Raw genomic sequence first — 113,202 nt, 5'->3', positions numbered from 1 at the left:
AAGCTGGACCGGGTGAACGCGGTGGCCCGCGCGCTCGACGGCACCGTCCGGATCGAGCGCGAGGCCGGCACGCTGAGCACCCGCGTCGCCGGCGGCGAGGCCATCTACGCCGAGGGCGGCGGACGCTGCTCGCTCGGCTTCAACGTGCGCAGCGGCTCGACGTACTACTTCCTGACCGCCGGGCACTGCACCGCCATCGCCGCCACCTGGTACGCCGACTCGGGGCAGAGCGGCCAACTCGGCACCGGCGGCACCGGGAGCTTCCCGGGCAACGACTACGGAATCGTGCAGCACACGAACGCCGGCGCGGCCGAGGGCAGCGTCTCCCTCTACAACGGCGGCAAGCAGGCCATCACCGGCGCGGCGGACGCCTTCGTCGGGCAGTCGGTGCAGCGCTCGGGCAGCACCACCGGCCTGCACGGCGGCACGGTGCAGGCGCTCGACGCCACGGTGAACTACGCCGAGGGCAGCGTCTCCGGCCTGATCCGCACCACGGTCTGCGCCGAGCCGGGCGACAGCGGCGGCTCGCTGTTCGGCGGCAGCAGCGCGGTCGGCCTGACCTCCGGCGGCAACGGTGACTGCTCCTCGGGCGGGACGACCTACTTCCAGCCGGTCACCGAGGCGCTGAGCGTCTACGGCGTGGACCTCGTCTGAGCCGAACCGCATGCGGGACGGGCCACCGGGTAACCGGTGGCCCGTCTTCGCGTGCGGGGTGATCATCCTGATGTGGTGGCCGGGTCAGGGCGTTTGCCGAAACGGCAAGGATCCTTGCTGCCCTGGCCGCGGTCGGGGCACGATGGCGGCGCCGGGACGAGAGCGCCCGGCGGCGAAGGAGGCAGGCATGACCGCGCACCAGCACGGGCACCACGAGAACCCGCCGGCGGACACCGATCCCGCCCGGTTCTGGGACGAGCGCTACGGACAGTCGGACCGGATCTGGAGCGGCCGAGTGAACCCGGTCCTCGCCGAGGTGGCCGCCGAGCTGTCGCCCGGCACCGTGCTCGACCTGGGCTCCGGCGAGGGTGGCGACGCGATCTGGCTGGCCGCGCGGGGCTGGCGGGTCACCGCCGTGGACGTCTCGTCCGTCGCGCTGGACCGCCTCGCGGCGGAGGCCGAGCGGGCCGGCGTGGCGGAACGGATCACCACCCTCCGGCACGACGTGACCCAGGGCTTCCCGCCCGGCCGGTTCGACCTGGTGTCGGCGCAGTTCTTCCAGTCACCGCTGGTCCTGCCCCGGGAGAAGGTGCTGCCCCCGGCCGCCGCGGCGGTCGCGCCCGGTGGCCGGCTGCTCGTCGTCGAGCACGGCGCGCCGCCACCGTGGTCCGGGCTCGACCCGGACGACCCGCGCTTCGCCACCCCGGAGGAGATCCTGGCCGCCGTAGACCTCGACGCCGACGGCTGGGAGATCGAGCGGCTGGGGGCGGCGCACCGCACCGCCACCCACGACGGTCACACGGGCGAACTGGTCGACCACGTCGTCCTGGCCCGCCGCCGCTGACCACCCGCCCCCACCCGCCCCGCCGGACCGCCCTTGTTGCAAGATAGTGGCAACAACCAAAGACCGGCAGAAACGCGGAGGACCAGATGGCGGTCTATACCCTGCCCGACATGCCCTACGACTACGGGGCGCTGGAGCCGGCCATGTCCGGCGAGATCCTGGAGCTGCACCACAGCAAGCACCACGCGGCGTACGTCAAGGGCGCCAACGACGGCCTGGAGCGGCTCGCCGAGGCCCGCGAGAAGGGCGACTTCGCCACGCTGGTCGGCCTGGAGAAGACGTTCGCGTTCAACCTGTCCGGGCACGTGCTGCACTCGATCTTCTGGGGCAACCTGTCCCCGGACGGCGGCGACCGTCCGGACGGTGAGCTGGCGGCCGCGATCGACGAGCACCTCGGCTCGTTCGACGCGTTCGTCGGCCAGCTCTCGGCGGCGACCAAGGGCGTGCAGGGCTCCGGCTGGGGCGTCCTCGCGTGGGAGCCGCTCGGGGGGCGGCTGATCGTCGAGCAGGTCTACGACCACCACGGCAACGTCGGGCAGGGCGCCACGCCGCTGCTGGTGTTCGACGCGTGGGAGCACGCCTACTACCTGCAGTACCGCAACGTGCGCCCGGACTACGTCGACCGGCTGTGGAACCTGGTCGACTGGTCGGACGTGACCGCGCGCTTCGACGCCGCCCGTGCCGCGACGCCGACGAACTGAATGAGCGCGCCGACCCCCGCCGCGGCGGAGCTGCTCCAGCGAGCCGCCGGGGTGATCGCGGCCCGGCACCGCGGTGACCTCGCCGGCGCCGAGGAGCTGCTCGCCGCGTTCCCCGGCGAGCAGGCCCGCACCCTCGGGTTCTACCTGCTCGCCGACCTGGCCCTCGGGCTGGTCCGGGCGGGCAGTGGCCAGAGCATGGACGACCTGGTGCGGGAGCTTTCCCTGCTCGTCGCCGCGAACGCCGGCGACCCGCCCCCGACGGGCTGACGACGGTTCCCCGTCGGGCCGTCCCGGCGGGGAACCGTCACGCCCGTGCCGGCGGACGGGGTCGGGTCAGCAGCAGGACCAGCAGGCCGCCGGCGCACAACGCCGCGCTCATCCCGTACGCCCAGCGGTAGCCGACCTGCGCCGCGATCCCGAGCAGCGGACCGGCGAGCATGGCGCCGATCGGGAACGAGTTGGTGAACAGCGTGGTCGCCCGACCGGGTTGGCCCGGCAGCAGGTCCTGCACGTAGGTGATGGCGACGCCCGACACCGCGGCGATGAACATCGCGTTGACCGGCTGCGCCAGCAGCAGCACCGCGACGGTCGGTGCCGCGGCGGCGACCGCGTAGTAGGCGACGCCGCAACCGGCGCCGAGCAGGATCAGCGTCCGCAGCCGGACCCGCGCGGTCAACACGCCCAACCCGAGCATCAGCGGGATCTCCAACGCCGCGCACAGGCCCAGCACGAGCCCGGCGTCGGCCGGCTCGCCGCCCAGGTCCCGGCCGATGAACAGCGGCATCGCCTGCACGCCGAGCGTCATCGGGCACTGCACCAGGACGAAGGCGACCACGGTGAACGCCAGCCGCCACCGCGACGCGCCGGGCGCCTCGACGCCGGGAACGTCGGCCGCCGGTCGGGCCGGGACGGGCAGCTCCGCCAACCGGAACGCGGCCAGCAGCGCCGCCGCCGCGTACAGCCCGGCCGCGACGCCGTAGACCAGCCGGAAACCGCCGACGGAGAGCAGGACCGCGGCCAACGCCGGGCCGGCCACCCAGGCCAGCGAGAACACGGTACGCAGCACGCTGATGCCCAGGGCGGCCCGACCCGGACTGTCCCGGTCGAGGAGCTGGCGGGCGTAGGCGAACGACTGCGGGAACAGCGAGTTGGCCAACGCGACGGCGGTCGCGGTCAGCCCCAGCAGGACCCAGTAGTCCCGCACGACCGCGGTCAGGCCGGCGCCCACCATCCCGGCCAGCGCCGCGCCGACGAGCAGCCGGCGACGGATCGGCCGTCGGTCCGACAGGCGGCCGACCAGTGTGGAGATTGTGACGCCGGACAGCGGCGCGACGACCAGGAACACGGTCACCCGCAGCGGATCCGCGCCGACCTCGCTGTCGAGGAACAGCGACAGGAACGGGAGCACCACGGCGACGGACAGGCCGACGCTGAGGAACATCAGCGCCAGGGGGAGCAGCCGGAGGCGGCCGGCGCGCGCCGCCGGCCTGGTGTCCACAGCCATGCGGCGGACTGTACGCCGCACCGGTGACAGCCCTCTCCGCACGCGACCCGCACGGCGTCCTTACCGTCCTCGAACATGCCCCGGCTAGCGTCGGCGCACATGACGGAACGGGAAGCGGTGGCACACCTGCTGCGGCGGGCGACGTTCGGGCCGACCGCCGACGAGGTGGACGCCGCCGAACGGGCCGGTCTCGCCGCCACCCTCGACCGGCTGCTCGACCCCGTCGGGGCGGACCGGGGCGCGGCGGCCACCCCGACACCCGATCTCGGCCCGGACCCGGCGGCGGCGCTCGACAAGGGGGCCACGCGCGAGCAGCGTCAGGAGGCCAACCGCCGGCGTCGCGAACAGGCGACCGCGCTGACCGACTGGTGGCTGGCGCGGATGGTCGCCGCCGAGCACCAGTGCGACGAGAAGCTGCTGTTCTTCTGGCACGGACACTGGGCGACGAGCGTGCAGAAGGTTCGCTCGGCGCCGCTGATGCTGCGCCAGATGGAGACGCTGCGCCGGCTCGGTCGCGGACCGCTGCCCCCGCTGGTGGACGCCATGGTGCGCGACCCGGCGCTGATCCTCTGGCTCGACGGCCAGCAGAACACCCGACAGGCGCCGAACGAGAACCTGGCCCGGGAACTGATGGAGCTGTTCACGCTCGGCATCGCCGGGGGCTACGACGAGACCGACGTCAAGGAGGGCGCGCGGGCCCTCACCGGCTGGACGGTCGACCGGCGGACCGGGGCCGCCCGTTTCGTGCCCCGTCGGCACGACCCGGGGCGCAAGACGATCCTCGGCCGCAGCGCCGCCTTCGACGCCGGCTCCTACGCCGCACTACTCGCCGGCCGCCAGGAGACCTCCCGGTTCGTCGCCGGCCGGCTCTGGTTCCGCTACGCCGGCGCGCAGGTGCCCGCGCCGGCGGACCTCGCCGGCCCGGACACCGTCGGCACCCTACGCCGGATCTTCACCGCCCCGGCGTTCGCGCAGACCCGGGACACGCTGGTCAAGCAGCCCGTCGAGTGGTTGGTCGGCGCGGCCCGGCAACTCGGTGTCCGGCCCTCGGCGCTGCCCGAGGCGGGGCGACGCCGGCTCCTGGCCGGACTGAACGCCCTGGACCAGGTGCCGCTGCGTCCACCGAGCGTCGGCGGCTGGCCGGCCGGCACGGCGTGGCTGACCACGTCGTCCCTGCAGGCCCGGCTGCGGGTGGCCGACCACCTGGCCGCCGTCGCCGATCCGGCGGTGCTGGACCGGCTCACCGCCGCGCCGCCGGCCGGTCGACCAGAGGCCCTGGCCCGACTGCTGGTGGTCGACCGGTGGAGCGACCGCACCCGGGCGGCCCTGACCCCGCTGGCCGGGCAACCGCGCCGGCTGCTGGTGGCCGCGCTGGTCAGTCCCGAGTACGCGGTCAGTTGAGAGGAGCGATCCGTGGATGTCCTGACCCGACGGCGGTTCCTGGTGGCCAGCGGCGTGGTCGGTGCGACCGCCCTGGCCGGCGGCGCCGCCGCGTACCGCCTCAGTGACCTGCTCGCCACCGCCGGCGACCGGGACCCGCAGGCCCGCACGCTGGTCCTGGTCACGCTGTACGGCGGCAACGACGGCCTGAACACGGTCGTCCCGTACGCCGACCCCGCCTACCGGGACGCGCGACCCGACCTGGCGTACGCGGCCGAGGACGTGCTCCGGCTCGACGACGGCTTCGGACTCAACCCGGCGCTCCCCGGCCTGCACCGCGCGTACGGCACGGGCCGGCTCGCGGTGGTGCGGGGCGTCGGCTACCCGAAACCGGACCGCAGCCACTTCCGGTCCATGGACATCTGGCAGACCGCCCAGCCGGACCGGCCCGGCACCACCGGCTGGCTCGGCCGTTGGCTGGACCGGGCCGGCGGCGACCCCCGGCTCGCCGTCTCGTTCGAGCCCGCGCTGCCGCCCCTGCTGGCCGGCGAACGCGGGGCCGGGGCGTCGGTGCCGGTGACGGTCCGGGAGGGGGCCCCGCCACTCGGCGCGGAGACGTCCGCGGCGCTCGCCGCCGCCGCGCCGGACGACTCGCCCGCCCGGGCCCGCGCCGCGGCCTGCTTCGCCGACCTGCGGGCGGTGGACGAGATGGTCGGTCGGGTGCGCGCCACGCCAGCGGGGGAGGAGGCCGGGGACGACGGGGAGACCGCTCCGGCCACCGCCACCGGTGGCGCCCGGGTCACCCTGGACGCGCAGCTCGACCTGGTCGCCCGGTGCGTCGAGGCCGGCGTGGCCACGCGCGTGTTCTCCGTCTCGCTCGGCGGCTTCGACACCCACGCCGACGAGAAGCAACTCCAGCAGGTGCTGCTCGGACAGCTCGACGGTGCGCTGAGCCGCTTCGCCGACCGGATGGCGCGCACCGAGGCCGGGCGGAAGGTGGTGGTGGCGGTCTACTCGGAGTTCGGCCGCCGGGTACGGGCCAACGCCTCCGACGGCACCGACCACGGCACCGCCTCGAACGTGCTGCTGCTCGGCGCGCCGGTAGACGGCGGCCTGCACGGCGAGCCGCCCAGCCTGACCGACCTCGACGACGGCGACCTGAAGCACACCACCGACTTCCGGGACGTCTACGCCACCCTGCTGGAGCGGGTGCTGGACACCGATCCGGGCGCGATCCTGGGCGACTGGCGGGGGCGGCTCACCGGCGTGCTCTGACCTCGCGCCCGATCACCCGACGGCGGTGGGGGAGGGGGGCGCGCTGCCGCCGCGCGGCCCCTCGGCGGTCATCAGCCGGACGATCTCCGCCCGGTCGGCCGCCGACGGCAGCCCCCACTCCGGCCGGTAGCCGTACACCTGGTCCAGCGGGGTGGAGGCGGTGCGGCCGTCGAGGATCTCGACGGCGTCGGTGCCGATCAGACCGGGATGTTCGACGCCGCACGCCTCCGCGACCTTGACCAGGTCGCGACGCAGCGTGCGGATGTAGTTGGCGGCCCGCACCGACTTGCGGGCCGGGTCCAGCCCTCGCGCCAGCCAGGTGTTCTGGGTGGCGACGCCGGTGGGGCAGGTGTCGGTGTGGCACTTCTGCGCCTGGATGCAGCCGATCGCCAGCATGGCCTCCCGGCCGACGTTGACCATGTCGGCGCCGAGCGCGAACGCCACCACCGCGTTGTCCGGCAGGCCGAGCTTGCCGGCGCCGACGAACACCACCTGCTCGTGCAGGTCGCGCTCGGCGAAGGTCCGGTAGACCCGGGAGAAGCCCTGCTGGAACGGCAACGAGACCGAGTCGCTGAAGATCAGCGGGGCGGCGCCGGTGCCGCCCTCGCCGCCGTCGACGGTCACGAAGTCGACGCCCCGGCCGGTGTCCCGCATCAGCGTGGCCAGCTCCTCCCAGAAGCCCAGGTCACCGACGGCGGACTTGATGCCCACCGGCAGCCCGGTCTCGGCGGCGAGCAGCTCCACCCAGTCCAGCAGGCTGTCGCAGTCGGAGAACTCGGCGTGCCGGGACGGGCTGACGCAGTCCTGGCCCTGGGGGATGCCCCGGGTGGCGGCGATCTCGGCGGAGACCTTCGCCGCCGGCAGCAGGCCGCCGAGGCTGGGCTTCGCGCCCTGGCTGAGCTTGATCTCCAGCGCCCGCACCGGCGCGCCGGCGACCAGCTCCTTGAGCCGGTCCAGGCTGAACCGGCCGCGTTCGTCCCGGCAGCCGAAGTAGGCGGTGCCCAGCTGGAAGACCAGCTCACCGCCCTTGCGGTGGTGGGGCGACAGGCCGCCCTCGCCGGTGTTCTGCAGGCAGCCGGCCAGCGCGGCGCCCCGGTTGAGCGCCTCCACCGCGTTGCCGGAGAGCGAGCCGAAACTCATCCCGGAGATGTTGACCACCGACTCCGGACGGAAGGCGCCCGGCCGGCCGCGCGCCGCGCCCAGCACCTTGGCACAGGGCAACGTCACGTCGTGCCCGGCGCCCGGGGCCGACGGTGGCACCGCCCGACCGAACGTCCGGTGTTTGATGATCGGGTAGCCGGCCGTGTGCTCGATGTCGTTGTCGGTGCCGAACCCGAAGTAGTTGTTCTCCTGTTTCGCCGAGGCGTACACCCAGCGCCGCTGGTCGCGGGTGAAGGGCCGCTCCTCGTCGTTGCCGGCCACGACGTACTGGCGCAGCTCCGGCCCGATCGACTCGATCAGGTAGCGGGCGTGCCCGAGGACGGGGAAGTTGCGCCGCAGCGCGTGGTCACGTTGCAGCAGGTCGCGCGCGGCGATCGCGGCCACGGCGGCGACGGCGGCGGGTACGGCTCTCCTGGCCCAGCTCATCCCGCCACTCTTTCCGCCACGGCCCCCGGTCAAACTCCGTGGAACCCGGCCGGCGCGCGCGGTGTCATGAAGGTGGACCGAGGTGGAGGTCGCGGACGCCGAGGACGTGGTCCAGGAGGCGTTCGTGAAGGCGTACCGGAAGCTGTCCCGGTACCGGGGCGAGGCGTCGTTCCGGTCCTGGCTGCTGGCCATCGTGGCCAACGAGAGCCGGAACCTGCACCGGTCGCGTACCCGGCGGGACGGGCTGACGTTCCGGGCGGCGACGGCCGGCCCGACGACGGAGGCCACCACCGACGACGGCCTCGGCGCGGTGCTCGCCGCCGAGCGACGGGCCGCGCTGGTGGACGCGCTGCGCCGGCTGCCGGCACGGGACCGCGAGGTGATCGTCTGCCGCTACCTGCTCGACCTCGGCGAGGAGGAGACCGTGACCGTGCTGGGGCTCCCCCGGGGCACGGTGAAGTCGCGGACCCACCGGGCGCTGGCGAAGCTGCGCGGCCTGCTCGACCGCGAGGTGGTGCACCGTGGATGACCTGGAGCGGGAGCTGCGCGACCTGGCCGCATGGCTGGAGCCGGCCGGGTCGCCGGACGTGACCGCCCGGGTCCGCGCCCGCCTCGCCGAGCCGGCGCCGCGACGCCGGTGGCGGTACGGGCTGGCGGCCGCGCTCGCCGTCCTGCTCGTGGTGGCGCTGCCGCCGGGCCGGGCCGCCCTGGCCGACGCGGTGGCCGGGCTGCTGCGTTTCGCCGGCGTGGTCGTCGACACGTCGTCCACGCCACCGCCCCCCGGCTGCGCCCCGTCGCCGCTGCCGGGGCAGCGCCCGGTCACGCTGGTCGAGGCGCAGCGGCAGGTCCGCTTCCCGATCCGGGTGCCGGCCCGGCTCGGCGCACCGGAGCGGGTGCTGGTGGCCGACCCGGACGATGCCGGCGGCCACCGGGTCGCGAGCCTGCTCTACCGGGGCGGCGCGCTGCGGCTGGACGCCTTCGACGGCGCGCTCGACCCCGTGTTCCACAAGCAGGCGGCCGGGGCGGACGTCACGTTCACCCAGGTGCGCGGCGACTTCGCGATCTGGGTCGGCGGCCCGCACGCGCTCGCGTACGTGGACCGGGGCGGGACGGTGCGGGTGGCCACCGCGCGCCTGTCCGCCGCGACGCTGATCTGGCAGCACGCCGGGGTGAGTTACCGGCTGGAGGGCGACCTCGGACGGGACGAGGCGATCGGGATCGCGGGCTCGCTGGGCTGAGGCGGGAACCTTCCGGGCGCGGCCGGTGTCCTGTTGGCGAGGCTCGTCGTCGATCGGGGGTGCGGGATGTCGCGTCCGGGCCGGGTCCTGGTGGTGTCGGTGGTGGTGCTGGCCGGCTGCACGACCGCGGGGCCGCCGGACCCGCCGCGGTCGGACGTCGCCTCCTCCGCGTCGACAGGCTGTCCGTCCCGGGTGGACACCGGGCCGCTGCCGGAGTGGGCGGACGCCGGCTTCAGCGGCGACACCCGGGTGCCGCACGTGCTCGGCGCCCGGGGCGACATCGTCGCGATCCTGTTCGGGCATCCGCTCACCCACGGCCGCGGCGACGGGCCGGCCAACAAGGTCCTCTGGGTGGCGCGCCCGGCGCCGGGCGCGACCGACCCGGCGACGTCCGCCACTCTGGTGATCACCGCGAGCCGGGACGGCACCGCCACCCGGGTCACGCGGGAGGTGGCCGGCGGGCCCGGACCGTCCATCGTCGACCTGCCGGCGCCCGGTTGCTGGCACCTGCGGTTGGAGTGGTCCGGCCGCGTCGACACGCTGGACCTCACCTACCGCTCCGGTGCCGGCTGAGCCGGGCATGGCCGCGCCCGGCGCGGGTAACGCCTGGGCATGGCGAAGTACACCAGGCCCGAGCTGCGGGAACGGCTCAAGGAGGAGATCAAGGCCTCCGACAAGGGTGGGCGGCCGGGGCAGTGGTCCGCCCGCAAGTCGCAGCTGCTGACGAACGAGTACAAGAAGCGCGGTGGGGGCTTCGAGGGACCGAAGGACGAGCGGCAGCGCTCGCTGCAACGCTGGGGCGGCGAGCAGTGGCAGACCCGGTCCGGGGACACCCGCGCGCGCAAGGACGGCGAAACCCGCCGTTACCTGCCGAAACAGGCCTGGGAGGAGCTGTCGGAGAAGGAGCGCCAAGCGACCGACACCCGCAAGCGGCGGGCGTCGCGCTCCGGCCGGCAGTACGTGTCGAACACCGGCCCGGCGAAGCGGGCCCGCCGGGACGCGACGGCGGCGGAGCAGGTGAACGAGCTGCCGGTGGCCGAGGCGGTCAAACTCGTGCGGGGCCTCGACACGCGTCAGCTGAACGCGGCGTTGCGCCGGGAACGCGGCGGCAAGGCCCGCAAGACGCTGATCGGACGCCTGGAGTCGGAACTCGGCCGGCGCCGCGCGGCCTGAGCCCGACGGCGTGGCCCGGCGCGGCCTCCCCGCGCCGGGCCACAGCGGTCAGCCCGCCGCGCAGGTGGGCGTGCCGGAGGGGGCCGTGCCGGTCCCCTGGAAGCCGAACTCGGTGCTGCCGCCGGCACCGACCTGGCCGTTGTAGGCGACGTTGCGGAACGTCACCGCGCCACTGGCGCCGCTGGCCTGGGCGCTCCACGTGTTGGTGACCGCCGAGCCGGACGGCACGGTGAGCGTCACCGTCCAGCCGTTGAGCGCGCCGGCGCCGGCGGTGACGCGCACGGTGGTGACGAACCCGCCGGGCCACTGGTTGGTGGTGAGCGACGCGGTGCACCCGCCGCCGGTGGGCGGGGGAGTCGTGGGCGGCGCGGTGGTGGGCGGCGTGGTCGTCGGCGGAGTCGTGGTCGGGGGCGTGGTGGTCGGCGGCGTGGTGGTCGGCGGCGGCGTGCCGCCGGCGTTGAGCGCGTCGAGCGCGGCGGTGTAGGCCGCCTTCTTGTTGCCGTTGCCGTCGAAGAGCAGCGGGGTGCCGCCGGCCCGCCAGGAGTCGCTGTCCCGGATTCCCCAGACGGTGATGCCGGTGCACCGCGACACGGCCAGGCAGTCCTTGACCACGTTGGCGTACGTGGTGGCCTGGGCGCTGCCCGAACCCTCGATGTCGAGTTCGGTGATCTGCACGTCGACGCCGAGGGCGGCGAAGTTCTGCAACGTGGTGCGGTAGTTGCTCGGGTACGGCGAGCCGCTGTTGAAGTGCGACTGCAGGCCGACGCAGTCGATCGGCACGCCCCGGGCCTTGAAGTCCTTGACCAGGTTGTAGACGCCCTGGGTCTTGGCCCAGGTCCAGTTGTCGGTGTTGTAGTCGTTGTAGCAGAGCTTGGCGCCCGGGTCGGCGGCGCGCGCGGTGCGGAACGCCACCTCGATCCAGTCGTTGCCGGTGCGCTGGAGGTTGGAGTCGCGCCGGCCGCCGCTGCCGTCGTCGAACGCCTCGTTGACCACGTCCCAGGCGTAGATCTTGCCCTTGTAGTGGGTGGCGACCTGGGTGATGTGGTTGACCATCGCCTGGCGCAGCGCGCTGCCGGACAGGTTCTGCGCCCAGCCGGGCTGTTGCGAGTGCCAGGCCAGCGCGTGGCCGCGTACCCGCATGCCGTTGGCCTGGGCGTGGGCGACGATCCGGTCGGCGTTGGTGTAGCTGAACTGGCCCTGGGACGGCTCGGTGGCGTCCCACTTCATCTCGTTCTCGGGGGTGACCATAGTGAACTCGCGGTTCAGGATGCCGACGTACGTGGCGTCCGACAGCTTGTTCGCGGCCACCGCGGTGCCGAAGTAGCGGCCCTGTTCCGCCGCCGCCGCGCCCAGGGTGGTCCCGGCGCTGGCGCTGGTCGCCATCGCGACCGTGGCCGCGACCAGCGCCGCGCCGACGGCGGCCGACAGCAGGGCGGCACGCGGCCGGTATCGGGCGGTCGGGCTCCCGCTGCCGCGGGCGAGCACCTTGTCCATCACGAAGCCTTTCTCACGGGTGGTGGATGAGGAGCCCGCTCCGACGACTTGCCCGCCACGGCGCCGGCGCGGCGCGGCTGCCCGGGGCCGCGCGTGCCGGGGTGCGTTCCCCGCCACCGTGAGTCGGTCGGAGGCCGCTCCCGCGGGAGGGCTCCATTCGCGACCGTCATTCTCCGCATCGGGCCGCAACAACGTCAACGATTTCCGGAAGGTCGCGGCGGGGCCGGTCGGGGGACCGGCCCCGCCGCGACGGTCGAGACGGGCTACCGGCGCGGCTGCTGCGGGACGCGGGGCAGCACGAACGGCGGGCCGGAGAAGATGAGGTCGGCCTTCATCTCCTGGTACGCGCGCTTGGGCCGGTAGTTCTCGTCGTACGCGGTGGCCAGTCCCTCCGGCGGGTTCTCGAACCAGTCCGGCACCCAGGAGTGCCGGTCGGTGAAGCCCCAGAGCGTGAACGACAGGCAGTGCCGCTCGGCCAGGCAGGCCCGCAGCAACGTGCTGAAGTTCGCCGCGGACGCCTGCAACCGCGGGTTGATCTCGGCGGAGTCACCCGCCTGGACCCCGGCGGTGAGCTGGCTGCGCACGTCGACCTCGGTGAACGCGGTGGCCAGCCCCAGGCCGGCGAACCTGCGCAGCGCCGCGGCGACCTGGAGGGTGTCGTAGTTGCCGTACTGGGTGCCCAGGTGCCCCTGGCTGCCGACCCCGTCGATCGGCACCCCACGGGCGCGCAGGTCACGGGCCATCTCGTAGACGAACTGCGTCTTGTCGTCGGCCGGGTTGCCGGAGCCGAACGCCTCGATGTTGTAGTCGTTGTAGAACAGCAGCGCCTTCGGGTCGGCGGCCCGGGCCCAGCGGAACGCGTCAGCGATGTAGCCGGGACCGAGGTTCTCCGCCCAGAAGCCCTTGTAGTGCAGCGTGGACGGGGTGTCCCAGGGGTCGCTGACCGCCTCGTTCACCACGTCCCACTGCCAGATCCGGCCCTTGAAGTGGCGCACCACCGCGGTGACGTGGTCGCGCAGGATCCGGCGCAGCTCGGCCTTGTCGATCGAGCCGTCCGCGACCCCCTCGGTGAGCCAGGCCGGCAGCTGGTTGTGCCACACGAGCACGTGGCCACGGACCCGCTGGCCGTGCTGGCGGGCGAAGTCGACCAGTCGGTCGGCCGGTCCCCAGTTGTAGGTGCCCCGGGTCGGCTCCAGGCTCTCCCACTTCATCGCGTTCTCGGCGGTGACGGTGGAGAACTCGGACCCGGCCAGCTCGCGGTAGCGCGGGTCGGCGGGGTCGGCGAGCGCGTCCATGTCCACCGCGGTGCCGATGTACAGGCCGTGCCGCTGGGCCAGCGCGCGCAGGCTCTGCGCGGCCGGATCGTACGGGCGGCCGGCGGTGGCGGGTGCGACGTTGAGGGCGGCGACGGTGGCCACGGCGACCGCGCCGGCGACGATCCAGCGTCTCAGCTTCATGGTCGTTCCTTCCGGAGGGACGGTTCCGAAACTTTCGGGATACTTCCGAAAGTGACCCGGAACACTACGGACGTCGATGTCGGTCGTCAACCGTCCCTGCGGGACGCTCACTCCTGCCGGTAGGTGGCGTGGTCGAAGTCGGCGTATCCGCCGTCGCCCCCGAGGTCCTGCACCCAGAGGCCGAGGAACGCGCCGGTGAAGCCCCAGGCGGCCGGCTCGCCGTCGACGACGAGGGCGGCGTGCTCGTCGGAGAGGATCGTCGCGTCCAGGTCGACCGGCAGGTCCCGCCAGCCGTCGCCCAGGTCGTACCCGACGTGGACCACCGGCCCGTCGAACCGCGCCCGCAGCCCGACCCGCGCGCCGTCGCCGGCGTCCACGGTGAACTCCGGATACGCGGTCCGCCGGCCCCGGTCGCAGCTCAGCAGCTCGAGCACCCGGCGGCCGTCGTCGGCCCGGGTGAGGTAGAGGTGATGCCAGTTGGTGGTGTTGTAGTACGCGGCGACTCCGGCCAGCTGCCGGTGGTCGGCCGGGTCGAACTCGACGACGGTCTCCAGCACGCACCGCTCGGCGCCGACCCGCCGGGCGACCAGGCTCGGTGTCTGCCGGCCCACCGGCGACTGCCCGCCGTGCAGCCGCAGGTGCGACGGGCGCGCCGTCAGGTCCAGCCAGTCGTCGCCGGCCGGGCGGCGCAGCGTCGACCAGCGGGCGGACAGCGTGGGTCCGTCGAAGTGGTCGGTGGCCGGCTCCTCCGGCCAGGGGTGCGCGGGCAGGTCCGGCGCCGCGACGGTGTCGGCCGGCACGCGACCGGGCACGGTGGGCCACTGCCCGGCCGGCCAGTCGACCCGCTGGATCGCGGTCTCCCGCCCGAGGACGCAGTTGCCCAGCGGGGAGTAGGGGCGGGCCGCCAGGTGGGCGAGGTACCAGTCGCCCTGCTGCGTCTCGACCAGGCACCCGTGGCCCGCCTTCTGCAGCCGCAGCTCCGGCCGGCCGGCGGAGGTGAGCAGCGGTCCCCTCGGGTCGGCCAGGTAGGGGCCGAGCAGGTGGCGGGAGCGGGCGACCGTGACCTGGTGCTCCCAACTGGTCCCGCCCTCGGCCGTGACCAGCCAGTACCAGCCGTCGCGCCGGTAGAGGTGCGGACCCTCGGTCAGCCCGGCCGAGGTGCCGTGGAAGATGATCCGCGCCTCGCCGACCAGCCGTCGTCGTTCGCGGTCGTAGCGCTGGATCTCGATCCCGCCGAAGCGGTCCCGGCCCGGTCGCCAGTCCGCGCTCAGGCTCAGCAGCCAGGTGCTGCCGTCGGTGTCGTGGAACAGCGCCGCGTCGAAGCCGTGCGCGTGCAGCTTCACCGGGTCCGACCAGGGCCCGCCGATGTCCGGGGCGGTGATCAGGTAGTTCTGCGGGTCCCAGTAGCCGCTGGCGAAGCTGGCGACGTCGCTGTAGACGAGGTGGAACAACCCGTCGTGCCAGGTCAGGTCCGGCGCCCACACCCCGTTGGAGTCCCCGCAGCCCCGCAGGTCCAGCAGCCGGCGCTCGGTGACGATCCCGCCGAGCGGGCGCCAGTGCACCAGGTCGCGGGAGTGGTGGATCCCGACCCCCGGATACCACTCGAAGGTCGAGGTGGCCAGGTAGTAGTCGTCGCCGACACGCAGGATCGAGGGATCCGGGTGGAACCCGGTGAGGACCGGGTTGCGGATCGACCGGGTGACGGCGGGCAGGGGGGCGATCTCGGTCGACATCGGCGACTCCTCGGGCTCGGTCCACTGACGACGTTCCGGAACTTCCGCTCCGGACAGTGCGGAGTTGCGGCCCACCGTATCGGCTCGACGCAGCTGCCGGGGAGCCTTGACCGGGGCACAGACGGGTCGTAACCTACCGGCCAATGCCGGAAGACGTTTCGCTCCATCGCTGAAAGTTCCGGAGATCCCGTGTCCGACAAGGTCACCATCGCGACGATCGCACGCCTGGCCGGCGTCTCGGTGCCGACGGTCTCGCGGGTGGTCAACGGCCGCTCCGACGTCTCCCCGCAGACGCGGGAGCGGATCGAGCAGCTGCTCGCGCGGCACGGCTACCGTCGCCGTCCGCCGAGCATGCGGGCCAGCTCCGGCCTGATCGACCTGGTCTTCAACGACCTGGACAGCCCGTGGGCGGTCGAGATCATCCGGGGGGTCGAGGACGTCGCGCACGCGGCCGGCATCGGCACCGTGGTGTCCGCCATCCACCGGCGTACCTCGTCGGCGCGGCAGTGGCTGCACAATCTCAGGGTCCGCTCGACCGAGGGCGTCATCTTCGTGACCTCGACCCTGGAGGCGCCGCTGCAGGCGGAGCTGAGCCGGCTCAACCTCCCGGTCGTCATCGTCGACCCGGCCGGCGTGCCGCCGCAGGAGGCACCGGCGATCGGCGCGACCAACTGGGTCGGCAGTCTGCGGGCCACCGAGTACCTGCTCGGTCTCGGCCACCGGCGGATCGGGTTCATCGGCGGACCGGCGCATCTGATGTGCAGCCGGGCCCGCCTGGACGGTTACCGGGCGGCACTGGAAGCCGCCGGTCTCGGGGTGGACGACGAGCTGATCCGTCCGGGCAACTTCTACCACGAGGCCGGTTTCACCGGGGGCGAGCGGCTGCTGGCCCTGCCGGATCCGCCCACCGCGATCTTCGCGGCCAGCGACCAGATGGCCCTCGGCGCCTACGAGGCGGTACGCCGACGCGGCCTGCGGGTGCCGGACGACGTCAGCGTGGTGGGCTTCGACGACCTGCCGGAGGCGCGGTGGTGCTCCCCGCCGCTGACCACCGTGCGCCAGCCGCTCGCCGAGATGGGGATGCTCGCCGCCCGCACGGTCCTGCGGCTGGCCCGGGGTGAGCGGACCGAGAGCCGGCGGGTGGAGCTGACCACCGAGCTGGTGGTGCGCGACAGCGCCGCCCGGCCGGCCGGGTGACGGATGCCCGGCTCAGCGCAGGGGTCGGCAGGACGCCCGGACCACCAGCTCGGTGGGCAGCCGGATGTGCGTGTCGCGCTGCACGCCCGCGATCAGGTCGATCAGCAGGCGCAGCGACTCCGCGCCCATGCGTTGCAGCGGTTGCCGGATCGTCGTCAGCGGCGGGTCGACCAACGCGGACTCCGGGACGTTGTCGAAGCCGATCACCGACAGGTCGTCCGGCACGCTCAGGCCCGCGCCGCGCGCCACGTCCAGCGTCGAGATCGCCGAGAGGTCGTTGCCCGCGAAGATCGCCGTCGGCCGGTCGGGGAGCGCCAACAGTTCGGCCGCCGTGCTCGCGGCGCTCTCGATGCGGAAGCCGCCGACGCGCACGAGCCGCTCGTCCACCGCCACCCCGGCGTCGGCCATGGCCCGGCGGAATCCGGCCTCCCGCAGCCGCGCCGACTCCAGGTCGGGGCGTCCGCTGATGTGCCCGATGCGGCGGTGGCCGAGGGAGAGCAGGTAGTTCGTCGCGAGGACGGCGCCGGCGAAGTTGTCCGAGTCGACCGTCGGCAGGCCGGACGGGCCGGTGTGCGGGTCGACGGCCACCACGTGGAAGCCGTGCTTCGTCTCGACCACGGTCGGCGTCACGATCACGGCGCCGTCGATGAGCGTCCCGGACAGGCGGGCCAGGGAGCGGCGTTCCCAGCCGATGGCCGCGCCCTCGCCGTCGCCGCTGGAGTAGGCCAACAGTTGGTAGCCGCTGCCGGCGACCTCCCGGGACGCCCCCTTGAGCAGCTCGGTCGAGAACGGCTCGAACTCGGCGACCAGGATGCCCAGCACGTTGGTGCGATGGCTGCGCAGGCTCTGCGCGCCGAGGTCGGCCTCGTACCCGAGGTCGTGGATGACCTGCTGCACGCGTTCGACGGTGGCCTGGGCGACGCCGTACCTGCCATTCACAACCTTCGATACCGTTGCCACCGAGACGCCGGCGGTACGTGCCACGTCCGACATCTTGACGCGCTCCGGGAACACCACGCCGACGATGATAGAGGGCCCGCCCGTGCGCGTCGCTACGGTTTCGAAAACGTTATCGATACCGATTGACATCGAGTTACGTGGCTGTAACACTCCCCGGCAGGTAACCCGACTACGTGGTCGAGGAGACATTCATGGCGATGAAGCGCCGCGCTGCTGCCGTGCTGGCACTGCTTGTGACAACCGCCCTGGTCGCCACCGGATGCAACGGCGGTGGCGACGACGAGACGGACGCGGGAAGTGAGCTGTACAAGAACCCGGTGACGCTGACCTGGTGGCACAACGCCTCCCAGGACGGCCCCGGCAAGACGTACTGGGAGAAGGTCGCCAAGGACTTCTCCACCGCCCACCCGACCGTCAAGATCGAGATCGAGGCGATCGAGACCAACCAGCTCCAGCGCACCCGGCTGCCCGCCGCGCTGCTGAGCAACGACCCGCCGGACATCTTCCAGGCCTGGGGCGGCGGTGAGATGCGCGAGCAGGTCGAGGCCGACTACCTCAAGGACATCACCGACCAGGTGAAGACCGAGGTGGCCGACATCGGTAGCGCCTCGGAGATCTGGCAGGTGAACGGCAAGCAGTACGGCCTGCCGTACCGGATGGGCATCGAGGGCGTCTGGTACAACAAGGACATGTTCGCCAAGGCGGGCATCACGGCGCCGCCGGCCACCTTCGAGGAACTCAACACCGCCGTCACCAAGCTCAAGGCCATCAACGTGGTCCCGATCGCCCTCGGCGCCGGTGACAAGTGGCCCGCCGCGCACTGGTGGTACAACTTCGCGCTGCGTGCCTGCTCGGTCGACACGCTGAAGAAGGCCACCACCGACCGGACCTTCGACGACCCGTGCTTCGTCAAGGCCGGCCAGGACCTGAAGGCGTTCATCGACACCAAGCCGTTCCAGAACAACTTCATCGCCACGCCGGGCCAGAACGACCCGACCAGCGCCAACGGCCTGCTCGCCAACGGCAAGGCCGCGATGGAGCTGATGGGCGACTGGAACCGCGGCACCCTGGACACCGTCGCCACGGACAAGGCGGCCCTGGGCAAGTTCCTCGGCTGGTTCCCGGTGCCGGCGATCTCCGGCTCCGCCGGTGACCCGAAGGCCGCCCTGGGCGGCGGCGACGGCTTCGCCTGCGCCAAGAGCGCCCCGGCCGAGTGCGTCGAGTTCCTCAAGTACCTCGTCAGCCCCGAGGTGCAGAAGGGCTACGCCGCCACCGGCACCGGCCTGCCGGTCGCCAAGGGCGCGGCCGACGGCGTCACCGACCCGGCCCTGAAGTCGATCCTGCAGGCCACCTCCGACGCCACCTACGTGCAGCTCTGGCTCGACACCGCCTACGGCAGCACCGTCGGCAACGCGATGAACGACGCGATCGTCGCGATCTTCGCCGGCAACGGGACACCTGAGAAGGTCGTCTCGGCCATGAAGGCGGCCGCGAGCAAGTGACGTCCGCATCGCAGACCCGTGTGCCCGCCGGCGGCGTGACCGCGCCGCCGGCGGGCCTCCGGTCCGGCGCACGAGCTGCCTCGCGCCGCGCCGAGACCCGCCGCAAGTGGTACGAGATCATCGGGCTGACCACGCCGGCGGTCCTCATCTACGTGCTGTTCGTGCTGGTGCCGATGGGCTTCGCGTTCTACTACAGCCTGTTCCGCTGGCGCGGCGTCGGCCCGCCCACCGAGTACGTCGGCTTCCGCAACTACACGCTCGCGTTCCAGGACCCGATCTTCCTCGACGCGCTGCGCAACAACGCGATCATCGTGTTCGGGTCGCTGCTCATCCAGGGGCCCGTCGCACTCGGCATCGCCCTGCTGCTCAACCGCCGCTTCCGCGGACGCTCGGCGTTCCGCCTGCTGGCCTTCGTGCCGTACGTGCTCGCCGAGGTCACCGTCGGCATCATGTGGAAGCTGATCCTGGCCGACGGCGGCACGCTCGACGCGCTGCTGCGGTCGGTCGGACTGGGCGGCTTCGTGCAGGCGTGGCTGGCCGACCTCGACGTGGTCATCTGGACGCTGCTGTTCGTGCTCACCTGGAAGTACGTCGGCTTCGCCATCATCCTCCTGCTCGCCGGCCTGTCGAACGTGCCGCCGGAGCTGAACGAGGCCGCCGAGATCGACGGCGCGAGCTGGTGGCAGATCCAGCGCCACGTCACGCTGCCGCTGCTCGGCCCCACCATCAGGATCTGGATGTTCCTGTCGATGATCGGCTCGTTGCAGGTCTTCGACATGGTCTGGGTGACCTCCGTGCCCGCGGTGCGCTCGCTCGGCGCCTCGGCCACCATGGCCACCTACATGGTGGACAACGGCTTCTTCGCCCGGCTGTGGGGCTACGGCAACGCGGTGGCCGTGATCCTGTTCGTCATCTCGTTCGTCGCGGCGCTGCTGTTCCAGCGGTTCCTTCTCCGCCGTGACATCGAGGGCGCCATCACCCGGAAGGGGAAGTGACAGTGGCCGTGAACTCCGTATCCGCCCCCTCCGCCGTCCGCCGGCCGGTGCAGTGGAACACGCCGCTGACCTACGCGCTGGCGCTCGCGGTCGCGGCCGTGTCGATCGCCCCCGTCGTGTACGTCGTCGTCGGCGGTTTCCGGACCACGCCGCAGATCGTGGCCGACCCGGCCGGCCTGCCGGACCCGTGGGTCTGGGAGAACTACTCCCGGGTGCTGACCCAGAGCGACTTCTGGCGGCAGGCGTTCAACAGCGCCGTGGTCGCGCTCGGCACCACGCTCGGCGTGGTGGTGCTCGGCATGGCCGCCGCGTTCGTGCTGGCCCGGTACACGTTCCGGGGACGCGAGGCGCTCTACACCTTCTTCACCCTCGGCCTGCTGTTTCCGGCCGGCGCGGCGATCCTGCCTCTGTATCTCCTGCTGCGTGATCTGAACCTGATCAACTCCTACTACGCGGTGATCCTCCCGCAGGTGGCCTTCTCACTGCCGCTCACGATCGTCATCCTGCGGCCGTTCCTGTCCGCCATCCCACGGGAGCTGGAGGACGCGGCGGCGATCGACGGCGCCGGGCGGCTCGGCTTCCTCTGGCGGATCGTGCTGCCGCTGTCGCGGCCCGCGGTCGTCACGGTCGGCATCCTCGCGTTCGTGGCGAGCTGGAACGCGTTCCTGCTGCCGCTGCTCGTCCTCGGCGACGTCAGCCTGCACACCCTGCCGCTGGGCGTGCAGAACTTCTCCAGTCAGTACACCACCGACACGGCGGGCGTCCTCGCCTTCACGTCGTTGGCGATGCTGCCGGCCCTGCTCTTCTTCACGCTCGCCGAGAAGCAGATCGTCGGCGGCCTGCAGGGCGCGGTCAAGGGCTGAGCGGCAGCGGTACGCGCACAACCAAGCGAAAGGCACAACATGACAGAGGTCCACACGGTGCTGGTCGGGCCGGCGCCGGCTCAGGCGGGCCCGGACCACGGCCGGCCGGACGGGCACGCCGGCGAGGCCCGCATCCGGGAGCTGCTCGCCCGGATGACGATCGAGGAGAAGATCGCCCAGCTCGTCGGCTTCTGGGAAAAGGAGGACGGTGAGGCGGTCGCACCCCTGCAGGGCGAGTTCGCCGACGCCGCCCGGCTGGAGGAGTTCTCCCGCCACGGGCTCGGTCACCTCACCCGGGTCTACGGCACCCGCCCGGTCGACGCCGCGTCCCGCGCGGCCTGGCTGTGGCGGTTCCAGCGCGACCTGGTGACCGGCACCCGCCTGGGCATCCCGGCGATCGTGCACGAGGAGTGCCTCACCGGGCTGTCGGCGTGGAAGGCGGCCACCTTCCCCACCCCGCTGGCCTGGGGCGCCGCGTTCGACCCCGACCTCGTCACCGAGATGGCCGCGGCGATCGGGTCCTCGATGCGGGCGCTCGGCATCCACCAGGGGCTGGCGCCGGTGCTCGACGTGATCCGGGACCCGCGCTGGGGCCGGGTCGACGAGTGCATCGCCGAGGACCCCTACCTGGTGGGCACCATCGGCACGTCGTACGTGCGTGGCCTCCAGTCACAGGGGGTGCACGCCACGGTGAAGCACTTCGCCGGCTACTCCGCCTCCCGCGCCGGACGCAACTTCGCCCCGGTGCACGCCGGCCCCCGCGAGCTGGCCGACGTGCTGCTCCCGCCGTTCGAGATGGCGGTCCTCGACGGTGGCGTACGCAGCGTCATGCACTCGTACGCGGAGATCGACGGCGTGCCCGTCGCCGCCGACCCGACGCTGCTGACCGACGTGCTGCGGGACCGGTGGGGCTTCGACGGCACGGTGGTGGCCGACTACTACGGGGTCGCCTTCCTGAACCTGCTGCACCACGTCGCCCGCGACCACGCGGAGGCGGCCGGGCAGGCGCTCGCGGCCGGCGTCGACGTCGAGCTGCCCACCGGCGACGCCTACCTGACGCTGCGGGACACGGTGCGCTCCGGCGCGGTCGACGAGGCGTTGGTCGACCGGGCGGTGCTGCGGGTTCTGCGGCAGAAGTGGGAACTCGGCCTGCTCGACGCCACGTTCGCCGAGGAGCCGCCCCGGGCGGTCGACCTGGACTCGCCGGAGCACCGGGCGCTCGCCCGCCGTCTGGCCGAGGAGTCGCTCGTCCTGGTGGCCAACCGGGACGTCCTGCCCCTGCCCGCCGGCCGGCGGGTGGCGGTCGTCGGCCCGAACGCGGACCGGCCGGGCGCGCTGTTCGGCTGCTACTCCTTCCTCAACCACGTGCTCGTCCAGCATCCTGGCGTGGAGACCGGCTTCGAGGTGCCGACCGTGCTCGACGCGACCCGCGCGGAGTTCGGGGCCGACCTGGTCACGTTCGCCACCGGCTGCGAGGTGGACACCGACGACCGGTCCGGGTTCGCCGAGGCGGTGGCCGTCGCGTCCGCCGCCGACGTCGCGGTGCTCGTCGTCGGCGACCACGCCGGCCTGTTCGGGCGCGGCACGGTCGGTGAGGGCTGTGACCGGGACGACCTGGAGCTGCCCGGTGTCCAGCGCGAACTCGTCGAGGCGGTGCTGGCCACCGGCACCCCGGTCGTGCTGGTGCTGCTCACCGGCCGGCCGTACGCCGTCGGGTGGGCGCTGTCCCGGTGCGCGGCCGTCGTGCAGGCGTTCTTCCCCGGCGAGGAGGGCGCCGGCGCGATCGCGGGCGTACTCTCCGGGCGGGTCAACCCGTCGGGCCGGCTGCCGGTCACCCTGCCCGGCCCGGCGGGGGCGCAGCCGTACTCGTACCTGCACCCCACGCTGGGCGAGGGTGGCGAGGTGACCAACCTGCCGGCGACGCCGGTGGCGCCGTTCGGCCACGGCCTGTCCTACACCACGTTCGGGTACGCCGAGCTGACCGTGCCCGGCACCGTGCCGACCGACGGGGCGCTGCGGGTCACGGTGCGGGTGGCCAACACCGGGGCGGTCGCCGGCGACGAGGTGGTCCAGCTCTACGGCCGCGACCTGGTGGCGTCGGTGACCCGGCCGGTGGCGCAGTTGCTCGGGTACCGGCGGGTGCGCCTCGAACCGGGCGAGGCGGTCACGGTCGAGCTGACGGTGCCCACCACCCGCCTGGCCTTCTCCGACCGCACGCTGACCCGGGTCGTGGAGCCCGGGGACGTGGAGGTGTGGGTCGGCACCAGCGTGCGGCGGGACGCGTGGGCGTCGACCACGCTGGTCGGTGACACGGTCGCGGTGACCAACGCCGCGCCACGCTGGACGACCACCGAGGTCGGCTGAGCGCCGCCAACCCCGGGGCGGGTGGTGGTGTCCCACTCGCGGGGACTGCACCGCCCGCCCCGCACCCCTTGTTGGGGCTTTCACGGCATATCGGATGTTATGTCGATTTCGGCTCAGTAGGCTCCGGGGTGTTGTCCAGCCCGTGACCCACGGGTCCCGGCGTCGTCGCGCCCGGTCGGCTGGACCCCGGTCGCCGGCCCCCAACAGGGATGCGTGAGTCACGATGATGGACGCGGACACCATGGTGCTGCCCCGGCTCGGGCCGGCGGAGGTCGGCGTCGAGGATCCGTGGGGCGAGGACCGGCCGCGCCGGGCCCCCGCGAGCGTCGCGCGCCGGCCGACCCGGTGGCGGGTCGCCGCGTGGCTGCTGCCGGCGCTGCTGACCGGCGGACTGGGTGGCGTCGGGCTGGACCGGCCGGGCCTGCGGGCCGAGGAACTGGACACCTGGCGCGCGGCCACGTCCCCGTGGCGCGACCTCCGGTCGGCGTTGGCCGGGGACGAGGTCACGCTCGTGCCGTACCACCTGCTGATCCGGGGCTGGGCGGCGCTGTTCGGCGCCGCGGATCCCACGCTGCGCGTACCGTCGCTGCTGGCGGTGACCGTGGCCGCGGCGCTCGTCGGCGCGCTCGCCGCGCGGATGTTCACCCCCGGCACGGGCGTGCTGGCCGGCCTGCTCTTCGCGGCGCTGCCGACCTCGACCCGGTACGCGCAGGAGGCCCAGCCGTACGCGCTGGCCGTCTGCGCGGCCGTGCTCGCCACCTGGCTGCTGCCGGCGGCTGTGGACCGGCCGGGCGTGCGCCGGCTCGCGCCGTACGCCGGGGCCGTGGTCCTGCTGGGCCTGTGCCAGCCGGCCGCGCTGCTGCTGCTCGCCGGCCATGGCTGGGTCGTGCTCGCCTTCCGCCGGGCGGCCGCCGCCCGCTGGCTGGCGACAGTGGTCCTGGCGGCGCTCCCGGTGGCCGCGCTGCTCTGGGCCGGGGTCCGGGCCGGCGCGCGGCTCGCACCCGGCGTCCGCGTCGACCCGGCGGCGCTGGTGGCGACACCCCGGGACCTGTTCGGGGCCGTCGCCGTCGGCGCCCTGCTGGCCGGTCTGGCCCTGTTCAGCCTCCCGCTGCGCTACGCCGCCGCGATCTGCACCGCGTGGGCGCTCGTGCCGGCGCTCGGGTTGCTGCTCGTCGCCCGGACCGTGCCGGTCTGGTCGCCGGCCGTCCTGCTGTTCACCCTGCCGGCCTGGGCGGTGCTCGGCGCGGCCGCGCTGTCGCGGATGCGCGCCGGCTGGGCGGTGGCCGGGCTGGCGGCGGTCGCCCTGGTCGGCGCGCCGGCCCAGGCCGCGGCGCGGGCGCCCGACGGCCACGGCCAGGATCCCCGCCGGGTCGCGGCGATCGTCGACGGTCTGGGTCAGCGCGGGGACGCCGTGCTCTACGCCGATCCGACCGGGCGCACGGTGCTGGCGCGTTACCTCCCCGCCGACCGGCGGCCGGCCGACGTGCTCGCCGATGCGGGTCCGCTCGCCTGTGCCGGTTGCCCCGACGGTCACCGCCGGCTGTGGCTGATCCGTTCCGGGACCGCCGTGGCGCCGTCCGGCGACGGTCCGGCGGAGCGGGCGCTGCGGGCCGGGTACCGGCCGGCGCAGGTCTGGCGGCCGACCGGTTTCACCGTGGTGCTGTTCGTGGCTGGACGACCGGCATCTGCCTGATTCGCACCATTTGTTGTTGATTGCCGGCTTAGCATCTGTCGGGGTTCCTGGCGAGCCCGATGCAGATCATGGGGGAAACGTGGCCGTCGCCGCCGATACACGCCCGTCCCGGGGCGCGGAACCGGGAACTCCGGTTGACCGCCCGGCACCGGTCGCCCCGCCCGGGCGGCCGCGCCGGCCCGGCCCGGACCGTGGACAGTTGAACGTCCGGGCCCGGCTGGCGTACGCCCGGTGCGGCGCCACCGCCGGGCCGCTGCGCCCGCCCCGCCGTCCGGACGCCCCGGTCGAACTGCGTCCCGCCGCCTCGGTCGCCGCCCGGTCGGTGCTGACCCTGCTCGTGCTGCTCAACAGCGCCACCGGCCTGATCTTCGTCGGCTGGCTGCTGTTGCCGCAGCACGTGCCCGGCCCGGGTGTGGTCGGGCTCGGCGGCTGGCAGACGATCGCCGCGCGGCTCGCCTTCTGCGTGGTCGTCGGCGTCGAGCTGATCCGCCTCGCGCAGAACGTGGTGGTGTGGGTGTTCGCCTTCCACGCCAAGGACCCCGTGCCGGTCGACCCCCCGGTGGGCCTGCGGGTCGCGCTGCTCACCACGATCGTGCCCAGCAAGGAGCCGATCGACGTCGCGGAGCGGACCCTGCGCCGGCTCCGCGAGATCGTCTACTGCGGACGCGTCGACGTCTGGATCCTCGACGAGGGCGACGACCCCGAGGTGCGGGCGATGGCGGCGCGACTGGGCGTCCGCCACTTCAGCCGCAAGGGGCGGCCGGAGTACAACCAGCCGCGCGGCGAGTTCCGGGCCCGGACCAAGTCCGGCAACCACAACGCCTGGCGGGCCGAGCACGAGCACCGCTACGACGTGGTGGCCAACGTCGACCCGGACCACGTGCCGCTGCCGAACTTCCTGGAACGCACGCTCGGCTACTTCCGCGACCCGGACGTCGCGTTCGTGGTGACCCCCCAGGTCTACGGCAACATGCACCAGAACTTCGTCGCCCACGGCGCCTCCGTGCAGCAGTACCTCTACAACGGCCTGATCGCCCGGGGCGGCAACGGCCTGGACGCGCCGCTGCTCACCGGCACCGGCCACCTCTACCGCCCGGCCGCGTGGCGGACCATCGGCGGTTACCAGGACTCGATCATCGAGGACCACCTCACCAGCATCCGGATCCACGCCGCGGTCAACCCGGCGACCGGACGGCGGTGGAAGGGCGTCTACACCCCGGACGTGGTGGCGCTGGGGGAGGGGCCCACCTCCTGGGCCGACTACTTCAACCAGCAGAAGCGCTGGGCGGCCGGCATCTGCGAGATCCTGTTCCGCCGCGACCTGCGCGCGCCGCGCGAGCTGCCGGCCCGCCGTCGTTGGCAGTACCGCCTGCTCCAGTTCTACTACCCGAGCGTCGCGGTCAGTCTGCTGCTGGGCAACGCCGCCACCGCGCTGTACCTGCTCACCGGCGTCGACGCGGGCCGGCTCGACCCGCAGGTCTGGGCGGCGCTGTGGGGCTCGACGCTCGGTAGCTGGTTCCTGCTCTGGCTCTGGCTGCGCCGCTTCAACATCGCTCCGCACGAGCGGGAGGAGGTGGGCATGGTGGGGATGGCGCTCGCCCTGTTCGCCGGGCCGGTCTACGTGGCCGCCGCGGTGGGCGCGCTGCTGCGCCGTCGGCTCGGCTTCGTGGTGACCGCCAAGGGAGCGCTGCGCACCGTGGAGTCGCTGCGCACCTTCCGCCTCCACCTGTGCTGGGCGGCGGCCGCCGCCGGACTGCTCGGGGCCAGCTTCGCACTGGGCCACGACTACCCCCTGCTGCGGGTGTGGCCGGTGCTGACGCTGCTCACCGGGCTCGCGCCGCCGGTGATCGCCTGGGTGGAGAACGCGCGGGCCCGCCGCGACGAGCCGGAACCCGCCCCGCGACCGCCCGGTGCGGCGGAACGGCCCGTCCCGGCGGCGGTCGGTGGTGGTGCCCCGTGCTGAGGCTGACGTTGCCCCGGGTGGGCCTGGCACTGGCCGGTGTGCTGCTGCTGGCGTACGCCTTCGTGGTGGCGCCCGGCGCGTGGCGCGCCCCGACCGAGGACGTCCCGACCCAGGGACGCGCCGTGACCACGCCGGAGGCGGTGGCGATGGCCGACGCCCCGGCGGTGGCCGGGCCGGGCCCGGTCGCGGGCACGTTCCCCCCGGCCGGGCGGGCGTTCTTCGGGGTGATGACCGACAAGGGCCCGTACGACTTCACCGCCGTCGACCGGTTCGCCGCGGCGGCGCGGCGGGCACCGCAGGTGATGCTCTTCGGCGCCGGCTGGGCGTCGGCGACCTTCGACCGGAGCCTGTTCGACCGGATCGCCGACCGGGGCATGATGCCGATGTTGGGCTGGGAGCCCTGGGACCACACCGTCGACGAGGCCGCCCGCCGCACCGGACTGCCGGTCCGCCAGGTCGACCGCCTGCGGGCCACCCAGCCGGACTACCGGTTGGCCCGCATCGTCAGCGGGGACTTCGACGGTTACCTGCGGTCCTGGGCCGAGGGGGTGCGGTCGCTCGGCTACCCGATCGCCATCCGCTTCGCGCACGAGATGAACGGCGACTGGTACCCGTGGTGCGAACGCGCCAACGGCAACCGACCCGGTGACTACGTGCGCGCGTGGCGGCACGTGCACGACATCTTCACCGCGGCCGGGGCGACCAACGTGGCCTGGGTGTGGAGCCCGAACGCCCGCTGGGACAAGACGACCGCCGGGCTGGGCGGGCTCTACCCCGGTGACGACTACGTCGACTGGGTCGGTGTCACCGGCTACTACGGCACGGGCGCCTTCACCAAGACGTACTGGACCTTCGACCAGATCTTCGGGCCCACCATCAATGAGATCCGTGCCGTCACGGACAAGCCGCTGGTCGTCACCGAGACCGGCGCCGCCGACACGGCGACGCGCAAGGCCCAGTGGATCCGGGAGACCTTCCGCTCGCTGCCCCGCTACCGAAACCTGATCGGGCTGATCTGGTTCGAGCTGGACAAGGAGCAGGACTGGCGCATCGCCGCCTCGCCGGTCGCGGCGACGGCGTTCGCCGAGTCGGTGGCCGACCGGCGCTACGACGTGACCTGGTCGCCGGCGATGCGGCCACGCCCCGGGTCCTGACCCCGCTCCCGGAGGGAACTCCCGGTCGGGCGGCCACGGAGACCGGTGATTTCGCCGATGCGCGCGCCGGGCCGGGAGTCGATGCTGACGCATGTCGATGTAATTCCGGCGCAAGGAGTGACCGACGTGCCCACCACCCGTTCCCGTACCCCCGTCCGTGCCCTGGCCCGACTCGCCGTGGCGGCCCTGCTCGCCACCGGCGGCGCCCTGGCCGTCCCGACCGCGGCGAGTGCCGCGAGCCCCTACGAGCGCGGCCCGGCGCCCACCAACGCCATCCTGGAGGCCAGCCGCGGGCCGTTCGCCACCTCGTCGATCAGCGTCTCCTCGTGGAGCGTCACCGGCTTCGGCGGCGGCGTGATCTACTACCCGACCAGCACCGCCGAGGGCACCTTCGGCGCGGTGGCCATCTCGCCCGGCTACACCGCCACCTGGTCCAGCCTGAGCTGGCTCGGGCCGCGGATCGCCTCGCACGGCTTCGTGGTGATCGGCATCGAGACGAACACGCTGCTGGACCAGCCGGACAGCCGGGGCCGGCAGCTCCTGGCCGCGCTGGACTACCTGACCCAGCGCAGCTCGGTGCGCGGCCGGATCGACTCCTCCCGGCTCGCCGTGGCCGGGCACTCGATGGGCGGTGGCGGCAGCCTGGAGGCCGCCGCGTCGCGGCCGTCGTTGCAGGCCGCCGTCCCGCTCGCACCGTGGAACCTGGACAAGACCTGGTCCGAGGTGCGGGTGCCGACCTTGATCATCGGCGGCGAGACCGACAGCATCGCGCCGGTGGCGACCCACTCGATCCCGTTCTACACCAGCATCCCGTCGTCCTCGGAGAAGGCGTACCTGGAGTTGAACGGCGCCAACCACTTCTTCCCGCAGACCGTGAACACGCCGCTGGCGAAGCAGGCGGTGGCCTGGCTGAAGCGGTTCGTCGACGACGACACCCGCTACGAGCAGTTCCTCTGCCCGGGGCCGAGCGGGTCCGCGATCGAGGAGTATCGCAACACCTGCCCCAGCGCCTGAGCCCACACGTTGACGGGACGGTCGCCGCGTCGACCGTCCCGTCAGCGTGTCCGCCTCTTTTCCGACGGGTTACCCATAGGTGACACTGGATGCATGGTTTCTGCATCGACAGTGCATATAAACCTGTGGGGCCGGGACGACGAGTGCGACGCGATCCGTCGGCTCCTCGACCGGGACTCCGGCGGCGCGCTGCTGTTCCACGGCCCGCCCGGCTCCGGGCGCACCACCCTGCTGACGTACGCCCGGCGGGTGGCGGGGGAACGGACGTTGCTCACCGGCGCCGGCCTGGCCGACGAGGCCGCCCTGCCCTACGCCGGGCTGCACCGTCTGCTCGATCCCGTGCTGGACGCGGACGCGGCCCTGCCGGTGCGGCAGCGACGGCTGCTCCGGCGCGTGCTCGGCGGCGGCGGATGCCCGGCCGACCAGCGCCTGGCCCTGGCCGCGGCGGTGCGCTCCCTGCTCGCCGCCGCAGCCGAGCGCCGGCCGCTGCTGTGCACCGTGGACGACCTCGACACCGGGGACCGGCAGAGCGCGTGCACGCTGGCGGTGGTGGCGCGGCGGCTGCGCCGGCTGCCGGTGGCGCTGCTGCTGACCACGACGTCCCCGACGGCCGTCGACGGCGTCCCGGCGTACCGGCTGCGGCCGCTGCACGTCCGGGAGTGCCAGGCCATGCTCGCCGGACGCCGGGACCCTCCACCGGCAACCGTGGCCCGCGCGTTGGCCGCGCTGAGCAGCGGCAGTCCGCAGGCCCTCGCGGACCTGGCCGACACGCTCACCCCGGCTCAGTGGCGGGGCGAGGAGCCGTTGCCCGACACGCCGCCGGTGGACGGCGCGCTCGCCGCCGCCTACCGCGTCCGCCTCGACCGGTTGCCGGCGCCGACCCGGCGGATGGTGCTGCTCGCCGCGCTCGACGCGCACGACGACCCGGGCATCCTGGTGCGCGCCGCCTGGGCCGGCGGCCTGACCGTCGAGGCGCTCGCCCCCGCCGAGGCGGCCGGCCTGCTGCGTACCGGGCCGCACGGGGTGACGTTCCCGGATCCGCTCGCCCGGCCGATGATCACCGCGGTCGCGCCGCTGGCCGACCTGCGCGCGGCACACCTGCTGCTGGCCGGCACGCTCGCCGCAGGCCCGCTGGGCCGGGCGTTGCGCCACGCCACCGGCGCCGACTGCCCGGCCGACGTGCTGGCCGCCGAGCTCGCGGTGGCGGTCGACCGGGCACCGGACCGGGCCGCCGCGGCGGTCGCGCTGCGCCGCGCGGCCGAGCTGACCGCCGACCCCGCCCGGGTGGCCGAGCTGACGGTCGCGGCGGCGCGCTGCGCCTGGACCGCCGGCGACCCGGACCAGGCCCGGGAGCTGCTGCGCCGGCTCGCCCCCGGACCGACGGTGCGCGGCCCGGCCGACCTGGTCCGGGGCGACATGCAGCTGCGGTGCGACGCCCCGGCCGCCGCGGTGGCGACGCTGCTGGCCGCCGCCGACGCGGTCGCGCCGACCGACCGCCGCTCCGCGCTGCTCGCGCTGGTGCGCGCCGGCGAGGCCATCTGCGTCACCGGCGACCACTACCGCTATGCCGAGGTGGCGCGGCGGGCCGAGGCGTTGCGGCGCCCCGGTGACCCGCCCGAGGTCGACCTGCTGGCCACCTTCGCGGTGGGCGTCGGGGCGACCCTGCGCGGTGACCACGCCCGCGGCGGCCCGGCGCTGCGCCGGGTCGTCGTCCTCGGCGGCCGGCTGGCCGGACCCGCGGCCACCCCCGCCGCTCTGGCCTGCGCCGCCGCGGCCGCCCTGCTGGTGGGCGTGGACGGCCCCGCGCACCGGCTCGCCGACCGGGCGGTGGAGGTGGCCCGCTCGTCCGGCGAGGTGTCCCTGCTGCCCCGGGCGCTGGAGCTGCGGGCCGTCGCGGAGTATTGGCTGGGCCGCCACGAGGCCGCCGCGGAGACCGCCCGGCAGGGCGTGCGCGCGGCCCGCGCCGCCGGTCAGCACGTCTGCGCCCAGGTGCACCTCGGCATCCTCGCGGTGCTGGCGGCGGTGCGTGCCGACCGGGTCGGCGCGCTGGCGCGGATCGCCGAGATCGGCGACGGGGCCGCCCCCGGGAGCCGGCCGGACGCGTACGCCCGGTGGGCGCTCGGCGTGCTGGACCTCATCGACGGCCGGTACGCCGACGCCGTCGCCCGGCTGGCCGCGCTGGCCCGCGCGCGCACCGGTCGGGGGCAGGTGCTGGTGCAGGTGATGGCGACGCCCTACCTGGTGGAGGCCGCCGCCCACGAGGGCGGGCGGCCGGCGGCCGCGCTCGCCGTCTTCGACCACTGGGCCAGCAGTACGGCCAGCCCGTCGCGCCGGGCGCTCGCCGCGCGCTGCCGGGCGCTGCTCGCGCCGCGCGGCGGCCCGGAGGCCGAACAGGAGTTCCGTGCGGCGCTGCGGCTGCACCCGGCCGACACCGACCGGTTCGAGCGCGCCCGCACCGAGCTGCTGTTCGGCCGCGAGCTGCGCCGCCGGCGCCGGCCCCGGGACGCCCGGGCGCACCTGCACCGCGCCCGGGAGGCGTTCATGCTGCTCGGCGCGACCGCCTGGGCCGACCGGGCGGGCGAGGAGCTGCGCGCGGCGGGGGAGTCGGTCGGACCCGGCCGGCCCGGGCCGGAGCAGTTGCTGACCGGCCAGCAACTGCACATCGCCCGGCTCGTCGCGCAGGGGGCGACCAACCGGGAGATCGCCACCCGGATGTCGCTGTCCACCCGGACCGTCGACCACCACCTGCGCAACGTCTTCCACCGGCTCGGCGTGCGCTCCCGCACCGAGCTGGCCCGCCTGCTGCCCTGACCGCCGCGCCGCCCTCGGTCAGCGCAGCGCGGCCACGGCCGCGTCGGCGCCGCCCCGCCAGAGCACGCCCGCCCAGGACAACGCCTTGTCGCCACCCTTTGCGACAAGCGCGGAGCGGTCCCGCGTCCCGGCGGCGTCACCGGAGGGGGACGTCGCGGCATGCGGCGGTGACGAACGGGTGACGCGACCTCCGGCAGGGTCGCGGCACGAGGACGGGACGGTTCGAGGGGGCGGCATGATCAGGACGATGCTCCGGCTGCGCGCGCGTGCGGGGTGCGAGCCCGCGGTCGGACCGGCCTGGGAGACCGTCGCCGGACAGGTCGGCGCGCTCACCGGCAACCTCCGGCACGAGCTGCTGCGCGACGCCCTGGACCCGTACGGCTTCGTCGTGGTCACCGAGTGGACCGACGAGGCGGCGCTGCGCGCGTACCGGGACGGGCCGGTGGCGGAACGCCTGGGCGACCTGCTCCGGCCGCTGACCGAGCCGGCCGACCCGCCCGACTACCCGCCGATGCGGGAGGACGGCGACGGCGACGGCCCGGTCTACGTGGACGTCGAGCTGACCGTGCCACGCGCGCGGCTCGCCGAGTTCCACCGGGGCTACCCCGAGGTGGTGCGGCGGATGGCGGCGATCCCCGGCTACCGGCGTGAGCAGCTGCTCCGCGAGCCCGGCTCCGACACGCACCACATCTTCGCGGAGTGGGACGGCGCCGCGCCGTTCCTCGCCTGGATCGGCGACCCGGCCCACGCCTCGGTGCAGGCCGGGCCGATCGCACCGTTCCTTCTCGACATCCGGCGCCGCCTGTTCCACGTCGTACCCGACGGGGCCGGCCGCCACTCGACCACGGGCAGGGAGGCCGACGTGCAGCAGACAACGGACGTACTGGTCGTCGGGGCGGGGCCCACCGGGCTCACCGCCGCCGTCGAGCTGGCCCGGCGCGGCATCGACTGCCGGGTCATCGACAAGCAGGTGACACCGCCCGGCCACGCGGACAAGGCGATCGGTGTGCACTGCCGCACCATGGAGATCTGGGAGGAGCAGGGCGTCGTCCGGGAGGCCATGGACGCCGGCATCTGGCTCACCGGCAACATGGTCTTCGTCAACGGCGAGCAGACCCACCGGATGAGCTGGGAGCTGCCCGGCCTGCCGTACGACCACCTCGGCCTGCCGCAGTACGAGACCGAGCGGATCCTCACCGCCCGGCTGGCCGCGCTCGGGGTGCGCCCGCAGCGCGGCGCCGAACTGGTCGACTTCACCCAGGACGCCGACGGCGTGACCGCCACCGTCCGCACCGCCGACGGCGGCACCGAGACGGTACGCGCGGCGTACCTGGTCGGCGCCGACGGCGCGCACAGCCGGGTACGGGAGCGGCTCGGGCTCACCTTCACCGGCGGTCTGGGCCGGTTCCCGCAGCTGTTCATGCTGGTGGACGTCGACGTGAACTGGGACATGCCGGACGGGCACCTGCTGCGGTTCCTGCACATGACCGACGGGCAGATGGACGGGATGCTGGTCTGCGTACCGCTGCGCGGCGCGCACCGCTACCGCATCGCCACGCTCGCCCCGCCCCGGTTCTTCGCCCAGACCGGCGGGCGGGACGCCCCGCCCGGGTTCAGCGAGGAACTCGACGAGCCGACCATCTCCGACGTGCAGGCCGCGCTGGACCGCCTCGCGCCGCCCGGCACCCGGGCGAGCAACCTGCGCTGGTCGTCGGTGTTCCGGATCAGCCACGGCATCGTCGACCGCTACCGCGACGGACGGGTCTTCGTCGCCGGGGACGCGGCCCACCTGCACCCGCCCGCCGGCGGCCAGGGCATGAACACCGGCATCCAGGACACCTGGAACCTGGCCTGGAAGCTGGCCCTGGCGGTACGTGGGCTCGCCGCGCCCGGCCTGCTGGACAGCTACGAGACGGAGCGCCGCCCGGAGGGCGAGGAGATCGTCGGCCGGGCGGTACGGATGGCCGGCACCGAGGAGGTGGACCGCGCCGACCTGGAACGGCAGTTCCTCCAGGAGATGTCCATGCTGCTCAGCTACGCCGGCAGCCCGCTGGTCGGGGAGACCGTCGCCGACCCGGCCGCGCTCGGCGACGCGCCCCGCCCCGGCGACATCGCGCCGGACGTGGACGGGTTGCGCCGGCGCGGGGTCGGCCACCCGCTGCGGTTGCGGGACCTGACCCGGGGCACCCGGCACACGCTGCTGCTCTACGCGGACGCCACGGCCGATCCGGCGCGGCTGGCCGGGTTCACCGACCTGTGCGCCGACGCGCGCCGCCTCGCCGGTGGCGAACTCGACGCGTACCTGCTGCTCGACCCGGAGGCCGACGAACCGCGCCTGGCCGACCCGCCGGTGGTGCGCGACGCCGACCGCCGGTTCCGGGCCGGGTACGGGCTGACCGGCACCGGGCTCTACCTGATCCGCCCGGACGGGCACGTCGGGTTCCGGGGCGCGCCGGTCGACCCGGACGCGCTGCGCAAGCACCTGCACCTGATCTTCGGGAGCGCGCGGTGAGCCGGGTGCGCACGGTGCTGGCGATGCGGACCCGCCAGGGGTGCGAGGCACAGTTCGAGGCGGCGTGGCTCACCGTCGCCCAGGAGATCCGGTCCCTGGACGGCTGCCTGCACCAGGACCTGGTCCGCGACGCCGACGACCCGCGCAGCTATCTGGTCATCAGCGACTGGGCGGACCGGGAGCGGCTGGACGCGTTCGGCCGCAGCGCGCACCGGGACCGGCTGCTGACCATCATCCGCGAGCTGCGCGAGTCCGCGCAGCGCCACACCTACCAGGTGCTGCACAGCGTGGCCGGCGAGCCGGGGGAGGGGCGATGACCGACGACGACAAGGTGCCGGCCGCCGAGTTGTACACCGAGGCGTTCGCGGCCGACCCGTACCCCACGTTCGCCCGGCTGCGGACCGAACGGCCGGTCTGCCCGGTCGGCTCGCCGCGGTTCGACTCGTGGCTGATCACCGGCTTCGACGACGCGCGCGCCGCGCTGACCGACCCGCGACTGTCCAAGGACCTGTACGGGCCGGAGCAGCACTACCTGCGGATCTTCGGCCCGAACTCGGAGGGGTTGAACCGCAACATGCTCAACTCCGACCCGCCCGAGCACACCCGGCTGCGCCGGGTCGTGTCGCAGGCGTTCGCGCCCCGGCGGATCGAGGCGTTGCGTCCCCGGGTGGCGGTGATCGTCGACCAGCTCATCGACAAGATCATCCCGCAGGGCGAGTCGGACCTGATGCACGACTTCGCGATCCCGCTGCCGATGACGGTCATCTGCGAGCTGCTCGGCGTGCCGCCCGCCGACCACGGGCGGGTGCTCGACTGGACCCAGGTCATCCGCACCTCCGGCTCGACCAGCCGGCCCCCGGCGGAGGAACGCGCGGCGGTCCAGGAGGCGCAGCTGCGGCTGCACCACTACCTGGCCGACCTGGTCCGGGCCAAGCGCGACGACCCGGCCGACGACATCATCGGCGCGCTCGTGCGGGCCGTCGACCAGGACGGGACGCTGTCCGAGGCCGAACTGGTCACCACCACGTTCCTGCTGCTCTTCGCCGGGCACCAGACCACCGCCGACTTCCTCGGCAACGCCGTGCTGGCCCTGCTCACCCACCCCGAGCAGCTCGAACTGCTGCGCGCCACGCCCCGCCTGCTGCCGGCGGCGATCGAGGAACTGCTCCGGTTCGACGGCCCGCTGCCGGTGGCCAGCCCGCGCATCGCCACCGAGGACATCGACTACCAGGGGGTACGCATCCCGCGCGGGTCGATCGTCGGGGTGGCGATCAACGCCGCGAACCACGACCCCGGCCACTTCGCCGACCCCGACCGGCTCGACGTGCGCCGGGTCCGGGGACCCCACCTCGGCTTCGGCCACGGCGTGCACTACTGCCTGGGCGTCTCGCTGGCCCGGATGGAGGCGGAACTCGCCCTGTCCGCGCTGCTGCGCCGGCTGCCCGGGCTGCGGCTCGGCGTCCCGCTCGCCGAGGTGCGCCGGCTGCCGGCCGCCTCGCCGTTCCGCGGCCTGCTGGAACTACCGGTCACCTTCACCGTCTAGCCCGTCCCACCCGTCTTCGAGGAGCAGTCATGGTCTTCCGGAACGTGATCGTCTGCCACATGGTCCCCGGCAGCGAGCAGATCGTCGGCGACGTCTTCGGCCACTACGACCAGGTCACCCGGCCGCAGGACCTCGGCGTCATCGGCCGGTACCTGCTGTCGCACCACGACCTCTACATCCACGTGATCGAGCGGGAGCAGGACCCGCGGATCTCCGGGCAGACCCGCGGGCTGCCCGCGTTCCAGAAGATCGCCGAGGCGATCGGTCCGTACGTGACCCCGTACCCGCGCTACTGGAAGAACCCGTCGGACTCGGTGGCCAAGGAGTTCTACCACTGGGCGCCCGAGGGTGAGCCGCCGGCGGACACCACGCTCACCGTGATCGTCGGGCGGATCAAGCCCGGCGCCGAGCCGGATGTGGCCCGGGTCTTCGGCGAGTCCGACGCCGGGTCGCTCCCGACCGACCTGGGCGTGACCGGGCGCTGGCTCTACTCGATCGACGACGTCTACGTGCACCTGCTGGAGCAGGAGTCCTCGGCCGCCGAGGCGACCCGGGACCAGCACGGCGACGCCCCGTCGTTCGGCAAGGTGATGCAGGACCTCGGCCCGTACATCGAGCCGTACCGGCCGGAGGTGTGGCACGGCCCGCAGGACTCGGTGGCCACGGTCTTCTACCGCTGGCAGGCCCAGGACTGAGCCACCTCACGCGCGCTCCCGCCACCGGGTGGCGGGAGCGCCGAATCCCCCTGTCGGTCGCGGTCCGTGCGTCAGGCTGGACCCGATTCCGTACGGGGGTGTCGGGTGCCGACCAAGGAACTCATCCAGCACGTCGGCGCGCTGCTGGACCTGGCCGGGGTGCTGGTCATCGCGGTCGGCGTGGCGGTCGCCACGGTGGTCTTCGCGGTGCGCTGCGGGCGCACCCGGCAGGTGGTGGCGAACTACCGGGCCTACCGGCAGGGCGTCGGCCGGGCGATCCTGCTCGGCCTGGAGTTCCTGGTCGGCGGCGACATCATCCGCACGGTCGCGGTGTCACCCACCTTCACCAGCGTCGGCGTGCTCGCGCTGATCGTGCTGGTCCGGACGTTCCTCAGCTTCTCGCTGGAGGTCGAGCTGGACGGCCGCTGGCCCTGGCAGGGCCGCCCGCCGGTGAGCCGGCCGAGCGTGGGCGCCCGGCCGCAGCGCTGACCGTCGCGCCCCCGGGGCAGGATGACGACCGTGCGCACGCTGCGGATCATCCAGGGAGACGCGACCAGCCCGCAGGCGAAGGGCCCCAAGGTGATCGCCCACGTCTGCAACGACCTGGGCGGCTGGGGGAAGGGTTTCGTCCTGGCGATCTCCCGGCGCTGGCCGGAGCCCGAGCGTGACTACCGCGACTGGCACCGGCACCGGGCCGGCAACGACTTCGGCCTCGGCGCCACCCGGCTGGTGCGGGTCGCGCCGGACCTGTGGGTGGCCAACATGGTCGGCCAGCGCGGCATGCGACGCGGCAGCGGCGGGCCGCCGGTCCGCTACGACGCGGTGGAACGCTGCCTCACGGCGCTGGCCGACCACGCCGAGGAACTGGGCGCGTCGGTGCACATGCCCCGCATCGGATGCGGGCTGGCCGGCGGCTCGTGGCAGCGGATCGAGCCGCTGGTGCTGCGCACGCTGTGCGCCCGCGACATCCCGGTGACCGTCTACGACCGGTCCTGAGCCGCACCCCCGGTGGCACGCAGGTGCGGCGTCCAGATGGCGTAGCGCCTTGCGCGTGCGAGGCCGTGAGCCCCTTCCCGACCGTATCTGCATGCCTATAGGGTGGCCGGCGTGACGGTGTTCCGGATCGGCGAGGCCGCCGAACTGCTCGGGGTCAGCGCGGACACGGTCCGGCGCTGGATCGACGCCGGCCGGTTGCCGGCCGCCCGCGACGAGCACGGCCACCGAGTGCTCGACGGCGCCGACCTGGCCGCGTTCGTCCGCGCCCCCGGCCACCCCGAGCTCACCTCGGCCCGCAACCGGCTGCGCGGCATCGTCACCGCCGTCGTCAAGGACACCGTGATGGCCCAGGTCGACATCCAGGCCGGGCCGTTCCGGGTGGTGTCGCTGATGAGCCGCGAGGCCGTCGACGACCTCGACCTCCAGGTCGGGTCCGTGGCCGTCGCCGTGATCAAGTCGACCACCGTGGTGGTGGAACGCGCCCCCGCGCCCAAGGGAAGGACCAACCCGTGACCGTACGGCGGCTCCGCGCCACCCTGGCCGGCGCGCTCGTGGCGGCGCTCGTGCTCGCCGGCTGCGGCGGCGGGACGGACGAACCGGCGGCCGGGCGGGACGGCGGCGGCCCGGTGACCGTGTTCGCCGCCGCCTCGCTCACCGAGTCCTTCACCCGGCTCGGCACGGACTTCGAGGCCGCCCACCCGGGCAGCACCGTCACGTTCAACTTCGCCGGCAGTTCGGCGCTGGCCACCCAGATCACCCAGGGCGCGCCGGCCGACGTGTTCGTGGCGGCGTCCCCGGCGACGATGAGGACGGTCACCGACGCCGGCGACGCGGCCGGCACGCCGGTCACCCTGGTCCGCAACCAGCTCGTCGTCGCCGTCCCGAAGGGCAACCCGGGCCGGGTCGCCGGCCTGGCCGACCTCGCCCGGCCCGGCGTCAAGGTGGCGCTCTGCGCCGAGCAGGTGCCGTGCGGCGCGGCGGCCCGGACCGCGTTGGACGCCGCCGGCGTCCGGCTCACCCCGGTCACCCTGGAACAGGACGTCAAGGGCGCGCTGGCCAAGCTGCGCCTCGGTGAGGTCGACGCCGCGCTGGTCTACCGCACCGACGTCCGCGCCGCCGCCGCCGACCTGGACGCGGTCGAGTTCCCCGAGTCCGCCCGGGCGGTCAACGACTACCCGATCGTGGTGCTGCGCGGCGCCGGCAACCCCGAGGGCGCCCGCGCCTTCGTCGACTTCGTCCGCTCCGACGCGGGTCTGGCCGTGCTCACCGCCGCCGGTTTCCAGGCCGCGTCCGGGTCGTGAACCGCGCGGTACGCCGGCAACGGGTCCCGGCCGCCCTGCTCGTCCCCGCCGGGCTGGGGCTGGTCTTCCTCGTCCTGCCGTTGGTCGGCCTGCTGGTCCGAGCGCCCTGGACCACGCTGCCCCGGCGGCTCGGCGAACCGGGCGTGCTCACCGCGCTGCGGCTGTCCCTGGAGACCGCCACCGCCGCCACCCTGCTCTGCGTCGCGCTCGGCGTACCCCTGGCCTGGCTCCTGGCCCGGGTGGAGTTCCCCGGGCGGCGGCTGGTCCGCGCGCTGGTCACGGTGCCGCTGGTGCTGCCGCCGGTGGTCGGCGGCGTGGCGCTGCTGCTGGTCTTCGGCCGGCGCGGGCTGCTCGGGTCGTGGCTGGACGACACGTTCGGCGTGACGCTGCCGTTCACCACCGCCGGGGTGGTGCTGGCCGAGGCGTTCGTCGCCATGCCGTTCCTGGTCATCGCGGTCGAGGGGGCGCTGCGCGCCGCCGACCCCCGCTACGAGGAGGCAGCGGCCACGCTCGGCGCCGGCCGCTGGACCACCTTCACCCGGGTCACCCTGCCGCTGGTCGCCCCCGGCGTGGCGGCCGGCGCGGTGCTCTGCTGGGCCCGCGCGCTGGGCGAGTTCGGCGCCACCATCACGTTCGCCGGCAACTATCCCGGCCGGACCCAGACCATGCCGCTCGCCGTCTACCTGGCCCTGGAGACGGACCCGCAGGCGGCCATCGTGCTCAGCCTCATCCTGCTCGTCGTCTCCGTGGCCATCCTCGCCGGCCTGCGCGACCGCTGGGTCGGTGCCTCATGAGCGCCAGTGCCCTGCTGGACGCGCACCTGGTCGCCGAGCGGGACACGTTCGGACTGGACGTGCGGCTGCGCATCGCCGCCGGGGAGGTGGTGGCGCTGCTCGGCCCGAACGGCGCCGGCAAGACCACGGCGCTGCGGGTGCTGGCCGGGCTGCACCCCCTCGCCGCCGGGCACCTCACCCTCGACGGCGTCGACCTGGACCGGCCCGACCGGCGGGTGTGGACGCCGCCGGAGCGGCGGCCGGTCGGCGTGGTGTTCCAGGACTACCTGCTCTTCCCGCACCTGAGCGCGCTGGACAACGTGGCCTTCGGACCCCGCCGCCGGGGTGCCGACCGGCGTGCCGCCCGGGCCCGGGCGCAGGGCTGGCTGGACCGGGTCGGCCTCGGCGAGCAGGCCCGACGGCGGCCCCGGCAGCTCTCCGGCGGGCAGGCCCAGCGGGTGGCGCTGGCCCGCGCGCTCGCCGTCGAGCCGACCCTGCTGCTGCTCGACGAGCCGCTCGCCGCGCTCGACGCCCGGACCCGGCTGGACACCCGCGCCGAACTGCAACGCCACCTCGCCGCCCATCCCGGCGCGACGCTGCTGGTCACCCACGATCCGCTGGACGCCCTGGTGCTGGCCGACCGGCTGGTCATCGTCGAGCACGGCCGGGTGGTGCAGGAGGGCGACGCGGCGACCGTCACGGCCCGGCCGCGCACCGACTACGTGGCCCGGCTGGTCGGGCTCAACCTGCACCGCGGCCGGGCCGACGGGCGCAGCGTCACCGTCGGCGGCCTCGCCCTGACCACCGCCGACAGCGTGCACGGGGAGGCGTTCGTCGCGTTCCCGCCGGCCGCCGTCGCGCTGCACCCGACGCGTCCCGAGGGCAGCCCGCGCAACGTCTGGCCGGCCACGGTGACCGGGGTGCAGCGGCACGGCGACAACCTGCGGGTGCAGCTCGCCGGGCCGGTCGAGGTGGCCGCCGACGTCACACCCGCCGCGGCGGCGCAACTCGGGCTGCGCCCCGGCCAACCGGTCTGGGCGGCGGTGAAGGCCGCCGAGACGCGCACCTACCGGGCGTGAGATATCCCGCTGGTCGCAGGATGTGCGCAGGTGGGAGGTTTGACGTCGGCTCCTCCGGTCACTGGGACGGTGAGCCACGACGGAAGGGGGACACCGGTGCCCGACACGATCCGGACCAGGTCCAGTCAGGACGCCGCCCTGCCCGAGGGCGTCACCGATCCGCTGCTGTGGCGCGCCGCGTACGACGTGGCCGCCGCGCACCGGCCCGACCAGGCCGGCCGCTGCACCAGCCTGCTCTGCGCCGGCCGCCCGGCGCCCTGCCCGCCGTTCACCGCGGCGCACAAGGCCATGCGGCTGGCCGGGGACGCCGGCCGTCGCGCCGGATACGACGAGTCCGCCGGCCGGCCGACCCGCGACCGGCGGCGCGCCGCCTGAGCGTCGCGGGGCCGGGCGGTTCGAACCGTGGACGCCCCGCTTCCGTGTTTATGATCGACAACTCGGTCGGAATGCGGGGAAGAGGAGAGTTCGTGACGGTCGACGCCCACGCCTTCTGGCTCCGCGCTCCCGGCCAGGGCGAGATCCGGCCGGTCCGGCTCGCCCCGCCCGGCCCCGACGAGGTGCTGGTCCGGACCCGGTTCTCCGGCGTCAGTCGGGGCACCGAGACGCTCGTCTTCACCGGTCGGGTCCCGGTCGACCAGTACGCCGCCATGCGTGCCCCGTTCCAGTCCGGCGACTTCCCCGCGCCGGTCAAGTACGGCTACCTCAGCGTGGGCACGGTCGAGGAAGGCCCGGCGGAGCTACGCGGTCGGACCGTGTTCTGCCTGCACCCGCACCAGAGCGCGTACGTGGTCCCGGCCGACGCCGTGGTGGTCGTGCCGGACGGGGTGCCGGCGGCGCGCGCGGTGCTGGCCGGCACCGTGGAGACCGCGGTGAACGCGCTCTGGGACGCCGCGCCGCTGGTCGGCGACCGGGTCACCGTGATCGGCGGTGGCATGGTCGGGTGCGGCGTGGCCGCCCTGCTGGCCCGCTTCCCCGGCGTCCGGGTGGAGCTGGTCGACGCCGACCCGGCGCGGGCCGCGGTGGCCGCGGCGCTCGGCGTCGACTTCGCCCTGCCCGCCGACGCGGCCGGCGAGCGCGATCTGGTGGTGCACGCCAGCGCCACCGCCGACGGGTTGCAACGCGGCCTGGAGCTGCTCCGCCCGGAGGGCACCGTGCTGGAGCTGAGCTGGTACGGCGACCGGCCCGTCACCCTCTCGCTCGGCGGCGCGTTCCACTCCCGGCGGCTCGGCATCCGCAGCAGCCAGGTCGGCACCGTGTCGCCCCGGCGCGCCGACCGCAGCTACGCCGACCGCCTCGCCCTCGCCCTGGACCTGCTGGCCGACCCCGCGTTCGACGCGCTGCTCACCGGCCGGTCCCGCTTCACCGACCTGCCCGACGTGCTGGACCGGCTCGCCTCGGGCGAGCTGCCGGCGCTGTGCCATCTCATCACCTACGGCGAGGAGTGAACGTGTTCAGCGTGACCGTCCGGGACCACATGATGGTCGCCCACAGCTTCCGCGGCGAGGTCTTCGGCCCGGCCCAGCGGCTGCACGGCGCGACGTTCGTCGTCGACGCCACGTTCCGCCGCGCCGACCTGGACGCCGACGGGATCGTGGTCGACATCGGGCTGGCCACCGAGCAGCTCAAGGCCGTGCTCGGCGAGCTGACCTACCGCAACCTCGACGACGAGCCGGCCTTCGCCGGGGTGAACACCACCACCGAGGTGTTGGCCCGCACCGTGGCCGACCGGCTCGCCGACGCGGTGCACGCCGGACGGCTGGGGGAAGGGGCGCGGGGGCTGGCCGGGATCGCCGTCACCCTGCACGAGTCGCACGTCGCCTGGGCGAGCTACGAGCGGTCGCTGTGACCGGATGACCGCCGTCCACGTGGTGCTGCCGGGCGACATCGACGACCCGGCGAACCCCAGCGGCGGCAACGCGTACGACCGGCACGTCTGCCGGGGACTGGCCGCGCTCGGCTGGGCCGTGCGCGAACACCCGGTGCCGGGCGGCTGGCCGCAGCCGGCGCAGCGCGAGCGGGCCGAGCTGGCCGGGCTGCTCGGCGGGCTGCCCGACCACGCGGTCGTGCTGCTCGACGGCCTGGTCGCCTCGACCGTGCCGGACGTGCTCACCCCGCACGCCGGCCGGCTGCGCCTGGTGGTGCTGGTGCACCTGCCGATCGAGGACGAGGCCGAGGGCCGGGCGCTGGCGGCGGCGACCGCGGTGGTCGCCACCAGCGACTGGACCCGGCGGCGGCTGCTCGACCACCACGGACTCGCCGGCAGCCGGGTGGTGGTCGCCGAGCCCGGGGTCGACCCGGCGCCGCTCGCCACCGGCACGCCCGGCGGCGGTCGGCTGCTCTGCGTCGCGGCGGTCACCCCGATCAAGGGCCACGACGTGCTCGCCGCGGCGCTGGCCCGGGTCGCGGACCTGGCCTGGACCTGCGACTGGGTGGGGCCGCTGGACCGGGACCCGCGGTTCGTCGACCGGATGCGTCGGCGGCTGGTCGACACCGGCCTCGCCGACCGGGTGCGACTGACCGGCCCCCGCACCGGCGACGACCTGGCCACCGCGTACGCAGCCGCCGATCTGCTGGTCCTGCCCTCGCGGCGGGAGACGTACGGCATGGTGGTCACCGAGGCCCTGGCCCGGGGTGTACCGGTGCTGGCCGGCGACACCGGCGGCCTGCCGGCCACGCTCGGGCACGCCCCCGACGGCGAGCGGCCGGGCCTGCTGGTGCCACCGGAGGAGCCGGGCGCGACCGCCGACGCGCTGCGCCGCTGGCTCACCGACCCCGCCCTGCGGGACCGGCTGCGCCGCGCCGCCCGGCAGCGGCGGCACACCCTCACCGGCTGGCCGGTCACCGTGGACCGGCTGGCGACCGCGCTCAAGGAGGCGACCGCGGCATGACCACCTCACTCCCGCCCGACTTCGCGGACTGGCTGCGGCTGCGCGAGCCCGCCGACGCCGCCGCCCGCTCGACCGAGCTGGCCGACGCGGTCCGGGACCGGCTCCCGGCCGACCGGCCGCTGGTCGTGCACGACCTGGGCAGCGGCACCGGCTCGATGGCCCGCTGGCTGGCCCCCCGGCTGCCCGGCCCGCAGCACTGGGTGCTGCACGAACGCGACGCCGACCTGCTGGCACTGGCCGGCGTCGGGCGGCTCACCGCCGCCGACGGCGGCCCGGTCACCGTGACCACGCGGGGCTCGGACATCACCCGGTTGACCGCCGCCGACCTGGCCGACGCCCACCTGGTCACCGCGTCGGCGCTGCTGGACATGCTCACCGCCGAGGAGATCGACCGGATGGCGGCGGCCTGCGCCGGGCATCCCACGCTGTTCGCGCTCACCGTGCTCGGCCGGGCGGAGTTCAGCCCGCCGCATCCGCTGGACGCCGAGCTGACCGCCGCGTTCAACGCCCACCAGCGGCGCACCGTCGACAGGCGGGTGCTGCTCGGCCCGGACGCGGTGGACGCGACGGTGGCCGCGTTCGCCCGCCACGGCGTCGAGGTGGCGGTGCGGTCCACCCCGTGGCGGCTCGGCCCGGAGCAGGCCGCGCTGGCCGCCGAGTGGCTCGCCGGCTGGGTCGACGCGGCCGTCGAGGAACGACCGCATCTGGCCGGGCCCGCCGCGACGTATAGGAAGTGGCGGCTCGACGAGGCCGCCGCCGGCCGCGTGGAGGTCGTGCTGCACCACGCCGACCTGCTCGCCGGCTGAACCGTACGGCCCGCCGACACGTGACATCCGGTGGGAACGAGGGAGGACCGCTTGTCACACGTCGCCGTCGCCGGGTCCGTACCGGCCGTCATGCCCGCGCCCGTCCGGTCGCGCCGGGCCCGGGCCCGCCTCGCCCGGGTGGGCCGGGCCTGGGGACGTCCGCTCGCCGGGCTGGCGGTGCTGGCGGTGCTGGTCGCCTCCGTGGGCACCGGTCCGTTCCTGGCCGGGCTGCGGCTGATCGACGCGCCGGCGCTCGCCGCCGCGCTCGGCATCGGTGTGGTCACCACGGTCTGCTGCGCCTGGCGCTGGTCCCTGGTCGCCGGCGGGCTGGGCGTACGGCTGCCGATGCGGGCCGCGGTGGCGCACTGCTACCGGGCGGTCTTCCTCAACTCCACCCTGCCCGGCGGGGTGCTCGGCGACGTGCACCGGGCGGTGCGGCACGGCCGCGACGCCGGGGACGTGGCCCGGGGCGTCCGGGCGGTGGTCTGGGAGCGCACCGCCGGGCAGGTGGTCCAGGTGGTCATCGCGGTGGGGCTGCTGGCCGCGTTCCCGTCCCCGGTCCGCCCGTACCTGCCGGCGCTGGCCGCCGGCCTGGCCGTGGTCGCGCTGGCGCTGGTGCTGGCCGCCCGCGCGGTGCCCCGCTCCGGTGCGTCCCGCTGGGCGCGGGCGGCGCGGACCGCGCTCGCCGACGTGCGCTGCGGGCTGCTGGGCCGCCGGACCTGGGCCGGCGTGGTGGTGGCCTCGACCGTGGTGTTCGCCGGCCACCTGGCCACCTTCGTGGTGGCCGCCCGCACGGCCGGCGCGGACGCCCCGCTGTCCCGCCTGCTGCCCCTGACGCTGCTCGCGCTGCTCGCCATGGCGGTGCCGCTGAACGTGGGCGGGTTCGGCCCGCGGGAGGGGGTGGCCGCGTGGGCGTTCGCGTCGGCCGGGCTGACCGCCGCGCAGGGCGTCGCCACCGGCACGGTCTACGGCGCGCTGGTCCTGGTGGCCAGCCTGCCCGGCGCCGCGGTGCTGCTGGTGCGCCGCCTGCCGCGCCGGGAGCCCGGCAACTGTCGGTGATCCCGCCTACGGTGAGGGTGCGAGGTGTGCGTCGTCGGGTCCGCCCGGCGACCGGACGGAGGAGAACCATGGACGAAACCCTGCCCAACGCGACGGTCCGGACCCGGGTCACGGTCCCGCTCAGGTTCCCCGACGGATACGTGACCACCGCCACGGTGCACACCTTCCACGGCCTGGTGGACGGCCGCGAGCACCTGGCGTTCGGGCTCGGCGACCACGAGGCCGCCGACCCGCCGTTGGTCCGTCCGCACAGCGAGTGCCTCACCGGGGACGTGTTCGGCAGCCAGCGCTGCGACTGCGGCCCGCAGTTGCGGGAGGCGGTGGAGCGGATCGCCGACGCCGGCGGCTACCTGCTCTACCTGCGGCAGGAGGGCCGGGGCATCGGCCTGTACGCCAAGCTCGACGCGTACGCGCTGCAGGACGATGGCCTCGACACGTACGAGGCGAACCTGGCGCTCGGGCGGGGCGCCGACGAGCGGGACTACACCGTGGCCGCGCAGATGCTCGCCGCGCTGGGGGTGGACCGGGTGGCCCTGCTCAGCAACAATCCGGACAAGGCGGCCCAGTTGGAGCGGCTCGGCATCACGGTGGCCGACCGGGTGTCCACCGGCGTGCACCTGTCCCCGGCGAACGCCGACTACCTGGCGGCCAAGGTCACCCGCGCCGACCACGCCCTCGACCTGCCGTTCGTGCCGTGACCGGCCGCCCGTACGTGCTGCTCAGCTGCGCCATGTCGATCGACGGCTACATCGACGACGCGACGACCGAGCGGCTGCTGCTCTCCAACGACGACGACCTGGACCGGGTGGACGCGACCCGGGCCGGGTGCGACGCGATCATGGTGGGCGCGGCGACGGTCCGCCGGGACGACCCGCGGCTGCTGGTGCGCAGCGAGCGCCGGCGCGCCGAGCGGGTGGCGCGAGGGCTCGCCCCGTCGCCGGTGAAGGTCACGGTGACCGGCAGCGGCGACCTCGACCCGGCGGCCCGGTTCTTCACCGCGGGCGACGGGGCGAAGCTCGTCTACTGCCCGAGCGGCGTGGTGGACAAGGCCCGGGAGCAGGTCGGCGCGGTGGCCACGGTGGTCGACGCCGGCGAGCCGGTCACCCCGGAGGCGGTCGTGGCCGACCTGGCCGGGCGTGGGGTGAGCCGGCTGATGGTCGAGGGCGGCGGCTCGGTGCACTGCCAGTTCCTCACCGCCGGGCTGGCCGACGAGCTGCACCTGGTGGTCGCGCCGTTCTTCGTGGGGGACCGGCGGGCGCCCCGCTTCGTCGGGGACGGCCGGTTCCCGTGGCACCCGGGCCGCCGCGCCCGGGTCGTCGAGGTGCGCCAGATCGGCGACGTGGTGCTCACCCGCTACGCGCTCTCCGATCGCTGCCTGGCCTGACCCGCCGTCAAGGTCCGCCCTTGTGCGGGACCACGGTCGATATTAGTTTGTTGACAATCCATACGAACTAATGTCCCGTGGACCCTTTCCGAAGGGGGACCGATGACCCACCCCGACCCGGGCTCCTCCCGTCGCCGCTTCCTCGGCCTGGTGGGCCTCGGCGTGGCCGCGACCACCGCCGGCCCGCTGCTCGCCGGCTGTTCCGAGAAGCCGGCCGGCTCCGGCGGCGCCCAGCAGCTCGACGCCGTCTCCGGCGTGTTGCCGACGCACAAGGACCTGACCGGCGGCGTCAAGCCCGACATCGTCGGGACCCGGCCGGTGGCCGACGGCTACACCAGCTATCCGGCCACCCTGGTCGACGCCGTCAGCGGCAAGCCGGGCACCAGCGGCAAGCAGGTCACCGCGATGACGCCCGCCTGGGGCGCGGCGCCGCCCGGCAACGCCCAGAGCGCCTACCTCCAGGCCGTCAACGCCGAACTGGGCACGCCGGTCACCTTCACCATCCAGGACGGCGTCACCTACGCCGACAAGCTCAACGCCATGCTCAGCGCGCGGGACGTGCCGGAGCTGCTCTGCGTGCCGGGCTGGGAGGTGGAGAAGATCCCGCGCTTCGCCGAGGCGATCAAGGTGCTCTTCGAGGACCTCACCGACCACCTCAGGGGCGACGCCGTCGACGCGTACCCGATGCTGGCCAGCTTTCCCACCGGCGCCTGGCGCGAGGCGGTCTGGAACGAGCGGCTGGTGTCCGTGCCCAACCCCACCGACTCGCCGTTCCCGTGGGTGCTGTTCACCCGCAAGGACCTGCTCGACGCGCGCGGCCTGGCCGTGCCGTCGAACCTCGACGACCTGCTCACCGTCGCCAGGCAGGTCACCGACCCGGCCCGCAAGGTGTGGGCGTTCGACGACGTCTTCGCCATGATCCAGATGTTCCACCGGGTACCCGCCTCCAAGCAGGGATGGCGGCTGCGCTCCGACGGGACGCCGGAGTTCAAGTACGAGACGCCGGAGTTCCGCCAGGCTCTCGAGGTGATGGCCAGGATCTACTCCGACGGCCTGGTCCACCCGGACGTCGTGGCCAGCCGGGGCGCGGACGCCAAGCAACTGTTCGCCAAGAACGGCGCCATCGTGTTCAAGCAGGACGGCATGGGCATGTGGCAGGGCGCCCAGGCCGAGCACCAGAAGACCAACCCCACGTTGAACATCCAGGCGGTGCCGGTCTTCTCCGCCACCGGCGGCGACCCGCTGGTCTGGCGGGCGGACAAGCCGATCTCCTACACCTTCGTCCGGAAGGGCCTCGGCAAGGACCGGGTGAGTGAGCTGCTGCGGATCATCAACTGGTGCTCCGCGCCGCTGGGCAGCCAGGAGGCCCAGCTCCGCGACTTCGGCGTCGAGGGCCGGCACCACACCAGGTCGCCGAACGGTCCGGTGAAGACCGACCTGGCGTTCAAGGAGATCGCCAACCAGTACTTCTTCATCAGTGGTCGCAACCCCACCATCGGGCCGTTCCCGGACACCCCCCGCTACGTCCCGGACGTGCTGAACTACTCCAACCAGATGGTCAGGTACCTGGAGAAGGACCCCTGGGACGGGGTGAAGCTGGAGATGCCGGCCGCCTACAAGGCCAACCAGGTGCCGACGGAGGACAAGTTCACCGACCTCCTGCGCGGCCGGCGCCCGATGAGCGACGTGGACGCCATCGTCGCCGAGTGGAAGGCGGGCGGCGGGGAGGAAGCCCGCAAGCTGCTCGCCGACTCGCTGCCGAAGGCGGCCAAGTGAGCGAGCCGGCCGTCGTGGTCGGGCCCGAGCGGGCCCGACCCGACGCCCCGACCCGCGCGCCCCGCCGTCGCCGCGTGCCGCTGGGCACCCGGCTGCGCCGCGACTGGCAACTGCTGGCCATGGTGGCGCCCGGTTTCGGCATTCTGCTGGTCTTCAGCTACCTGCCGATCGCCGGCAACGTCATCGCGTTCCAGGACTACAACCCCTACCTGGGCGACAACCCGTGGCAGGCGTTCACGCGCAGCAACTGGATCGGCTTCGGCCAGTTCCAGCTCCTCTTCGACGACCCGGCGTTCTGGGACGCGTTCCGCAACACGCTCGCCATCACCGCGTTCCAGTTGGTGTTCTTCTTCCCGCTGCCGATCGTGCTGGCGGTCATGCTGCACAACCTGCTCTCCAGCCGGCTGCGCGGCCTCGTCCAGACGATCGTCTACCTGCCGCACTTCTTCAGCTGGGTGCTGGTGGTCACCTTCTTCGTGGCCATGCTCGGCGGCGCGGGACTGCTGGCGCAGACCATGCGCGACGCCGGCATGCAGCCGTGGAACGTGATGACGAATCCGGACACGTTCATCGTGCTGGTCACCGCCGAGGCGGTGTGGAAGGACGTGGGCTGGGGCACCATCGTCTTCCTGGCCGCGCTGTCCACCATCGACCAGGACCTCTACGAGGCGGCTGCCGCGGACGGCGCCGGGCGGTGGCGACGGCTGTGGCACATCACGCTGCCCGGCCTGCGCCCGGTGATCGTGCTGCTGCTCATCCTGCGTCTCGGCGACGCGCTCTCGGTCGGCTTCGAGCAGTTCCTGCTGCAACGCGACGCGGTCGGCCGGCAGGCGGCCGAGGTGCTCGACACCTTCGTCTACCACTTCTCCATCGCCACCGGAAACTACGGCTACGGCGCGGCGGCCGGGCTGTTCAAGGCCGTCGTCGGCCTCGTGCTGATCCTCGCCGCGAACCGGGTGGCGCACCTGCTCGGCGAACGAGGGATCTACGCGAAGTCATGACCGCGACCAGCCGCCGGTCGACCGGCACGCGACCCCGCCGCCCGGTGTGGGAGGACCGACCGCACCCGGTCGGCAAGGCGCTCAAGGCCGTCCTGCTCACCCTGCTGGTGGCCGGGGTGCTCTTTCCGCTCTGGGTGATCCTGGTGACCAGCCTCTCCTCCCGCGAGACGATCGCCGCCGCCGGTGGCCTGGTGGTCGTGCCGAAGGGCATCGACATCTCGGCGTACCGGACCATCCTGGCCGGCGGGGCGGTCACCCGGGCACTGTGGATCAGTACGCTGGTCACCGTGTTCGGCACGGTGATCGCGCTGACCGTCACCGTGCTGGCCGCGTACGGGCTGTCCCGGCCGGGCTCGCTGGGTCACCGCTGGCTGCTCGCGTACTTCCTGATCCCGTTCCTGGTCTATCCGCCGCTGGTGCCCCGCTACCTGGTGGTCACCGGGCTCGGCCTGAAGGACACCATCTGGGCGCTGGTCCTGCCGCCGGCGATCAGCGTGTTCAACCTGGTCGTGGTGCGCGGGTTCGTCCAGGGCATCCCGCAGGAACTGCTGGACAGCGCCCGCATTGACGGCGCGAGCGACTTCCGTACCCTCGGGCGGATCGTGCTGCCGCTGTCCCGCGCGGTGATCGCCGTGGTCGGCCTCTTCTACGCGGTCAGCTACTGGAACGTGTGGTTCGACGCGTTGCTGTTCATCGACCGCAACGACATGTACCCGATCCAGCGGGTGTTGCAGAGCTACCTGCTGGCCGGGCAGGCGCCGCACACCTCCGGCGGCACCACCGGGGTGACCATGCCACCGACCGAGGCGATCAAGATGGCGGTGGTGGTGCTGACCGTCGCGCCGATCGTCGCGGTCTACCCGTTCGTCCAACGGCACTTCGTCAAGGGCGTGCTGATCGGCGCGGTCAAGGGCTGACGCCCGCGCTCACAGCACCTGGGACAGGAACCGCCGCAGCCGCGGGTGCTCGGGCGCCTCGAACACGGCGGCCGGCGGCCCGGCCTCCAGCACCACGCCGGCGTCCATGAACGCGACCGTGTCGGCGACGGTGCGGGCGAAGCCCATCTCGTGCGTGACCACCACCATGGTCATGCCGCCGGCGGCGAGGTCCGCCATCACCGCGAGCACGCCCTTGACCAGCTCGGGGTCGAGCGCCGAGGTGGCCTCGTCGAAGAGCATCACCTGCGGACGCAGCGCGAGCGCCCGGGCGATGGCGACGCGCTGCTGCTGGCCGCCGGAGAGCTGCGCCGGCCGGGAGTCGGCCTTCGCGGCCAGCCCGACCAGGTCGAGCTGGGCGCGGGCGAGCGCCACCGCCTCGTCCTCGTCGAGCTTCTTCAGCCTGCGCAGCGCGAGCGTGACGTTGCGCAGCACGCTGAGGTGCGGAAAGAGGTTGAACTGCTGGAACACCATGCCGATCCGCTGCCGCAACGCGTCCGGGTCGTCGCCCAACACGCTGCGTCCGTCCAGCAGCACGTCGCCCCGGTCCGGCTCGATCAGCCGGTTGATCGTGCGCAGCAACGTGGACTTGCCGGAGCCGGACGGCCCGATCACGCAGGCCGTGCCGCCCCGGGCCACGTCCAGGTCCGCGCCGCGCAGCACCCGGTGCGCGCCGAACGCCAGGTGCACGTCGCGCACGGCCAGGCTCACCGAGGTCGTGGTGGTCATCGCAGGTCCTTTCCGGACGGGGTCAGGGCGGCCGGCTCGGTCTCCGGTTCGGGCGGCGCGGCTGGGCGGCCCTGCCGCAGCCGCCGGTCCAGCCAGTTCACCGCGTGGGTCAACGGCACGGTCAGGACCAGGTAGAACAGGCCGGCCAGCAGCAGCGCGGACTGGTTGCCGGTGTTCGCCGCGTAGTCCTGCCCGATCCGGAACAGCTCCCGCTGGCTGGCCAGCAGGCCGAGGAAGTAGACCAGGCTGGAGTCCTTGATCAACGCGATCAGCTGGTTGACCCAGGCGGGCAGCACCCGGCGGACACCCTGCGGGATGATCACCAGCCGCATCGACTCGGCCCAGGAGAAGCCGAGCGCCCGCGCGCCCTCCAACTGGGCCGCCTCCACGCTCAGGATGCCGGCTCGGAAGACCTCGCCCAGGTAGGCGGCGGCGATCAGGGACAGCGCCAGCACGCCCAGCGGGTAGGGGTTCGGTCCCCACACCTGCATGCCCAGCGGCGCCAGGCCGACGCCGATGAGCAGGATGGTCGCCGCGGCCGGCAGGCCGCGGAACACGTCGGTGTAGACCCGGGCCGGCCACCGCAACCACCGGGTACGCGAGATGCCCGCGACGGCCAGCAGCATGCCCAGCACCGAACCGAGCAGGGCGGCGGAGACCGCCAGGATCAGCGTGTTGGGCAGCCCGACGGTCAGCATCTCGGGCAGCGCCTCGCGCATCGAGTCCCCGTCGAAGAAGGTCTCCCAGAGGGTGCTCAGTGGATCCATCGTTCCTCCGTCCGCCCCGCTCGAATCCGGTCGTCCGCTCAGGAGGCGGCCGACGGCGACGGCACCGGGACCGAGCCGCTGCCGGGGGTGAAGTCGGCCGGGATCGGCCGGCCCGGGTAGTACCGCGCCTGCAGGCGGCTCCAGGTGCCGTCGGCGATCACCTCGTCGAGCCCCTTGTCCAGCGCCTCGCGCAGCTTGTCGTTGCCCTTGGCCACGGCGTACGCGGTCGGGGCCGGGCTGAGCTGCTTCGCCGCCACCGTGATCCTGCCGTTGCTGTCGGCGGCGGACTTGTCGCCGATCTCGGCCGGGGCGATCCAGGCGTCGGCGGTGCCGGCCTTGAGCTGGTTGACGGCGCCGTTGTAGTCGGGCACCCGCACCGGGTTCAGCTTCTCCCGGGTGGCGAAGTCGTCCTGCACGGTGCCCTGGACGACCACCACCCGCTTGCCGGCGAGCTGGTCGAACCCGGTGATCGCGGAGCCGGCCGGCACATCCAGGCCGAAGTAGCCGAAGTCGTAGCCGTTGCCGAAGTCGACGGTCTTCCTCCGGGCCTCGGTGACGGTGATCGAGGAGCTGCCCACGTCGAACTTGCGGTTGTTGACCTGCGACAGCAGGGCGGAGAAGTCGGTGCCGACGAACTCGACCTTCAGGCCGACCTTGCCGGCGACGGCGGTGAGCAGGTCGTTGTCGAAGCCGGTGAACTTCCCGTCCTTGAGATAGACGTTCGGCGGCGCGTCGGTGAGCGTGCCGGCCCGGATCACCCCGGGCTGGAGCAGGCCGTACGGGTTGGCGGCCCCGTCGGTGGAGTCGTTCCCGCCGCAGCCGGTCAGCGCGGTGGCGGCGAGCAGGGCGGCGGCGCCGACGGCGGCGGCGCGGGTCAGGACGGTACGGATACGCACGATCTATCTCCAAAGTGGACGGACACGCGGGATGCGTGCCGGTGCCGGCGCCGCCGGGCACGGCGGGGCCGGGAAGGGTGGATCGGGGAAGAGGGGAAGCGGTCGCTCAGCGCGCGTCGCGACAGGCGTCGCTGCACACCCGCATCAGGTCGACGTGGCGGCGCCTGACCAGCGTGACGCCGGACGGGCGCGCGGCGGTGTCGCCGGTGCGGGTGGAGGGTGGTGCGAACATCGGTCTCCCTGGTCGGTCGGGCTGACCTGGGTGCCAGGCCACGCTTGCGCCGACGGCTGCCGGCGCCTGGTCCTCACCCGGAGCACCCCACCGTGGCGGAGGGTTGCCGGCCAGCGAGCCGGGGCTTGACGCTGGCGCTCATGACCTGCCCAGAAGGCTAGCAGCAGGTCCGTGTCGGCCGTCCAGCCGTTATGACCACCCTCACGCACCGTGCCTTACCCGACCGGACCCGGGGCTTGCTATGCAACAAAGTGCATAGCATGATGGCCGGCATGTCGCTGGAGCACGCCATCCTCGTCTCGCTGCTGGAGCGGCCGGCCTCCGGCTACGAGCTGGCCCGGCGCTTCGACCGCTCGATCGGCCGCTTCTGGACCGCCACCCACCAGCAGATCTACCGCGTCCTCAAGCAGATGGCCGAGGACGACCGGATCACCGGCGAGGAGGTCGGCCAGGAGGGCCTGCCGGACAAGAAGGTCTGGTCGGTCACCCCGACCGGCCGGGCCGCGCTGCGCGGCTGGTTGCACGCCCCGGTGCGACCGGAGGCGGTCCGGCACGAGCTGGCCGTCAAGATCCGCGGCGCCGCGTTCGACGACGCCGCCGGGCGCGCCACCCTGGTCGCCGAGGTCGAGCGCTACCGCGCCGACCACGAGACCGTCCTCGCCGGCTACCTGGCCGGCGAACGCCGCGACTTCCCGGACGCCGTCGCACCCGACGCCCGGGCGGCGCTGCAGCACGTCGTGCTGCGCGGCGGCATCGCGTACGAGCGGATGGTGCTGGCCTGGCTGGACGACGTCCTGGCCACCCTCCGCGCCCTCGACCCCGACCCGGAAAGGCCACCCGCGTGAGCGACCCGCTGCTGTTCCACCCGCACCGCTACGACCCCGCCGACCTCGACGAGACCTCGCGCCGGCTGCTGCGCGCCACCGTCGACTGGTTCGAGACCCGAGGCAAGCGCGCCCTGGTCGACAGCTACAACACCCACGAGTGGTACGCCGACTTTCTCGCCTTCGCCGCCCGGGAAGGGCTCTTCGCCACCTTCCTCACCCCGTCCGCGGACGGCGGCGACGACCCCGACAAGCGCTGGGACACCGCCCGCAACGCCGCGCTCAGCGAGATCCTCGGCTTCTACGGGCTCGGCTACTGGTACACCTGGCAGGTCACCGTGCTCGGCCTCGGGCCGGTCTGGCAGAGCGGCAACGCCGCCGCCCGGGCCCGTGCCGCCGAGCTGCTCGACCAGGGGCACGTGACGGCCTTCGCGCTCTCCGAGCGGTCGCACGGCGCCGACATCTACGCCACCGACATGCTGCTCACCCCCGACGGCGAGGGCGGCTTCCGGGCCACCGGCGGCAAGTACTACATCGGCAACGGCAACGTCGCCGGCCTGGTCTCGGTCTTCGGCCGGCGCGCCGACGTCGAGGGCCCCGAGGGGTACGTGTTCTTCGCCGCCGACAGCCGGCACCCGGCGTACCGGCTGGTCCGCAACGTGGTCAACGCCCAGATGTACGTCTCCGAGTTCCGGCTGGAGGACTACCCGGTGCGCGCCGAGGACGTGCTGCACACCGGCCCGGCCGCGTTCGACGCCGCGCTGAACACGGTCAACGTCGGCAAGTTCAACCTCTGCACCGCGTCCATCGGCATCTGCGAGCACGCCATGTACGAGGCGGTCACCCACGCCCACGGCCGCGTGCTCTACGGCCGGCGGGTCACCGACTTCCCGCACGTGCGCCGCGAGCTGACCGACGCGTACGCCCGCCTGGTGGCGATGAAGCTGTTCAGCGACCGGGCGGTGGACTACTTCCGCTCGGCCGGCCCGGACGACCGTCGCTACCTGCTGTTCAACCCGATGACCAAGATGAAGGTCACCACCGAGGGTGAGAAGGTGATCGACCTGCTCTGGGACGTGATCGCCGCGAAGGGCTTCGAGGCCGACACCTACTTCGACAAGGCCGCCAAGGACATCCGCGGCCTGCCGAAGCTGGAGGGCACGGTGCACGTCAACCTGGCCCTGATCCTCAAGTTCATGCCGAACTACCTGTTCCGGCCGCAGCCGCACCCGGCGGTGCCGACCCGGCGCGACGCGGCCGACGACGAGTTCCTCTTCCGTCAGGGCCCGGCCCGGGGGCTCGGCGCGATCCGCTTCCACGACTGGCGTGCCGCCTACGACGCGCACGCCCACCTGCCCAACGTGGCCCGCTTCCGGGAGCAGGCCGACGGACTGGTCGCGCTGCTCGCCGCGCACGCGCCGGACGAGACGCAGCAGCGTGACCTGGACTTCCTGCTCACCATCGGCCAGCTCTTCGCGCTCGTCGTCTACGGCCAGCTGATCCTGGAGCAGGCCGAGCTGACCGGCCTCGACGCGGCCCTGCGGGACGAGATCTTCGACCTGCTGGTCCGGGACTTCTCCGGGTACGCCACCGAGCTGCACGGCAGGGCGTCCACCACCGACGAGCAGGCCGCCTGGGCGCTCGCCCACGTCCGCCGGCCGGTGGTCGACACCGACCGCACGGCCCGGGTGTGGCAGCGGGTGGTCGACCTGGCCGGCGCGTACGAGATGCGACAGTGACCGGCGGAATCCGGGCGCGCGCCGGCCGGTCCGGCCGGTAGGTTGCACGGATGTTCGCGCTCGCCCTGACCGACGACGCCGAGCTGCGCCCGTTGCAGCCCTGGCACGCCGACGAGTTCCTCGCCAACCTCGACCGCTGCCGCGAGCACATCGCGCCCTGGGTCGGCGCGTCCTTCGTCGCCACCGACGCCGCGTCGGCCCGCACGGTCCTCCAGGCGTACGCCGACCGCTGGGCCCGTGACGACGGCGGCATCTGGGGCATCTGGCAGCGCGGCACCCTCGTCGGGGGAGTGCTGCTGGTGTCGCTGAGCACCGCGCGCGGGGTGTGCGAGGCCGGCTGCTGGCTGGAGCCGGCCGCCGAGGGGCAGGGTCTGGTCACCCGGGCCGCCCGGGTCGTCATCGACTGGGCGGTCCGGGAACGCGGCATCCACCGGGTCGAGTGGGTGACCCGGGCCGGCAACGAGCGCAGCATCGCCGTGGCCCGCCGGCTCGGCATGCGCCGCGACGGGGTGCTCCGGGGCGCCGCGCCGGTGCCGGAGGGGCGGGCCGACATGGAGGTCTGGTCCGTGCTGGCGCCCGAGTGGACGACCTGAGACGGTTTCTTGTCGTACCCGGACGTCAACATGTGTCCATGGCTGTCCCCGCACTGGCCGACCGGTCTCCCCAGCCGCGCGCCCTGCCGCTGCGCGAGGTCCGCACCCGGCTCACCCAACTCGTCTCGCTCGCCGAGCTGACCGACACCGTCACCGTGGTCACCCGCGACGGCGACCCGCGTCCGATCGCCGCGATCGTGCCCGCGCCGGCGGCCCGCACCGCGGCCCAGGCCCGCGCCGACGCCGACCGGGTCAGCGCCGTCAGCGCCGGATGGGCCCGCCGCCTGGAGGAGCTGCACCGGCAGTCCGGCCGACGACACGCCGCCGAGCTGCGCGCGCTGACCGACGCGCTCGCCGAGGCCTGGGCCGAGCTGGAGCGGCGGGTGCCGGCCGGCGATCCGGCGCTGGCCCGGCTCCGCGCCGCCCACGCCGACCTCCTGCGCCCCTGACCCGGCGTCGTCGTGCCGCGGACACCCCCGTGGCGCGCGGCACGACGACCGTCCGATCGGCGGCCCCCGCGAGCGGTGACCCCCGGCGAGCGGCGACGCCCGGATTCGGGCCGCTCCGGGTCAGGACTCGGCCGGCCCGGCGGCGGCGTCGGCGCGCAGCCCGTGCGCGGCGATGTCGTCGGCGACCTCCAGGCCGAGGCGGACCCCGCCGACGTTGCGCCCGAGGTCGACCCGGCCGTCGTCGTCCAGCGCGAACGCGTCGAACGACCAGTGCACGCCCAGGTAGACCCGGCTCAGGCCGTTCTCCTCGATCATCTGCCACAGGCCGTCGGGGAACCGGCGGGCCCAGCGCGGCCGGACCGTGCCGGTGTTGTCCACGCTGACCCCGTTCAGCTCGTCGGAGACGAACTCCAGCCCGTCGGCCAGGTCGTCCGGGCCGTGGTCGCCCTGGCCGTAGAAGCGCCGGACCGACTGCAACGCGGCGGCCCCGAAGCTGGCGTGACCGGAGGGGTACGCCGGGAAGTTCGGCGTCCGGTTCTTCTGCCCGACGCTGTTGGTGTGCGGCGCGCCGAGCGGCAGCCAGCCGATGTCGGCGGCCCCGTCGAGGGCCGCGTCGCCGACGCCGGTCGGGCCCAGCGCGCCGTCGTGCTCCCGGATGCCGACCACCGGGCGCCACAGGTCGTGGCGATACTTCTCCGTCCAACAGAGGATGCCGGCGTCGGCCATGGCCACGTTGACCAGTGCGAAGAGTCTCGCGTTGGCGGTCACGTCGTTGCCCCGCGCCCGGGCCACGGCCCGGACGATCTGGTTGTAGAGCCGGGGCGGGGTGCCGATGCCGCGCGCGCCGTCGTACGCCCAGAACAGCCCGACGGCGGTCTCGGCGGCCGTGCGCCGCGGCAGCCGGTCCGGCAGCGTGCCGGCCAGGTGCGGGGCGATGCCCTTGCCGCGCACCTGGCGCAGCGACCGCTCGTACGCCCGGTCGCCGGGCCGCGGCGGCTCGTCGAGCTCGTGGCGGGTGGTGACCGCGAAGCAGCGGGACCGGGCGCCGTAGAAGGGGGCGTGGAAGCCCTGGCCCGGGTTGTCCGGGTCGACGCGGTGGCGCTGCCGGGCGAGCGACGGCACGTACCCGTCGTCGTCGAGGCCGGGGTCGGCGGCGCGCCGGCGCAGCACCTCCTCGGCGACCCGCCGGCCGTAGTCGTGCCCGGCCGCGTCGTGCTTGCCGGCGACCAGCCCGGCGGCGAGGTGACGTGCCTCCAGGAACCCCCGCTGCGCCGGGTAGAGGGCGGCCAGCGCGGTCCGGGCCGCGGCGGCGACGGCGGCGTCCGGGTCGGCCCCGGCCGGCGGCTGCGGCAGCCGGTCACCCGACCACGGCTCGTACGCGCCGGTGAGCCCGACGAGCGCGTCGTGCATGGCCAGGTGCGCGACGGCCAGCGCGCGGGCGCTGCCCACCGGGCCCTGGGACCGCGCCTCGCCGGCGTCACCCGTGGTGTGGGTGACCCGGTTCGCCTCCAGGGCGACCTCGTTCCAGTACAGGATCTGATCCACGACTTCCCCCGATGTGATCCGTCGGTGAATGGCGGCGGGAAATGCCGTCTCCACAACGGATCACAATTCGGGAAATGGGCGCGGTCAGCGCCTGGAATGCCGTCCGGATCGGCGTCGGATCCGCCGGCGCGCGCCATCGCCAGGCGCACGACGTGCGGAAACCATTCCCCGTTGGGTCCCCGTGGTCGACGGCGACCACCGGAGGGGTGGCCCGCCGCGCCGACCTCGGAATGCGAACCGATGTCGGCTCGTCCATGGTTGCGGCGGCTCGCCGGGCGGGTCAAGGCGGGTGCGGCGGAATTGTGTCCACTGTCGGGGAATGGGCACCCGACGATGTCCTTGCAACCATAACGGGGTCGTGCGTTTCCGCAGCTCACGAAGGCACCCGGGCGGAAGACCGCCCGGGTGCCGTCGGTCGGGTCAGTTCCGGCCGCGTTCGGCGCGGTAGCGGCGGATCAGTTCGGCGGTGGAGGTGTCCACGTCGGCCAGGTCCGGGTCGGGGCCGGTCAGCTTCGGCGCGAGCTGGTTGGCCATGACCTTGCCCAACTCCACGCCCCACTGGTCGAAGGCGTTGATGTCCCAGACCGCGGCCTCGGTGAAGACGATGTGCTCGTAGAGCGCGATCAGCTGGCCCAGCGTCGCCGGGGTGAGCTTCGGCGCCAGGATCGAGGTGGTCGGGTGGTTGCCCGCCATCACCCGGTGCGGCACCACCTCGGGCGCGGTGCCCTCCGCCTCCACCTGCTCGCGGGTCCGCCCGAAGGCCAGCGCGGCAGTCTGGGCGAAGAAGTTCGACATGAACAGGTCGTGCATGTCGCCCAGGTCGTGGTTGGGCCGGCTGAACGCGATGAAGTCCGCCGGGATCAACCGGGTGCCCTGGTGGATGAGCTGGTAGAACGCGTGCTGCCCGTTGGTGCCGGGCTCACCCCAGAAGATCTCCCCGGTCGGGTAGGTGACCGGGGAACCGTCGACGCGTACCGACTTGCCGTTGCTCTCCATGGTGAGCTGCTGCAGGTACGCCGGGAACCGGTGCAGGTACTGCGCGTACGGCAGCACGGCGTGGGTCTCCGCGCCGAGGAAGTCGGTGTACCAGACGTTGAGCAGGCCGAGCAGCGCCGGCACGTTGCGCTCGACCGGGGCGGACCGGAAGTGCTCGTCGACCGCGTGGTAGCCGGCGAGCATCTCCCGGAACCGGTCCGGCCCGATCGCCAGCATCACCGACAGGCCGACCGCAGAAGGCAGCGAGTAGCGCCCGCCCACCCAGTCCCAGAAGCCGAACATGTTCTCCGGGTCGATGCCGAAGTCGCGGACCCGCTGCTCGTTGGTGCTCACCGCGACGAAGTGCCGGGCCACCGCGTCGTCGTCGGCGTCCAGCCCGGCGAGCAGCCAGCGGCGAGCCTGGTCGGCGTTGGCCAGCGTCTCCTGGGTGGAGAACGTCTTCGACACCACCACGAACAGGGTGCGCGCGGGGTCCAGGTCGGCGGTCTTGTCGTGGATGTCGGTCGGGTCGATGTTGGACACGAACCGGCAGCTGATCCCCGCGTCCCGGTACGCCTTGAGCGCCTCGTACGCCATCACCGGGCCCAGGTCCGACCCGCCGATGCCGATGTTCACCACGGTGGTGATCCGCTCGCCGGTGTGGCCGCGCCACGAGCCGGACCGTACCCGCTGCGCGAAGGCGGACATCCGGTCCAGCACGGCGTGCACGTCGGCGACGACGTCCTGGCCGTCCACGGTGAGCGAGGCGTCGCGGGGCAGGCGCAGCGCGGTGTGCAGCACGGCCCGGTCCTCGGTGACGTTGATGTGCCGCCCGGTGAACATGTCCGCGATCTTCCCGGCCAGGCCGACCCGCTCGGCGAGCGCGACGAGCAACGCGACCGTCTCGTCGGTGACCAGGTTCTTGCTGTAGTCCACGTGCAGGTCGGCGACCGCGCCGGTGAGCCGTTCGCCCCGCTGCCCGTCGGCGGCGAAGAGGTCGCGCAGGTGCGTGCCGCGCATCGCCTCGGCGTGCTTGCGCAGCGCCTGCCATTCGTCCGTGGTGGTGACGTCCACAGCCATCGGGTCGATCTTCTCCTTCGCGACGGGGCGGTCGGCGGGCCCGCGCCCGCGACCCCACCAGCCTGCCACCCGGGGCCGGTACGCGCGACGCGACGCGACATCGCCCACCCTGTGGGCGCCCCGCCGGGAGGGGTGGGACACGCCGTTGCGACACCTGTTCGACACGCCGAACACAGGGAGACATCGAGTGGTAGCTCACCGTAAGCTCCCTCTGGCTGGCCGTGCGGAGGAGGCGTGTATGGCAACGGTGATCGGCCCCCGGCCGCCGTCCGACGGGGGCGCGTCGGCGGAGGACGCGGCGGCCGGGGAGTCTCCGCTGCCGGAGCTGGCCGACGGGCACTGGATGAACCGGGCCACCGAGTTCGCGCACACCAGCTTCTGGGCGGTGGCCCGCCGGCTGCCCGCGCTCGTCCGCGAGGCCGTCGGCCTCGCCTGGGCGACCAGCCGCCGGGACACCGCCGCCTCGATCGGGCTCAACATCGCCGCCGGCGTGCTCACCACGTGCGGCCTGCTCGCCACCACCGGCGTGCTGCGGCAGCTCTTCGCCGCCGGCCCCACGCCCGACCGGATCCGCGCGGCCCTGCCGGCGCTCCTGCTCGCGGCCGTCGCCGTGACCGGCCGGGGCGCGTTGACCGTGGCCGCGGGCTGGGCCCAGGCCCGGCTCATCCCGCAGATCAACTACCAGGTGGAGCTCCGGCTCTTCGAGGCGACCACCGCCGTCGAGCTGGCCGCCTTCGACGACGCGGGCTTCGCCGAGGAGATGGACCGCGCCCGCGACCGGGGCATGGCCGAGGCGGCGTCGATCGTGGACCACACGGTCAACCTGGTGACCGGGGTGGTGGGCGTGCTGGCCACCGCTGCCGCGGTCACCGTCGTCCAGCCGGTGCTGTTGCCCTGCCTGCTGCTCGCCGCGGTGCCCGAGGCGGTCACCGCGGTCAAGCTGGCCCGTCGGCAGTACCTCGCGATCCTGGCCTGGATCACCCGGCGTCGCCGGATGTTCATGCTGGCCCGGCTGATGGCCGACCGGCACACCGCCGCCGAGATCCGGGCCTACCAGATGCGCGACTTCCTGCTCGCCGAATACCACCGGATGATGACCGTGGAGACCCAGGCCCAGCTGCGGCTGGCCCGCTCGCAGACCGTCACCCGCGCGATGGGCCTGTCGGTGACCGGCGTCGCCGCGTTCGCCGTCTACGCGGTGCTCGGCGGGCTGCTGCTCACCGGCGTGGTGGCGCTGGCCGCGGCGGCCACCGCGCTACTCGCCCTCCAGTCCGCCCGCAGCAGCCTGCGCACCGCCGTCTTCGCCACCAACTCGCTCTACGAGGACGCCCTCTACTACCAGGACTACCGGGACTTCCTCGACCGGGCCGGGCGGCGCACACCGACCGGCGGGCAGCAACCGGTCGACGGGTTCGAGCGCATCGACCTCGACCGGGTCAGCCTGCGCTACCCGGACACCGACGGCGCCGCCGTCGACGAGGTCAGCCTCACCATCCGGCGCGGCGAGGTGGTCGCGTTGGTGGGGGAGAACGGGTCCGGCAAGACCACGCTGGCGAAGCTGATCGCCGGGCTCTACCGGCCCACCGGCGGCGCCATCCGCTGGGACGGGGTGGACGCCGCCGAGCTGGACCCACGCCAGGTCGCCGCCCAGGTGGCGGTGATGAGCCAGGACTGGTGGAAGTTCCCGTTCACCGCCCGGCAGAACATCCGGGTCGGCCGGCACGACCGGGCCGACGGCCACGGCCCGAGCGTCGAGGCCGCAGCCCGGGAGGCCGCCGCGCACGACATGATCAGCGAACTGCCCTTCGGTTACGACACGCTGCTGGACCGGCAGTTCAAGGACGGGCAGGACCTGTCCGGCGGGCAGTGGCAGCGGTTGGTGGCCGCCCGTGGCCTCTACCGCGACGCCCGACTGCTGATCTGCGACGAACCCTCCGCCGCGCTGGACGCGCGGGCCGAGCACGCGCTCTTCCAACACCTGCGGCGGCGTCCGGACCGGGCCGTCGTTCTGATCACCCACCGGTTGGCCAACGTCCGGCACGCCGACCAGATCTTCGTTCTGGACCACGGCCGGCTCGTGCAGCACGGCGACCACGACGCGTTGATGGCGCAGGCCGGGCCCTACCGGGAGCTGTTCGAGCTGCAGGCGGCCGGCTACCTTGCCGGCGCCGGGGAGGCCGCCGGCGACCGTTGACCTCCAGCGCACTCGAACTCCTACGGTGACCGGACCGGCCGCCGCCCGGTCAGCGCGGCGTCACCCACCATGGAGTCCACATGCGCTATCGCGTTCTCGGCGGCACCGGCATCGAGGTCAGCGTCCACTGCCTCGGCACGATGATGTTCGGCGCCGTCGGCAACCCCGACCACGACGACTGCGCCCGCATCGTGCACGCCGCGCTCGACCGCGGCGTCAACATGGTGGACACCGCCGACATGTACTCGGCGGGCGAGTCGGAGGTGATCGTCGGCAAGGCCCTGCGGGGCCGGCGCGACGACGTGGTGCTCGCCACGAAGGTGCACTTCCCGATGGGCGAAGGGCCCAACCGGGGCGGCAACTCGCGCCGGTGGATCGTCCGCGCCGTCGAGGACAGCCTGCGCCGGCTGGGCACCGACTGGATCGACCTCTACCAGGTGCACCGACCCGACCACACCACCGACGTCGAGGAGACGCTCGCCGCGCTCAGCGACCTGGTCCGCGCCGGCAAGATCCGGGCGTTCGGCTGCTCGACGTTCCCGGCGGAGGAGATCGTCGAGGCGCAGCACGTCGCCGAACGGCGCGCGCTCGGCCGGTTCCGCACCGAGCAGCCGCCATACTCGATCCTGGCCCGGGGGATCGAGGCGTCGGTGCTGCCGGTGTGCCGCCGTTACCGGATGGGCGTGCTGGTGTGGAGCCCGCTGGCCTCCGGCTTCCTGTCCGGGCGGTACCGACAGGGCAAGCCGGTGGACCTCACCTCGGGCCGCCCGGCGCGCACCCCGGCCCGGTTCGACCCGGCGCTGCCCGGCAACGCCGCCAAGTACGCCGCCGCCGAGCAGCTCGTCGCGCTCGCCGACGAGGTGGGCTGCACGCTGCCGCAGCTCGCCGTGGCGTTCACCGCGGCGCACCCCGCGGTCACCTCGACCATCATCGGGCCGCGCACCATGGACCAGCTGGACGCGCTGCTCGCGGGGGCGGCGCTGACGCTCGACGACGCGGTGCTCGACCGGATCGACGAGATCGTCCCGCCCGGGGTGAACCTGTACCAGCCCGACGGCGTCTGGTCCCCGCCCGCGCTCATCGACCCGTCCCAGCGTCGCCGTACGCTGCCGGAACGCGCCGCCGCCTGACCGCCCACAGCGCCGTCTACGCGGAGGGTGCCGCAGCCTGACCGCTCACAGGCCTGTCCCACCAGGTCGCCACGCGGCGGAGTGCCAGCCCTTCGCCAGCGCCCCAACCCATCACCCGGCCCCGCACCACCCGCACGCGCTGTCGACTCCGCCTCCGCGCGTAGATCTTGGTAGCGAACGGCCCCCATAGGGGCCTTTTCGTACCAAGATCTTCGCGTTTTCTAAGTGGTGGGAGACAGTTCCTGGAATGCGGGAGCGGAATCGGCGGGTGCGGGGCCGAACGGGGCCGTGTCGAGCGGGGGCGGTGAAGGGGCGGGTGGTTGCTGGGGAGAGCGGGCTGGGGCAGGATCGCCGGAATGCTCCGCCTCCGCCCTCGCCGCGCCGCTGTCGTCGCCGTGCTGGCCCTGGTCACCGCCGGGTGCTCCACCTCCGGCACCGATCCCGACGCGTCGGGACCCGGCACCAGCGCATCCGGCAGCAACTCGTCCAGCACCGACGCATCCGGCGCCGGCGCACCGGGCGCGACGAGAGGCGGCGCCACCATCGCGCCCGGTGCCGCTGGCACGACGTCGGGAGCGCCGTCACCGGCCGCGCGTACCGGGATCGGGGCCCGGCCGAGCGCGTCGGCCGGGTGCGCCGTCTTCCCGGCCGACAACGTGTGGCACGCCGACGTGACCCGGCTGCCGGTGCACACCCGGTCGGCCGCGATGGTCGGCGCGATCGGCGCGGACGCCACCGTGCACGCCGACTTCGGCTCCGGGACGTGGGAGGGCGCGCCGATCGGCATCCCGGTCACCGTCGTCCCGGCCGGGCAACGGCGGGTGCCGGTCACCTTCGGGTACGCCGACGAGAGCGACAGCGGGCCGTACCCGATCCCGCCCGACGCGCAGGTCGAGGGCGGCCCGTCCGGCACCGGCGACCGGCACGTGATCGTCTGGGACCGCAGCGCCTGCCGGGCGTACGAACTGTTCGACGCGCACCGCTCCGGGGCCGGGTGGCAGGCCGGCTCGGGCGCGGTGTTCGACCTGCGGTCCAACCGGATGCGCCGGGCCGGCTGGACCTCCGCGGACGCGGCCGGGCTGTCCGTGCTGGCCGGGCTGGTGCGCTACGACGAGGTGGCCGCCGGTCGGATCGACCACGCGATCCGGGTGACCGTGCCACGCACCCGCACCGGCTGGACGTGGCCGGCCAGCCACTCCGCCTCGTCGGCCACCGACCCGGCGCTGCCGCAGCTCGGCCAGCGGCTGCGGCTCAAGCGTTCGGTCGACCTGTCCGGGCTGCCGCGGCAGGCCCGGATCGTGGCCGAGGCGATGCGTCGCCACGGACTGATCGTGGCCGACCACGGTTCCGCCTGGTACATCTCCGGAGCCCCGGACCCGCGCTGGGACAACGACGCCCTGCACGCGCTGGACCGCCTGCGCGGCGGCGACTTCGAGGTGGTGGACGCCGCCGGCCTGATGGTCGCCCCGACGTCGGCGGCCATCCGCTGAGCGGACCGCCGCCGGCCCCGCCTCCGGGCCCACGGGTCGGGACCGGCCGCCGGCCAGAGCGCCGACCGGCCGCCTGCCGGTGGCGATGCGTTCACGGCCGGACCGCTGACGAGAACCCGATCGACGCCGTGCGGCCGAGCCTCCACACTGTCCGGATGGAACATCGCGACCTGGTCCGGGTGAGCAAGCGCATGTCGCTGGCGCTGCGCCACCGCCCCGACCGGTTCCAGCTGACGCTCGACGGGGCCGGCTGGACGCCGGTCGCCGACCTGCTCGCCGCGCTGCGGATCAGCCGTGCCGACCTCGACGCCGTGGTGGCCGGCAACGACAAGCAGCGTTTCGCCGTCGAGGCCGGCCCGGACGGCGCCGACCGCATCCGCGCCAACCAGGGGCACTCCGTCCCGGTCGACCTCGGCCTGACCCCGACGACGCCGCCGGGCCGACTCTTCCACGGCACCGCCGAGGACGTACTGCCCGCCATCCGGGCCGAAGGGCTGCGCCGGGGGCGCCGCCACCACGTACACCTGTCGCCCGACGTGGCGACGGCCCGGCGGGTCGGCGCGCGCCGGGGCGGCGCGGTGGCCGTGCTCGCGGTCGACGCCGGAACCATGGCCGCGCACGGCTACCTGTTCTACCGCTCCGCGAACGGGGTGTGGCTCACCGACACCGTGCCGCCCGGCTACCTGGCGGTCAGCAGGCCGTGACCGGGTGCGCCACCACGGCGTCGAACAGGTACGCGAGGTCGTTCGGGGCGGCCCGGTCGGGCTGGCCGGCGCCGGTGCGGTCGGTGGCGCGGGCGCGCAGCACGTGTCGGCCGGCGGCCGGCGGACGCCAGCGTGCGGTCCAGCGCTGCCAGGGGCCACCCCGGTCGGTCGCGACCAGGTCGGCCGGTCGCCACCCGTCGCCGGTGTCCACCTCGACGTGCTCGATCGGGCCGTTGCCGGACCAGGAGCGGCCGCGCAGCAGCACGTCCTCGCCGGCCGGGACGCGGGCGTCCCACGCCAGCTCGAACGCGCTCTTCACCGGCTGCGCGCCGAGCACCGTGCCGTCGGCCGGGTGCCCGGGGCCGAACAGCCGGTAGAACTGGGTGTTCCACGGCGAGAACAGGGCAGTGGTGGAGACCTCGACCGGTCCCACCCACTTGATCGAGGAGATGCCGATCCAGCCGGGCACCACCACCCGCACCGGGAAACCGTGGTCGGCCGGCAGCGGCTCACCGTTCATCTCGTACGCCAGCAGCACGTCGTCGAGGGCCTTGGCGACCGGCAGCGGGCGGCGCACCGGCCCGAGATCGACCCCGCCGGTCACGTAGTGCGGGTCGAGGCCCTCGGGCATCACGTCGACCGCCTCGTCGCGCAGCCCGGCCAGGCGCAGCACCGTGCCCAGCCGCACGCCGCGCCAGCGGGCCACGCCGACGCCGCCCAGCCCCCAGGCCACGCCGGGGGCCGGTTGGTCCTGCTGCTCGGCGAAGTGCCGCCGCCCGTTGCCGGCGCACTCCAGCAGCGCGGCGCCCTCCTCGGCGGGCAGCCGGCGCAGGTCGTCGAGGCCGAACTCGACCGGGGCGTCGCGGGTGGGCGCGCCGCGCAGGCCGTCGCCGAACAGGCGCAGCCGCCAGGTCGTCGGGTCGAGGTGGGGGGTGACGGTGTGGTTGCGGACGAAGAAGCGGTCGTTGGGCACCACGTACCCCTGGCCGGCCATCGCCGACCAGCGCATCTCGGCGTTGGTGTCCAACGGGCGCAGCAGCGCCGCCGGCAGCGGCTTGGCGATCGGCGTACCCGGGTCGACGCCGACCGGGGCCGGCGCCACCGCGACCGGCTCGCGCTCCGCGGCGGCGGCGGTCACCGCGGCCATGGCGGCACCCAGCTCCAGCAGCCGCGCGCGGTCGACGCCCGCGCCGTGCGCCTCGCCGGCGAGCCACTGCCGGCTCCGTTCGGCGTCGTGGACGGCTTCGGCGGGTGACGGGGAACGGCTCACGGGTGACCTCCGGGCTGGGCGACGCTGCCTTTCCTATTCAAACAATAGGAGTTTGCGTCCGGTCGCCCGAGGTCGGAATCAGTCCGACCGTGGCCCGGCGAGGAAGTCGGCGAGCACCCGGGTGTGCGTGGAGAAGGCCAGCTCGACCGGCTCGGTGAGCACCAGCCACTCGGTCGCCTCCTCGGTGGGCGCCGACGGCGGCAGGTCGCCCACCGGCCGCTCGGGCAGCACGCCGAAGATCATCATGGTGCCGCCGGCCGGGGCGCCGTGCACCGCGAACAGCCGCGTCTCGTCGGCCTCGGCGAGCAGCCCGGTCTCCTCACGCAGCTCGCGGACCAGCGCCTCGGACCACTCCTCGCCGTACTCGACGAAGCCGCCGGGGAGGGCGAGCTGCCCGCGCGCCGGTTCGATGTCCCGGCGTACGACCACCACGCCGAGCCCGTCGGGGGTGCGGACCGGCAGCACCGCCACCGCGACCGGTAGCGGGTTGCGCCACACCGTCTCGCCGCAGGTCGAACAGACACGCGGCCAGCCGGCGTCGGCCGGGTAGGCCGCGCCGCAGAACGAACAGTGCGAGTACGCGGTCACGCCGCAGCACGTTACCCGGCCGGCCGGTCAGGCGCTCGGCTGCTCGCGCGCGCGAGCGCGTCGCGCGCCCGCATCAGGGCGAAGCCGAGCAGGTTGTCACCCCGCCAGGTGGCCGGGTCACCCGCGCGCGGGTCGTCGGCGGCCAGGCCGATGCCCCAGATCCGGTCCGTCGGGCTGGCCTCCACCAGCACCCGGCCGCCGGTGCCGAGCAGGAACCGCCGCAGCTCGTCGTGCTGCCCGAACTTGGCCACGCTGCCGGCCACCACGATGTCGAAGCGGCGGGCCGTCCAGGTGGCCTCGTCGAAGTCGCGGACCTGCCGGCCGAGCGCCTTGGCCCGGTGCGGGTGCGTGGCCGCCAACACCCGCCCGGCGATCTCGTGGTCGCCGAAGAGCATGGCCTTGTGCCACATCATCCAGTGCTCGGCGGTCGCGTACTCCCGACCGTCCACGGTGAACGCCGCCGGCCACCACTGGCTCAGGCAGCCGGCGCCGACGCTGCCGTCGCGCTGCGGCCGGTGCCCCCAGAAGTGCAGATATTTGACCGTCTCTCCGGTGTCGAGCGTGGCGATCAGGTCGGCGACGGAACGGATCGGCATACCCGGCAGTCTGCCCCACCCCTCCGACATCCCGCCGATCTTGCAGTTTGGGACCTGGCAAACTCCGCCAACCGGACATCCTGGGGGCCGAAACTGCAAGATCGGCGAGGGTGGGGATGGTCAGGGGGTGGGGGCGCCGGTGTAGAAGGCCGTCACCCGCTCGCCTGCGGCGTGTGCCTGGTCTGCCGGAGTGCCGGCGGCGACGCTCGCCGTCGTCCACCTCTCGCCGGACTCGGTGACGAAGCGGAGCCCGTCCGGCGAGGCCATCCACTCGGCCGCCGCGGCCGGGTCCACGCCGACGCCCTCGGGCGCGAAGTGGGAGGCCAGGCCGACCAGCGCCAGGTCCCAGCCGATGCCGACCGCTCCCGGGCCGTACTCGGCCCACCGCTGGTCGTCGACGTGTGCGACGTGTTCCAGCTCGAAGCGGGTACGCCCCGGCCCGGCCTCGCGCAGCCGCACCTCGATCCAGCTGACCTCGCCGCCGAACTCCCAGGTGGCGGCGAACCCGTGCGGCGGGTCGCAGCGCTCGACGGTCCCGCCGGCGTTGCCCTCCAACTGGTACCGGCCGCCGAGGCTCAGGTCGCCGGAGACCGGCAGGAACCAGCGCGGGATCCGCTCCGGGTTGGTGCAGGCGTCGAAGACGTCCTCCACCGACGCGTCGTACGTCTGCGCGATGGTGAGCACCCGCGCCTGCCCGGCGGGGAGCGTACGGTCGCCGATCCGGCGCTCGACGGCGCTGATCTGCCCGGTCACGTCGATCATGGGTTGGTCCTCTCGTCGTCGGGTTCGTGCTCACGCAGCCGGCGTTCGCGGCGGCCCCGGGCGAGCTCGGTGGCGAGCGCGGCCAGTGGCGGCGCCCAGAACCGGCGGAAGCCGGCCAGCCACGCGTCGATCTCGCGCAGCGGGCCGGGGTCGACCGCGTAGAGCCGGCGGGTGCCCTCGGCGCGCACGGTGGTGAACCCGTGCTCGCGCAGCACCTTGAGGTGCTGCGAGACGGCGGGCTGGCTGATGCCGAACTCGCGCCGCACGATCTCGCCGAGCGCCCCGGCCGGCTGCTCGCCGGCGGCGAGCAGCTCCAGGATGCGGCGGCGGACCGGATCGCCGAGGACGTCGAACGCGTGCACGACCTTTTTATATCAGGCCCAGCTTATATAAGCCATCACTGTATTCTCATCGAACTCTCATCGAACTGTGCTCTGCTGGCTCCGATGGCAACGACGGTCCTGGTGGTCGACGACGAGCCGAACATCGTCGACATGGTGGCGACGGTGCTGCGGTTCCACGGGTTCGAGGTGGTCGCCGCCGGCACCGCCGGCGACGCCGAGCGGCTGGCCGCCGAGCGGTCCCCGCAGCTGGTGGTGCTGGACGTGCTGCTGCCCGACGACGACGGCTTCGCGCTCTGCCGGAGGCTGCGCGCCGCGGGGCACCGCTTCGGCATCGTCTTCCTCACCGCCCGCGACGCGCCCCGGGACAAGATCGCCGGGTTGACGTGGGGCGGCGACGACTACGTGACCAAGCCCTTCTCGGTCGACGAACTGGTCGCCCGGGTCCGGGCGGTGCTGCGGCGGATCGGTCCCGACGCCGGAGACGCCGCCGGCCTGCTCCGCTACGCCGACCTGGAGCTGGACGAGGAGACCTGCCAGGTCCGTCGGGGCGGGCAGGTGCTCGCGCTCTCGCCGACGGAGTTCAAGCTGCTGCGCTACCTGATGCTCAATCCCGGTCGGGTGCTGTCACGCACCCAGATCCTCGAGGCGGTGTGGAGCTACGACTTCGGCGGCGCCTCGAACGTGGTCGACACCTACGTCGGTTACCTGCGCCGCAAGCTGGACCCGCTCGGTCCACCGCTGATCGTCACCCAGCGCGGGTTCGGCTACGCGCTGCGGGCCGGCGGATGAACCGGGTGCCGCTGCGGCGCAGCCTGCTCGCCGGCATGGTGGCACTGACCGCCGTGGCGCTGCTGGTGGCCGGCGTGGTGAGCGCCGCCGGCCTGCGCGCGTACCTGCTGGACCGCACCGACGACCAGCTCCGCGCCGGCGCGGCGCTGGCCACCCAGCGGGTCGGGTCGTTGCTGCGTGAGCCCGGCGGGGCGGCCCGCGCGGTCGTCGCGCCCTCCGACTACCTGGTGGAGATCCGGCATCCGGACGGCACGCTGACCCGACTCGGCGCGTCGCCGCCGGCCGCTGCGCTGCTGGACCGGGCCCCGGCCCCACCCGCCGACGGCGGCGCCGGTCCGGCGACGACGCTCGACGCGGGGACGTGGCGGGCGGTCACCGTGCGGGCCGGCGACGCGGTCGTGCTGATCGCGCTCCCGCTCGCGCCGGTGCGCGAGACGGTGCGCCGGCTGGTCCTGGTCGAGCTGGCCGGCGGGCTGATCGTGCTGCTGCTGCTCGCCGGCTTCGCCCGCGTGCTGCTGGTTCGGGGTCTGCGTCCGCTGGACCGGATCACCGGCACCGCGACCGCGATCGCCGGCGGCGACCTGGACCGCAGGGTGCCGGTCGAGGGAAGCGAGCGGACCGAGGTGGGGCGGTTGACCCGCGCCGTCGACGGGATGCTCGCCCGGCTCCAGTCGGCGATCGCCGCCCGGGCGCGTTCGGAGGAGCGGCTGCGCACCTTCGTCGCGGACGCCTCGCACGAGCTGCGCACGCCGCTGACCTCGATCCGCGGCTACCTGCACCTGCTGCGCCACGACATGGTCGAGCCGGCCCGCCGGCCCGAGGTGCTGCGCCGGGGAGACGAGGAGGCGACCCGGATGAGCCGCATCCTCGACGACCTGCTCTACCTGGCCCGGCTCGACGCCGAGCCCCGGCTCGGCCGGGAGCCGGTCGACCTGGCCGAGGTGGCCCGGGAGTCCGTCGCCGACGCCCTGGCGGTGCAGCCCGGCCGGCCGCTACGGGTCACCGCCCCACCCGTCGCGACGGTGCGCGGGGACGCCGACGCGCTGCGCCAGGTACTGGCGAACCTGCTCGCCAACGTCCGCGCCCACACCCCGGCGGGCACCCCGGCGGTGGTGGACGTACGCCGCCGCGGCGACCGGGTCGAGGTGGCGGTCCGGGACGAGGGGCCGGGGATGCCGCCGGAACTGGCCGCCCGGGCGTTCGACCGGTTCAGCCACGGCGGCACCGGCGGCAGCGGGCTGGGGCTCGCCATCGTCGCCGAGATCGTCGCGGCCCACGACGGCGAGCTGGGCCTGGAGACGGCCGAGGGGGCGGGCACGAGGGTGCGGTTCCGGTTGCCCGGCGCGGATTCTTGACGTTCTCTCATCCACCTCCGGTCGGACACCCAGCCGGCCCTGGTGTGCTCGCGCCATGCGGAAATCCACACGCCGTCGGCTGGTGAGCGCGGCGGCGGTCCTGTTCCTCGTCCTGGCGGCGGTGGTCGCCGACCGCGCGGCGGCCCGGCTGGTCGCCGGGCGGCTCGCCGATCGGGTGGCCTGCGCGGCCGGGGTGCCCCGGCCCTCGGTCGAGCTGGGCGGCTTCCCGGTGCTGCCGCAGGTCCTCGGCGGCCGGCTGGACCGGCTCCGGATCGCGGTCGCCGACGTCCGGGCCGGCGGTCTCCGGGTCGCCCGGGCCGACGCCGAGCTGCGCGACGTCCGCACCGGCGACGGACCGGCCCGGATCGGTGCCGCGGCGGTGTCGGTGCTCGTCGGCTACGAGGCGCTGCCCACCGAGGCGGCGGGGCGTCCGTTGCGGTACCGCTACGCCGAGGGTCAGCTGGGCATCGAGACGCAGGCGCGCGCCGTCCCGGTCACGTTGCTGGTCCGCCCCACCCTGACCGGCGGGCGTCTCGTCCTCGCTCCCACCGAGGTGGAGGTCTTCGGGATCCGGCGGCCGGCCGGCGCCCTGCTCGACCGGCTCGGCGGGAGCACCGACCTCGGGCGTGAGCTGCCCACGCTGCCCGACGGCCTGTCCTACCGGGCGGTGACGGCCACCGGCGATGGGCTCCTCGTCCGGGTCGAGGGACACGAACTCACAATGCCGGCGGCCGAGGGCCGCGCCGGCGCGCATTGCGGAGGAGCATGATGCGGGTCGACGACGGCAGTCGGGTGCACCGGCTGATGGGCGGGCTCGGCCGGCTCTGCGCCCGCCGGCCCCGGACGGTGCTGGGAGTCTGGCTGATCCTCGCCGTGCTGCTGGTCGGCGCCGCGGCGGCCCTCGGCCGGCCGGTCGACAACGACGTGGCGCTGCCCGGCAGCGACGCCCAGGTGGCGCGGGGCCTGCTGGACCGGGCCGGGCAGGGGGGTGGCACCGGCGGCCAACTGGTGCTGCACGTCGACTCCGGGCGGCTCGACGACGCGGCCCGGCAGGGCGTCCTGGCGCAGGTGAGCCGCGAGATCGCGGAGGTGCCACACGTGACCGGGGTCGACGGGATCGCCGCCGCCGCCGGCACGCTCAGCGCGGACGGGCGCACCGGCTGGCTGACCGTGCGGCTCGACGTGTCGCCGCGCCAGGTAAACAAGGCGCTCGCCGGCGCGGTCACCGAGGCGGCCGCTCCCGCCGAGGCGGCCGGCATCGAGGTGACGCCCGGCGGCGTGCTCGCCTCGGCCGCGGAACGCGGCGGGTCACGGGACAGCGAGGTGCTCGGGCTGGCCGTCGCCGCGCTGGTGCTGCTGGTCGCGTTCGGGGGCCTGGTGGCCGCGGCGGTGCCGCTGGTCACCGCGCTGTTCACGTTGGCCTGCGCGGTCAGCGCGGTCGGACTGGCCGGGCATCTGGTCGCGGTGCCGTCGGTGGCCGGGACGCTGGCCACCATGGTCGGTCTCGGTGTCGGTATCGACTACGCGTTGTTCCTGGTCACCCGGCATCGCCGGTTGCTGGCCGAGGGCGTGCCGGTGGACGAGGCGGTCGCCCGCAGCGTGGCCGGCTCGGGCAGCGCGGTGGTGTTCGCCGGCGGGACGGTGGTCGTCGCGCTCGGCGGGTTGGCGGTGGCCGGCGTGCCCGTCCTCGGCACGCTCGGCTGGACCACCGGCCTGGTGGTGGTGGTCGCGGTGGCCGGCGCGGTGACCCTGCTGCCGGCGTTGCTGGCAGTGCTCGGGCACCGGTTGGACCGGTTGCGGATCCGCCGCCGGCCGTCGGCCCCCGACGGGACGGCGGCGGGTCGCCGGAGCGGCTGGGCCCGGCAGGCCGACCGGGTCACCGGCGCGCCGTTGCGCTGGGCGATCCTGGCGCTGCTGCTGCTCGGTGTGCTGACCGCGCCCGCCCTCGGCCTGCGACTGGGCCAGGTCGACCCGGGCGACGAGCCGGTCGGCACCGCCGGGCGGACCAGCTACGACCGTCTCGCGGCCGGCTTCGGGCCGGGGGTGAACGGGCCGCTCACCGTGGTCGCCGAGCTGGACCCGCCGGCCGACGCCGTCGACGCGCGGGTGAACGGCCTGACCGCCCGGGTGACCGCCACGCCCGGCGTCGCCCGGGTCACCCCGGCCCGGCCCGCCGACGGCGGGCGCGTCGTGGTGCTGACCGCATATCCGACGACCGCGCCGAGCGATCCGGCCACCGCCGCGCTGGTGCGGACGCTGCGGGCCGTCGACACGCCGGGGGTGACGACGCACGTGGGGGGCGCCACCGCCACCCGGGTCGACCTCGCCGACCGGGTGGGGCAGCGGATGCCGTGGGTCATCGCGGTGGTGGTCGGCCTGGCCACCGCGCTGCTGTACGCGGCGTTCCGGGCGCCGGTCGTCGCGGTCAAGGCGGCGGTGATGAACCTGGTCTCGATCGGCGCCGCTTACGGCGTCCTGACGGCGGTCTTCGCCTGGGGCTGGGGTGTCGGTCTGACCGGCCTGTCCGGCCCCGTGCCGGTGGAGAGCTATCTGCCGATGATGCTGTTCGCCCTGCTCTTCGGGCTCTCCATGGACTACGAGGTGTTCCTGCTGACCGCCGTGCGGGAGTCCTGGCTGGTCACCGGCGACAACCGCACCGCGGTCCGGGAGGGGCTGGCCGGGACCGGCCCGGTGATCACCTCGGCCGCGCTGATCATGGTGACCGTCTTCGCCGGCTTCGTGCTCCAGGACGACCCGGTGATCAAGATGTTCGGTCTCGGCATGGCGGTGGCGGTGGCGGTGGACGCCACAGTGGTCCGGGGACTGCTGGTGCCGGCCACCATGGCCCTGCTCGGTCGGGCGAACTGGTGGCGGCCCGGCCGGTCGGACCGGCGACCCGACCAGGCGCCGCCGCGGGTGCCGGTGGGTTGAGCGCGGCCACGTGGGGCGCCCGTCGCACCCGGGCGCCCCACGTACGCCGGGTTCAGCCGCCGAGCCGGGCGGCGACGGTGCGGCGCAGCTCCGGCAGCCGGTCGTGCAGCAGGCCGGGGCACTGGGTGCTGTTGAAGTCCTTGTGCCCGTAGATCTCGGTGGGCGCGATGGCGTACTGCTGGCAGGTGAACGCGCAGAACGCGACCAGGCTGTCCCAGAGCGCCTGCGGCGGCTGCACGTCCAGATAGATGCCGTCGTTCTCGATGCCGATGGCCTGGCTGTTCTGCCCGACGCAGTGCGCGCCCTGCACCATGGTCTGCCCGTGCAGCAGGGCGTACAGGCTGCCGTGACGTCCCTCGGTCAGGTGGCCGCCCCGGCTGTTGGTGAAGTGCTGGCCGGAGTCGAGCCAGCCGTTGGTGTCCATGTGCAGGTTCTGGATGTCGCGGGAGTTCCGGTACGCCTGGGCGAGGCTGTAGTCGGTGGTGTTCGGAAACGCGGTGTGATGGACGATGATCTTGTTGGGCCGGCTCTGCACCACGCTCACCGGCGACGAGGGCGGGCGGGCGCTCCAGGTCGCGCAGTTGGCGATGGTGGGCTGGTCGACGCGCGCGGCGGCGGCCCGCGCGTCGCGGTCGGGACCGGCCTGGACCAGCGCGCCGGCGCCGGCGGCGGCACCGAGCAGGACCGCGCCGCGCAGCACGGCCCGCCGGGGGAGGGGAACGGACATCGGGACCTCCTCGTCGGGTACGGACGGCGGGGCGGACCGGTGCGGCCCGCCCCGCCGGAGTGGGTCAGCAGGGTCCGTTGCAGGCCAGCACCCGGAGCCGGTCCAGGGTGCCGTTCCAGACGTTCTGGTCGCCGGGGAAGGTGCCGGAGGAGGCCCACTGCCAGAACGAGTACGTGCCCCAGCCGGCCGGCAGCGTGCCGACGCTGCTGGAGTAGCGGGCGATCCACAGTGGGTTGTTGGCCGCGAACTGCGACGTGTTGCCGGTGCAGGTGCTCCACCAGTCGGTGGTGGTGTAGATGGTGGCCCACCGGCCGGTGCGGGCGTGGTACTGGTTGACGAACGAGGCGATCCAGCTGCGCATGGACGCCTGGCTCAGCCCGTAGCAGGTGGCGCCGTAGGGGTTGTACTCGATGTCCAGCGCGCCGGGCAGCGTCCGGCCGTCCTTGGACCAGCCGCCGCCGTGGTCGGCGAAGTAGTTGGCCTGGGTGGCGCCGCTCGTGGTGTCCGGTCGGGCGAAGTGGTACGACCCGCGGATCATCCCGACGTTGTAGGAGCCGTTGTACTGCTGGGCGAAGTACGGGTTGGTGTAGTAGGTGCCCTCGGTGGCCTTGACGTAGGCGAACCGGGCCCCGTTGGCCCAGGCGCCGGACCAGTTCACGTTGCCCTGGTAGCTGGAGACGTCCATCCCGGGCAGTCCGGCCGGGGCGGCGTGGGCGGGGGCCGCGCCGAGCAGGGCCGCGGCGGCGACGGTGGCGGTGGCCAGCAGCGCGGCTCCGGCCGCGCGCAGCGCCGATCGCATCGAACGGTGCATGTTTCCTCCCTGGGGGTTGCCGCCTCGCGGGCGGCGGGAGTATGGCGAAAGGAACTGTCAACATTAGGTCACAGGACGGAGAAACTTTTCAATAGAGGCATCGAAGATTTTCTCTGGATTCGGGGTGTTCAGAGCCCGGCGAGTACCTCGGCGGCGGCGCGCTCGCCGGCCGTCACCGCGCCCTCCAGGTAGCCGCTCCACCGGGTCGCGGTCTCCGTGCCGGCCCAGTGCAGCCGGCCCACCGGTGGCCGCAGCTGCGGGCCGAAATCGCACCACGAGCCGGGCGGCAGGATGCCGCAGAAGCAGCCCCGGGTCCACGGGTCGGCCGACCAGTCGTACTCCACCAGGTCGTCGGGGCGGGCGGCGGCGGGACCGAACAGCGCGGCCAGCGCGTCGCACAGCGCGTCCCGGCGCTGCCCGACCGACAGCCGGCGCAGTGCCCGGGCCTGCGCGCCGTAGCTGAACGCGGTGAGCACCCCGCCCGCGCGGCCGGGCAGCGAGTTGTCCACCGTCTCGGTGAGCGGACCGGTGTCCGTGGTGGCCACGCCGGAGCGGCCGTCGGCCCGCCAGAACGGCTCCGGGTAGAGCGCGTGCACCTTGAACGCCGAGCCCATCGGCATCCGCTGGGTCAACCCGTCGCGCAGCGCCGGCAGCGGCGGGTCGTACCGGATCCGGCCGGCCAGGGCCGGCGCCAATGCCACCACCGCCGCGTCGGCGTGGTGCGCCTCGTCCCCGGCCCGGACCCGCACACCGGAGGCGTCCTGGACGATCGCGTCGACCGGGGCGGCCAACCGCACCGACCCCGGCGGCAGCGCGGCGGCCATCCGCTCGGCCAGCGCGGCCGGGCCGCCGACGATCCGGTCCTGCTGCGCGCCACCGGCCATCCCCAGCAGCGACCGGGTTCCTCCGCCGCTGCGCAGGTAGAACAGCAGCTGCAACAGCGACACCTCGTCCGGCGAGGCGGCCAGCAGGCCACCGGCCAGCAGCCGGCCGGCGTAGCGGGCGGTTACCGGGTCGGGCACGGTGGCGGCGAGCCAACCGCCGAGCGTGGTCCGGTCCCACTCCGCGGCGCCGTCCGCGCGCCACGGCGCGGCCGGGTCCAGCCCGTCGGCCAGCGCGTCGAGCCGGTCGAGCAGCCCGGTCAGCCCGGCCGGCTGCCCGGCCGCCGGCCGCCCGGCCAGCAGCAGCGTCGACGCGCCGCGGGCGGGCGACGGGAACGTCTCCAGGCCGTACGCGGCGACCAGCGCGTACATCCGGTCCTGGGTGGGGCCGATCCACTGCGCGCCCAGGTCGAGCCAGCCGCCGCCGGGCAGCGGCCGGCTCAGCGTCCGCCCGCCCACCCGGTCCCGGGCCTCCAGCACCGACACCTCGACGCCGGCCGCGTCCAGGGCGAGCGCGCAGGCCAGGCCGGAGAACCCCGCCCCCACCACGATCACCCGGCCGCCGCGCACGGCCCGGCATACCCGGATCCCGGCCGGATTCTCCCGCGCCCGGCGTGTCGAAACCGGCGTCCGCCGTTCGTGTGAAGGGTGAAGGGCGGCACCGGGCCGCCCGGGACGAGGAGGAGCCGATGAGGCAGTACCTGATCAGCATGTACCAGCCGACCGGCGCGGTCCGGCCGGACCCGGAGTTCCTGGCCGGGGTGATGCGCGAGGTCGAGGCCATCGGCCGGGACCTGCGGGAGGCCGGCTGCTGGGTGTTCGGTGACGGGCTGCACGCGCCGGAGACCGCCACCGTGCTGCGCCCGGACGGCGACGAGGTGCTGGTCACCGACGGGCCGTTCACCGAGGGCAAGGAGTACCTGGGCGGCGTCACCATCATCCGGGCGCCCGACCTTGACGCGGCGCTCGACTGGGGTCGCCGCTACGCCCGCGCCACCACGCTGCCGATCGAGGTGCGCCCGTTCCAGGGCGAGGGATGACCGCTGTCGAACGCGTCTTCCGCGCGGAGTACGGCCGCGCGGTGGCGATCCTGGTCCGTCTCCTCGGCGACATCGACCTCGCCGAGGAGGCGGTCCAGGAGGCGTTCACGGTCGCGGTTCGGCGGTGGGCCGTCGACGGGCCACCGCCCAGTCCGGCCGGCTGGATCGTCACCACCGCCCGGAACCGGGCGATCGACCGGCTGCGGCGCGAGTCCACCCGGCCCGCCCGGCACGCCGAGGCCGCCCTGCTGCACGCCGTCGACCCGCCCGCCGAGGAGGGGCCCGTGACCGACGACCGGCTGCGCCTGATCTTCACCTGCTGCCACCCGGCGCTCGGCGCCGCCGCCCGGGTGGCGTTGACGCTGCGTCTGCTCGGCGGCCTGAGCACCGCCGAGATCGCCCGGGCGTTCCTGGTGCCGGAGCCGACCATGGCCCAGCGCCTGGTCCGGGCCAAGGCCAAGATCCGCGACGCCGGGATCCCGTACCGGGTGCCCCGCGACGCCGACCTGCCCGACCGGGTGAGCGGGGTGCTCGCCGTGGTCTACCTGATCTTCAACGAGGGGCACACCGCCAGCGCGGGGGAGCGGCTCGGTCGCGCCGAACTGGGCGCCGAGGCGATCCGGCTGGGCCGGTTGTTGGTGGCGCTGATGCCGGACGAGCCGGAGGCGCTCGGCCTGCTCGCGCTGATGCTGCTGGTCGAGGCGCGGCGTCCCGCCCGGACCGGGCCGGACGGGGTGCCGGTGCCGCTGCCCGAACAGGACCGGGACCGGTGGGACCGGGCGCTGGTGGCCGAGGGGCAGGACCTGGTACGGCGGTGCCTGCGCCGGGGTCGGCCCGGTCCCTACCAGATCCAGGCCGCGATCAACGCGGTGCACGCCGACGCGGCCACCGCCGCCGGCACCGACTGGACGCAGATCCTCGCCCTCTACGACCAGTTGGCGGCGCGTGCGCCCGGGCCGGTGGTGGCGCTGAACCGGGCGGTCGCGCTGGCCGAGGTCCGCGGACCCGCGGCCGCGCTGGCCGCTGTGGACCGACTGGACCTGGCCGGCTACCACGTGTGGCACGTCGTGCGCGCCGACCTGCTACGACGGCTGGGCCGGCCGGTGCAGGCCCGGGCCGCGTACGAGGCGGCGATCGCCGGCACCGCGAACGAGGCGGAACGGGCGTTCCTCGGCCGGGCCCGGGACCGGCTGCCGGGGCATTGACGAACGTCCGGAGAAAAGTACACTCCCGATGTAAATAGATCGTCCGCGCGCCGTCGACCCGACGAGGTGACGATGAGCCCACCGGCCACCCCCAACGACGGTTCCGGTCTGGCGCTGCACCACGTCGGCGTCCACTTCGGCGGCCTGGTCGCGCTGGACGACGTCTCGCTGCGGGTGCCGCCCGACCGGGTGGTCGGCGTGATCGGCCCCAACGGCGCCGGCAAGACGACCCTGTTCAACGTGGTCTGCGGCTTCGTGCGGCCCAACGCGGGCGCGCTCACCCTGGACGGCCGGCCGTTCCGGCCCCGCCCGCACCGGCTCACCGGCCTCGGCATCGCCCGCACACTTCAGGGCGTCGGCCTGTTCCCCGGCCTGAGCGTGCTGGAGAACGTGGTGGCCGGCGCCAGCCACGACGCCCGGGCCGGCTTCGCCGCCGCGCTGTTCGGCCTGCCCCGCAGCGACCGCGACGAGCGGCGGCTGCGCGCCCGGGCCCTCGACCTGCTCGCCGAGCTGGGCGTCGACCGTCACGCCGGGGCCGCGCCGGCCACTCTGCCCTACGCCGTGCGCAAGCGGGTCGCGCTGGCCCGCGCGCTGATCGCCCGGCCCCGCCTGCTGCTGCTCGACGAGCCGGCCGGCGGGCTCGGCGCCGACGACGTGGCCGAGCTGGCCGACCTGGTCCGGGCCCTGCCCGAGCGCGACGACGGCTGCGCCGTGCTGCTCGTCGAGCACCACATGGACCTGGTCATGTCGGTCTGCGACGAGCTGGTGGTGCTCGACTTCGGCCGGGTGATCGCCGCCGGGCCGCCGGAGCGCATCCGCGACGACCCCCGGGTCACCGAGGCCTATCTCGGCGCCGACGTGCCGGCCGGGGGCACGGCATGACCGCGGTGCTGGAGGTCGAGGCGCTCAGCGCCGGCTACGGCCCGGTGCCGGTGCTGCGGGACGTGGCGTTCACCGTGCCGGCCGGCACCGTCGCCGCCGTGCTCGGCGCCAACGGCGCCGGCAAGACCACGCTGCTGCGGACGCTGTCGGGTCTGTTGCGGCCCACCGGCGGCCGGATCCGCTACGCGGGGGAGGACCTGCGCGGCGTCCGGGTGGAGCACCTGGTCCGGCGCGGGGTGGCGCACGTGCCCGAGGGACGCGGCGTGGTGACCGAGCTGACCGTGGCGGAGAACCTGCGCCTGGGCGGGCTGTGGCGGCGGGACCGGGCCGACGCCCGCCGCGCCCAGGACGAGGTGTACGCGCTCTTCCCGGCCCTGGCCGACCGGCGTGACCACCTCGGACACCAGCTCTCCGGCGGGGAACGGCAGATGCTCGCGATCGGCCGGGCGCTGATCGCCCGGCCCCGGCTGCTGCTGCTCGACGAGCCGTCGCTCGGGCTGGCTCCCCGGGTGACCGCGCAGATCATGGCGCTGCTGCGGCGGCTGCGCGACGAGCGGGGGATGACCGTCCTGCTGGTCGAGCAGAACGTGCGCACCGCGCTCTCCGTCGCCGACCAGGGGATCGTCATGTCGCTCGGCCGGGTGGTGACCGCCGCCCCGGCGGACCGGCTGCGCGACGACGACCGGCTGCGGCACGCGTACCTCGGGTTCTGACCGGCGAGCGGGAAGGGTCGCGGATGCAGCGGTTCTGGTTCCTCACCTTCGACGGGCTCGCCGCGGGCGCGGTCTACGCCGCGTTCGCGCTCGCGCTGGTGCTCATCTGGCGGGCCGCCCGGGTGGTCAACTTCGCCCAGGGCGCGATGGCGGTCGCCACCGCCTACGTCGGCTACGCGGTCGCCGGGGCCACCGGCTCCTACTGGCTGGGCCTGGCCGCCGCGGTGCTGTCCGGCCTGGCCCTGGGCGCGCTGGTGGAACGGGTGCTGATGCGCTTCGTCGGCTCCGCCGGCCCGCTCAACCAGGTGATCGTCGCGCTCGGGCTGGTGCTGCTGATCCAGGCCGTGCTCGGCATGGTCTTCGGCAACGGCTACCGGCCGGCGGCCACCCCGTTCGACACCGACGCGCTCACCATCGGCGGGGTCGCGGCGCTGTCCCCGTACGACCTCTGGGTGCTCGGCGCGGCGCTGGCGGTCGTGGTGCTGCTCGCGCTGCTGTTCACCCGGACACCGGTCGGCCTGCGGATGCGGGCCGCCGCGTTCGCCCCCGAGGTCTCCCGGCTGCTCGGCGTGAGCGTCGGCCGGATGCTCACCCTGGGCTGGGCGCTGGCCGCCGGGGTCGGCGCGCTCGCCGGCATGCTCGTCGTCCCCACCGGCCTGGGCCTGCACCCGCACGCCATGGACCTGGTCTTCGTGGTGGCGTTCACCGCCGCCGTGGTCGGTGGCCTGGACAGCCCGGTCGGCGCGGTGGTCGGCGGCCTGCTGGTCGGGTTGATCCTGTCCTACGTCACCGGCTACCTGGGACCGGACACCACGCCGCTGGCGGTGCTGGTGCTGCTGCTGGCCGTCCTGCTGGTCCGCCCCGGCGGGCTCTTCTCCGCGGCGAGAGCGAGGCACGTGTGACCACCACCCGCACCGAACCGGTCCCGCCGTCGGCGTTGCGCCGGCTGCTGCCCGGCGCGCCGGGCGGCGCCGGCCCGCGCTCGGCGACGCTGCTGCGGCACCTGGCCGTGGCGGTGCTCGCCGGCACGCTCGTCGTGCTGCTGACCAACCAGCTCCCGCCCTACCAGAACCTCCAGGTGGCGCGGGTCTGCGCGTTCCTCTGCGTCACCGCCGGCTACACCGTGCTGGTCGGGCTCAACGGGCAGCTCTCGCTCGGCCACGGCGCGCTGATGGCCACCGGCGCCTACACCGTCGCCCTCGTCCAGCAGGGGTTCGACGACCGGGGCGTGCGCGGGTGGTGGGTCCTGCCCGGGTCGCTGCTGGCCGCCGTGGCCGTGACCGCGCTGGGCGGGCTGGTCGTCGGGCTGGCCGCGGCCCGGCTGCGCGGGCCGTACCTGGCCGGCGTGACGCTGGCCGTGGCCACGCTGGTGCCGGCCGTGACCACCATCTTCACCGGGGTGTTCAACGGCGAGCAGGGGCTGCGCTTTCCGGCGCAGAACCCGCCGGCCGCGCTCGGCGCGTACTTCCAGCCGGAACGCTGGCTGGCCTGGATCGCGCTGGCCGCCGCGCTGCTGACCATGGTGCTGCTGGCCAACCTGGTCCGCAGCCGGTTCGGCCGGTCGCTGCGCGCGGTCCGCGACGACGAGGTGGCGGCCCGGCTCGCCGGCATCCCGGTGGCCCGCACCCAGGTGCTCGCGTTCGTGGTCAGCGCCGCCTGCGCCGGGCTCGGCGGCGGCGTCTACGCGGTGCTCACCGCCACCGTCGCCCCGGGCAAGTTCCCGCTGGACCTGTCGCTGTTCCTGCTCATGGCCATCGTGATCGGCGGCCTGGGCAGCCTGGCCGGCGCGGTCTGGGGCGCGCTGCTGCTGGTCGCCCTCCAGGACCTGCCCGGCCTGCTCACCGACCACCTCGACCTGCCCGCCGCGCTGGCCCAGCGGCTGGAGGGCAATCTCGCGCTGGCCGTGTTCGGCCTGGTCCTCATCGTCGTCATGCTCGCCGCCCCGGGCGGCCTGCAGGCCGGCGTCCGCGCCCTCGCCACCCGGCTGCGCGCCACCGTCCGGCGTGCGCCGGACCGCTGATCCACCGGTCCCACCCACCCGCACCGGATTGGAGAACCATGCGCCCCACCACCCGTCGCGTTCTCGCGGCCGCCGCCGGCCTGGCCCTGCTGGCCGCGTCGACGGCCTGCGCCGACGACGCCAAGCAGGCCGCCGAGAACGTCCCCGGCGTCACCGACGGCGAGGTCGTCATCGGCACCCACCAACCGCTCACCGGCCCCGCCGCGCCCGGCTACTCGAAGATCTCCGCCGCCACCAAGGCCTACTTCGAGCACGTCAACAGCAAGGGCGGGGTGCACGGCCGGAAGATCGTCTACAAGGTCATGGACGACGGCTACAACCCGGCCAACACCGAGAACGTGGTCCGCAAGCTGGTCCTCGACGACAAGGTCTTCGCGCTGCTCGGCGGGCTGGGCACGCCGACGCACACCAACGTGCTGGAGTTCGTCAAGACGCAGAAGGTGCCGGACCTGTTCGTCTCCTCCGGCAGCCGCAACTGGAACCAGCCGGAGAAGTACCCGACGACGTTCGGCTGGCAGCCCGACTACACGGTCGAGGGCAAGATCCTGGCCAGTTGGGTCAAGCGGGAGTTCCCCGGGGCCAAGGTCTGCCACTTCGGGCAGAACGACGACTTCGGCCGCGACTCCCTGGCCGGGGTGGAGCAGGTCCTCGGCCCGGTGGCGGCGAAGCAGACGTACACCACCACCAACCAGCAGGTCGGGCCCGCGATCGGCGCCCTGCGGGCGGCCGGTTGCCAGGTGGTCATCTCGGCCAGCATCCCCGGCTTCACCGCGCTGGCCATGGGGCAGGCCGCCGGGCAGGGCTTCAAGGCGCAGTGGGTGGTGTCCAACGTGGGCGCCGACTACACCACGCTGTCGGCCCAGCTCGGCGACAAGAAGGTGATCCTGGAGGGCATGGTCGCCGACAACTACCTGCCCATGGTGGGCGACACCACCAACCCGTGGATCCAGGAGTTCACCAAGATCCACCAGAAGTACAACGCGGGCAACCCGGTCGACGGCAACGCGATCTACGGCTACTCGATGGCGTACACCTTCGTCCAGGCGATGCTCGCCGCCGGACCCGAACCCACCCGGGAGAAGCTGGTCGAGGCCGTGCGCAAGGGCGGCTTCCGGGGGCCCGGCCTCACCCCCTTCCGGTACGCCGAGAACGTGCACGCCGGCTACAGCGGGGTACGCCTGAGCCGGGTGACCGGCGGCGCCCAGACGTACTTCGGTCCCACGTACACCACCGACGACGGCGACGCCCCGGTCACCGAGTTCACCGAGCCGCCGACCACCCCGCCGGCGGACGCCATTCCGACCGCCTGACCAGCACGTGTGCCGGGCGGCCGGGTGCCGGCCGCCCGGTGGCGCGCCCGTAGAGTGGCCGCCGATGGTCGAGAACGGGGGAGCCGTCCCATGATCGAGGTGGATACCGACCCGCCGGCCCGGGTGGACGGCCGGGCGGCGCGGGCGGAACGGACCCGGGCCGCCATCGTCGAGGCGCACCTGGCGCTGATCGACGCCGGCGACCTGCGACCCACCGGGGAGCGGATCGCCGAGCGGGCCGGGGTGTCGCTGCGCACGCTCTGGACCAACTTCAAGGACATGGAGACGCTGTTCGCGGCCACCGGGCGGCGCATCGGCGAGCGGCAGGCGGCGATCTGGCGGCCGGTCGCGCCGGGGCTGCCGCTGAACACCCGCATCGCCGAGTTCAGCGGTCAACGCGCCCGGATGCTGGAGGTGCTGGCGCCCTCGGCCCGCGCGTCGGCGCTGCGGGAGCCGTTCTCGCCGCAGCTGCGGCGCAACCGGGAGGCGGCCATCGCCCGGGTCCGGCAGGAGATCGAGGCGGTGTTCGGCGCCGAGCTGGCGCACGCCGGGCCGGGCCGGGGGCAGTTGCTGGACGCGGTGACCGTCGCCTGCACCTGGGCCGCCTGGTCGATGATGCGCGACGCGATGGGGCTCGACGTCGAGGCCGCCCGCGCCGCCATGGCCCGTACGCTGCGCGCGCTGCTCACCGCGGGCCGGGGCTGACCCGGCGGTCTACTCCTCGCGCAGCCGGCGCAGGATCCGGGCCAGCTCCGCCCGGTCGTCCGGGTCGAGCGCGCCGAAGAAGCGCTCCGCCTCGGTGGCCCGGGCCGCCCGGATCGCGGCGCCGACCCGGTCGCCCTCGGCGGTCGGCGCGACCAGCGTGGCGCGCCGGTCGCCCGGGTCGGGGCGCCGCTCGACCAGCCCCCGCTCCTGGAGGCCGTCGACCACCTCGGTCGCGGAGCGGGGCGCGATGCGCAGGTGCTCGGCGAGCGCCCCGGGCCGCAGCGCGCCGTGCCGCAGCAGGACACCGAGCGCCCGCGCCTGCCCGGGGCTGATCTCCCAGGGTTCCAGCGCGCCCTTGGTCTGGTGGCGCAGCCGCCGGGCCACCGCCCAGAACGTCTCGGCCAGGCTCTCCTCGTCGCTGCCGGTCACGGGAATACGGTAGCAGCAACTCCTGTTGTTCCCTCATGATGAGGTAACCTCAGTATCATCGCCGGAACAGAGGAGCACCCCCTTGGATCGCACCCCCGACGGCCGCAGAGCCGGCCGAACCGTGTCCGCCGCCGAGAAGGCCCAGGCCCGCGACGTCTCGCTGCGCCGCATCGGCGGCCTCTTCACCACCCACCGCCGCCCGCTCGCCGCCGTGGTGGCGATCATCGTGGCGTCCTCCGTCATCGCGATGGCCTCGCCGTTCCTGCTGCGTACCGTCATCGACCGGGCCCTGCCCGACCGTGACCTGACGCTGCTGGCCTGGCTGGTCGCCGGCATGGTCGCGGTCGCCGCGGTCACCGCGGTGCTCGGCGTCGCCCAGACCTGGATCTCCACCCGCGTCGGTCAGGAGGTCATGCACCGCCTGCGCACCGACGTGTTCGCCCACCTCCAGCGGCAGTCGATCGGCTTCTTCGTGCGGACCCGCACCGGCGAGGTGCAGTCGCGCATCACCAACGACATCGGCGGCATGCAGGCGGTGGTCACCTCCACCGCCACCTCGATCGCGGCCAACCTCACCACCGTCGTCGCCACCACCATCGCCATGCTGGCGCTGAGCTGGCGGCTCACCCTCGTCTCGGCGGTCGTGCTGCCGCCCGCGCTGTGGCTCACCCGCCGGGTCGCCCGGCTGCGCCGGGAGATCACCGCCCAGCGCCAGCGGGAGCTGGCCGACCTCACCGTGACCATCGAGGAGGGGCTGTCGGTCAGCGGCGTACGCCTGGCCAAGACACTCGGCACCGGCGCGGCCCTGGTCGACCGGTTCACCGCCTCCTCGGCCCGCCTGGTCGACCTGGAACTGCGCTCCGAGCTCGCCGGCCGCTGGCGGATGGCCGCCATGACCGTCGTCTTCGCGGCCATCCCCGCCGTCATCTACCTCGGCGCCGGCCTGCCCGGCACCGCCGGCACGCTCACCATCGGCACCCTGGTCGCCTTCACCGCGTTGCAGGGCAACCTGTTCCGGCCGCTGATGGGCCTGCTCAACGTGGGCGTCACGCTCACCGCCTCGCTGGCTCTGTTCGCCCGCATCTTCGAATACCTCGACCTGCCCGTCGAGGTTGCCGAACCGGCCCGCCCGGCGCCGCTGGACCCGGCCACGGTCCGCGGCCACCTGCGCGTCGAGGACGTCACCTTCAGCTACCCGGGCAGCGACACCGCCGCCCTCGCCGGCGTCAGCCTGGACGTGCCCGCCGGCACCAGCCTGGCCCTGGTCGGCGAGACCGGCTCCGGCAAGAGCACCCTTGCCGCGCTGCTCAGCCGGCTGCACGACCCGGACGCCGGCCGGATCACCATCGACGGGATCGACCTGCGCGACCTGCGCCTGACCGACCTGGCCGCCGTCGTGGGCGTGGTCAGCCAGGAGACCTACCTGCTGCACGGCACCGTCCGGGACAACCTCCGGTACGCCCGGCCCGACGCCACCGACGCCGACATCGAGGTCGCCGCGCGCGCCGCGCGCATCCACGACCTGATCGCCGCGCTGCCCGACGGGTACGACACCATGGTCGGCTCGCGCGGCCACCGCTTCTCCGGCGGCGAGCAGCAGCGCCTCGCCATCGCCCGCACGCTGCTGCGCGACCCGCGGATCCTGGTGCTCGACGAGGCGACCAGCGCGCTGGACACCGAGACCGAGCGCGCGGTGCAGCGGGCGCTGGACGAGCTGGCCCGGGGCCGGACCGTGGTGACCATCGCGCACCGGCTGTCCACGGTCCGCGACGCCGACCGGATCGCGGTGCTCGACCACGGCCGGATCGTCGAGTCCGGCACCCACGACACGCTGCTCGACCACCGGGGCCGCTACGCCACCCTGGTCGGCTGACCCCGCCCAGTCTCCGGCCCCGGCCTGCCTCGGCCTGGCTCGGCTCCGCTCGACTCGGCGATCTTGGACTTGTGGTGCCTCGGATGTCGGGTTCGACTGGTATCGGAGGTGCCACAACTCCAAGATTGACGTCGGTTCAGGGCTTGTGGGGTCTCGGCTCGTCCGGGGGTAGGGAGCGTGGGCGTTGGCCGGGGGCCGGGCGCGGGGCGGGTGGGGGCAGCAGCGGCTCCAGCGGCATGAACGCCTCCGCCGGCGTGCCCGGTCGCGGTCCGCGCCGTGCCGCCGAAGTTCCCTCCGACGGTCGCGCCGGCTCCCCGGCCGGCCGGCTCTCGCCCGTCGGCCGGCTCTCGCCCGTCAGGCCCGGCTCCGGTGGGTTGCGCCGGCCCCCACCCGTTCGGCCCGGCTCCGCCGGGTCGCGCCGGTCGCGCTCCTGGGCGTACTCGCTGCGCCGGCGAGCCAGGTCCCGCTCGCACTCCAGCGCGATGCGCTGCTCCCAGTACGGCTGGAGCAGCCGGCGGACCCGCTCGTCCAGGTGCACCGTCACGTCCGGCTCGCAGGTGAACCTCACCTCGCCCCGCGCGTACGTCCACGGGGGCGGGTCGTCCTCGGCCAACGCCGCCGACAACGCCGTGTGCAGCTCGCGCGGGCGGTGCGGCGGCACCTCCACCGAGCACCGCACGGCCAGCCGGTGCAACCGCTGGGTCGCCTGCGGCTGGAAGTAGTCGACGTACCAGCCGAACAGCTCCGGTCGCGCGGTCTCCGACGACCAGGTGAACGTGACGCGCACCAGGAACACGTAGACCTGGCCCTGCGCCGGCACCACCAGCGGCTCGGGGAAGCGCCGGTCGACGGTGGTCACCGACGTCGCCGGCTCCTCGGTCCACCACAGTTGCCGCAGCGTCGGCTGCGCGCCGGCCCAGAACCGGCGGGTCCGCGAACGGGCCGCGCCGCCCAGGGTGCGAGCCCGGTCGGCCCAGCGCCGTCGCCAGCCGTCCACGGGTTCACCGGGCCTCGGCCGTCGGTCGGTCGGACCGGAGTCCTCCGGCACGCCGGTCATCGCACCCCCTCTCGCCGGGCGGCAGCCGTCGGCCCGGGACGGACAGGGCCTCCGGGACGGCCGGGCGAGGGGTGAACGGACCGTCGTGTGCGGCGATCCGCGATCCACGCTAACAACCGGAGCCGGCCGGAGCGGGCCGCCGCGCGGACGGCCCGACCACCCTGCGGGCCGGTCGGGCCGCGCTCCGGCGAGAACGGAGACACCGGAGCGCACCGGGTGAGCCGTCATACTGTCGGCGATGAGCGTCACCGTGCGCACCGACGACGACTGTCTCCTGTGGGCCGAACAGACCGGATCCGGGCCTCCGCTGGTGCTCTGTCATGGGGGCCCGGGCCTCTGGGACCACCTCGGCCCGGTCGCCCGACTGCTCGAGGACCGCGCCCGCGTCACCCGGTGGGACCAGCGTGGTTGTGGCCGCTCGCAGCGACGCGGGCCGTACACCGTCGCCCGCTCCGTCGCCGACCTCGATGCCGTTCGTGACCAGTTGGCCGGGCCCCACACGGCCCTGTTGGGGCACTCGTGGGGCGCGCACCTGGCGTTGCGGTATGCCCTCGACCACCCCGAGAGGGTCAGCCACCTGATCTACGTCTCCGGGACCGGCATCGACGCCGACCGCGGGTGGCACCCGCACTACGAGCGGAACCTGCGGACGCGGCTCGGGGACCACCGGCCCCGGTGGGAGGCGCTCGGCTCCCGGGACCGCACGCCGGAGGAGGAACGCGAGTGGGCGGTCCTGCAGTGGTCGGCCGACTTCGCCGACCCGGACACCGCCCTGCGGGACGCCGAGCGGATGGCCACCCCCTGGCTGGGTCTCAACCGCGACTGCAACCGGGCCGTCAACGCGGAGGTCAAGCGGGAGCTCGTCAGCGCCGAACTGGCCGAGCGGTGCCGGGCGCTCGACGTGCCCGTGCTGATCGTCGACGGCGCCGAGGACATCCGTCCCCGGTGGGGCGTCGACTCGCTGCACCGGGCGCTGGGCACCTGTCGACGGGTGAGCATCGCCGGGGCCGGACACCTGCCCTGGGTCGAGCAGCCGCAGGAGTTCCGCCGGGCGGTCACGGACTTCCTCGCGCCGGAGCGGGGAGGGCGGGGCCGATGAGCGTGTGGGGAAACCTGGCGACGCAACTGCCCGCGCTTCTCGGCGTCCTGGTCGGTACGGCGGGCACGATGCTCGTCACGAGCCTGAACGAACGGACCCGGTGGCGGCGCAGCCAGACCGTCCGCTGGGACGAGCGACGCCTCGACGCGTACGTGGAGCTGACGAAAGCGGTCAACGAGATCCACGCCGTCGCCACCCAGATGCTCGGTGAGCATCGTCCGGAGGCGCGGCGGCCGGCGCTCGACCGGGCCGAAGGGCTGGCCCGTCTCGCCGAGGCGGACGTCCGGCACACACTGGCCTGGGAGGCGGTGCTCCTGCTCGGTGACGAGGCCACCGTCGAGGCCGCCGCCGAGTGGCGGCACGCGGTCCGCGACATCGAGTCGGCGGCGCGTGCCCTGCCCCGCCCGCCATCCGACGTGCCCGGGCTGATCCATCGGGCCGACGTGGGGCGCGACCGGTTCTACCACGCGGCCCGGCGGAGCCTCGGCGTCCGCGGGGGCTCGGTGGCGCAGGTGAGGCAGCTGCTGCCGGGCTCCGGTGGGGCGGAGCCGGTGGCGATCGCACGGCGACGCCCGGCGGACCGGAGAGCGGCGGGCTCGGGGCAGCCATAGACAGACTGTCATTAATGGATGTTTGGCTGGTGTCGGTGCGTCGATCGTCCTGGTCGGATGGCGGAACGGACATCGCCGTTCGACGATGACAGGAGGGACCGTGCGCACACCATCCCGTGCGTTGACGGGGACCACCGCGCTGCTCATGGCAGCCGGCATGGTCCTGACCGCCGCAGCCGGCGGTCAGGCGGCACCCCGGGAGGAGACCGCCACCCAGGCCTCACCCGACCACCTGCCGGGGGACCGGCACGACAACAAGGCCAAGGACAACCGGAAGGGCCGAGTCGCCGCCACCGAGCGGCAGCGGGACCGGGCCGCCGCGCTGGGCGCCCGGGTCCGCTGGACCGACTTCGGTACGCCGGCCACGCTCACCTCGACCGGCAAGCCGCTCGCCACCGGCCTGCCGGCCGACCCGGCGGCCGCCGCCCGCGCCTACGTGACGGCGAACCGGGACGTGCTCGGGCTGACCGCCGAGGGCGCCGCCGGCCTGGAGCAGCTGACCGTCGCGCCGATGGGGCAGGGCGCGACCGTGCTGTTCCGGCAGCGCTTCGGGGACCTGCCGGCCGCCGTCGACGGCATGCTGGCGATCGGCGTACGCGACGGGGCGGTGTGGCACGTCAGCTCCTCGCTGGCGCGCGACGCCGGGACGCCGGCGGCGGCCACGATCGACGCCGAGCAGGCCCGGCGGGTCGCGATCGCCGACGCCGGCCGGTCAGACGCGCGGGTGATGCGTACCTCGCTGGTCGCGGTGCCCACCGCGGACCGGGGGCCGCGCGCGGCGTGGGAGGTGGTGCTCGGCGCGGACACCACCGGCGCGGACCCGGCCGCCTACTCCACCTACGTGGACGCCCGCGACGGCGGCGTGCTGGTCCGCGAGGACCTGATCGACCACGACGCCGAGCACCCCTCGTGGGAGGTCTTCCCGAACTCGCCGCGGGTCGACCGGTCCTCGGTCGACACCCGGGTGCGCTGGTGCGCCACGCCGGCACCCGGCTGCCGCGAGGTGGTGGGCGTGCCGGGGCACCCGGCGTGGGACGTGGACCCGGCGACCGGGGCGTCCACCACGACGACCAAGGGCAACAACGCGATCGCGGTACAGAACTGGTTCAGCAACGACCCGTTCAGCGTCGGCACCGAGACCGCCACGCCCCGGCCGGACCGGGTCTACGCGTACCCGTGGACCAACCAGTGGCAGGAGCGGCGCTGCGACCCGGAGGTGTTCGCCTCGCCGCAGGCCAACGACATCGATGCGGCCCGGGCCAACCTGTTCGCCATGCACAACCGGATGCACGACTGGACCTACCACCTGGGCTTCACCGAGGAGACCTGGAACCTCCAGCAGGACAACCTCGGCCGCGGGGGCCTCGGCGGTGACGCCGAGCAGGGCAACGCCCAGGCCGGCGGCGTCAGTGGGGGCCCGCCCACGTTCGCGGCCCGCAACAACGCCAATCAGATCACGCCGCCGGACGGCGTCGCCCCGACCACCAACATGTACCTGTGGCAGCCCGTCGCCGGGTCGTTCTACGCGCCCTGCGTCGACGGCGACTTCGACATGTCGGTGATCGCCCACGAGTACGGCCACGCGGTCACCAACCGCATGATCGCCGGCCCGAGCGCCGGCGTCAGCTCGCCGCAGGGCATGAGCGAGAGCTGGTCGGACCAGCTCGCCATGGAATACCTCTACGAGCACGGGTACGCCGCACCCGGCCGGCGCGGTTTCACCATCGGCGAGTACACCACCGGAGACCCGAACGCGGGCATCCGCAACTACAACATGAGCGCCAGCCCGCTCAACTACGGCGCGGTCGACTACGACCTCGTCGGCCTCCAGGTGCACGCCTCCGGCGAGCTCTGGAGCGCCACCAACACCGACATCCGCGCGGCCATGATGCGCCGTTGGGGCAGCGGCACGCCGGCCGTGCAGAAGGCCTGCGCCACCGGGGCACGCGAGGTGACCGCCTGTCCGGGCAACCGGCGTTGGATCCAGCTCGTCTTCGACTCGTTCCTGCTGATGGCGGTCAGCCAGGTCAGCATGGTCGACGCCCGGGACGCGATGCTCGCCGCCGACCGGATCCGCTTCGGCGGGGACAACCAGGACCTGCTCTGGAACGCCTTCGCCCAGCGCGGCCTCGGTGAGACCGCGGCCAGCGTCGGCCACACCGACCCCGACCCCACGCCGGGCTTCACCTCGCCGTACGCCCGCGAGGGGTCGCTGCGGTTCCTGCCGATCGGCGAGCGCGGCCCGGTGGCCGGCGCCCAGCTGTACGTCGGGCGCTACCAGGCGCGGGCGGTGCCGGTCGCGGACACCGACGCCGCGACCCCGCTGACCGACCGGGTGGAGCTGGTGCCCGGCACGTACGAGTTCGTGGTCCGAGCGCCCGGGTACGGGCACACCCGGATCGGCCCGGTGACGGTCAGGGCGGGCCAGAACCGGACGCTGGCGGTGCCGCTGCGGCCCAACCTGGCCTCGGTCACCGCCGGCGCGACGGTCGGCGGCGACGGGATCAACCTGCCGCAGATCGCCGACGACGACGAGGCCACCAACTGGGCGTCGCTCGGCGCGCCGGTCGCCGGCCGGCAGGTCACCGTGGACCTGGCCGGCGGCCTCCAGCAGGTACGCCGGGTGCAGGTCAGCGCGATGCTGCGCCCGCCGGTCGCCGGTGACCCGGACGCCGGCACCCAGAACCGGTACTCGGCGCTGCGCCGGTTCCGGGTCCTGGCGTGCACCGCGAAGGGATCGGTGACCTGCGCCGACGCGGCCGACTTCCGGCCGGTCTGGACCAGCCGGCCGGACGCCTTCCCGGCCGTGGCGCCGCGTCCCCGGGCGCCGGAGCTGATCCTGCGGTCGTTCGACATCCCGCGCACCAAGGCCACCCACCTGCGGGTCGAGGTGCTGACCAACCAGTGCACCGGCGCGCCGGACTACGCCGGTGAGCAGGACGCCGACCCCCGGGCGGCGACCGACTGCGCCACGGCCAGCCCACAGGCGCAGAACGTGCGGATCGCCGAGTTCCAGGCGTTCGCGCGCTGACCACGCGGCGGGTGCGGACGGGAACCGTCCGCACCCGCCATCGCGTGTTCACCCGTGATTCGGGGTGTGGACGCCGGACGGGGACTGTACGCCGGGCAGGATCCTCGGCAGACTGAGCGCCGACCATCGGACGACGTTGATCGATGTCTAGCCGGCTCGCTCAAGGAGGATCCCTTGACCCCGTTCCGCGCCGTCGCCACCCGCGTCCGCCGGGCCCTGACCGCGTCCGCCCTGGTCACCGCCGTGGCCGCCGCCGCGCTCGTCGCCCCGTCCACCGTCTCCACCCGGCTGGCCGAGCCGGCCGGGGCCGCCGTCTACAGCTCGTGCACGATGTCCCGCTGCGCCGACGCCCGCACGGCCCGCTCCGGCTGGTCGGCGAAGAGCTTCCCCACCAGTCGTGGCTGGTACTCCTGGAGCGGCGGCCAGTGCAACTTCGCCGGCGGCCGGTTCTACAACTACGAGGGGCAGCTGCCCGCGAACGCCACCTACTACGAGTACGACGTCTACCCGCGCGCCTGCAACGCCTCCCGCGACGCGTACCGGATCGTGGTCAACAGGAGCACCGGGGCGACCTGGTTCTCGCCGGACCACTACGCCAACTTCTACCGGCTCTGAGTTGCGTCGGCGCCGGCCCTCCCGGCCGGCGCCGGCCCCGGAAAGGACTGACCCATGGGTGTCGCGCCCCCGCAGCCGCCGGCCTGGCTCACGCTGGACGGTCAGGCGGCGTCCGCGCCGGCCGGCGTGCCGGTCCCCGGCCCGGCCACCCGGACCCGGGCGGCCCTGCACGAGACGCTCGCCGACGCCCTGGCGCTGCCCTCCTGGTACGGGCACAACTGGGACGCCCTCGCCGACGCGCTGGCCGACCGGCTCGACACCGGGCCGCTCACCCTGGTCGTCACGGACGCGGCGAACCTGCTCGCCGACGAGCCACCCGCCCAGCTCGGCACGTTGCTCGACGTCCTCGGCGCGGTCGCCGCCGGTGGCCACGAGACGCTGCGGGTGGTGTTGCGTGAGCAGCCGGAGCGGCTGCCGGCCCTGCGCGCCCGGATCGCCGCCGCCCTGGGCGGCCACGTCGGCGCCCCGCCCTCCGACGCGACCTGACCGCCTCGGCCGGCGCCGTCCGCTGCGCCGCCCGCACTTGGCCCGGCCGCCTTGCCCCGGGCCCCGGACCTGGTCTGGCCACCTCACCCTGTGCTCGACCCGGCCCGGATGCCGGTCCGGCTCGTGCCGACCCGGTCCGGGCTCCGGCGTTGATCCGGCCTCACGTCGGCTTTCCTCGTTCGATGGCGGCTGCGGCGCGCTGCCGGACCGACCTGAGGGGCGTCGCTCGGGCAGCGGCGTTCGGGCGCCCGAGGCGAGAGGGGCGGCACGATCGTGCCGTCGGGTGACCATCCATCCATTGCGCGGCACGGCTCTGCGGGACGACAGACCAACCTCAGCCGATATACCGCTGAGTCATATTTATGACCCAGCGGTATATCGCACTTCGGCGGGTGTGCTCGGCCGTGAGACTACGGACGGTGAGCGTTCGGCAGGGCGGCGTCGAGCACCCGGCGCGGGCGTGCGGCCGCGGGTCAGTTCGGCTGGTCGAGGATGGCGCTGAACCGCTCCTCGGCGAGGTCGAGCTGGGCGAAGATGTGCCGCTTGACCGGCGCCGACAGTGGCGTGTCCGGCCGGGCGATCAGGTCGCGGAAGACCGGCACCAGCGGCCGGTACTTGGCGGCCGAGGTCGCCACCTTGGGCCCGACCGTGTGGATCACGCCCACGCCGTTGTCGGTGAAGTCCGACACCTTGATCACCCGCGCCCAGGGCTCGCGGTCGAGACTGGCCGCCACGTGCTCCCGGTACTGCGCGTGCCGATCCCGATCCGGGTCGTACGCCGGGTTGGTCACCGCCGCGACGAGCCGCGCCACCCGCGGGCCGAAACGGGCGGTGAGCGTGGCCAGCGCCGCCGCCGTCGGATCGCCCGCCGCGGCACCGGCCAGCTCGGCCGGGTGGTCCTCCACCGCGTCGTGCAGCAGCCCCGCAACGATCACGTCGACGTCGCGCACCTGGTAGTGGTGCATCATCCGGATCGCCACCCGGAGCAGGTGGTTGAGGTACGGCTCGCGGACCCGCCGGTCGTCGCGGTGCAGGTCGGCGGCGAGGTCGAGAGCCTCGGTCAGCCGGTCGCGGGCGGCCTCGTCGAACGCCTCGATCTCCAGCCGGAAGCGGGCCAGCAGACCGGGCTCACCGTGGATCTCGGTGATCGCGTGCATCGGCATCGTGGCGAGGTACGCGGGGAACTCCATGCGTCCCTTATAGCTGATCTTCGCTAGCCGGTGCCGTCGGCTGGCCGACGCGAGGCGGGATCATCGATCGGTGAGGTGCTTGACCAGGCGTACGCAGGTGCCCTCCGGCGTGCCGACGATGGTCGCCTCGTCCATCACCCGGGACATGATCAACCGCCCCCGGCCCCGGTCGCTGCCGTCGTCGTCGCCGTCGGTCGGCCGCCAGCCGCCGTGGTCGCGGACCTCGATCTCCAACCGGTCGTCGTGCAGTTCCACCCGGAGCGTGGTGATCCCGTCGGGGGCGAAGCGGTAGCCGTGCTCGATGGCGTTGGCGCAGGCCTCCCCGGTGGCGATCAGGACCGTCTCGACGTCCCACTCGTCGACGCCCTGGGCCTGCAACCAGGCACGCAGCCGTTCCCGCGTGGGTGCGAGCCGTCCGGGGTCGGCCGGCAGGTCGATGGTGAGGAGCCGGCCGGTCCCGCCGGTTGTCCCACCCGCCACGTCCGGCCCTCCGTCCCGTGCCCGCCGCCGGGCCTGGGCACCCACTCGCGCTCTCACCGCCCGATTCTCACCCTGTTGTCCCCGATCGCCGCCGAATCAATCCTCCGGCGGACGATCCGCAAAGGTGATCATCGCGCATCCGCGCCCGCATGTCAGCCGACCACTCCGGGGAACGGCGCCGGGCCGGCGTCCCGCAGGAGACGCCGGCCCGGTCGGTGCGGGGACCAGCGGGCGGCGCTCAGAGCGGCAGCCGACCGGCGCCGGACCAGGCGCCGACGACGAGCGGGACCAGCGGCGTGGGCAGCGGCGGGGCGGCCCGCAGGGTCGGTGTCCAGCCGGCGTCACCGCCGAGGTCGGGCTCGTGCGCGGCGTTGTACGCGGCGCGCAGGTCCACCGGTCGGGGCCGGCGCTCGCCCGGCCGCACCCAGCTGCCCCGCTCGGTCAGGGCGGTGCCGCCCCAGTCGTGGAGCAGGTCGGCCGGGTCGACGTCGTCGGCGAGGGTGAAGAAGTTGTTCTCCGCGTGGATGGCGGACTGCACGCCGACGCCGAGGGCGTACGCGAAGTCCGGCCCGCCGAGCCGGTAGTGGTTCTCGTGCACGTCCACCTGGCCGAACCGCACCCGGGGCAGCCGTTGGAGGTCACCGTCGAAGAGGTTGTGCCGCACGGTGACCCTGAGCCGGCCGACGTCCGGGCCGACCGTGTTGGAGGAGCCGATCAGCATCAGCTTGTCCCGGCCGACGAACCGGTTCCAGGAGGCGGTGACCAGGCTGGCGGTGTGCGTGACGTCGAGCGAGCCGTCGTGCACCTGGTAGGGCCGGCCGAAGTGGACGGGCTGGCCGCTGTCCGGGTTGTCGCCGTCGGTGAACGTGTTGTGGTCGACCCACACGTGCTCGCTGCGCCGCACGGAGATCTGGTCGTACTGGGAGTTCCAGTTGCCGGCGTCGCCGTCGGTGGGGGACCAGGCGGGGAAGCAGTCCCGGGCGTCGGCCAGCTCCAGGTTGCGCACGATGACGTTGGCGACCCGGTCGATCATCAGGGGCAGCCCGGTCAGCCGGGCGCCGCGCAGCCCGACGATCGTGGTGTTCGAGCCGACGTTGATCTGCGTCTGTCGGGTCTGGGCGGCCACCGACCGCACCCGGGCCGCCTCCAGCGGGCCACTCGGGTCGACCCGGCCCCAGACCGCCGGGTCGTACGCGGCCAGGTACGCCGACAGCGAGTACTCCGGGTCGGCCAGGTCGGCGCAGTCGAGCGTCGTGCCGTCGGGCCCCTCGAAGCCGTCGATCGTGCCGGCCACGTACACGATCTTGGGGGTGGCGTCGGCGGCGTTGGTGGCGTTGTCACCGCCGAGGGCGGCGACCAGCTCGGCGCGGGTGCGCACGAGGCGTACCCGGTCCGGGGTGGCGGCCGCGCCGCCGGTGGTGCCGGCGCCCTCGGCGGCCCAGCCGTCGTTCGCCGGGAGCGTCTGGCGACCGAGCAGCTCGGCGGCCCGGGACAGCCCGGCGGGTGCGGCCGGCGCCGGCGCCGGGACGGTGATCGTGATGGCCGCGGCGAGGAGCGCGGCGGCGGCGGTTCGGGTTCGCATGACTCGTTCCGATCTCTCGACGGTGTTCACGGCAGATCCACCACGTACGGCCGGACCGCCCACGGCAGGCCCGTCTCGGAGGGCAGCGCGCCGGTCCCCGCGGCCGTGCGCAGCACCGCCTCGACGCCCCGGATCACCCGGACCCCCTCCGGACCGTCGCCGACCGTCCGGACCAGGTCGCCGCCGAGCAGCGTCGGAACGGGTGCGTCCCGCAGCGCGTCCAGCACGGCGGTGAACGGCTCGGTACGCGCCAGCGGCGCGATCAGCGGCGCCCCCGTCGCCCGGTGGTCGAGCAGGTTCGCCAGCAGCCCTCGCCGGCCGGGCACCGCGCGGGCGGCGGGATCGCCGGGCAGCCTCAGCCGGTCGGTCGGGTACTCCAGCGCCGCCCGCCCCCGCCCGCCGTCGACCAGCACGTCGCCGGGGACGTACGCCTCGGCGGCGAGGGTGAGCGCGGCCAGCACCGGTGGTCCGGCGTGCGGGGTCAGTCGCAGCACGGCGGTGTCGTCCACCTCGATCGGGCGGACCCGGTAGCGCTCCACCTCGACGCGGGCCGGGCGCACCGGCGCGCCGGTCACCGACTCGGCGACGGCCAGGCACTGCATGAGCGCGTGCGCGAGCGGGTTGGCCAGCGCGCCGTCGAGCGCCGGCCGGCCGTCCAGGGAGCGCCGGCCGGCCCAGCGGGAGCGGGCGTAGTAGCCGTCCGGCCGCTGCCACGCCGCCACCGTGGCGATGCGGTGGACCGGGCCGAGCCGCCCGGCGGCCAGCGCGTCGGTCAGTTCGGTCAGCGCCGCCGAGCCGAGGGCCTGGAAGTTGACCTGCACGGCCCGCCCGGCGGACGCGGCGAGCAGCGTGTGGTGCTCGGCCAGGTCGAGCACCGGCGGCTTCTCCAGCAGCAGGTCCGCGCCGGCGTCGAGCGCGTCCCGCGCGATCGGCAGGTGGGTGTGCGGCGGCGTGCAGACCACCACCACGTCCGGCCGTGCCGTGGCGAGCATCGCCCGGTGGTCGGTGAAGACGGCCGCCCGCGGCGGGACCGGCGCGTCCGGTTCGACCTCCGGTGGGCGCACGTCGACGAGCGCGACCAGGCGCAGCCGCCCGGCCGCTTCCAGCTCCGCGATCGTCCGGCGGTGCCACCGGCCGTGCCCGTTCGCGCCGACCAGCGCCACCCGGGGCGGCCCGCCGCCGGTCACCGGGCACCCCCGGCCCGTCGCCGCCGGCCGGGCACCCGCCGCCCGCCGCCGCTCACCGGGCGCCCGCCAGCGTGGCACGGACGCCGTGTCGCTCCAGTGCGGTCAGCCAGCCGGTGACGTCGGCGCGGACCTCGTCGTCGGCGGCCAGGTCGGCCGGGAACACCTCGCGGACCGCGAAGACCGCGTCCACCACCCCGGCCGGGGTGTGCCGGCCGGCGGCCAGCGCGGCGCGCAGCCGGTCGGCGAGCGGGTCGTCCAGCGGCAGCGGCCGGCCGTCGTCGGCGTAACCGAGCAGGAACCGCAGCCACGCGGCGACCACCAGCGCGCTCCACCGCGCCGACCGGCCGGCCGCCCGCAGGTCGGCCACGGTGTGCAGCACCCGCTGCGGCAGCTTCTGCGAGCCGTCCATGGCGACCTGGAGGGTGCGGTGCCGGATCGCCGGGTTGCCGAAGCGGGCGAGCACCTGTTCGCCGTAGGCGGTCACGTCGACGCCGGGCGGGGGAGCGAAGCTCGGGGTGATCTCTTCGACGACCAGCCGGCGCAGCACCGCGTCCAGGTGCGGCAGCGCCAGCGCCTCGGCCACCGTCTCCGCGCCGGCCAGCGCGCCCAGGTAGGCGGTGGCGGAGTGCACGCCGTTGAGCGCCCGCAGCTTCAGCCGCTCCCACGGGCCGGCGTCGTCGGTGAGCACCGCCCCGGACCGCTCCCAGGCCGGTCGGCCCCCCGGGAAGTCGTCCTCGATCACCCACTGCGACCACGGTTCGGCGGCGACCGCCGCCAGGTCGGTCACGCCGAGCGCGCGCCGCGCGGTGTCCCGGGTCGCCTCGGTGCTGGCCGGCACGATCCGGTCGACCATCGTGCCGGGACAGGTCACCGCCGCCAGCACCCGTTCGGCGGTCGCGTCGGGCAGCCCGGCCAGCGCCAGGCACTGCTCCACCAGCCCGCGCAGCCGGCGGCCGTTGGCCGGCAGATTGTCGCAGCTGACCAGCGCGACCGGCCCGGCGTCGGCGGCGGCCCGGGCGAGCAGTCCGCGCACCAGCAGGCCGGGCACCGTACGGGGGGGCCGGTCCGTGGTGAGGTCGGCGGTCAGCTCCGGGTCGACGGTCAGCGCCGCGGTCACCGGGTCGAGCCGGTACGCCTTCTCGGTCACGGTCAGCGTGACCACCCGGATCGTCGGGTCGGCGAGCAGCCGGACCACCGCGTCCGGGTCGGAGGCGGCGTGCCGGACGCCGGCCAGCGCGCCGACCACCCGGGTCGTCGGGCCTTCGGCGGCGAGCGTGGTGACGCTGAACAGCGCGTCCTGCGCGGCCAGCGCCTCGACCACGTCGGTGCTGCGCGGCGCGACCCCGATGATGCCCCAGTCGCCGCCGGCCGCCCCGACCGCCGCCTCGGTGTGCACCGCCTGGTGGGCGCGGTGGAACGCGCCGAGCCCGAGGTGGACGATGCCGGCCGGCACGGTGCCGGGGCGCAGCAGCGGCCGGGACTCCGGCGGCAGGTGGCGCAGCGTGGCCAGGCCGAGCCGGTCGGCGGTCAGCGCCATGCCGGGCCGTCCGGGAAGCGGTACCGCGCGATCGACTCCGGCCGCATGGTCGCGCTGTAGCCGGGCGCGGTGGGCAGCAGGTAGCGCCCGCCCCGGGTGCGCACCGGGTCGACGAAGTGCTCGTGCAGGTGGTCGACGTACTCCACCATCCGGCCGTCCAGTCCGGTGCTCACCCGCAGGTGGTCGAAGACCGCGAGGTGCTGCACGTACTCGCACAGGCCGACGCCGCCGGCGTGCGGGCACACCGGCACCCCGAACTTCGCGGCCAGCAGCAGCTCGGCGAGCACCTCGTCCACGCCGCCGACGCGGCACGCGTCGACCTGCATCACGCCGATCGCCTCGGCCTGGAGCAACTGCTTGAAGATCACCTTGTTGGCGGCGACCTCGCCGGTGGCGACCCGGCAGCGTCCGCCGGTCAGCTCGGTGACCGCGCGGGCGATGCGGGCGTGCCCGAGCACGTCGTCGGCGTGCGTGGGCTCCTCGATCCAGTACGGGTCGACCTCGGCGAGCACGCCCATCGCGGCGATCGCCTCGTCCACGTCCCAGACCTGGTTGGCGTCCATCATCAGCAGCGCGCCCGGGCCGATCTCGGACCGGATCAGCCGGGCCCGCCGCAGGTCGTCCTCGAGCCGCCCGCCGACCTTCATCTTCACCGCGCGCCAGCCCGCCGCGTACGCCTCGCGGGTCAACGCGCGTACCCGCTCGTCGGGGTAGCCGAGCCAGCCCACCGACGTGGTGTACGAGGGGAACCCGTCGGCTTCCAGCCCGGCCAGCCGGTCGGCCATGCCGTCGCGTCCCTTGTCGAGGATGGCCGCCGCCTCGTCCGGGGTGAGCGCGTCGGTGATGTGGTGGAAGTCGACGGTGGCCACCAGCTCGTCGGTGGGCGCCTCGGCGAGGAACCGCCACATCGGCTTACCGGCCAGCTTGGCGCGCAGGTCCCAGACCGCGTTGACGAGCGCGCCGGTGGCCATGTGGATCACGCCCTTCTCCGGGCCGAGCCAGCGCAGCTGCACGTCGGCGGCCAGGGAGCGCCAGAACGCGACCGGTTCGGCGGCGATCTCGGCGACGGTGCGTCCGCGCACGTGGTGGGCGAGCGCGCGCACCGCCGCGCAGGTGATCTCGTTGCCCCGCCCGTTGGTGAACGTGAACCCGGCGCCGGTCGGCCCGCCGTCGGTGGTCAGCTCCACGTACGTGGCCGAGTAGTCGCCCCGGTTGATCGCGTCCGAGCCGTCGCCGCCGGCGGCGGTGGGGAAGCGCACGTCGTGCACCGCGACGTCGACGATCGTGGTCATGAACGCCCACCTCCGAACTTGAAGACCTGCTTGGGCAGCCGGTACGCCAGGTCGACGATGGTCTCGGCGGCCTCGTCGGCGTCCAGCCGGTGCTCGGCGACGAGACGGGCCAGGAAGCCGGCGTCGACCCGGCGGGCCACGTCGTGGCGTACCGGGATGGAGCAGAACGCGCGGGTGTCGTCGACGAAGCCGGCGGTGTTGTAGAAGCCGGCGGTCTCGGTGACCGCCTCGCGGAACCGGCGCAGCACCTCCGGCGAGTCGAGGAACCACCAGGGCGCGCCGAGGCGCAGCGCCGCGTAGCCGCCGGCCAGGGGGGCGAGTTCCCGGGTGAACGTGTCCTCGTCGAGCGTGTAGAGCACCACGGTGAGCCGGGGGTCGTTGCCGTGCGCGTCCAGCAGCGGGGCGAGGCCGTGCACGTAGTCGGTGGCCTGCGGCACGTCCCCGCCCACGTCGCGGCCGTGCCGGGCGTGCAGCCAGCGGTTGTGGTTGCGCACCGCGCCCGGGTGCAGCTGCATCACCAGCCCGTCGTCGAGCGACATCCGGGCGAACTCCAGCAGCATGTGGGCCCGGAACGCCTCCGCGTCGGCGGCGTCGGCCCGCCCGCGCCGACCCCGGTCGTAGAGCGCCGCCGCCTCCGCCGGGCCCAGATCGAGGGTACGGGCGGTGGGGTGTCCGTGGTCGGACGAGGTGGCCCCGGCGGCGGCGAACGCCTCCCGCCGTGCCCGCAGCGCCGCCAGGTATCCGGCGTACGTGCCGGTGTCCTCCCCGGAGACCTCGGCGAGCCGGTCCACGTTGGCCGACCAGTTGTCGAACTCCATGTCCACCACGTCGTCCGGGCGGAACGTGGTGACCACCCGCCCGCCCGGCCCGCCCCACCCGTCGGCGGCGAGCTTGGCGTGGCGGCCCAGGTCGTCCAGCGGCGACTCGGTGGTGGCCAGCACCTCGATGCCGAAGCGCTCGAACAGCGCCCGGGGCCGGAACTCCGGCTCGGCCAGCCGGGTCGCCAGTTCGTCGTAGACCGCGTCGGCGGTGGCCGGGCCCAGCGGTGTGGTCACGCCGAACACGTCCCGGAACGTCTGCTCCAGCCACAGCCGCGACGGGGTGCCCCGGAACAGGTGCCAGTGCGCGGCGAAGCGCCGCCAGATGGTCCGCCCGTCGGTCTCCACCGGGCTGCCGTCGACGCTGGGCACGCCCAGGTCGGCCGGGGGCACGCCCTGGCTGAGCAGCATCCGGGTCAGGTAGTGGTCGGGCACGACGAGCAGCCGGGCCGGGTCGGGGAACGGGTGGTCCTCGGCCAGCAGCGCCGGGTCGACGTGCCCGTGCGGGGAGATGATCGGCTGCTCGGCGGCGAGCGCGTACAGCTCGCGGGCCAGCGCGCGCAGCCCGGGTTCGGCGGGCAGGAGCAGGTCGCTGGGGGAGATGATCGGCACGGGGGCGGGCTCCTCAGTCAGGGGAGGGTGAGCAGGTCGGCGACCCGGACGGGCGCGCCGGTCTCCAGCGAGCGGTTCGCGGCCAGGCCGGTGAGCAGGGCGAGCGCCCCGTCCCGGGCGGTGGCGGCCCGGCCGAGCGGGTCGGGTTCGCCGCCGAGCAGCACCCGGGTCATCCGGGCGTCCGCGCCCCCGTGCCCCCGTCGGGTCCAGCCGTCCACCGGGATCTCCACCGGGGGCGCCCAGAACGGCCGCAGCGTGAGCCGGGCGGCGCCGCGTTCCACGGCGGCCTCGTCGCCGTGCAGCGCGGCGCCCTTGAGCGCCGACGCCCCGCCGGGGCTGACGTGGTCGCTCTCGGTCACCTCCAGTTCGAGGCGGCCCCGGCTGCCGTTGACCATCACGCGATAGCCCTCCCAGGGGGCGTACGCGGTGAGGTGGTATGTCATGGTCGCGCCGGTGTCGTAGCGGGCCAGCACCGCCAGGTCGTCCTCGATGGTCACGCCGGGGGCGAAGACGTTGCGGTCGCGCTGGTAGCCGTCCTCGGCCTCGGCGTCGAGGTACAACTCGCGCAGTCTCGGGTGGTCGGCCAGCCGCAGGGCGAACGGGTCGCCGTCGGCGGCGGGGGAGCCGTGCGCCCGGTCGTAGTCCCGGGCGTAGCCGTGCCGGCGGCCGTCCGCGCCGTAGAAGAACAGCCGGCCGTACGCGTGCACCTCGACGGGACGCGCGTCCAGCCACCAGTTGACCAGGTCGAAGTGGTGGCCGGACTTGTGCACCAGCAGACCGCCGGAGGTGGCCTTGTCCCGGTGCCAGCGGCGGAAGTAGTCGGCGCCGTGGCGCACGTCGAGCAGCCACTCGAAGTGCACCGACCCGATCTCGCCCACCGCGCCGTCGGCGAGCACCCGCCGGACCTGCTCGTGCAGGGGGTTGTAGCGGTAGTTGAAGGCGACCGTCACCCGCCGCCCGGTTTCCGCGACCGCGTCCAGGATGCGGCGGCACCGGGCCGCGTCGACGGTCATCGGCTTCTCCACGACCACGTCGCAGCCGGCGCGCAGGGCCGTCGTCACGTACTCGTCGTGGGTGACGTCGACGCTCGTCACCAGCACCACGCCGACCCGCTCCTTGGCCAGCATGGCGGCGACGTCGGCGGCGTCGTACGTGGGCACCGGCGGGTGGCCCAGCTCGGCCAGCCAGCGGTTGTGCGCGTCCATCCTCCTCCGGTTGACGTCGGCGAGCGCGACCAACTCGGCGGTGTCGGCGTGGTCGAGCGCGAGCGCGCGGACGAACATCTCGGCGCGCGCCCCGGCGCCGACCAGGGCGTGACGGACCCGTTCCCGGGCCGGTGGTGACATGACGTCGGCCTCCCCGGCACTCGACTGCAAAGGTTTGCAGCCGAAGAAACCATGGCGATGGATGCGTCGTCAACGCTTCCCGACGAAACCGTCCCATCCATCCGCATTGATGCACTTTCGAGCGCCCGGCGGGCGCGGCGTCGAAATCGAGCCGCAACAATGGACCGTTGACACGGAAGCAACCGTTTGCATTAATGGGCGACACCCCGTGACCCCCACCACATCGGACGAGGGAGCCCACCGTGCCAGCCACCATCCGGGACGTCGCCCGGGCCTCCGGTGTGCACATCTCCACCGTCTCCCGCACGTTCTCCGCCCCGCATCTGGTCAACCCGGAGACCCGGGTCCGCGTGCTGGCCTGCGCCGAGGACCTCGGCTACCGGCCCAACCGGGCCGCCCGGGCCCTGATCACCGGCCGCACCCACAACATCGGCCTGATCGTGGCCGACATCGCCAACCCGTTCTTCCCGCCGCTGATCAAGGCGGCGGAGGGGCAGGCCCGGCACCGCGACTACCACGTCTTCGTGGCCGACACCAACGAGGACCCGGCCGCCGAGGAGGACCTGGTCCACGCCCTGGCCAAGCAGGTCGACGGCGTCCTGCTGTGCAGTCCCCGGATGAGCAACAGCCTGATCGAGCAGGTCAGCCGCGAGGTGCCGGTGGTGGTGATAAACCGCCAGGTCGCCGGCCTGCCCTGCGTGATGATGGACGTCGGGCAGGGCGCGCGGGCCGCGATCGAGCACCTGCTCGGCCTCGGCCACCGGCGGATCGCGTTGCTCGGTGGCCCGCGCGGCTCGTGGACCGCCCGGGAGATGCGCCGCGCCGCGTCCGCGGCGGCCCGGGGCGGCGGCGCGGAGCTGACCCTTCTCGGGCCCAACCAGCCCACCGAGACCGGCGGCGGCGCGGTCGCCGACCAGGTGCGCCGCAGCGGCGTCACCGCCGTGCTCGCCTACAACGACCTGATGGCGATCGGCCTGATCGAAGGGCTGGACGCGTTGGGGCTGCGGGTGCCGCAGGACGTGAGCGTGGTCGGCGTCGACGACATCGCGCTGAGCCGGCTCACCCGCCCCAAGTTGACGACGGTGGCCACGCCGACCGCGGCCGCCGGCCGGACGGCCGTCGACATGCTCCTGCAACTCGACTCCGACGCGCCGCGTGGCGCCCGGGGTCGGGGCGCGGCATCCGGCGACCGTCGCACCACCGCACAGGTAATGCTCCAGACCGCACTGGTCGTCCGTGACTCGACCGGGCCCGTCCCCGCGCCCGGTCGGGACGGCACCGGGGCCTGAGCAGGTGGCCCGGGCCCGCACAGCACTGCGGACCCGGGCGGCCCGTGGACGGCCGCCGGTGACGTCGTCGCCTCCCACATCCGAGGAGTGAGCGCAGATGCACCCCGCAACGTCCCCCACCGCCGGCGCACCCGCCGGGCGGAATCACCGTACCCCCCTGTCCCGACGCCGATTCGTCCGCGGCCTCGCCGCCTTCGCGCTGGCCGCGCCGCTCGCCCTGGGCGCGGCGGCCTGCGGCGGCGACGAAGACGGCGGCGACGGCGGCCCGGTCAAGCTCTCCGTCTTCTGGTGGGGCGGTGAGGCCCGGGCCAAGCTCACCGAGGACGCCCTGGCCCTCTACACCAGGAAGCACCCGGACGTGACGTTCGAGAAGACCTGGCAGGCCAACCAGGGCTACTTCGACAAGCTCGCCACGCTGACCGCCGGCGGCAACCCGCCCGACCTGTTCCAGATCGACGACAACTACCTGGCCGAGTACGCCGGCCGTAGCACCACGCTCGACCTGGGCAGCTACCGCGACTCCGGCAGGCTCGACGTGTCGAAGTTCCCGAAGAGCCTGCTGGAGTACGGCGTGGTCGACGGCAAGCTCGCCGGAGTGGCGGCCGGGGAGAACACCCAGGGCCTGGTCTACAACAAGACGCTGTTGCAGAAGAACGGGCTGCCGGAGCCGACCACCGGGATGAGCTGGGAGGAGCACATCGCCTGGGCCGAGCAGGTGACGAGGAAGACGAAGGTCCCCGGCACGCAGGACCCGAGCGCCGACTACAAGGCGCTCTGGGTGTGGCTGCGCCAGCAGGGCAAGGACCTCTACGAGGGCAAGGAACTCGGCTTCACCGTCGAGGACGTGACGAGGTGGTTCGAGCTGTGGAAGGGCGCCCGCGACCGGGGCGCCACCCCGACCGCTGACGTCATCCACCAGGGCAACGCCACCGACATCACCAAGCAGCTCGTGGTCACCGGCAAGGCGGCCACCTCCTGGGTCTGGGCCAACCAGATGCCGGACCTGAAGAAGAACACCACTGACGAGCTGGGCGTGGTCGCGTACCCGGGTGACCCGAGCGCCCAGTGGGCTCGGGCGTCGATGTACTGGTCGGTGTTCAAGGGCAGCAAGCACCGCGACGTGGCGGTCGACGTGATCAACTTTCTGAACAACGACCCGGAGGCGGTCGCGCTGCTCGGCACCGACCGCGGCCTGCCGTCCAACATGGAGCTGCGGGCGACGGTCAGCGAAACCGCCACCGACCCGGCCATGAAGCAGTCCATCCAGGTCGAGTCCGAGCTGGCGCAGAAGTTCGGCCCGTCCCCGCAGGTCCCGATCAAGGGACACAGCAAGGTCAAGGCCGAGCTGACCAAGGCCGCGGAGAACGCCCAGTACGGCCGCGCCACCCCGGCCCAGGCGGCGGAGCAGTTCGTCACCGCCTGCAAAGCCGCGATCGCCTGACCCCTCGACGGAAAGGAACCGGATCCGTGGCCCTCACCACGGCGCCCGGCCGGACCCCACGAACCGGACCGGCCGGCCCCCGCCCCACGCGGCGCGGGGCCGGTCGGGCCCGGCTCGGCGAGGGCCTGGCGGGATACGTCTTCCTCTCGCCCTGGCTCATCGGACTGATGGGCGTCACGGCGATCCCGATGCTGCTCTCGCTCTGGCTGAGCTTCACCGACTACGACATCCTCACCCCGCTGTCCGAGGTGCGCTGGGTCGGGCTGGCCAACTACGAGCGGATGTTCACCGCCGACCCGTCGTACTGGCACGCGGTGCGGGTCACGCTGACGTTCGCGCTGGTCGCGGTGCCGCTGAAGCTGGCCGCCGCGCTCGGCGTGGCCCTGCTGCTCAACCGCGCCTGGCGCGGCGTAGGACTGTTCCGCGGCCTGTTCTACCTGCCGTCGCTGCTCGGCGGCAGCGTCGCGCTGGCCATCGTCTGGGTCAACATGTTCAACCGGGACGGCGCGTTCAACTCGTTCCTCGCCCTGTTCGGCGTCGAGGGGCTGCCCTGGGTCGCCGACCCGGACTGGGCGTTGCAGACGCTGATGGTGCTGGCGATCTGGCAGTTCGGCGCGCCCATGGTGATCTTCCTGGCCGGGCTCAAGCAGGTGCCCACCGAGCTGTACGAGGCGGCGGCCGTCGACGGCGCCGGGACGTGGCGGCGGTTCCGCGCCGTCACGCTGCCCATGCTCTCCCCGGTGATCTTCTTCAACCTGGTGCTGGAGACCATCCACGGCTTCCAGGGCTTCACCGCCGCGTTCGTGCTCAGCAACGGCACCGGCGGACCGGTCGACTCCACCCTGATGTACACGCTCAAGCTCTACATCTCCGGCTTCACCGACCTGGAGATGGGCTACGCCTCGGCGATGGCCTGGGTGTTCCTGCTCGCCATCGCGGTGATCACGGCCGTCTTCTTCAGCACCGGCCGGTTCTGGGTGCACTACTCGGACGGAGACGAATCATGACCGCCGTGCCCGTCCGCCGCCGCCCGGGCAACCGGCAGGCGCTGCGCCTCCTGGTGCTCCTGGTGATCGTGGCGGTGGTCCTCTACCCGCTGATCTGGATGCTCGGCACCTCGGTCAAGTCGCCGGCCGAGATCGTCAACAACGTCGGCCTGCTGCCGGAGCGGTTCACCCCCGGCAACTACGTCGACGGCTGGACCAACTTCGACGTCGGATTCGGCCGGTTCTTCCTCAACAGCGCCCTGGTCAGCCTGCTCACCGTGGTCGGCAACGCGCTGTCCTGCCTGCTCGCCGCGTACGCCCTGGGGCGGCTGCGGTTCCGGCTGCGCAAGGTGTGGTTCACCGTCATGATCGGCACCCTGCTGCTGCCCGGGCACGTGCTGATCGTCCCGCAGTACATCCTGTTCCGCAGCCTCGGCCTGGTCGGCGGCGACTGGCCGTACCTGCCGCTGCTCATCCCGCACTTCCTGGCGACCGAGGCGTTCTTCGTCTTCCTCATGGTGCAGTTCATGCGCGGCATCCCCCGCGAGCTGGACGAGGCCGCCCGGATCGACGGCGCCTCCCCGTACGGTGTGTTCCGCCACGTCATCCTGCCGCTGAGCCGCCCCGCGCTGGTCACCACCGCGATCTTCTCGTTCATCTGGACCTGGAACGACTTCTTCCGGCAACTGGTCTTCCTGTCCAACCTGGAGGACTACACCGTCCCGGTGGCGCTGACCCTGTTCATCGACTCCACCAGCCAGAGCGCGGTCGGCCCGATGTTCGCCATGTCGGTGCTGTCCCTGCTGCCGGTGTTCCTGTTCTTCCTCGCCTTCCAGCGGATGCTGGTCGAGGGCATCAACACCAGCGGGTTGAAGGGATGAGCACCCGGACCGCCTCCACCGACGTCGTGCCGGCCCGCACCGACTGGCGGGACACGCTGCGCGAGGCGAGCGACCTGGCGCTGCTCGGCTTCGCCGTGGCCGCCGCCGCGCTGCCGGTGCTCACGCTCGCCCCGGCGGTCGCCACCGCCAGCGCCGCGCTGCACGACCGGACCGTCACCGGGTCGTGGCCCGACGCGCGGACCAGCCTGACCCGGTTCGGCCGCGCCCTGCCCGCCGGGCTGGCGGTGAGCGCCGCCGCGCTCGCCGCCGCCGCGGTGCTCGCGGCCGACCTGCTCGCGCTCGCCGGCGGCCGGGTGCCCGGCGGCGGCCCCGCCCTGGCGCTCACCGCCGTCGTGGTGGCGGTCCTGCTCGGGTACGCGGGCCTGGTCGCCGTCGCGGTCGGGCGCACCGGTGGCCGGGGCTGGCGGGCCGCCGCCCGGCGGGTGGCGCGTGCCTGCCCGAAGCGCCCCGGCGTGTGGGCCGCCGCCTCCGGCGTCTGCATGCTGGCCGTGCTGCTGGCGGTGCTCGTCACCCCGGTCGCGGTGCCGATCCTCGGCGGGTACGCCCTCGCGGCGCTGCACGCCGTCGACGCCCGCCGCCCGCCGGAGCCGTCGTGACCGCCGACCGCCGGACCGCCGCGCCGCACCGCGCGGGCCCGGCCGAGGTGGCACGCGACGCCGAGGAGCGGCTGGTCGTGGCCGGCGTCGAGGTCGCCCGCTACGTGGTCCGGCCCGACCTCGATTCGCGGCACGGGCCCCGGCCCCACCTGCACCCGGTGCGGACCCGGGCCGGCACACCGGTCACCGACGCGCACCCGGCCGACCACGTCTGGCACCTCGGCGCGTCGCTCGCCGTGCAGGACGTGGACGGCGCCAACCTCTGGGGCGGCCGGACGTACGTGCGCGACCTCGGCTACACCTGGCGCGACGACCACGGCGTCATCGCCCACACCGGCTGGCGGGCACGGGCCGCCGACCGGCTCGAGCACGACCTCGACTGGCGCGACCGGGACGGTCGGACGCTGCTGCGCGAGCACCGCACCGTCACCGCCGCGCCGGCCGGCGACGACGCCTGGTGGCTCGACCTGACCGCCACCCTCAGCTCCGCCACCGGCGCCGACGTCCACCTGGGCAGCCCGGCCACCAACGGCCGCCCCGGCGGGGCCGGCTACGGCGGGTTCTTCTGGCGCGCGGCGGCGACCGGGGAACCCCGGGTGCATACCGCCGACGCGGTCGGGGAGGAGGCGGTCAACGGCTCGACCGCGCCCTGGCTGGCGCTGCTCGGCACCGGGCCCGGCGGCGGCGCGTACACCCTGGTCTTCACCGGCCTCGGGCCGGGCGACCGGTGGTTCGTCCGCACCACGGCGTACCCGGGCGTCTGCGTCGCGTACGCGTTCGACCGGCCGGCGGTGGTCGCCGCCGGGCGGCCCCGCCGCAACCGGCACCGGGTGCTGGTCGCCGACGGTCACCTCGACCCGGCGGACGTCGCGGCCCGGCTCGTCCCGGTGGGCGGCGCGTGAACGGCCCGCTGGTCGTCTGCGCGGGCGAGACCATGGCGGTGCTCGCCCCCGCCGACGGCGGGCCGCTGGAACACGCCGCGCTGCTCGCGGTCGGTGTCGGCGGCGCGGAGTCCAACGTGGCCACCGGCCTGGCCCGGCTCGGCCACCGCGTCGCCTGGGTCAGCCGGGTCGGGGACGACCCGTTCGGCCGTCGCGTGGTCGCCGAGGTCGCCGCCGCCGGGGTCGACGTCTCCCTGGTCGCGGTCGACCGGGACGCACCGACCGGCGTCTACCTCAAGGACCCCGGACCGTCGGGCACCCGGGTCCACTACCACCGCGCCGGGTCGGCCGCGAGCCGCCTGCACGCCCGGGACCTCGCCCACCCGCGGCTGGCCGGGGCGCGGCTGCTGCACCTGTCCGGGATCACCGCCGCGCTCTCCGACTCCTGCCGGGACCTCCTCGGCCAGGCGCTGACCGGGCGGGCGCTGCCCGGCGCCCGGGTCAGCTTCGACGTGAACCACCGGCCGGCGCTCTGGCCCGCCGACCGGGCCGCCCCGGTCCTGCGCGACCTGGCCGACCACGCCGACGTGGTGCTCGTCGGGCTGGACGAGGCGGCGACGCTGTGGGGCGTCGCCGGGCCGACGGACGTCCGCGACCTGCTGCCCGGGCCGGACCTGGTGGTGGTCAAGGACGGGCCGGCCGGTGCGACCGCGCTGCCGCGGACCGGACCGGCCGTGTTCGTGCCGGCGGTGTCGGTGGACGTGGTCGAGCCGGTCGGCGCCGGGGACGCGTTCGCCGCCGGCTTCCTCTCCGGGTCGCTGCGCGGGCTCGACCTGGGATCCTGCCTGCGGACCGGCCACCTCACCGCGGCCCGGGTGCTGGCCGTGCCCGGCGACACCGCACCGCCGCCCGACCCGATGTGGACCGCGCGGGCGCTGGCGCTGTCGGACGCGCAGTGGGCGGCCGGGGCGTACCGGCACGACGGAGGGAGCGGCGGATGACCACGCACGACTTCACGCCGGTGTTCGGCGACGCGCGGGTGATGGTGATCCTGCGCGACCTGCCGCCGCCGGAGACGGTCCGCCTGGCGGAACTGGCCTGGGACCTCGGCATCGCCGTGGTGGAGGTGCCGATCCGGACCCCCGGTGCGGTGCCCGCGCTGCGCGCCGCCGTGACGGCCGGCCGGCGGCGGGACCGGATCGTCGGCGCCGGCACGGTCCGCACCCCGGCGCAGGTCCGCCAGGCGGTGAGCGCGGGCGCGGCGTTCACCGTCGCCCCCGCCCTCGACCTGGCGGTCGCCGACGCGGCGGTCAGCTACGGCATCCCGCACCTGCCCGGCGTGGCCACCCCGACCGAGGCGCAGCAGGCGCTCGACCACGGCCTGGTCTGGCTCAAGGCGTTCCCGGCGGTCAGCCTCGGCCCGGCCTGGTTCCGGGCCGTCGCCGGCCCGCTGCCGGAGGCGCGCTTCGTGGCCACCGGCGGCGTCGACGCCGGCAACGCCGCCGACTTCCTGGCCGCCGGCGTGCGCGTGGTGGCGGTCGGCTCGGCGCTCACCGACCCGGCGCAGCTGCCCCGCCTGGCCGCGCTGGCCACCGCCGGCCCGGTCAGCTGACCGTCCGGCCGGACGTGGTCGCGGTGGTGCGGACCGCCTTCACGATCGCCGGGATCGAGCCGATCAGCAGCACCAGCGCCCAGATCAGCGCCACCACGGCGAAGACCACCGCGCCCAGGTCGTCGAGGATGCTGACCAGGATCACCGGCACCAGACCGTGCAGGAACTGAAGCACCACCGTGCACAGCAGCGTGGTCAGCGCCAGCAGCACCAGCCCCTTGTTGCGCAGGAAACGCGGCTGGGCGGCCAGCAGCAGGCCGGCCCAGACCAGCTTGAGCAGCAGCGCCAGCCCGAGCAGCACGGCCGCGTCGCCGACCGGGAAGAACCCCCACACCGCCAGGTACGCCAGCGTGCCGAACGGCGGCGCCAGGAACAGCGAGACCATCACCGTCAGCTCGACGAACGCGACGACCAGCAGCACCAGCGACACCAGCAGCAGCACGATCGAGAAGACCAGCGTGGCCACGCCCTGCACCCGGCCCTGGACCCGGTCCGGCAGCACCAGGCTCAGGCAGAACAGCCCGGTGGTCCACAGCGCCACCACGTCGATCAGCGCGAGATATCCGGTGCCCCGCCCGGACGGCTCGCTGACCCCGCCCACGTCGCCCAGTTCGACGCCGAGCTGTCCGGCGCTGTCGCGCAGCGCGCCGCCCGCGTCCCCGCCGCCGGTCAGCGCGGCGGCGCCCAGCTCCACCGCGACCACCAGCGCCACCGCGAACAGCGCCAGCAGCAGGAACGGCTTGCGCAGCTCACCCATCTCGCGCCTCCACCCCGGTCAGGACCGGGCCAGCGTGACCGCGCATCCGCCACCTCCCGGACAGCGCAGGAGCACCTCGGTCTCCCGGTCCACCGCCACCTTCGCCACCGCCGCGCCGTCCGGCCCCGGCGTCACCTCGTCGGTGACCGTGACGTCCGCGTCGCCGGGCGCGCGGGCGGTCACCTCGAACGGCGCCGCGCCCCGCAGCACCAGCGTGCGCAGCGCGCCCGGATCGGCGACGCGCAGCCGGCAGGTGGAGCCGAACGCGACCACCACGCCGTCTGCGGTCGGGGCCGGATCGGCGGCCGGCGGCCGGCACGCCACTCCCACCGTCGCCGGGTCCACCACCCCGGCGCCGCGCCCCAGCCGGCCCAGCGGCCCCGGGCCGGCGGTCGGGTCGCCCCGGTCGTCGCCCCGACCGGCGACCGCCACCACGTAGAGCCCCACCAGCAGCACGGCCAGCGCGACCAGCAGTACCTTCTGCCGCCCGGTCACGGTGTTCCCTCGGTTCGCGACTGCGGGGCTCGCAACACCGGCTCACTCCTCGCGCTCACGGTTGCCCGGCGGGGGTGAAGCGGATCTGGTCCACCCCGGCGAAGTAGCGGTCGGTGCCCTGGGTCTTGCTCACCGCCACCAGCGTCAGCTTGTGCGTCCCCCGGGTCAGCTCCAGCGTGCCCACGTCCACCTCGTCGGTGCGGACCACGGTCGGGGTGAACCCGAAGAACGTGTCGCCGACCTGCCGGCCGTCGACCAGCCAGATCGTGTTCGCGTAGTCGAACGAGGTGGTGCGTACGGTGGAGAACCGCCAGGTGCCGTCCGTCGGCAGGTCCACCTGCACGGTCACCCGGTCGCCCACCGCCCTGCCCAGGAAGAACAACTGCGCGTCGCCGGACCAGACCACGTCGCAGCAGTT

Annotated in this window: 107 protein-coding genes, 1 pseudogene and 1 riboswitch (2 of these 109 running past the window's edge); of the genes and pseudogenes, 75 read left to right on the top strand and 33 right to left on the bottom strand. The window is 74.3% G+C overall.

The window, feature by feature from the left end:
• The 4 genes from O7600_RS06250 to O7600_RS06235 form a co-directional block, all read left to right on the top strand.
• Positions 1–654: the 3' portion of a S1 family peptidase gene (locus O7600_RS06250; RefSeq protein ID WP_281592728.1), read on the top strand. The gene continues 399 nt to the left of window position 1, outside the view; only the last 654 of its 1,053 coding nucleotides appear in the window; its start codon lies off the left edge, out of view; it ends in the stop codon at positions 652–654.
• A gap of 187 nt (positions 655–841) precedes the next feature.
• Positions 842–1,498: a class I SAM-dependent methyltransferase gene (locus O7600_RS06245; RefSeq protein ID WP_281592727.1), complete on the top strand. Its 657-nt coding sequence runs from the start codon at positions 842–844 to the stop codon at positions 1,496–1,498.
• 86 nt (positions 1,499–1,584) lie between these two features.
• Positions 1,585–2,199 carry a superoxide dismutase gene (locus tag O7600_RS06240; protein ID WP_281592726.1) on the top strand — a complete coding sequence of 205 codons (615 nt, stop codon included), beginning with the start codon at positions 1,585–1,587 and terminating at the stop codon, positions 2,197–2,199.
• The gene (locus O7600_RS06235; RefSeq protein ID WP_281592725.1) at positions 2,200–2,466 is read left to right on the top strand and encodes a superoxide dismutase; all 267 of its coding nucleotides are present in this window, start codon (positions 2,200–2,202) and stop codon (positions 2,464–2,466) included. It begins immediately after the preceding gene.
• A gap of 37 nt (positions 2,467–2,503) precedes the next feature.
• Here the strand turns inward: O7600_RS06235 and O7600_RS06230 are convergent, their stop codons facing one another.
• Positions 2,504–3,703, bottom strand: coding sequence for a sugar efflux transporter (locus O7600_RS06230; protein ID WP_281592724.1), 1,200 nt, complete (start codon positions 3,701–3,703; stop codon positions 2,504–2,506).
• A 99-nt stretch (positions 3,704–3,802) separates the two neighbouring features.
• Between O7600_RS06230 and O7600_RS06225 the strand changes: the two genes are divergently transcribed.
• Both O7600_RS06225 and O7600_RS06220 read left to right on the top strand, forming a co-directional pair.
• On the top strand, positions 3,803–5,104 hold the full coding sequence (locus O7600_RS06225; RefSeq protein ID WP_281592723.1) for a DUF1800 domain-containing protein: 1,302 nt from the start codon (positions 3,803–3,805) through the stop codon (positions 5,102–5,104).
• 12 nt (positions 5,105–5,116) lie between these two features.
• Positions 5,117–6,358: a DUF1501 domain-containing protein gene (locus O7600_RS06220; RefSeq protein WP_281592722.1), complete on the top strand. Its 1,242-nt coding sequence runs from the start codon at positions 5,117–5,119 to the stop codon at positions 6,356–6,358.
• Between the two features lie 12 nt (positions 6,359–6,370).
• Here the strand turns inward: O7600_RS06220 and O7600_RS06215 are convergent, their stop codons facing one another.
• Positions 6,371–7,945 (bottom strand): FMN-binding glutamate synthase family protein, encoded by a 1,575-nt coding sequence (locus O7600_RS06215; RefSeq protein ID WP_281592720.1) that lies wholly within the window; start codon positions 7,943–7,945, stop codon positions 6,371–6,373.
• A gap of 82 nt (positions 7,946–8,027) precedes the next feature.
• Here O7600_RS06215 and O7600_RS06210 point away from each other — a divergent pair, with 82 nt between their 5' ends.
• The 4 genes from O7600_RS06210 (at position 8,028) to O7600_RS06195 (ending at position 10,356) form a co-directional block, all read left to right on the top strand.
• Positions 8,028–8,474 carry a sigma-70 family RNA polymerase sigma factor gene (locus tag O7600_RS06210; RefSeq protein WP_281592719.1) on the top strand — a complete coding sequence of 149 codons (447 nt, stop codon included), beginning with the start codon at positions 8,028–8,030 and terminating at the stop codon, positions 8,472–8,474.
• On the top strand, positions 8,467–9,183 hold the full coding sequence (locus tag O7600_RS06205) for a hypothetical protein (RefSeq protein ID WP_281592718.1): 717 nt from the start codon (positions 8,467–8,469) through the stop codon (positions 9,181–9,183). The genes O7600_RS06210 and O7600_RS06205 overlap by 8 nt, the downstream gene beginning before the upstream one ends.
• Before the next feature lie 66 nt (positions 9,184–9,249).
• Positions 9,250–9,756 (top strand): hypothetical protein, encoded by a 507-nt coding sequence (locus tag O7600_RS06200; RefSeq protein ID WP_281592717.1) that lies wholly within the window; start codon positions 9,250–9,252, stop codon positions 9,754–9,756.
• Between the two features lie 39 nt (positions 9,757–9,795).
• Entirely contained in the window at positions 9,796–10,356 is a 561-nt protein-coding gene (locus O7600_RS06195; protein WP_281592716.1) for a DUF5872 domain-containing protein, read from the top strand.
• A 48-nt stretch (positions 10,357–10,404) separates the two neighbouring features.
• Here the strand turns inward: O7600_RS06195 and O7600_RS06190 are convergent, their stop codons facing one another.
• The 3 genes from O7600_RS06190 to O7600_RS06180 form a co-directional block, all read right to left on the bottom strand.
• Complete coding sequence (locus O7600_RS06190; RefSeq protein WP_281594079.1) at positions 10,405–11,850, bottom strand: endo-1,4-beta-xylanase; 1,446 nt, start codon at positions 11,848–11,850, stop codon at positions 10,405–10,407.
• A gap of 263 nt (positions 11,851–12,113) precedes the next feature.
• Complete coding sequence (locus O7600_RS06185; protein ID WP_281592715.1) at positions 12,114–13,307, bottom strand: endo-1,4-beta-xylanase; 1,194 nt, start codon at positions 13,305–13,307, stop codon at positions 12,114–12,116.
• Positions 13,308–13,414: 107 nt separating this feature from the next.
• Positions 13,415–15,040, bottom strand: a complete 1,626-nt coding sequence (locus O7600_RS06180) for a glycoside hydrolase family 43 protein (RefSeq protein ID WP_281592714.1) — start codon at positions 15,038–15,040, stop codon at positions 13,415–13,417.
• A gap of 189 nt (positions 15,041–15,229) precedes the next feature.
• On the opposite strand from O7600_RS06180, the gene O7600_RS06175 reads away from it, so the two are divergent.
• On the top strand, positions 15,230–16,237 hold the full coding sequence (locus tag O7600_RS06175; protein ID WP_255292556.1) for a LacI family DNA-binding transcriptional regulator: 1,008 nt from the start codon (positions 15,230–15,232) through the stop codon (positions 16,235–16,237).
• Positions 16,238–16,249: 12 nt separating this feature from the next.
• On the opposite strand, the gene O7600_RS06170 is transcribed toward O7600_RS06175, so the two are convergent.
• A complete protein-coding gene (locus O7600_RS06170; RefSeq protein WP_281594078.1) occupies positions 16,250–17,230 on the bottom strand; it encodes a LacI family DNA-binding transcriptional regulator in 981 nt (326 codons plus the stop codon).
• Between the two features lie 158 nt (positions 17,231–17,388).
• Between O7600_RS06170 and O7600_RS06165 the strand changes: the two genes are divergently transcribed.
• From O7600_RS06165 to O7600_RS06020, 30 genes are all read left to right on the top strand, one after another.
• Entirely contained in the window at positions 17,389–18,699 is a 1,311-nt protein-coding gene (locus O7600_RS06165; protein WP_281592713.1) for an extracellular solute-binding protein, read from the top strand.
• Positions 18,696–19,694 carry a sugar ABC transporter permease gene (locus O7600_RS06160; RefSeq protein WP_281592712.1) on the top strand — a complete coding sequence of 333 codons (999 nt, stop codon included), beginning with the start codon at positions 18,696–18,698 and terminating at the stop codon, positions 19,692–19,694. Before O7600_RS06165 ends, O7600_RS06160 begins: the two co-directional genes overlap by 4 nt.
• Positions 19,691–20,557, top strand: coding sequence for a carbohydrate ABC transporter permease (locus tag O7600_RS06155; RefSeq protein WP_281592711.1), 867 nt, complete (start codon positions 19,691–19,693; stop codon positions 20,555–20,557). The genes O7600_RS06160 and O7600_RS06155 overlap by 4 nt, the downstream gene beginning before the upstream one ends.
• Positions 20,558–20,596: 39 nt before the next feature.
• On the top strand, positions 20,597–22,921 hold the full coding sequence (locus O7600_RS06150; protein ID WP_281592710.1) for a glycoside hydrolase family 3 N-terminal domain-containing protein: 2,325 nt from the start codon (positions 20,597–20,599) through the stop codon (positions 22,919–22,921).
• Positions 22,922–23,144: 223 nt separating this feature from the next.
• Positions 23,145–24,614: a glycosyltransferase family 39 protein gene (locus tag O7600_RS06145; protein ID WP_281592709.1), complete on the top strand. Its 1,470-nt coding sequence runs from the start codon at positions 23,145–23,147 to the stop codon at positions 24,612–24,614.
• Between the two features lie 199 nt (positions 24,615–24,813).
• Entirely contained in the window at positions 24,814–26,577 is a 1,764-nt protein-coding gene (locus O7600_RS06140; protein ID WP_281592708.1) for a glycosyltransferase family 2 protein, read from the top strand.
• A complete protein-coding gene (locus O7600_RS06135) occupies positions 26,571–27,731 on the top strand; it encodes a glycosyl hydrolase (RefSeq protein ID WP_281592707.1) in 1,161 nt (386 codons plus the stop codon). Before O7600_RS06140 ends, O7600_RS06135 begins: the two co-directional genes overlap by 7 nt.
• Positions 27,732–27,857: 126 nt before the next feature.
• Entirely contained in the window at positions 27,858–28,745 is an 888-nt protein-coding gene (locus O7600_RS06130; protein ID WP_281592706.1) for an alpha/beta hydrolase, read from the top strand.
• Between the two features lie 93 nt (positions 28,746–28,838).
• The gene (locus O7600_RS06125) at positions 28,839–31,556 is read left to right on the top strand and encodes a LuxR family transcriptional regulator (RefSeq protein ID WP_281592705.1); all 2,718 of its coding nucleotides are present in this window, start codon (positions 28,839–28,841) and stop codon (positions 31,554–31,556) included.
• Positions 31,557–31,791: 235 nt separating this feature from the next.
• Positions 31,792–34,068, top strand: coding sequence for an FAD-dependent oxidoreductase (locus O7600_RS06120; protein ID WP_281592704.1), 2,277 nt, complete (start codon positions 31,792–31,794; stop codon positions 34,066–34,068).
• Positions 34,065–34,385, top strand: a complete 321-nt coding sequence (locus O7600_RS06115) for an antibiotic biosynthesis monooxygenase family protein (protein WP_281592703.1) — start codon at positions 34,065–34,067, stop codon at positions 34,383–34,385. The genes O7600_RS06120 and O7600_RS06115 overlap by 4 nt, the downstream gene beginning before the upstream one ends.
• Positions 34,382–35,611: a cytochrome P450 gene (locus tag O7600_RS06110; protein WP_281592702.1), complete on the top strand. Its 1,230-nt coding sequence runs from the start codon at positions 34,382–34,384 to the stop codon at positions 35,609–35,611. Before O7600_RS06115 ends, O7600_RS06110 begins: the two co-directional genes overlap by 4 nt.
• 29 nt (positions 35,612–35,640) lie before the next feature.
• On the top strand, positions 35,641–36,306 hold the full coding sequence (locus O7600_RS06105; protein WP_099160621.1) for a TcmI family type II polyketide cyclase: 666 nt from the start codon (positions 35,641–35,643) through the stop codon (positions 36,304–36,306).
• Positions 36,307–36,411: 105 nt separating this feature from the next.
• Complete coding sequence (locus tag O7600_RS06100) at positions 36,412–36,795, top strand: DUF1622 domain-containing protein (RefSeq protein WP_091574028.1); 384 nt, start codon at positions 36,412–36,414, stop codon at positions 36,793–36,795.
• Positions 36,796–36,825: 30 nt separating this feature from the next.
• Positions 36,826–37,302 carry a macro domain-containing protein gene (locus O7600_RS06095; protein WP_281592701.1) on the top strand — a complete coding sequence of 159 codons (477 nt, stop codon included), beginning with the start codon at positions 36,826–36,828 and terminating at the stop codon, positions 37,300–37,302.
• Between the two features lie 111 nt (positions 37,303–37,413).
• Positions 37,414–37,815 carry a helix-turn-helix domain-containing protein gene (locus O7600_RS06090; protein WP_281592700.1) on the top strand — a complete coding sequence of 134 codons (402 nt, stop codon included), beginning with the start codon at positions 37,414–37,416 and terminating at the stop codon, positions 37,813–37,815.
• On the top strand, positions 37,812–38,603 hold the full coding sequence (gene modA, locus O7600_RS06085) for a molybdate ABC transporter substrate-binding protein (RefSeq protein WP_281592699.1): 792 nt from the start codon (positions 37,812–37,814) through the stop codon (positions 38,601–38,603). Before O7600_RS06090 ends, modA begins: the two co-directional genes overlap by 4 nt.
• Complete coding sequence (locus O7600_RS06080) at positions 38,600–39,397, top strand: ABC transporter permease (protein ID WP_099160624.1); 798 nt, start codon at positions 38,600–38,602, stop codon at positions 39,395–39,397. Before modA ends, O7600_RS06080 begins: the two co-directional genes overlap by 4 nt.
• Positions 39,394–40,455 carry an ABC transporter ATP-binding protein gene (locus tag O7600_RS06075; RefSeq protein WP_281592698.1) on the top strand — a complete coding sequence of 354 codons (1,062 nt, stop codon included), beginning with the start codon at positions 39,394–39,396 and terminating at the stop codon, positions 40,453–40,455. Before O7600_RS06080 ends, O7600_RS06075 begins: the two co-directional genes overlap by 4 nt.
• Positions 40,456–40,551: 96 nt before the next feature.
• Positions 40,552–40,830: a hypothetical protein gene (locus tag O7600_RS06070; protein ID WP_281592697.1), complete on the top strand. Its 279-nt coding sequence runs from the start codon at positions 40,552–40,554 to the stop codon at positions 40,828–40,830.
• A gap of 92 nt (positions 40,831–40,922) precedes the next feature.
• Complete coding sequence (locus O7600_RS06065) at positions 40,923–41,900, top strand: dehydrogenase (protein WP_281592696.1); 978 nt, start codon at positions 40,923–40,925, stop codon at positions 41,898–41,900.
• A gap of 2 nt (positions 41,901–41,902) precedes the next feature.
• Positions 41,903–42,301, top strand: a complete 399-nt coding sequence (locus O7600_RS06060) for a 6-carboxytetrahydropterin synthase (RefSeq protein ID WP_281592695.1) — start codon at positions 41,903–41,905, stop codon at positions 42,299–42,301.
• Positions 42,302–42,305: 4 nt separating this feature from the next.
• Positions 42,306–43,343: a glycosyltransferase family 4 protein gene (locus O7600_RS06055; RefSeq protein WP_281592694.1), complete on the top strand. Its 1,038-nt coding sequence runs from the start codon at positions 42,306–42,308 to the stop codon at positions 43,341–43,343.
• Complete coding sequence (locus tag O7600_RS06050) at positions 43,340–44,149, top strand: class I SAM-dependent methyltransferase (RefSeq protein WP_281592693.1); 810 nt, start codon at positions 43,340–43,342, stop codon at positions 44,147–44,149. The genes O7600_RS06055 and O7600_RS06050 overlap by 4 nt, the downstream gene beginning before the upstream one ends.
• 90 nt (positions 44,150–44,239) lie before the next feature.
• Positions 44,240–45,208: a lysylphosphatidylglycerol synthase transmembrane domain-containing protein gene (locus O7600_RS06045; RefSeq protein ID WP_281594077.1), complete on the top strand. Its 969-nt coding sequence runs from the start codon at positions 44,240–44,242 to the stop codon at positions 45,206–45,208.
• A 68-nt stretch (positions 45,209–45,276) separates the two neighbouring features.
• The gene (gene ribA / locus O7600_RS06040) at positions 45,277–45,906 is read left to right on the top strand and encodes a GTP cyclohydrolase II (protein WP_281592692.1); all 630 of its coding nucleotides are present in this window, start codon (positions 45,277–45,279) and stop codon (positions 45,904–45,906) included.
• Positions 45,903–46,592: a RibD family protein gene (locus O7600_RS06035; protein WP_281592691.1), complete on the top strand. Its 690-nt coding sequence runs from the start codon at positions 45,903–45,905 to the stop codon at positions 46,590–46,592. The genes ribA and O7600_RS06035 overlap by 4 nt, the downstream gene beginning before the upstream one ends.
• A 102-nt stretch (positions 46,593–46,694) precedes the next feature.
• Positions 46,695–48,368: an extracellular solute-binding protein gene (locus O7600_RS06030; RefSeq protein ID WP_281592690.1), complete on the top strand. Its 1,674-nt coding sequence runs from the start codon at positions 46,695–46,697 to the stop codon at positions 48,366–48,368.
• The gene (locus tag O7600_RS06025) at positions 48,365–49,369 is read left to right on the top strand and encodes an ABC transporter permease subunit (protein ID WP_281592689.1); all 1,005 of its coding nucleotides are present in this window, start codon (positions 48,365–48,367) and stop codon (positions 49,367–49,369) included. The genes O7600_RS06030 and O7600_RS06025 overlap by 4 nt, the downstream gene beginning before the upstream one ends.
• Positions 49,366–50,286 carry a carbohydrate ABC transporter permease gene (locus O7600_RS06020; protein ID WP_281592688.1) on the top strand — a complete coding sequence of 307 codons (921 nt, stop codon included), beginning with the start codon at positions 49,366–49,368 and terminating at the stop codon, positions 50,284–50,286. The genes O7600_RS06025 and O7600_RS06020 overlap by 4 nt, the downstream gene beginning before the upstream one ends.
• 9 nt (positions 50,287–50,295) lie before the next feature.
• Here the strand turns inward: O7600_RS06020 and O7600_RS06015 are convergent, their stop codons facing one another.
• The 4 genes from O7600_RS06015 to O7600_RS06000 all read right to left on the bottom strand — a co-directional run bounded on the left by O7600_RS06015 (position 50,296) and on the right by O7600_RS06000 (position 52,928).
• Positions 50,296–51,033, bottom strand: coding sequence for an amino acid ABC transporter ATP-binding protein (locus O7600_RS06015; RefSeq protein ID WP_281592687.1), 738 nt, complete (start codon positions 51,031–51,033; stop codon positions 50,296–50,298).
• Complete coding sequence (locus O7600_RS06010) at positions 51,030–51,800, bottom strand: amino acid ABC transporter permease (protein WP_281592686.1); 771 nt, start codon at positions 51,798–51,800, stop codon at positions 51,030–51,032. The genes O7600_RS06015 and O7600_RS06010 overlap by 4 nt, the downstream gene beginning before the upstream one ends.
• A gap of 38 nt (positions 51,801–51,838) precedes the next feature.
• Complete coding sequence (locus tag O7600_RS06005) at positions 51,839–52,696, bottom strand: ABC transporter substrate-binding protein (RefSeq protein WP_281592685.1); 858 nt, start codon at positions 52,694–52,696, stop codon at positions 51,839–51,841.
• Positions 52,697–52,802: 106 nt separating this feature from the next.
• On the bottom strand, positions 52,803–52,928 hold the full coding sequence (locus O7600_RS06000; RefSeq protein ID WP_281592684.1) for a hypothetical protein: 126 nt from the start codon (positions 52,926–52,928) through the stop codon (positions 52,803–52,805).
• Between the two features lie 35 nt (positions 52,929–52,963).
• A riboswitch (SAM riboswitch) is annotated at positions 52,964–53,074 on the bottom strand.
• Between the two features lie 126 nt (positions 53,075–53,200).
• Between O7600_RS06000 and O7600_RS05995 the strand changes: the two genes are divergently transcribed.
• Genes O7600_RS05995 through O7600_RS05980 form a run of 4 tightly spaced genes read left to right on the top strand, consistent with a single transcriptional unit; the run spans position 53,201 to position 56,533 of the window.
• A complete protein-coding gene (locus O7600_RS05995; RefSeq protein WP_281592683.1) occupies positions 53,201–53,773 on the top strand; it encodes a PadR family transcriptional regulator in 573 nt (190 codons plus the stop codon).
• On the top strand, positions 53,770–55,491 hold the full coding sequence (locus O7600_RS05990; RefSeq protein WP_281592682.1) for an acyl-CoA dehydrogenase family protein: 1,722 nt from the start codon (positions 53,770–53,772) through the stop codon (positions 55,489–55,491). Before O7600_RS05995 ends, O7600_RS05990 begins: the two co-directional genes overlap by 4 nt.
• A 50-nt stretch (positions 55,492–55,541) precedes the next feature.
• Positions 55,542–56,084: a GNAT family protein gene (locus tag O7600_RS05985; protein ID WP_281592681.1), complete on the top strand. Its 543-nt coding sequence runs from the start codon at positions 55,542–55,544 to the stop codon at positions 56,082–56,084.
• A 38-nt stretch (positions 56,085–56,122) separates the two neighbouring features.
• Complete coding sequence (locus tag O7600_RS05980) at positions 56,123–56,533, top strand: type II toxin-antitoxin system Phd/YefM family antitoxin (RefSeq protein WP_281592680.1); 411 nt, start codon at positions 56,123–56,125, stop codon at positions 56,531–56,533.
• A 120-nt stretch (positions 56,534–56,653) separates the two neighbouring features.
• Here the strand turns inward: O7600_RS05980 and O7600_RS05975 are convergent, their stop codons facing one another.
• Together O7600_RS05975 and pgi are read right to left on the bottom strand one after the other, a co-directional pair.
• A complete protein-coding gene (locus tag O7600_RS05975) occupies positions 56,654–58,078 on the bottom strand; it encodes a vanadium-dependent haloperoxidase (protein ID WP_281592679.1) in 1,425 nt (474 codons plus the stop codon).
• A gap of 420 nt (positions 58,079–58,498) precedes the next feature.
• A complete protein-coding gene (pgi, locus tag O7600_RS05970; protein WP_281592678.1) occupies positions 58,499–60,133 on the bottom strand; it encodes a glucose-6-phosphate isomerase in 1,635 nt (544 codons plus the stop codon).
• Positions 60,134–60,371: 238 nt separating this feature from the next.
• Between pgi and O7600_RS05965 the strand changes: the two genes are divergently transcribed.
• The 4 genes from O7600_RS05965 (at position 60,372) to O7600_RS05950 (ending at position 65,651) form a co-directional block, all read left to right on the top strand.
• Positions 60,372–62,327, top strand: a complete 1,956-nt coding sequence (locus O7600_RS05965; protein ID WP_281592677.1) for an ABC transporter ATP-binding protein — start codon at positions 60,372–60,374, stop codon at positions 62,325–62,327.
• A gap of 80 nt (positions 62,328–62,407) precedes the next feature.
• Positions 62,408–63,457 carry an aldo/keto reductase gene (locus O7600_RS05960; protein ID WP_281592676.1) on the top strand — a complete coding sequence of 350 codons (1,050 nt, stop codon included), beginning with the start codon at positions 62,408–62,410 and terminating at the stop codon, positions 63,455–63,457.
• Between the two features lie 356 nt (positions 63,458–63,813).
• The gene (locus tag O7600_RS05955; RefSeq protein ID WP_281592675.1) at positions 63,814–64,947 is read left to right on the top strand and encodes a hypothetical protein; all 1,134 of its coding nucleotides are present in this window, start codon (positions 63,814–63,816) and stop codon (positions 64,945–64,947) included.
• Positions 64,948–65,102: 155 nt separating this feature from the next.
• Positions 65,103–65,651, top strand: a complete 549-nt coding sequence (locus tag O7600_RS05950) for an RNA 2'-phosphotransferase (protein WP_281592674.1) — start codon at positions 65,103–65,105, stop codon at positions 65,649–65,651.
• Here O7600_RS05950 and O7600_RS05945 read toward each other — a convergent pair.
• The 5 genes from O7600_RS05945 to O7600_RS05925 form a co-directional block, all read right to left on the bottom strand.
• A complete protein-coding gene (locus tag O7600_RS05945; RefSeq protein WP_281592673.1) occupies positions 65,638–66,921 on the bottom strand; it encodes a sulfite oxidase in 1,284 nt (427 codons plus the stop codon). The genes O7600_RS05950 and O7600_RS05945 overlap by 14 nt on opposite strands.
• A 78-nt stretch (positions 66,922–66,999) precedes the next feature.
• Positions 67,000–67,509, bottom strand: coding sequence for an NUDIX domain-containing protein (locus O7600_RS05940; RefSeq protein WP_281592672.1), 510 nt, complete (start codon positions 67,507–67,509; stop codon positions 67,000–67,002).
• Between the two features lie 11 nt (positions 67,510–67,520).
• Positions 67,521–68,105 (bottom strand): NADAR family protein, encoded by a 585-nt coding sequence (locus tag O7600_RS05935; RefSeq protein ID WP_281592671.1) that lies wholly within the window; start codon positions 68,103–68,105, stop codon positions 67,521–67,523.
• Positions 68,106–68,225: 120 nt separating this feature from the next.
• A complete protein-coding gene (locus tag O7600_RS05930) occupies positions 68,226–68,867 on the bottom strand; it encodes an SRPBCC family protein (RefSeq protein ID WP_281592670.1) in 642 nt (213 codons plus the stop codon).
• Positions 68,864–69,229, bottom strand: a complete 366-nt coding sequence (locus tag O7600_RS05925) for a metalloregulator ArsR/SmtB family transcription factor (protein WP_281592669.1) — start codon at positions 69,227–69,229, stop codon at positions 68,864–68,866. Before O7600_RS05925 ends, O7600_RS05930 begins: the two co-directional genes overlap by 4 nt.
• An 84-nt stretch (positions 69,230–69,313) precedes the next feature.
• Between O7600_RS05925 and O7600_RS05920 the strand changes: the two genes are divergently transcribed.
• From O7600_RS05920 to O7600_RS05905, 4 genes are read left to right on the top strand one after another with little or no spacing between them, the layout of a single operon-like run.
• Positions 69,314–70,000 (top strand): response regulator transcription factor, encoded by a 687-nt coding sequence (locus O7600_RS05920; RefSeq protein WP_281592668.1) that lies wholly within the window; start codon positions 69,314–69,316, stop codon positions 69,998–70,000.
• Complete coding sequence (locus tag O7600_RS05915; protein WP_281592667.1) at positions 69,997–71,355, top strand: HAMP domain-containing sensor histidine kinase; 1,359 nt, start codon at positions 69,997–69,999, stop codon at positions 71,353–71,355. Before O7600_RS05920 ends, O7600_RS05915 begins: the two co-directional genes overlap by 4 nt.
• Positions 71,356–71,410: 55 nt before the next feature.
• Positions 71,411–72,124 (top strand): DUF2993 domain-containing protein, encoded by a 714-nt coding sequence (locus O7600_RS05910; protein WP_281592666.1) that lies wholly within the window; start codon positions 71,411–71,413, stop codon positions 72,122–72,124.
• Entirely contained in the window at positions 72,124–74,286 is a 2,163-nt protein-coding gene (locus O7600_RS05905; RefSeq protein ID WP_281592665.1) for an MMPL family transporter, read from the top strand. The genes O7600_RS05910 and O7600_RS05905 overlap by 1 nt, the downstream gene beginning before the upstream one ends.
• Before the next feature lie 52 nt (positions 74,287–74,338).
• On the opposite strand, the gene O7600_RS05900 is transcribed toward O7600_RS05905, so the two are convergent.
• The 3 genes and pseudogenes from O7600_RS05900 to O7600_RS05890 all read right to left on the bottom strand — a co-directional run.
• Positions 74,339–75,013 (bottom strand): peptidoglycan recognition family protein, encoded by a 675-nt coding sequence (locus O7600_RS05900; RefSeq protein WP_281592664.1) that lies wholly within the window; start codon positions 75,011–75,013, stop codon positions 74,339–74,341.
• A 64-nt stretch (positions 75,014–75,077) separates the two neighbouring features.
• Positions 75,078–75,824, bottom strand: a complete 747-nt coding sequence (locus tag O7600_RS05895) for a lysozyme (protein ID WP_281592663.1) — start codon at positions 75,822–75,824, stop codon at positions 75,078–75,080.
• Positions 75,825–75,952: 128 nt separating this feature from the next.
• Positions 75,953–77,380: pseudogene (locus O7600_RS05890) on the bottom strand (FAD-dependent oxidoreductase); the annotation flags it as partial.
• 14 nt (positions 77,381–77,394) lie between these two features.
• Here O7600_RS05890 and O7600_RS05885 point away from each other — a divergent pair.
• The 8 genes from O7600_RS05885 to O7600_RS05850 all read left to right on the top strand — a co-directional run bounded on the left by O7600_RS05885 (position 77,395) and on the right by O7600_RS05850 (position 84,580).
• The gene (locus O7600_RS05885; RefSeq protein ID WP_281592662.1) at positions 77,395–77,745 is read left to right on the top strand and encodes a YciI family protein; all 351 of its coding nucleotides are present in this window, start codon (positions 77,395–77,397) and stop codon (positions 77,743–77,745) included.
• Positions 77,742–78,950 carry a sigma-70 family RNA polymerase sigma factor gene (locus O7600_RS05880; RefSeq protein WP_281592661.1) on the top strand — a complete coding sequence of 403 codons (1,209 nt, stop codon included), beginning with the start codon at positions 77,742–77,744 and terminating at the stop codon, positions 78,948–78,950. The genes O7600_RS05885 and O7600_RS05880 overlap by 4 nt, the downstream gene beginning before the upstream one ends.
• Before the next feature lie 72 nt (positions 78,951–79,022).
• Positions 79,023–79,832 carry an ABC transporter ATP-binding protein gene (locus O7600_RS05875; protein ID WP_281592660.1) on the top strand — a complete coding sequence of 270 codons (810 nt, stop codon included), beginning with the start codon at positions 79,023–79,025 and terminating at the stop codon, positions 79,830–79,832.
• Positions 79,829–80,545, top strand: a complete 717-nt coding sequence (locus O7600_RS05870) for an ABC transporter ATP-binding protein (protein WP_091574066.1) — start codon at positions 79,829–79,831, stop codon at positions 80,543–80,545. The genes O7600_RS05875 and O7600_RS05870 overlap by 4 nt, the downstream gene beginning before the upstream one ends.
• Before the next feature lie 23 nt (positions 80,546–80,568).
• On the top strand, positions 80,569–81,447 hold the full coding sequence (locus O7600_RS05865; RefSeq protein ID WP_091574067.1) for a branched-chain amino acid ABC transporter permease: 879 nt from the start codon (positions 80,569–80,571) through the stop codon (positions 81,445–81,447).
• A complete protein-coding gene (locus O7600_RS05860; RefSeq protein ID WP_281592659.1) occupies positions 81,444–82,565 on the top strand; it encodes a branched-chain amino acid ABC transporter permease in 1,122 nt (373 codons plus the stop codon). Before O7600_RS05865 ends, O7600_RS05860 begins: the two co-directional genes overlap by 4 nt.
• A gap of 38 nt (positions 82,566–82,603) precedes the next feature.
• Positions 82,604–83,875 (top strand): ABC transporter substrate-binding protein, encoded by a 1,272-nt coding sequence (locus tag O7600_RS05855; protein ID WP_281592658.1) that lies wholly within the window; start codon positions 82,604–82,606, stop codon positions 83,873–83,875.
• A gap of 90 nt (positions 83,876–83,965) precedes the next feature.
• A complete protein-coding gene (locus tag O7600_RS05850) occupies positions 83,966–84,580 on the top strand; it encodes a TetR/AcrR family transcriptional regulator (protein ID WP_281592657.1) in 615 nt (204 codons plus the stop codon).
• 9 nt (positions 84,581–84,589) lie between these two features.
• Here the strand turns inward: O7600_RS05850 and O7600_RS05845 are convergent, their stop codons facing one another.
• A complete protein-coding gene (locus O7600_RS05845; protein WP_281592656.1) occupies positions 84,590–85,009 on the bottom strand; it encodes a MarR family transcriptional regulator in 420 nt (139 codons plus the stop codon).
• 82 nt (positions 85,010–85,091) lie between these two features.
• Here O7600_RS05845 and O7600_RS05840 point away from each other — a divergent pair, with 82 nt between their 5' ends.
• Positions 85,092–86,882, top strand: a complete 1,791-nt coding sequence (locus O7600_RS05840) for an ABC transporter ATP-binding protein (RefSeq protein WP_281592655.1) — start codon at positions 85,092–85,094, stop codon at positions 86,880–86,882.
• Between the two features lie 136 nt (positions 86,883–87,018).
• On the opposite strand, the gene O7600_RS05835 is transcribed toward O7600_RS05840, so the two are convergent.
• Positions 87,019–87,879 carry a hypothetical protein gene (locus O7600_RS05835; RefSeq protein ID WP_281592654.1) on the bottom strand — a complete coding sequence of 287 codons (861 nt, stop codon included), beginning with the start codon at positions 87,877–87,879 and terminating at the stop codon, positions 87,019–87,021.
• A 298-nt stretch (positions 87,880–88,177) separates the two neighbouring features.
• Between O7600_RS05835 and O7600_RS05830 the strand changes: the two genes are divergently transcribed.
• The 5 genes from O7600_RS05830 (at position 88,178) to O7600_RS05810 (ending at position 93,781) form a co-directional block, all read left to right on the top strand.
• Entirely contained in the window at positions 88,178–89,038 is an 861-nt protein-coding gene (locus O7600_RS05830) for an alpha/beta hydrolase (RefSeq protein WP_281592653.1), read from the top strand.
• Complete coding sequence (locus O7600_RS05825) at positions 89,035–89,649, top strand: hypothetical protein (protein ID WP_281592652.1); 615 nt, start codon at positions 89,035–89,037, stop codon at positions 89,647–89,649. Before O7600_RS05830 ends, O7600_RS05825 begins: the two co-directional genes overlap by 4 nt.
• A 121-nt stretch (positions 89,650–89,770) precedes the next feature.
• Positions 89,771–92,680: a M36 family metallopeptidase gene (locus tag O7600_RS05820; RefSeq protein ID WP_281592651.1), complete on the top strand. Its 2,910-nt coding sequence runs from the start codon at positions 89,771–89,773 to the stop codon at positions 92,678–92,680.
• 174 nt (positions 92,681–92,854) lie between these two features.
• Positions 92,855–93,295: a ribonuclease domain-containing protein gene (locus O7600_RS05815; protein ID WP_281592650.1), complete on the top strand. Its 441-nt coding sequence runs from the start codon at positions 92,855–92,857 to the stop codon at positions 93,293–93,295.
• Positions 93,296–93,349: 54 nt separating this feature from the next.
• Complete coding sequence (locus O7600_RS05810; RefSeq protein ID WP_281592649.1) at positions 93,350–93,781, top strand: barstar family protein; 432 nt, start codon at positions 93,350–93,352, stop codon at positions 93,779–93,781.
• Positions 93,782–94,254: 473 nt separating this feature from the next.
• Here the strand turns inward: O7600_RS05810 and O7600_RS05805 are convergent, their stop codons facing one another.
• The 8 genes from O7600_RS05805 to O7600_RS05770 all read right to left on the bottom strand — a co-directional run bounded on the left by O7600_RS05805 (position 94,255) and on the right by O7600_RS05770 (position 103,825).
• Entirely contained in the window at positions 94,255–94,971 is a 717-nt protein-coding gene (locus tag O7600_RS05805) for an HD domain-containing protein (RefSeq protein WP_281592648.1), read from the bottom strand.
• Positions 94,972–95,031: 60 nt separating this feature from the next.
• Positions 95,032–95,451: an ATP-binding protein gene (locus tag O7600_RS05800; RefSeq protein WP_281592647.1), complete on the bottom strand. Its 420-nt coding sequence runs from the start codon at positions 95,449–95,451 to the stop codon at positions 95,032–95,034.
• A gap of 238 nt (positions 95,452–95,689) precedes the next feature.
• Positions 95,690–97,033, bottom strand: a complete 1,344-nt coding sequence (locus O7600_RS05795; RefSeq protein WP_281592646.1) for a polysaccharide lyase family 1 protein — start codon at positions 97,031–97,033, stop codon at positions 95,690–95,692.
• Positions 97,034–97,059: 26 nt separating this feature from the next.
• Positions 97,060–98,220, bottom strand: coding sequence for a Gfo/Idh/MocA family oxidoreductase (locus tag O7600_RS05790; RefSeq protein WP_281592645.1), 1,161 nt, complete (start codon positions 98,218–98,220; stop codon positions 97,060–97,062).
• Positions 98,221–98,272: 52 nt separating this feature from the next.
• Complete coding sequence (locus O7600_RS05785) at positions 98,273–99,757, bottom strand: mannitol dehydrogenase family protein (protein WP_281592644.1); 1,485 nt, start codon at positions 99,755–99,757, stop codon at positions 98,273–98,275.
• Positions 99,748–101,049 carry an enolase C-terminal domain-like protein gene (locus tag O7600_RS05780; RefSeq protein ID WP_281592643.1) on the bottom strand — a complete coding sequence of 434 codons (1,302 nt, stop codon included), beginning with the start codon at positions 101,047–101,049 and terminating at the stop codon, positions 99,748–99,750. Before O7600_RS05780 ends, O7600_RS05785 begins: the two co-directional genes overlap by 10 nt.
• A complete protein-coding gene (gene uxaC, locus O7600_RS05775) occupies positions 101,046–102,479 on the bottom strand; it encodes a glucuronate isomerase (protein WP_281592642.1) in 1,434 nt (477 codons plus the stop codon). The genes O7600_RS05780 and uxaC overlap by 4 nt, the downstream gene beginning before the upstream one ends.
• A 17-nt stretch (positions 102,480–102,496) precedes the next feature.
• Positions 102,497–103,825: a Gfo/Idh/MocA family oxidoreductase gene (locus O7600_RS05770; protein WP_281592641.1), complete on the bottom strand. Its 1,329-nt coding sequence runs from the start codon at positions 103,823–103,825 to the stop codon at positions 102,497–102,499.
• A gap of 242 nt (positions 103,826–104,067) precedes the next feature.
• On the opposite strand from O7600_RS05770, the gene O7600_RS05765 reads away from it, so the two are divergent.
• The 8 genes from O7600_RS05765 to O7600_RS05730 all read left to right on the top strand — a co-directional run bounded on the left by O7600_RS05765 (position 104,068) and on the right by O7600_RS05730 (position 111,532).
• Positions 104,068–105,114, top strand: a complete 1,047-nt coding sequence (locus O7600_RS05765; protein ID WP_281592640.1) for a LacI family DNA-binding transcriptional regulator — start codon at positions 104,068–104,070, stop codon at positions 105,112–105,114.
• 97 nt (positions 105,115–105,211) lie between these two features.
• A complete protein-coding gene (locus tag O7600_RS05760; RefSeq protein WP_281592639.1) occupies positions 105,212–106,555 on the top strand; it encodes an extracellular solute-binding protein in 1,344 nt (447 codons plus the stop codon).
• A 26-nt stretch (positions 106,556–106,581) separates the two neighbouring features.
• Positions 106,582–107,562 carry a sugar ABC transporter permease gene (locus tag O7600_RS05755; RefSeq protein WP_281592638.1) on the top strand — a complete coding sequence of 327 codons (981 nt, stop codon included), beginning with the start codon at positions 106,582–106,584 and terminating at the stop codon, positions 107,560–107,562.
• Positions 107,559–108,422, top strand: coding sequence for a carbohydrate ABC transporter permease (locus O7600_RS05750; protein ID WP_281592637.1), 864 nt, complete (start codon positions 107,559–107,561; stop codon positions 108,420–108,422). The genes O7600_RS05755 and O7600_RS05750 overlap by 4 nt, the downstream gene beginning before the upstream one ends.
• Positions 108,419–109,039, top strand: a complete 621-nt coding sequence (locus O7600_RS05745; protein WP_281592636.1) for a hypothetical protein — start codon at positions 108,419–108,421, stop codon at positions 109,037–109,039. Before O7600_RS05750 ends, O7600_RS05745 begins: the two co-directional genes overlap by 4 nt.
• Entirely contained in the window at positions 109,036–109,941 is a 906-nt protein-coding gene (locus O7600_RS05740; protein ID WP_281592635.1) for a PmoA family protein, read from the top strand. Before O7600_RS05745 ends, O7600_RS05740 begins: the two co-directional genes overlap by 4 nt.
• Positions 109,938–110,921 carry a sugar kinase gene (locus O7600_RS05735; protein WP_281592634.1) on the top strand — a complete coding sequence of 328 codons (984 nt, stop codon included), beginning with the start codon at positions 109,938–109,940 and terminating at the stop codon, positions 110,919–110,921. Before O7600_RS05740 ends, O7600_RS05735 begins: the two co-directional genes overlap by 4 nt.
• On the top strand, positions 110,918–111,532 hold the full coding sequence (locus tag O7600_RS05730) for a bifunctional 4-hydroxy-2-oxoglutarate aldolase/2-dehydro-3-deoxy-phosphogluconate aldolase (protein ID WP_281592633.1): 615 nt from the start codon (positions 110,918–110,920) through the stop codon (positions 111,530–111,532). The genes O7600_RS05735 and O7600_RS05730 overlap by 4 nt, the downstream gene beginning before the upstream one ends.
• Here O7600_RS05730 and O7600_RS05725 read toward each other — a convergent pair.
• The 3 genes in view from O7600_RS05725 to O7600_RS05715 are tightly spaced (at most 55 nt apart) and all read right to left on the bottom strand, a layout consistent with a single transcriptional unit that may run on beyond the window.
• Positions 111,525–112,289 carry a hypothetical protein gene (locus O7600_RS05725; RefSeq protein WP_281592632.1) on the bottom strand — a complete coding sequence of 255 codons (765 nt, stop codon included), beginning with the start codon at positions 112,287–112,289 and terminating at the stop codon, positions 111,525–111,527. The two genes, O7600_RS05730 and O7600_RS05725, sit on opposite strands and share 8 nt — an antisense overlap.
• Positions 112,290–112,307: 18 nt before the next feature.
• A complete protein-coding gene (locus tag O7600_RS05720) occupies positions 112,308–112,784 on the bottom strand; it encodes a hypothetical protein (protein WP_281592631.1) in 477 nt (158 codons plus the stop codon).
• Positions 112,785–112,839: 55 nt separating this feature from the next.
• Positions 112,840–113,202: the 3' end of a hypothetical protein gene (locus tag O7600_RS05715; RefSeq protein ID WP_281592630.1), read on the bottom strand. Its footprint extends 555 nt past the window's final position; only the last 363 of its 918 coding nucleotides appear in the window; its start codon lies off the right edge, out of view; the stop codon is at positions 112,840–112,842.

The sequence above is a fragment of the Micromonospora sp. WMMA1998 genome (assembly GCF_027497375.1).
In the GTDB taxonomy this organism is placed as follows: Bacteria; Actinomycetota; Actinomycetes; order Mycobacteriales; family Micromonosporaceae; genus Micromonospora; species Micromonospora sediminicola.
This window is presented reverse-complemented; position numbering and strand designations above follow the sequence as displayed.

Bases quoted from the DNA above. Each gene is read 5' to 3' on its own strand.
- O7600_RS05785 (WP_281592644.1), bottom strand. From the start codon at position 99,757: ATGGCGCTGACCGCCGACCGGCTCGGCCTGGCCACGCTGCGCCACCTG.
- O7600_RS05730 (WP_281592633.1), top strand. From the start codon at position 110,918: ATGACCACGCACGACTTCACGCCGGTGTTCGGCGACGCGCGGGTGATG.
- O7600_RS06125 (WP_281592705.1), top strand. From the start codon at position 28,839: ATGGTTTCTGCATCGACAGTGCATATAAACCTGTGGGGCCGGGACGAC.
- O7600_RS06230 (WP_281592724.1), bottom strand. From the start codon at position 3,703: ATGGCTGTGGACACCAGGCCGGCGGCGCGCGCCGGCCGCCTCCGGCTG.
- O7600_RS05865 (WP_091574067.1), top strand. From the start codon at position 80,569: ATGCAGCGGTTCTGGTTCCTCACCTTCGACGGGCTCGCCGCGGGCGCG.
- O7600_RS06045 (WP_281594077.1), top strand. From the start codon at position 44,240: ATGCCCGCGCCCGTCCGGTCGCGCCGGGCCCGGGCCCGCCTCGCCCGG.
- ribA (WP_281592692.1), top strand. From the start codon at position 45,277: ATGGACGAAACCCTGCCCAACGCGACGGTCCGGACCCGGGTCACGGTC.
- O7600_RS05850 (WP_281592657.1), top strand. From the start codon at position 83,966: ATGATCGAGGTGGATACCGACCCGCCGGCCCGGGTGGACGGCCGGGCG.
- O7600_RS05900 (WP_281592664.1), bottom strand. From the start codon at position 75,013: ATGTCCGTTCCCCTCCCCCGGCGGGCCGTGCTGCGCGGCGCGGTCCTG.
- O7600_RS06120 (WP_281592704.1), top strand. From the start codon at position 31,792: ATGATCAGGACGATGCTCCGGCTGCGCGCGCGTGCGGGGTGCGAGCCC.
- O7600_RS05980 (WP_281592680.1), top strand. From the start codon at position 56,123: ATGGCTGTCCCCGCACTGGCCGACCGGTCTCCCCAGCCGCGCGCCCTG.
- pgi (WP_281592678.1), bottom strand. From the start codon at position 60,133: ATGGCTGTGGACGTCACCACCACGGACGAATGGCAGGCGCTGCGCAAG.
- O7600_RS06030 (WP_281592690.1), top strand. From the start codon at position 46,695: ATGACCCACCCCGACCCGGGCTCCTCCCGTCGCCGCTTCCTCGGCCTG.
- O7600_RS06200 (WP_281592717.1), top strand. From the start codon at position 9,250: ATGTCGCGTCCGGGCCGGGTCCTGGTGGTGTCGGTGGTGGTGCTGGCC.
- O7600_RS06110 (WP_281592702.1), top strand. From the start codon at position 34,382: ATGACCGACGACGACAAGGTGCCGGCCGCCGAGTTGTACACCGAGGCG.
- O7600_RS06245 (WP_281592727.1), top strand. From the start codon at position 842: ATGACCGCGCACCAGCACGGGCACCACGAGAACCCGCCGGCGGACACC.
- O7600_RS06165 (WP_281592713.1), top strand. From the start codon at position 17,389: ATGGCGATGAAGCGCCGCGCTGCTGCCGTGCTGGCACTGCTTGTGACA.
- O7600_RS05985 (WP_281592681.1), top strand. From the start codon at position 55,542: ATGTTCGCGCTCGCCCTGACCGACGACGCCGAGCTGCGCCCGTTGCAG.
- O7600_RS06190 (WP_281594079.1), bottom strand. From the start codon at position 11,850: ATGGACAAGGTGCTCGCCCGCGGCAGCGGGAGCCCGACCGCCCGATAC.
- O7600_RS05745 (WP_281592636.1), top strand. From the start codon at position 108,419: ATGAGCACCCGGACCGCCTCCACCGACGTCGTGCCGGCCCGCACCGAC.
- O7600_RS05955 (WP_281592675.1), top strand. From the start codon at position 63,814: ATGCTCCGCCTCCGCCCTCGCCGCGCCGCTGTCGTCGCCGTGCTGGCC.
- O7600_RS05965 (WP_281592677.1), top strand. From the start codon at position 60,372: ATGGCAACGGTGATCGGCCCCCGGCCGCCGTCCGACGGGGGCGCGTCG.
- O7600_RS05830 (WP_281592653.1), top strand. From the start codon at position 88,178: ATGAGCGTCACCGTGCGCACCGACGACGACTGTCTCCTGTGGGCCGAA.
- O7600_RS06055 (WP_281592694.1), top strand. From the start codon at position 42,306: ATGACCGCCGTCCACGTGGTGCTGCCGGGCGACATCGACGACCCGGCG.
- O7600_RS06215 (WP_281592720.1), bottom strand. From the start codon at position 7,945: ATGAGCTGGGCCAGGAGAGCCGTACCCGCCGCCGTCGCCGCCGTGGCC.
- O7600_RS06010 (WP_281592686.1), bottom strand. From the start codon at position 51,800: ATGGATCCACTGAGCACCCTCTGGGAGACCTTCTTCGACGGGGACTCG.
- O7600_RS05780 (WP_281592643.1), bottom strand. From the start codon at position 101,049: ATGACCACGATCGTCGACGTCGCGGTGCACGACGTGCGCTTCCCCACC.
- O7600_RS05935 (WP_281592671.1), bottom strand. From the start codon at position 68,105: ATGCCGATCCGTTCCGTCGCCGACCTGATCGCCACGCTCGACACCGGA.
- O7600_RS06185 (WP_281592715.1), bottom strand. From the start codon at position 13,307: ATGAAGCTGAGACGCTGGATCGTCGCCGGCGCGGTCGCCGTGGCCACC.
- O7600_RS06020 (WP_281592688.1), top strand. From the start codon at position 49,366: ATGACCGCGACCAGCCGCCGGTCGACCGGCACGCGACCCCGCCGCCCG.
- O7600_RS05910 (WP_281592666.1), top strand. From the start codon at position 71,411: ATGCGGAAATCCACACGCCGTCGGCTGGTGAGCGCGGCGGCGGTCCTG.
- O7600_RS05875 (WP_281592660.1), top strand. From the start codon at position 79,023: ATGAGCCCACCGGCCACCCCCAACGACGGTTCCGGTCTGGCGCTGCAC.
- O7600_RS06195 (WP_281592716.1), top strand. From the start codon at position 9,796: ATGGCGAAGTACACCAGGCCCGAGCTGCGGGAACGGCTCAAGGAGGAG.
- O7600_RS06150 (WP_281592710.1), top strand. From the start codon at position 20,597: ATGACAGAGGTCCACACGGTGCTGGTCGGGCCGGCGCCGGCTCAGGCG.
- O7600_RS06170 (WP_281594078.1), bottom strand. From the start codon at position 17,230: ATGTCGGACGTGGCACGTACCGCCGGCGTCTCGGTGGCAACGGTATCG.
- O7600_RS05750 (WP_281592637.1), top strand. From the start codon at position 107,559: ATGACCGCCGTGCCCGTCCGCCGCCGCCCGGGCAACCGGCAGGCGCTG.
- O7600_RS06075 (WP_281592698.1), top strand. From the start codon at position 39,394: ATGAGCGCCAGTGCCCTGCTGGACGCGCACCTGGTCGCCGAGCGGGAC.
- O7600_RS05805 (WP_281592648.1), bottom strand. From the start codon at position 94,971: ATGGAGTTCCCCGCGTACCTCGCCACGATGCCGATGCACGCGATCACC.
- O7600_RS05920 (WP_281592668.1), top strand. From the start codon at position 69,314: ATGGCAACGACGGTCCTGGTGGTCGACGACGAGCCGAACATCGTCGAC.
- O7600_RS05885 (WP_281592662.1), top strand. From the start codon at position 77,395: ATGAGGCAGTACCTGATCAGCATGTACCAGCCGACCGGCGCGGTCCGG.
- O7600_RS05725 (WP_281592632.1), bottom strand. From the start codon at position 112,289: ATGGGTGAGCTGCGCAAGCCGTTCCTGCTGCTGGCGCTGTTCGCGGTG.
- O7600_RS06050 (WP_281592693.1), top strand. From the start codon at position 43,340: ATGACCACCTCACTCCCGCCCGACTTCGCGGACTGGCTGCGGCTGCGC.
- O7600_RS06145 (WP_281592709.1), top strand. From the start codon at position 23,145: ATGATGGACGCGGACACCATGGTGCTGCCCCGGCTCGGGCCGGCGGAG.
- O7600_RS05915 (WP_281592667.1), top strand. From the start codon at position 69,997: ATGAACCGGGTGCCGCTGCGGCGCAGCCTGCTCGCCGGCATGGTGGCA.
- O7600_RS05995 (WP_281592683.1), top strand. From the start codon at position 53,201: ATGTCGCTGGAGCACGCCATCCTCGTCTCGCTGCTGGAGCGGCCGGCC.
- O7600_RS06180 (WP_281592714.1), bottom strand. From the start codon at position 15,040: ATGTCGACCGAGATCGCCCCCCTGCCCGCCGTCACCCGGTCGATCCGC.
- O7600_RS06015 (WP_281592687.1), bottom strand. From the start codon at position 51,033: ATGACCACCACGACCTCGGTGAGCCTGGCCGTGCGCGACGTGCACCTG.
- O7600_RS05855 (WP_281592658.1), top strand. From the start codon at position 82,604: ATGCGCCCCACCACCCGTCGCGTTCTCGCGGCCGCCGCCGGCCTGGCC.
- O7600_RS05930 (WP_281592670.1), bottom strand. From the start codon at position 68,867: ATGATCGACGTGACCGGGCAGATCAGCGCCGTCGAGCGCCGGATCGGC.
- O7600_RS05960 (WP_281592676.1), top strand. From the start codon at position 62,408: ATGCGCTATCGCGTTCTCGGCGGCACCGGCATCGAGGTCAGCGTCCAC.
- O7600_RS06105 (WP_099160621.1), top strand. From the start codon at position 35,641: ATGGTCTTCCGGAACGTGATCGTCTGCCACATGGTCCCCGGCAGCGAG.
- O7600_RS05870 (WP_091574066.1), top strand. From the start codon at position 79,829: ATGACCGCGGTGCTGGAGGTCGAGGCGCTCAGCGCCGGCTACGGCCCG.
- O7600_RS05880 (WP_281592661.1), top strand. From the start codon at position 77,742: ATGACCGCTGTCGAACGCGTCTTCCGCGCGGAGTACGGCCGCGCGGTG.
- O7600_RS05895 (WP_281592663.1), bottom strand. From the start codon at position 75,824: ATGCACCGTTCGATGCGATCGGCGCTGCGCGCGGCCGGAGCCGCGCTG.
- O7600_RS05810 (WP_281592649.1), top strand. From the start codon at position 93,350: ATGGGTGTCGCGCCCCCGCAGCCGCCGGCCTGGCTCACGCTGGACGGT.
- O7600_RS06225 (WP_281592723.1), top strand. From the start codon at position 3,803: ATGACGGAACGGGAAGCGGTGGCACACCTGCTGCGGCGGGCGACGTTC.
- O7600_RS05905 (WP_281592665.1), top strand. From the start codon at position 72,124: ATGCGGGTCGACGACGGCAGTCGGGTGCACCGGCTGATGGGCGGGCTC.
- O7600_RS06235 (WP_281592725.1), top strand. From the start codon at position 2,200: ATGAGCGCGCCGACCCCCGCCGCGGCGGAGCTGCTCCAGCGAGCCGCC.
- O7600_RS05795 (WP_281592646.1), bottom strand. From the start codon at position 97,033: ATGCGAACCCGAACCGCCGCCGCCGCGCTCCTCGCCGCGGCCATCACG.
- O7600_RS05825 (WP_281592652.1), top strand. From the start codon at position 89,035: ATGAGCGTGTGGGGAAACCTGGCGACGCAACTGCCCGCGCTTCTCGGC.
- O7600_RS05760 (WP_281592639.1), top strand. From the start codon at position 105,212: ATGCACCCCGCAACGTCCCCCACCGCCGGCGCACCCGCCGGGCGGAAT.
- O7600_RS06240 (WP_281592726.1), top strand. From the start codon at position 1,585: ATGGCGGTCTATACCCTGCCCGACATGCCCTACGACTACGGGGCGCTG.
- O7600_RS05770 (WP_281592641.1), bottom strand. From the start codon at position 103,825: ATGTCACCACCGGCCCGGGAACGGGTCCGTCACGCCCTGGTCGGCGCC.
- O7600_RS05950 (WP_281592674.1), top strand. From the start codon at position 65,103: ATGGAACATCGCGACCTGGTCCGGGTGAGCAAGCGCATGTCGCTGGCG.
- O7600_RS06000 (WP_281592684.1), bottom strand. From the start codon at position 52,928: ATGTTCGCACCACCCTCCACCCGCACCGGCGACACCGCCGCGCGCCCG.